Source organism: Pedococcus sp. P2_A3 (assembly GCF_056405035.1).
This window is the reverse complement of sequence record NZ_JBFUCW010000013.1, coordinates 1-114,205: the sequence shown is the minus strand read 5'-3', so window position 1 is coordinate 114,205 and position 114,205 is coordinate 1. Positions and strand designations below refer to the sequence as shown.

General features: G+C 70.9%; 101 protein-coding genes, 4 tRNA genes, 1 other RNA gene and 1 pseudogene (1 of these 107 cut by a window edge). 54 read left to right on the top strand and 53 right to left on the bottom strand.

Features of this window, described 5'->3' with window-relative positions:
- Both AC1DX8_RS12075 and AC1DX8_RS12070 read left to right on the top strand, forming a co-directional pair.
- On the top strand, positions 1-2,059 hold the 3' end of the coding sequence (locus tag AC1DX8_RS12075; protein ID WP_477630169.1) for an OmpL47-type beta-barrel domain-containing protein. Its footprint begins 4,814 nt before the window's first position; only the last 2,059 of its 6,873 coding nucleotides appear in the window; its start codon lies beyond the left edge, outside the window; its stop codon occupies positions 2,057-2,059.
- 362 nt (positions 2,060-2,421) lie between these two features.
- Positions 2,422-2,625, top strand: coding sequence for a cold-shock protein (locus tag AC1DX8_RS12070; RefSeq protein ID WP_056915917.1), 204 nt, complete (start codon positions 2,422-2,424; stop codon positions 2,623-2,625).
- Positions 2,626-2,728: 103 nt separating this feature from the next.
- On the opposite strand, the gene AC1DX8_RS12065 is transcribed toward AC1DX8_RS12070, so the two are convergent.
- Positions 2,729-4,642: a penicillin-binding transpeptidase domain-containing protein gene (locus AC1DX8_RS12065; protein ID WP_477630168.1), complete on the bottom strand. Its 1,914-nt coding sequence runs from the start codon at positions 4,640-4,642 to the stop codon at positions 2,729-2,731.
- Between the two features lie 193 nt (positions 4,643-4,835).
- Between AC1DX8_RS12065 and AC1DX8_RS12060 the strand changes: the two genes are divergently transcribed.
- The 3 genes from AC1DX8_RS12060 (at position 4,836) to AC1DX8_RS12050 (ending at position 7,358) form a co-directional block, all read left to right on the top strand.
- Positions 4,836-6,446 (top strand): LCP family protein, encoded by a 1,611-nt coding sequence (locus tag AC1DX8_RS12060; RefSeq protein ID WP_477630167.1) that lies wholly within the window; start codon positions 4,836-4,838, stop codon positions 6,444-6,446.
- Between the two features lie 113 nt (positions 6,447-6,559).
- Positions 6,560-6,652: transfer RNA gene (locus tag AC1DX8_RS12055), tRNA-Ser, on the top strand.
- A 190-nt stretch (positions 6,653-6,842) separates the two neighbouring features.
- Entirely contained in the window at positions 6,843-7,358 is a 516-nt protein-coding gene (locus AC1DX8_RS12050) for a hypothetical protein (RefSeq protein WP_477630166.1), read from the top strand.
- On the opposite strand, the gene AC1DX8_RS12045 is transcribed toward AC1DX8_RS12050, so the two are convergent.
- From AC1DX8_RS12045 to AC1DX8_RS12030, 4 genes are all read right to left on the bottom strand, one after another.
- Complete coding sequence (locus AC1DX8_RS12045; protein WP_477630165.1) at positions 7,253-8,515, bottom strand: bifunctional glycosyltransferase family 2/GtrA family protein; 1,263 nt, start codon at positions 8,513-8,515, stop codon at positions 7,253-7,255. The two genes, AC1DX8_RS12050 and AC1DX8_RS12045, sit on opposite strands and share 106 nt — an antisense overlap.
- An 11-nt stretch (positions 8,516-8,526) precedes the next feature.
- Positions 8,527-10,599 carry an ArnT family glycosyltransferase gene (locus AC1DX8_RS12040; RefSeq protein WP_477630164.1) on the bottom strand — a complete coding sequence of 691 codons (2,073 nt, stop codon included), beginning with the start codon at positions 10,597-10,599 and terminating at the stop codon, positions 8,527-8,529.
- 183 nt (positions 10,600-10,782) lie between these two features.
- Entirely contained in the window at positions 10,783-12,249 is a 1,467-nt protein-coding gene (locus AC1DX8_RS12035; RefSeq protein WP_477630163.1) for a sensor histidine kinase, read from the bottom strand.
- Positions 12,246-12,980 (bottom strand): response regulator transcription factor, encoded by a 735-nt coding sequence (locus AC1DX8_RS12030; protein WP_477630162.1) that lies wholly within the window; start codon positions 12,978-12,980, stop codon positions 12,246-12,248. The genes AC1DX8_RS12035 and AC1DX8_RS12030 overlap by 4 nt, the downstream gene beginning before the upstream one ends.
- 171 nt (positions 12,981-13,151) lie before the next feature.
- On the opposite strand from AC1DX8_RS12030, the gene AC1DX8_RS12025 reads away from it, so the two are divergent.
- Positions 13,152-13,664 (top strand): hypothetical protein, encoded by a 513-nt coding sequence (locus AC1DX8_RS12025; protein WP_477630161.1) that lies wholly within the window; start codon positions 13,152-13,154, stop codon positions 13,662-13,664.
- A 195-nt stretch (positions 13,665-13,859) separates the two neighbouring features.
- Here the strand turns inward: AC1DX8_RS12025 and AC1DX8_RS12020 are convergent, their stop codons facing one another.
- Positions 13,860-14,897 carry a LacI family DNA-binding transcriptional regulator gene (locus AC1DX8_RS12020; protein WP_477630160.1) on the bottom strand — a complete coding sequence of 346 codons (1,038 nt, stop codon included), beginning with the start codon at positions 14,895-14,897 and terminating at the stop codon, positions 13,860-13,862.
- 111 nt (positions 14,898-15,008) lie between these two features.
- On the opposite strand from AC1DX8_RS12020, the gene AC1DX8_RS12015 reads away from it, so the two are divergent.
- From AC1DX8_RS12015 to AC1DX8_RS12000, 4 genes are read left to right on the top strand one after another with little or no spacing between them, the layout of a single operon-like run.
- On the top strand, positions 15,009-16,115 hold the full coding sequence (locus AC1DX8_RS12015; protein WP_477630159.1) for a substrate-binding domain-containing protein: 1,107 nt from the start codon (positions 15,009-15,011) through the stop codon (positions 16,113-16,115).
- A gap of 2 nt (positions 16,116-16,117) precedes the next feature.
- Positions 16,118-17,140 carry an ABC transporter permease gene (locus tag AC1DX8_RS12010; RefSeq protein WP_477630158.1) on the top strand — a complete coding sequence of 341 codons (1,023 nt, stop codon included), beginning with the start codon at positions 16,118-16,120 and terminating at the stop codon, positions 17,138-17,140.
- Complete coding sequence (locus AC1DX8_RS12005; protein WP_477630157.1) at positions 17,137-17,970, top strand: ATP-binding cassette domain-containing protein; 834 nt, start codon at positions 17,137-17,139, stop codon at positions 17,968-17,970. Before AC1DX8_RS12010 ends, AC1DX8_RS12005 begins: the two co-directional genes overlap by 4 nt.
- Positions 17,967-18,374 (top strand): universal stress protein, encoded by a 408-nt coding sequence (locus AC1DX8_RS12000; RefSeq protein WP_477630156.1) that lies wholly within the window; start codon positions 17,967-17,969, stop codon positions 18,372-18,374. Before AC1DX8_RS12005 ends, AC1DX8_RS12000 begins: the two co-directional genes overlap by 4 nt.
- Before the next feature lie 239 nt (positions 18,375-18,613).
- Here AC1DX8_RS12000 and AC1DX8_RS11995 read toward each other — a convergent pair whose 3' ends face one another.
- The 7 genes from AC1DX8_RS11995 to AC1DX8_RS11965 form a co-directional block, all read right to left on the bottom strand.
- Positions 18,614-20,110 carry a hypothetical protein gene (locus AC1DX8_RS11995; protein ID WP_477630155.1) on the bottom strand — a complete coding sequence of 499 codons (1,497 nt, stop codon included), beginning with the start codon at positions 20,108-20,110 and terminating at the stop codon, positions 18,614-18,616.
- 24 nt (positions 20,111-20,134) lie between these two features.
- The gene (locus AC1DX8_RS11990) at positions 20,135-22,219 is read right to left on the bottom strand and encodes a hypothetical protein (protein WP_477630154.1); all 2,085 of its coding nucleotides are present in this window, start codon (positions 22,217-22,219) and stop codon (positions 20,135-20,137) included.
- Positions 22,216-23,340, bottom strand: coding sequence for a VWA domain-containing protein (locus AC1DX8_RS11985; protein ID WP_477630153.1), 1,125 nt, complete (start codon positions 23,338-23,340; stop codon positions 22,216-22,218). Before AC1DX8_RS11985 ends, AC1DX8_RS11990 begins: the two co-directional genes overlap by 4 nt.
- Complete coding sequence (locus tag AC1DX8_RS11980; protein ID WP_477630152.1) at positions 23,337-25,820, bottom strand: DUF5682 family protein; 2,484 nt, start codon at positions 25,818-25,820, stop codon at positions 23,337-23,339. Before AC1DX8_RS11980 ends, AC1DX8_RS11985 begins: the two co-directional genes overlap by 4 nt.
- Positions 25,821-25,822: 2 nt before the next feature.
- Positions 25,823-26,920 carry an ATP-binding protein gene (locus tag AC1DX8_RS11975; protein ID WP_477630151.1) on the bottom strand — a complete coding sequence of 366 codons (1,098 nt, stop codon included), beginning with the start codon at positions 26,918-26,920 and terminating at the stop codon, positions 25,823-25,825.
- Complete coding sequence (locus tag AC1DX8_RS11970) at positions 26,917-30,654, bottom strand: DUF4132 domain-containing protein (RefSeq protein WP_477630150.1); 3,738 nt, start codon at positions 30,652-30,654, stop codon at positions 26,917-26,919. Before AC1DX8_RS11970 ends, AC1DX8_RS11975 begins: the two co-directional genes overlap by 4 nt.
- A 182-nt stretch (positions 30,655-30,836) precedes the next feature.
- The gene (locus AC1DX8_RS11965) at positions 30,837-31,796 is read right to left on the bottom strand and encodes a helix-turn-helix transcriptional regulator (RefSeq protein WP_477630149.1); all 960 of its coding nucleotides are present in this window, start codon (positions 31,794-31,796) and stop codon (positions 30,837-30,839) included.
- 61 nt (positions 31,797-31,857) lie between these two features.
- Here AC1DX8_RS11965 and AC1DX8_RS11960 point away from each other — a divergent pair, with 61 nt between their 5' ends.
- On the top strand, positions 31,858-32,457 hold the full coding sequence (locus tag AC1DX8_RS11960; RefSeq protein ID WP_477630148.1) for a mycothiol transferase: 600 nt from the start codon (positions 31,858-31,860) through the stop codon (positions 32,455-32,457).
- On the top strand, positions 32,415-33,260 hold the full coding sequence (locus tag AC1DX8_RS11955; protein WP_477630147.1) for a DinB family protein: 846 nt from the start codon (positions 32,415-32,417) through the stop codon (positions 33,258-33,260). Before AC1DX8_RS11960 ends, AC1DX8_RS11955 begins: the two co-directional genes overlap by 43 nt.
- A gap of 116 nt (positions 33,261-33,376) precedes the next feature.
- Here AC1DX8_RS11955 and AC1DX8_RS11950 read toward each other — a convergent pair whose 3' ends face one another.
- A complete protein-coding gene (locus tag AC1DX8_RS11950) occupies positions 33,377-35,212 on the bottom strand; it encodes a phosphoenolpyruvate carboxykinase (GTP) (RefSeq protein ID WP_477630146.1) in 1,836 nt (611 codons plus the stop codon).
- Between the two features lie 460 nt (positions 35,213-35,672).
- Here AC1DX8_RS11950 and AC1DX8_RS11945 point away from each other — a divergent pair.
- Positions 35,673-35,745, top strand: a tRNA-Arg gene (locus AC1DX8_RS11945).
- Positions 35,746-35,879: 134 nt separating this feature from the next.
- Here AC1DX8_RS11945 and idi read toward each other — a convergent pair.
- The 4 genes from idi to AC1DX8_RS11925 are packed head-to-tail and all read right to left on the bottom strand — an operon-like array spanning position 35,880 to position 39,150.
- On the bottom strand, positions 35,880-36,485 hold the full coding sequence (gene idi, locus AC1DX8_RS11940) for an isopentenyl-diphosphate Delta-isomerase (RefSeq protein WP_477630145.1): 606 nt from the start codon (positions 36,483-36,485) through the stop codon (positions 35,880-35,882).
- Complete coding sequence (locus tag AC1DX8_RS11935) at positions 36,482-37,540, bottom strand: NAD(P)/FAD-dependent oxidoreductase (RefSeq protein ID WP_477630144.1); 1,059 nt, start codon at positions 37,538-37,540, stop codon at positions 36,482-36,484. Before AC1DX8_RS11935 ends, idi begins: the two co-directional genes overlap by 4 nt.
- Positions 37,537-38,067, bottom strand: a complete 531-nt coding sequence (locus AC1DX8_RS11930) for an isoprenylcysteine carboxyl methyltransferase family protein (RefSeq protein WP_477630143.1) — start codon at positions 38,065-38,067, stop codon at positions 37,537-37,539. The genes AC1DX8_RS11935 and AC1DX8_RS11930 overlap by 4 nt, the downstream gene beginning before the upstream one ends.
- A 6-nt stretch (positions 38,068-38,073) precedes the next feature.
- Complete coding sequence (locus AC1DX8_RS11925) at positions 38,074-39,150, bottom strand: type III polyketide synthase (protein ID WP_477630142.1); 1,077 nt, start codon at positions 39,148-39,150, stop codon at positions 38,074-38,076.
- Between the two features lie 78 nt (positions 39,151-39,228).
- On the opposite strand from AC1DX8_RS11925, the gene AC1DX8_RS11920 reads away from it, so the two are divergent.
- Complete coding sequence (locus tag AC1DX8_RS11920) at positions 39,229-40,068, top strand: UbiA family prenyltransferase (RefSeq protein ID WP_477630141.1); 840 nt, start codon at positions 39,229-39,231, stop codon at positions 40,066-40,068.
- A gap of 17 nt (positions 40,069-40,085) precedes the next feature.
- Here the strand turns inward: AC1DX8_RS11920 and AC1DX8_RS11915 are convergent, their stop codons facing one another.
- Positions 40,086-40,271 (bottom strand): hypothetical protein, encoded by a 186-nt coding sequence (locus tag AC1DX8_RS11915; RefSeq protein ID WP_477630140.1) that lies wholly within the window; start codon positions 40,269-40,271, stop codon positions 40,086-40,088.
- A gap of 34 nt (positions 40,272-40,305) precedes the next feature.
- Positions 40,306-41,310 carry a hypothetical protein gene (locus AC1DX8_RS11910; RefSeq protein ID WP_477630139.1) on the bottom strand — a complete coding sequence of 335 codons (1,005 nt, stop codon included), beginning with the start codon at positions 41,308-41,310 and terminating at the stop codon, positions 40,306-40,308.
- Between the two features lie 152 nt (positions 41,311-41,462).
- Here AC1DX8_RS11910 and AC1DX8_RS11905 point away from each other — a divergent pair, with 152 nt between their 5' ends.
- From AC1DX8_RS11905 to AC1DX8_RS11885, 5 genes are all read left to right on the top strand, one after another.
- The gene (locus AC1DX8_RS11905) at positions 41,463-42,746 is read left to right on the top strand and encodes an ABC transporter substrate-binding protein (RefSeq protein ID WP_477630138.1); all 1,284 of its coding nucleotides are present in this window, start codon (positions 41,463-41,465) and stop codon (positions 42,744-42,746) included.
- A gap of 173 nt (positions 42,747-42,919) precedes the next feature.
- Complete coding sequence (locus AC1DX8_RS11900) at positions 42,920-43,768, top strand: carbohydrate ABC transporter permease (RefSeq protein ID WP_477630137.1); 849 nt, start codon at positions 42,920-42,922, stop codon at positions 43,766-43,768.
- Positions 43,765-44,583 (top strand): carbohydrate ABC transporter permease, encoded by an 819-nt coding sequence (locus AC1DX8_RS11895; protein WP_477630136.1) that lies wholly within the window; start codon positions 43,765-43,767, stop codon positions 44,581-44,583. The genes AC1DX8_RS11900 and AC1DX8_RS11895 overlap by 4 nt, the downstream gene beginning before the upstream one ends.
- Before the next feature lie 8 nt (positions 44,584-44,591).
- Positions 44,592-46,034, top strand: a complete 1,443-nt coding sequence (locus AC1DX8_RS11890; protein WP_477630135.1) for a glycoside hydrolase family 13 protein — start codon at positions 44,592-44,594, stop codon at positions 46,032-46,034.
- Positions 46,018-47,103 (top strand): LacI family DNA-binding transcriptional regulator, encoded by a 1,086-nt coding sequence (locus AC1DX8_RS11885; RefSeq protein ID WP_477630134.1) that lies wholly within the window; start codon positions 46,018-46,020, stop codon positions 47,101-47,103. The genes AC1DX8_RS11890 and AC1DX8_RS11885 overlap by 17 nt, the downstream gene beginning before the upstream one ends.
- Positions 47,104-47,134: 31 nt before the next feature.
- Here AC1DX8_RS11885 and AC1DX8_RS11880 read toward each other — a convergent pair whose 3' ends face one another.
- Both AC1DX8_RS11880 and AC1DX8_RS11875 read right to left on the bottom strand, forming a co-directional pair.
- Positions 47,135-47,590, bottom strand: coding sequence for a VOC family protein (locus tag AC1DX8_RS11880; protein WP_477630133.1), 456 nt, complete (start codon positions 47,588-47,590; stop codon positions 47,135-47,137).
- Positions 47,591-47,616: 26 nt separating this feature from the next.
- Complete coding sequence (locus AC1DX8_RS11875) at positions 47,617-48,600, bottom strand: helix-turn-helix transcriptional regulator (RefSeq protein WP_477630132.1); 984 nt, start codon at positions 48,598-48,600, stop codon at positions 47,617-47,619.
- 149 nt (positions 48,601-48,749) lie between these two features.
- Between AC1DX8_RS11875 and AC1DX8_RS11870 the strand changes: the two genes are divergently transcribed.
- Positions 48,750-48,971 (top strand): hypothetical protein, encoded by a 222-nt coding sequence (locus tag AC1DX8_RS11870; RefSeq protein ID WP_477630131.1) that lies wholly within the window; start codon positions 48,750-48,752, stop codon positions 48,969-48,971.
- A 105-nt stretch (positions 48,972-49,076) separates the two neighbouring features.
- On the opposite strand, the gene AC1DX8_RS11865 is transcribed toward AC1DX8_RS11870, so the two are convergent.
- From AC1DX8_RS11865 to AC1DX8_RS11840, 6 genes are all read right to left on the bottom strand, one after another.
- Positions 49,077-49,439 carry a fluoride efflux transporter FluC gene (locus tag AC1DX8_RS11865; protein WP_477630130.1) on the bottom strand — a complete coding sequence of 121 codons (363 nt, stop codon included), beginning with the start codon at positions 49,437-49,439 and terminating at the stop codon, positions 49,077-49,079.
- Entirely contained in the window at positions 49,436-49,837 is a 402-nt protein-coding gene (locus AC1DX8_RS11860; RefSeq protein ID WP_477630129.1) for a fluoride efflux transporter FluC, read from the bottom strand. The genes AC1DX8_RS11865 and AC1DX8_RS11860 overlap by 4 nt, the downstream gene beginning before the upstream one ends.
- An 8-nt stretch (positions 49,838-49,845) precedes the next feature.
- On the bottom strand, positions 49,846-51,075 hold the full coding sequence (locus tag AC1DX8_RS11855; protein ID WP_477630128.1) for a pyridoxal phosphate-dependent aminotransferase: 1,230 nt from the start codon (positions 51,073-51,075) through the stop codon (positions 49,846-49,848).
- A gap of 4 nt (positions 51,076-51,079) precedes the next feature.
- Positions 51,080-51,691 carry a hypothetical protein gene (locus AC1DX8_RS11850; protein ID WP_477630127.1) on the bottom strand — a complete coding sequence of 204 codons (612 nt, stop codon included), beginning with the start codon at positions 51,689-51,691 and terminating at the stop codon, positions 51,080-51,082.
- A gap of 82 nt (positions 51,692-51,773) precedes the next feature.
- Positions 51,774-53,246 carry a DHA2 family efflux MFS transporter permease subunit gene (locus AC1DX8_RS11845; protein WP_477630126.1) on the bottom strand — a complete coding sequence of 491 codons (1,473 nt, stop codon included), beginning with the start codon at positions 53,244-53,246 and terminating at the stop codon, positions 51,774-51,776.
- Positions 53,225-53,791: a PadR family transcriptional regulator gene (locus tag AC1DX8_RS11840; RefSeq protein WP_477630125.1), complete on the bottom strand. Its 567-nt coding sequence runs from the start codon at positions 53,789-53,791 to the stop codon at positions 53,225-53,227. The genes AC1DX8_RS11845 and AC1DX8_RS11840 overlap by 22 nt, the downstream gene beginning before the upstream one ends.
- 274 nt (positions 53,792-54,065) lie before the next feature.
- On the opposite strand from AC1DX8_RS11840, the gene AC1DX8_RS11835 reads away from it, so the two are divergent.
- The 4 genes from AC1DX8_RS11835 (at position 54,066) to AC1DX8_RS11820 (ending at position 57,892) form a co-directional block, all read left to right on the top strand.
- Positions 54,066-54,512: a MarR family winged helix-turn-helix transcriptional regulator gene (locus AC1DX8_RS11835; protein WP_477630124.1), complete on the top strand. Its 447-nt coding sequence runs from the start codon at positions 54,066-54,068 to the stop codon at positions 54,510-54,512.
- A 131-nt stretch (positions 54,513-54,643) separates the two neighbouring features.
- A complete protein-coding gene (locus AC1DX8_RS11830) occupies positions 54,644-55,225 on the top strand; it encodes a MarR family winged helix-turn-helix transcriptional regulator (RefSeq protein ID WP_477630123.1) in 582 nt (193 codons plus the stop codon).
- Positions 55,225-56,913, top strand: a complete 1,689-nt coding sequence (locus AC1DX8_RS11825; RefSeq protein ID WP_477630122.1) for an MFS transporter — start codon at positions 55,225-55,227, stop codon at positions 56,911-56,913. The genes AC1DX8_RS11830 and AC1DX8_RS11825 overlap by 1 nt, the downstream gene beginning before the upstream one ends.
- A 151-nt stretch (positions 56,914-57,064) precedes the next feature.
- On the top strand, positions 57,065-57,892 hold the full coding sequence (locus AC1DX8_RS11820) for an SDR family oxidoreductase (RefSeq protein ID WP_477630121.1): 828 nt from the start codon (positions 57,065-57,067) through the stop codon (positions 57,890-57,892).
- 58 nt (positions 57,893-57,950) lie between these two features.
- Here the strand turns inward: AC1DX8_RS11820 and AC1DX8_RS11815 are convergent, their stop codons facing one another.
- Complete coding sequence (locus tag AC1DX8_RS11815) at positions 57,951-59,588, bottom strand: ABC-F family ATP-binding cassette domain-containing protein (protein WP_477630120.1); 1,638 nt, start codon at positions 59,586-59,588, stop codon at positions 57,951-57,953.
- A gap of 127 nt (positions 59,589-59,715) precedes the next feature.
- Here AC1DX8_RS11815 and AC1DX8_RS11810 point away from each other — a divergent pair, with 127 nt between their 5' ends.
- Positions 59,716-61,332: an AMP-binding protein gene (locus tag AC1DX8_RS11810; RefSeq protein ID WP_477630119.1), complete on the top strand. Its 1,617-nt coding sequence runs from the start codon at positions 59,716-59,718 to the stop codon at positions 61,330-61,332.
- Here AC1DX8_RS11810 and AC1DX8_RS11805 read toward each other — a convergent pair.
- On the bottom strand, positions 61,306-63,492 hold the full coding sequence (locus AC1DX8_RS11805; protein ID WP_477630118.1) for an MMPL family transporter: 2,187 nt from the start codon (positions 63,490-63,492) through the stop codon (positions 61,306-61,308). The genes AC1DX8_RS11810 and AC1DX8_RS11805 overlap by 27 nt on opposite strands.
- 23 nt (positions 63,493-63,515) lie before the next feature.
- Here AC1DX8_RS11805 and AC1DX8_RS11800 point away from each other — a divergent pair, with 23 nt between their 5' ends.
- The 6 genes from AC1DX8_RS11800 (at position 63,516) to pntB (ending at position 69,085) form a co-directional block, all read left to right on the top strand.
- A complete protein-coding gene (locus AC1DX8_RS11800) occupies positions 63,516-64,067 on the top strand; it encodes a MarR family winged helix-turn-helix transcriptional regulator (protein WP_477630117.1) in 552 nt (183 codons plus the stop codon).
- Positions 64,068-64,185: 118 nt separating this feature from the next.
- A complete protein-coding gene (locus tag AC1DX8_RS11795; RefSeq protein ID WP_477630116.1) occupies positions 64,186-64,620 on the top strand; it encodes a hypothetical protein in 435 nt (144 codons plus the stop codon).
- 110 nt (positions 64,621-64,730) lie between these two features.
- Positions 64,731-65,705, top strand: a complete 975-nt coding sequence (locus AC1DX8_RS11790) for a pirin family protein (protein WP_477630115.1) — start codon at positions 64,731-64,733, stop codon at positions 65,703-65,705.
- A 151-nt stretch (positions 65,706-65,856) separates the two neighbouring features.
- Positions 65,857-66,009, top strand: coding sequence for a hypothetical protein (locus AC1DX8_RS11785; protein WP_477630114.1), 153 nt, complete (start codon positions 65,857-65,859; stop codon positions 66,007-66,009).
- Positions 66,010-66,160: 151 nt separating this feature from the next.
- Complete coding sequence (locus AC1DX8_RS11780) at positions 66,161-67,693, top strand: Re/Si-specific NAD(P)(+) transhydrogenase subunit alpha (protein WP_477630113.1); 1,533 nt, start codon at positions 66,161-66,163, stop codon at positions 67,691-67,693.
- Between the two features lie 3 nt (positions 67,694-67,696).
- Positions 67,697-69,085: a Re/Si-specific NAD(P)(+) transhydrogenase subunit beta gene (gene pntB / locus AC1DX8_RS11775; RefSeq protein WP_477630112.1), complete on the top strand. Its 1,389-nt coding sequence runs from the start codon at positions 67,697-67,699 to the stop codon at positions 69,083-69,085.
- Between the two features lie 98 nt (positions 69,086-69,183).
- Here pntB and AC1DX8_RS11770 read toward each other — a convergent pair whose 3' ends face one another.
- The 8 genes from AC1DX8_RS11770 to AC1DX8_RS11735 all read right to left on the bottom strand — a co-directional run bounded on the left by AC1DX8_RS11770 (position 69,184) and on the right by AC1DX8_RS11735 (position 76,617).
- Entirely contained in the window at positions 69,184-69,579 is a 396-nt protein-coding gene (locus AC1DX8_RS11770; RefSeq protein ID WP_477630111.1) for a VOC family protein, read from the bottom strand.
- Between the two features lie 67 nt (positions 69,580-69,646).
- On the bottom strand, positions 69,647-71,155 hold the full coding sequence (locus AC1DX8_RS11765; RefSeq protein WP_477630110.1) for an amino acid permease: 1,509 nt from the start codon (positions 71,153-71,155) through the stop codon (positions 69,647-69,649).
- A gap of 221 nt (positions 71,156-71,376) precedes the next feature.
- Positions 71,377-73,674: a catalase/peroxidase HPI gene (gene katG, locus AC1DX8_RS11760; RefSeq protein ID WP_477630109.1), complete on the bottom strand. Its 2,298-nt coding sequence runs from the start codon at positions 73,672-73,674 to the stop codon at positions 71,377-71,379.
- Positions 73,675-73,756: 82 nt separating this feature from the next.
- On the bottom strand, positions 73,757-74,206 hold the full coding sequence (locus tag AC1DX8_RS11755) for a Fur family transcriptional regulator (RefSeq protein WP_477630108.1): 450 nt from the start codon (positions 74,204-74,206) through the stop codon (positions 73,757-73,759).
- A gap of 142 nt (positions 74,207-74,348) precedes the next feature.
- A complete protein-coding gene (locus AC1DX8_RS11750) occupies positions 74,349-75,131 on the bottom strand; it encodes a PH domain-containing protein (protein ID WP_477630107.1) in 783 nt (260 codons plus the stop codon).
- Positions 75,132-75,137: 6 nt separating this feature from the next.
- A complete protein-coding gene (locus AC1DX8_RS11745) occupies positions 75,138-75,305 on the bottom strand; it encodes a hypothetical protein (RefSeq protein ID WP_477630106.1) in 168 nt (55 codons plus the stop codon).
- 134 nt (positions 75,306-75,439) lie between these two features.
- Positions 75,440-76,078: a uracil phosphoribosyltransferase gene (upp, locus tag AC1DX8_RS11740; RefSeq protein ID WP_477630105.1), complete on the bottom strand. Its 639-nt coding sequence runs from the start codon at positions 76,076-76,078 to the stop codon at positions 75,440-75,442.
- A 53-nt stretch (positions 76,079-76,131) separates the two neighbouring features.
- Complete coding sequence (locus AC1DX8_RS11735; RefSeq protein WP_477630104.1) at positions 76,132-76,617, bottom strand: hypothetical protein; 486 nt, start codon at positions 76,615-76,617, stop codon at positions 76,132-76,134.
- Between the two features lie 215 nt (positions 76,618-76,832).
- Here AC1DX8_RS11735 and AC1DX8_RS11730 point away from each other — a divergent pair, with 215 nt between their 5' ends.
- The 3 genes from AC1DX8_RS11730 to AC1DX8_RS11720 all read left to right on the top strand — a co-directional run bounded on the left by AC1DX8_RS11730 (position 76,833) and on the right by AC1DX8_RS11720 (position 79,103).
- Positions 76,833-77,312, top strand: coding sequence for a nucleoside deaminase (locus AC1DX8_RS11730; protein ID WP_477630186.1), 480 nt, complete (start codon positions 76,833-76,835; stop codon positions 77,310-77,312).
- Positions 77,309-77,941: a DedA family protein gene (locus AC1DX8_RS11725; RefSeq protein WP_477630103.1), complete on the top strand. Its 633-nt coding sequence runs from the start codon at positions 77,309-77,311 to the stop codon at positions 77,939-77,941. The genes AC1DX8_RS11730 and AC1DX8_RS11725 overlap by 4 nt, the downstream gene beginning before the upstream one ends.
- Positions 77,942-78,077: 136 nt before the next feature.
- Entirely contained in the window at positions 78,078-79,103 is a 1,026-nt protein-coding gene (locus AC1DX8_RS11720; protein ID WP_477630102.1) for a metallophosphoesterase, read from the top strand.
- A gap of 36 nt (positions 79,104-79,139) precedes the next feature.
- Here the strand turns inward: AC1DX8_RS11720 and AC1DX8_RS11715 are convergent, their stop codons facing one another.
- Positions 79,140-80,606: an MDR family MFS transporter gene (locus AC1DX8_RS11715; RefSeq protein WP_477630101.1), complete on the bottom strand. Its 1,467-nt coding sequence runs from the start codon at positions 80,604-80,606 to the stop codon at positions 79,140-79,142.
- 160 nt (positions 80,607-80,766) lie between these two features.
- On the opposite strand from AC1DX8_RS11715, the gene AC1DX8_RS11710 reads away from it, so the two are divergent.
- Positions 80,767-80,856: transfer RNA gene (locus AC1DX8_RS11710), tRNA-Ser, on the top strand.
- Positions 80,857-81,158: 302 nt separating this feature from the next.
- Here the strand turns inward: AC1DX8_RS11710 and AC1DX8_RS11705 are convergent.
- Positions 81,159-82,670, bottom strand: coding sequence for an MFS transporter (locus AC1DX8_RS11705; protein ID WP_477630100.1), 1,512 nt, complete (start codon positions 82,668-82,670; stop codon positions 81,159-81,161).
- 129 nt (positions 82,671-82,799) lie between these two features.
- Here AC1DX8_RS11705 and AC1DX8_RS11700 point away from each other — a divergent pair, with 129 nt between their 5' ends.
- The 10 genes from AC1DX8_RS11700 to AC1DX8_RS11655 all read left to right on the top strand — a co-directional run bounded on the left by AC1DX8_RS11700 (position 82,800) and on the right by AC1DX8_RS11655 (position 95,087).
- Positions 82,800-83,387 (top strand): TetR/AcrR family transcriptional regulator, encoded by a 588-nt coding sequence (locus AC1DX8_RS11700; RefSeq protein WP_477630099.1) that lies wholly within the window; start codon positions 82,800-82,802, stop codon positions 83,385-83,387.
- A gap of 59 nt (positions 83,388-83,446) precedes the next feature.
- Entirely contained in the window at positions 83,447-84,280 is an 834-nt protein-coding gene (locus tag AC1DX8_RS11695) for a pyruvate, water dikinase regulatory protein (protein ID WP_477630098.1), read from the top strand.
- A 31-nt stretch (positions 84,281-84,311) separates the two neighbouring features.
- Complete coding sequence (gene ppsA, locus AC1DX8_RS11690) at positions 84,312-86,705, top strand: phosphoenolpyruvate synthase (protein WP_477630097.1); 2,394 nt, start codon at positions 84,312-84,314, stop codon at positions 86,703-86,705.
- Positions 86,706-86,921: 216 nt separating this feature from the next.
- Positions 86,922-88,445, top strand: a complete 1,524-nt coding sequence (locus AC1DX8_RS11685) for a DEAD/DEAH box helicase (RefSeq protein WP_477630096.1) — start codon at positions 86,922-86,924, stop codon at positions 88,443-88,445.
- Positions 88,446-88,585: 140 nt separating this feature from the next.
- Entirely contained in the window at positions 88,586-88,987 is a 402-nt protein-coding gene (locus AC1DX8_RS11680) for a DUF805 domain-containing protein (protein ID WP_477630095.1), read from the top strand.
- 110 nt (positions 88,988-89,097) lie between these two features.
- The gene (locus AC1DX8_RS11675; RefSeq protein WP_477630094.1) at positions 89,098-92,202 is read left to right on the top strand and encodes an alpha-mannosidase; all 3,105 of its coding nucleotides are present in this window, start codon (positions 89,098-89,100) and stop codon (positions 92,200-92,202) included.
- A gap of 90 nt (positions 92,203-92,292) precedes the next feature.
- Positions 92,293-93,483, top strand: a complete 1,191-nt coding sequence (locus AC1DX8_RS11670) for a sensor histidine kinase (RefSeq protein ID WP_477630093.1) — start codon at positions 92,293-92,295, stop codon at positions 93,481-93,483.
- Positions 93,480-94,154: a response regulator transcription factor gene (locus AC1DX8_RS11665; protein ID WP_477630092.1), complete on the top strand. Its 675-nt coding sequence runs from the start codon at positions 93,480-93,482 to the stop codon at positions 94,152-94,154. The genes AC1DX8_RS11670 and AC1DX8_RS11665 overlap by 4 nt, the downstream gene beginning before the upstream one ends.
- A 118-nt stretch (positions 94,155-94,272) precedes the next feature.
- Entirely contained in the window at positions 94,273-94,557 is a 285-nt protein-coding gene (locus tag AC1DX8_RS11660; RefSeq protein WP_477630091.1) for an SHOCT domain-containing protein, read from the top strand.
- Between the two features lie 170 nt (positions 94,558-94,727).
- On the top strand, positions 94,728-95,087 hold the full coding sequence (locus tag AC1DX8_RS11655) for an SPW repeat domain-containing protein (protein WP_477630185.1): 360 nt from the start codon (positions 94,728-94,730) through the stop codon (positions 95,085-95,087).
- Positions 95,088-95,115: 28 nt separating this feature from the next.
- Here the strand turns inward: AC1DX8_RS11655 and AC1DX8_RS11650 are convergent, their stop codons facing one another.
- From AC1DX8_RS11650 to AC1DX8_RS11625, 6 genes are all read right to left on the bottom strand, one after another.
- Complete coding sequence (locus tag AC1DX8_RS11650) at positions 95,116-95,508, bottom strand: hypothetical protein (protein WP_477630090.1); 393 nt, start codon at positions 95,506-95,508, stop codon at positions 95,116-95,118.
- Positions 95,509-95,621: 113 nt separating this feature from the next.
- A complete protein-coding gene (locus AC1DX8_RS11645) occupies positions 95,622-96,065 on the bottom strand; it encodes a DUF779 domain-containing protein (RefSeq protein WP_477630089.1) in 444 nt (147 codons plus the stop codon).
- Positions 96,066-96,069: 4 nt separating this feature from the next.
- Positions 96,070-97,593: an aldehyde dehydrogenase gene (adh, locus tag AC1DX8_RS11640; RefSeq protein WP_477630088.1), complete on the bottom strand. Its 1,524-nt coding sequence runs from the start codon at positions 97,591-97,593 to the stop codon at positions 96,070-96,072.
- 204 nt (positions 97,594-97,797) lie between these two features.
- Entirely contained in the window at positions 97,798-98,997 is a 1,200-nt protein-coding gene (locus tag AC1DX8_RS11635) for a GAF domain-containing protein (protein WP_477630184.1), read from the bottom strand.
- Positions 98,998-99,241: 244 nt separating this feature from the next.
- The gene (locus AC1DX8_RS11630) at positions 99,242-99,772 is read right to left on the bottom strand and encodes a LytR C-terminal domain-containing protein (RefSeq protein ID WP_477630087.1); all 531 of its coding nucleotides are present in this window, start codon (positions 99,770-99,772) and stop codon (positions 99,242-99,244) included.
- Between the two features lie 60 nt (positions 99,773-99,832).
- Positions 99,833-100,129 carry a type II toxin-antitoxin system VapB family antitoxin gene (locus tag AC1DX8_RS11625; protein WP_477630086.1) on the bottom strand — a complete coding sequence of 99 codons (297 nt, stop codon included), beginning with the start codon at positions 100,127-100,129 and terminating at the stop codon, positions 99,833-99,835.
- Between the two features lie 85 nt (positions 100,130-100,214).
- On the opposite strand from AC1DX8_RS11625, the gene AC1DX8_RS11620 reads away from it, so the two are divergent.
- Positions 100,215-101,837: a helicase HerA-like domain-containing protein gene (locus AC1DX8_RS11620; protein ID WP_477630085.1), complete on the top strand. Its 1,623-nt coding sequence runs from the start codon at positions 100,215-100,217 to the stop codon at positions 101,835-101,837.
- 136 nt (positions 101,838-101,973) lie between these two features.
- Here AC1DX8_RS11620 and AC1DX8_RS11615 read toward each other — a convergent pair whose 3' ends face one another.
- The 4 genes from AC1DX8_RS11615 to AC1DX8_RS11600 all read right to left on the bottom strand — a co-directional run bounded on the left by AC1DX8_RS11615 (position 101,974) and on the right by AC1DX8_RS11600 (position 105,611).
- The gene (locus tag AC1DX8_RS11615; protein WP_477630084.1) at positions 101,974-102,897 is read right to left on the bottom strand and encodes an AEC family transporter; all 924 of its coding nucleotides are present in this window, start codon (positions 102,895-102,897) and stop codon (positions 101,974-101,976) included.
- A gap of 9 nt (positions 102,898-102,906) precedes the next feature.
- A complete protein-coding gene (locus AC1DX8_RS11610; protein WP_477630083.1) occupies positions 102,907-104,832 on the bottom strand; it encodes a propionyl-CoA synthetase in 1,926 nt (641 codons plus the stop codon).
- A 40-nt stretch (positions 104,833-104,872) separates the two neighbouring features.
- Complete coding sequence (locus tag AC1DX8_RS11605) at positions 104,873-105,427, bottom strand: hypothetical protein (protein ID WP_477630082.1); 555 nt, start codon at positions 105,425-105,427, stop codon at positions 104,873-104,875.
- A gap of 96 nt (positions 105,428-105,523) precedes the next feature.
- Positions 105,524-105,611 (bottom strand) — tRNA-Ser (locus AC1DX8_RS11600).
- Between the two features lie 102 nt (positions 105,612-105,713).
- Between AC1DX8_RS11600 and AC1DX8_RS11595 the strand changes: the two genes are divergently transcribed.
- Positions 105,714-106,541: a hypothetical protein gene (locus AC1DX8_RS11595; RefSeq protein WP_477630081.1), complete on the top strand. Its 828-nt coding sequence runs from the start codon at positions 105,714-105,716 to the stop codon at positions 106,539-106,541.
- A 6-nt stretch (positions 106,542-106,547) separates the two neighbouring features.
- Here AC1DX8_RS11595 and AC1DX8_RS11590 read toward each other — a convergent pair whose 3' ends face one another.
- Positions 106,548-107,009, bottom strand: a complete 462-nt coding sequence (locus AC1DX8_RS11590) for a DUF3817 domain-containing protein (protein WP_477630080.1) — start codon at positions 107,007-107,009, stop codon at positions 106,548-106,550.
- An 87-nt stretch (positions 107,010-107,096) separates the two neighbouring features.
- Between AC1DX8_RS11590 and ffs the strand changes: the two genes are divergently transcribed.
- Positions 107,097-107,193: signal recognition particle sRNA small type (ffs, locus tag AC1DX8_RS11585), an RNA gene on the top strand.
- 161 nt (positions 107,194-107,354) lie between these two features.
- Here the strand turns inward: ffs and AC1DX8_RS11580 are convergent.
- Both AC1DX8_RS11580 and AC1DX8_RS11575 read right to left on the bottom strand, forming a co-directional pair.
- Positions 107,355-108,761, bottom strand: coding sequence for a hypothetical protein (locus tag AC1DX8_RS11580; RefSeq protein ID WP_477630079.1), 1,407 nt, complete (start codon positions 108,759-108,761; stop codon positions 107,355-107,357).
- Positions 108,758-109,453 carry an ABC transporter ATP-binding protein gene (locus tag AC1DX8_RS11575; RefSeq protein WP_477630078.1) on the bottom strand — a complete coding sequence of 232 codons (696 nt, stop codon included), beginning with the start codon at positions 109,451-109,453 and terminating at the stop codon, positions 108,758-108,760. The genes AC1DX8_RS11580 and AC1DX8_RS11575 overlap by 4 nt, the downstream gene beginning before the upstream one ends.
- Positions 109,454-109,559: 106 nt before the next feature.
- On the opposite strand from AC1DX8_RS11575, the gene AC1DX8_RS11570 reads away from it, so the two are divergent.
- From AC1DX8_RS11570 to AC1DX8_RS11545, 6 genes and pseudogenes are all read left to right on the top strand, one after another.
- Entirely contained in the window at positions 109,560-111,914 is a 2,355-nt protein-coding gene (locus tag AC1DX8_RS11570) for a DNA polymerase III subunit gamma and tau (protein ID WP_477630077.1), read from the top strand.
- A gap of 8 nt (positions 111,915-111,922) precedes the next feature.
- Positions 111,923-112,495: a hypothetical protein gene (locus AC1DX8_RS11565; RefSeq protein WP_477630076.1), complete on the top strand. Its 573-nt coding sequence runs from the start codon at positions 111,923-111,925 to the stop codon at positions 112,493-112,495.
- A 10-nt stretch (positions 112,496-112,505) separates the two neighbouring features.
- Positions 112,506-113,105 (top strand): recombination mediator RecR, encoded by a 600-nt coding sequence (recR, locus tag AC1DX8_RS11560; protein ID WP_056921597.1) that lies wholly within the window; start codon positions 112,506-112,508, stop codon positions 113,103-113,105.
- Complete coding sequence (locus tag AC1DX8_RS11555) at positions 113,098-113,649, top strand: DUF5063 domain-containing protein (RefSeq protein ID WP_477630075.1); 552 nt, start codon at positions 113,098-113,100, stop codon at positions 113,647-113,649. The genes recR and AC1DX8_RS11555 overlap by 8 nt, the downstream gene beginning before the upstream one ends.
- 65 nt (positions 113,650-113,714) lie before the next feature.
- Positions 113,715-113,867 carry a hypothetical protein gene (locus AC1DX8_RS11550; RefSeq protein ID WP_477630074.1) on the top strand — a complete coding sequence of 51 codons (153 nt, stop codon included), beginning with the start codon at positions 113,715-113,717 and terminating at the stop codon, positions 113,865-113,867.
- A gap of 224 nt (positions 113,868-114,091) precedes the next feature.
- Positions 114,092-114,205, top strand: a pseudogene (locus AC1DX8_RS11545) (IS481 family transposase); the annotation flags it as partial.

Genomic DNA, 114,205 nt, shown 5'->3' with positions numbered 1-114,205 from the left:
CGAGACCTCGGCCACGAGCGCGGCGGTCAAGATCGACCGCACTGCTCCGAGCACCACGGTCTCGGACGTCTCCGACTGGAGCAACAGTGCCGTCACGGTGAAGCTGACCGCCGGGGACAACCTGTCCGGTGTCGCGGTGACGAAGTACCAGCTGGACGGCGACCAGGTCGCCGACGGCACCAGTGTCACGATCGACAGTGAGGGCGTCCACACCCTCCAGGTGTGGAGCGTGGACAACGCCGGCAACGTCGAGGCACAGCAGAACGTCACGGTGAAGATCGACAAGACGGCTCCTGGCATCAGCCACACCCAGGCGCCGGCAGCCAACACGCGGAGCTGGAACAACAGCGACGTGACGGTCACCTTCACCTGTTCCGACAACGGATCCGGCATCGCGTTCTGCGCATCACCCGTGACCAAGGGCGAAGGCGCGGCGCAGAAGGTGCTCGGCATGGCAACGGACAAGGCGGGCAACTCCGCATCGGACGAGACGACGGTCAACGTCGACAAGACCAAGCCCACCGCGACGGGGACCCTGTCCGCCGACGCGAACGGCAATGGCTGGTTCAAGGCCAACGTGACCGCGTCGTTCACCTGCGCCGACCAGGACGGTCTGTCCGGCGTCCTCTCGTGCCCCGCCGCCAAGACCTTGGGCGAGGGCGCGAACCAGAGCGTCGGCGGCACCGCCATCGACGCCGCGGACAACGAGAGCGAACTCTTCACGATCAAGGGGATCAACGTCGACAAGACCGACCCGACCCTGAGCGGCGCTGTCACCACGGCTCCCAACGGCAACGGCTGGTACAACGCCGACGTCACCGTCCGGTGGACCGCCGCCGACTCGCTGTCCGGTATCGACGGGGCCAGCCCGGCCGACAGCCTCGTCACCAGCGAGGGCGCCGCGCTTTCCACCAGTGCGTCGGTCACCGACAAGGCCGGCAACTCGGTCAGCACCACGGTCGAGGCCCTCAAGATCGACCGGCACGCCCCCAGCACGGTCGCCACGGCTCCCAACGGCTGGCAGAGCACCGACGTGACCGTGACGCTGAGCGCGACCGACAACCTGTCGGACGTCGCGGGCACCTACTACACGGTCGACGGAGGGGCGCAGAAGACCGGCACCTCGATCAGTCTCACCACCGAGGGCGCGCACAAGGTCGTCTACTGGAGCGTCGACAAGGCCGGCAACACGGAGACGGCTTCGACCGTCACTGTGCTGGTCGACAAGACGGCGCCCACCATCACCGCCCGGGCGACCACGAGCCCGAACGGGAACGGTTGGTACAACGCCCCCGTGACGGTGGCCTTCGACTGCTCCGACGCCGTGAGCGGGATCGCCAGCTGCCAGCCTGACGCAACGCTCGCCGCTCAGGGTGCCAACAGCGCCACAGGCACGGCGGTGGACAACGCCGGCAACCGGGGCACCGTGACGCTGAGCGGGATCAAGGTCGACACGGTCGCGCCGGTGGTCACGATCGGCGGAGTCAGGGACGGCGCCATCTACACGGTGGGTGCGGTGCCTGCCGCAACGGCGTCGGCGACCGACGGCACCAGCGGGCTGGCGGCTCCGGCTACGGGGACCAGGACCGGCGGAACGGCGAACGGGGTCGGCACCTTCACCTACACGGCCACCGCGACCGACAAGGCCGGCAATGTGGGCACCGCCACGGTGACCTACCGAGTCCTCTACGGCTACGGCACGACGCTCTTCCTGCAGCCGGTGAACGACACGGCACACCAGACGGGTGTTGCGACCAGCGTGTTCAACGCCGGCCAGACCATCCCGATGAAGTTCCAGCTCAAGAACGCTGCGGGCCAGGTCATCCAGGCCGGCTCCGCGCCCAAGTGGCTCACCCCGGTCAAGGGCAGCGCCACGACGGCAGCGGTCAACGAGTCGGCCTACCCGGCGACGGAGACGGTCGGTGGCACGTACACCTGGGACGGCACGCAGTACCAGTACAACTGGAAGACGGACAAGACGCAGGCGGGCTCGTACTGGCGGGTCGGGGTGACCCTCGACGACGGGCAGACGTACTACGTCAACATCGCACTGCGCTGATCGGGGCAGGGGGCGCGGGGTGAGGGGGCGAGGGGCTCGGGGAGGTCGCAGGGGGACCGCCCCGAGCCCCGAGCCTGCCGGGTCAACCCCGGGCCCGTTTCCGTGCTCGGAGAAGCCCGGAAAATTGCGGATCTCGACCGGCACGAACCCCGCCGTGCGTGCTAGCGTTTCTCACGGTTGCATCAAGCAGTTCCTCGCAAGGTCGACGAAGTGCCCGCCCTAGCACCATCAGAGCGGGCATTCGCCTTCTTAGGTGGCAGTTGGTCTGAGGGCGGGCATGTCTCGTCCGTGGGGTGTGTGTACGGCAGCCTGGGTTCCGCGAAGTGTGGATTCCCAATGGCTACAAAAGAAAGAGTTACCCCATGGCACAGGGAACCGTTAAGTGGTTCAACGCTGAGAAGGGCTTCGGCTTCATCGCCCAGGACGGCGGCGGCCCGGACGTGTTCGTCCACTACTCGGCGATCGACTCCTCGGGCTACCGCTCGCTGGACGAGGCGCAGCGCGTGGAGTTCGAGGTCACCCAGGGACCCAAGGGTCCCCAGGCTGACGCCGTTCGCCCGATCTGACCCGAGGACTGCTCAACCCACAGTCTTCCGACAAGGCCCCCACCTCCTGGTGGGGGCCTTGTCGCTGTCCGGTATGCCGCGGACGCGCCTCGGCGGCTCTGCCTCAGCCTGCGAGGGCGGTGAGGAAGGCCTTGGCCACCGGCGCAGCGACGCTGCCGCCGCTGGCGCCCGTCTCGACGAGGACGGCGAACGCGACATCGCCCTGGTAACCGACGAACCACGCGTGCGTCTCGGGCGGGTTCTTGCTGCCGAACTCGGCGGTCCCCGTCTTGCCCCGGACGATGCCACCGGGCGTGCCCTTCAGGACGGTGGCGGTGCCCTGGCTCACGACCTCACCCATGAGTGTCTGCAGCTGCCCGACGACCTTGGCGTCCAGCGGCTTCGGCGTCCGGTCCGCCCCGGCGACCGCAGGGTTGGTGACCAGGGCCGGCGCGATCGCCGAGCCGCGGGCGACGTTGGCAGCGAGAACCGCGAGGGCGAGCGGTGAGGTGACGTTGCGGCCCTGGCCGATCGAGGCCGACGCCTTGTCGGTCTTGCCGTTGTTGGCTGGGATGCTCGCGTCGAACGCGTTGGCGACCCCGACGGTCTTGGCCCAGCCCGTGAGGCCGAGCGCGACGGCTGCCTTGGCCAGGTCGTCGTCCCCGAGCTTGGTCGAGAGCTGCACGAACGCCGTGTTGCAGGAGTGCGCGAAGTCGGTGGTGAAGTCAGGGGTACCGAGTGACTCGCCCTCGAAGTTCTTGTACGACCGTCCGTCGACCACGAAGCTCTTCGGACAGGTGACCGGGGTGGTGGGCGTGACCTTGCCGGACGTGAGCAGGGAGTAGGTCGTGACGATCTTGAAGGCCGAACCGGGCGGGTAGTGGCCGGTCATGGCCCGGTCGAAGCCGAGGGCCGGCGAGTTGGCCGACGCGAGGACGTCACCGGTCTTGATGTCCACGGCCACGAGCGCAGAGGGCACGGAGCCGGTCGACGCCAAGGCGCTCTCGGCGGCGTCCTGCACCGACGGCGACAGCGTCGTCGACACGTCCTTGCCCGGCACCGCTTCCTTGGCGAACAGCGGCGTGTCCGGCGCCGCGCTCGAGGTGACCTCCACGCCGGCAGTCCCGCCGAGCACCGCGTCGTACTGCCCCTGGAGCCCACTGACGCCGGCATAGTCGCCCGCGGCATACCGGCCGTTGGACTTGGCGATCAGCTCGGCACTCACGGCGCCGAACGAGCCGAGCAACGGCTGGGCGAAGGTGCGCGTCTTGGCCAGCGGCTGTTCCCGCGCGGGGTAGATGACGCCCTTGAGGGCATCGAGGGCGGCCTTGCGCTGGTCGAAGTCGGCCTGGCGGTACGTGATGACGGGGATGGGCGCCTTGCTGCCGGCCTTCGTCGCCGCAGCAAGCTTGGCGACCAGCGACCCGGCGGGCTCGTCGACGATCTTCTCGAGGGCGCTCGCCGTGGCGGCGGTGGCCCGGGAGGGGTCGATCTGCACCGGGTACACCTTGCCGATCGGGGTCAGGGCCTGGCCGTCTCGGTCGAGGAGGGTGCCGCGGTCGCCCCAGGTGCGCTGGGCCACGAGCTTGTCGGCGGCTCCGAGCCGGGGATGCCACGGCGAGCGGCCGGTGGGGAGGGCGATCTGCCACGCGTCGCCGGCGCGGCTCGCGGTGACGGGGGCGTCATAGGTCCAGGGCACCCCGCCGGGCAGTGCCCAGGTCACCTTCAGCGTGCTGGTGGCGCGGTCGCCGTCGCGAGTCGTGGGGCCGGCCGTGACGGTGACGGGGCCGGTGCCGAGTCCCTGGGTCGCGGTGGTGAAGGCCGCGCCCACGGAGGCGGCAGTGCCGCCGGCGAACTTCAGCGACGGGTCGGCGAAGGACCGCTTCTGCCAGGCCCGCGCGAAGGCTGCCACCTCCGCCGTCGCCGCCCGGTCAGCCTCCTTCTCCGCCTCGCTGTGACGCCACCACAACCCGGCGCCTGCCGCCCCGGCGACCAGGACCACGGCGGTGACTCCCCCCACGACTGCGCGTTTCCTCATGGGTCCATCCAACCCCACTCGTCGCACGGCTTCGTCCCAATTGTCGCGCCCGCCCAACCTCCCCAGCTCGTGCGGCGTCTGGGAGGCAAGGCGCAGCAGGGCAAACACTCAGGAAGCGCCCGTACACTCACGGGGGCGATTCGTCGCCCGGCCACCTGCAGGGGTGGCGTTTTTCGGAATCAGAGAGGTATACGTGAGCGAGCCCACCAACGGCTCTGTCCCCACCAACGACTCTGTGTCTGGCGACGACGTTGCTGGCCAGAGCGCGGGTGCCCCCTCGGACGGCACGCAGAGCACCGAGTCCCCCCGGCGTCGATCCGACCGCCATGCCGCCAAGACCCGTCGGCACCCGTGGCTGCGTCGGGTCGCTTTCGGCATGGCCGGGGTGCTGGTCGTGGCGCTGGTCCTCGGGGTCGCCGCGTACGTCAAGCTCAACGGCAACATCCAGCGCCTCGACATCAGCAGCGCCCTCGGCGAGCGCCCGACCCAGCAGGCGACGACGGATGCCAAGACCAACCTGGCTCCCCTCAACATCTTCGTGATGGGCTCCGACAGCCGCGAGGGCACGAACCTCGGCAAGGGGCAGACCGAGTACGGCATGGCGGGCAGCCGCTCCGACACGAACCTCATCGTCCACCTCTCCGCGGACCGCCAGTCCGCCATCGTGGTGTCGATCCCGCGCGACTCGATGACGAAGGCCCCGCGCGACTGCAAGAACAAGAACGACAAGGTCCAGAACGGCGTCATCCGCCAGTGGAACCAGAACTTCACCCTCGGCGGGCCGGCCTGCACCATCCGCACGTTCGAAGGTCTCACCGGGATCTTCATCGACCACTTCGTCGTGATCGACTTCCGCGGGTTCCAGAGCATGGTCGACGCCCTCGGTGGGGTGACGGTCTGCCTGCCCGAGCCCGTCAAGGACCGCCAGAGCCACCTCGACCTCCCGGCCGGCCGCACCCGGGTCAACGGCACGAACGCCCTGGCCTACGTGCGGTTGCGCCACAACATCGGCGACGGATCGGACCTGGGTCGGATCGACCGCCAGCAGGCGTTCCTGTCGTCGGTGATCCAGGAGGCCACGAAGTCGTCGCTGCTCCTGCGCCCCGACAAGCTCTTCCGCTTCCTCAACGCGACGACGGAGGCCATGACCACCGACACCGGCCTGACCGTCGGTGAGATGAAGGACATCGCCCAGAGCGTGCAGAAGATCGGCACCGACCAGATCCGGTTCGTCAAGCTGCCGACCGAGGCCTACGCACCCGACCCGAACCGCGTCCAGTGGACCTCGAGCGCCGACACGATCTGGAGGGCGATCCGCACCGACAAGCCGCTGCCCGGGACCAAGGTTCCTTCGGGCACCACCACGGCCACCGCGTCGCCCACCACGACCCAGCCCGCGCTGACCGTCGCCCCGGACAAGATCCAGGTGCGGGTCAGCAACGACTCGGGCGTGCCGGGGCTGGCCAAGCAGACGGCCGCCGAGCTCCAGGTGCAGGGCTTCAAGATCTCCTCGTACGTCACCGGCACGAAGGTCACCGACGGTGTCGTGGTCCGCTACGGCCCCGGACAGGAGGAGGCGGCCCGCACGGTCGCGGCGGTCTACCCGGGTGCGCAGCTGCGCGAGGACGACCTCGTCGGGTCGACCATCGAGCTCAGCATGGGGCTCGACTCGCCGAAGGCCGTCGAGATCCCCAACCGCCTGGGCACCAAGCCACTGCCCAAGCCGAGCGTGTCCGCCACCCCGAGCACGGGCTCCACGGCGACCATCAAGGCCCGGACGGCCGCGCAGGACATCTGCACCTGATCGACCCGCTGCACCCGCTGCACCCGCTGCGGCGGGTCGCACGGGGTCGCTTTGCTCCCGTCGACGGGGTGCGGATACCCTGTGCGGGCTCGGTTGCTCCGGCAGCCGGGCGAGGAGACGTCGCCTAGTCCGGTCTATGGCGCCGCACTGCTAATGCGGTTTGGGTTTATCGCCCATCGAGGGTTCAAATCCCTCCGTCTCCGCCACGACCGAGCAAGGCCCGACACGCTTGTCGTCGGGCCTTGCTTCGGGTGTCATGCACCCGTGGGAGATGGGGGAGTCGCCGACAGCGTCGCTCGACTCTGCGATGACCGTCTGGCCCCCTTTTGCCGCAAACCGGACGCAGGCCGCAGCGGCCTCGGGCATCCTGTGGCCACCAAGCCGAGGAGTTCTTCCGTGTCGTACCCGTCCAACCCGTCCAACCCGTTCGCCCCGCCCGGCCACCAGCCGTCGCCGCCCCCGCAGAGCCCCCAGGCGTGGGCTCCGGTCCAGCAGCCCGCGTATGCCGCGCCGGTGCCCTCGGCCGCGCCGCACCAGCCGTTCGCCCCGGCTCCCAAGGGCGGCAACGGCCTGGCCATCACGGCGATCGTGCTCAGTGGTCTGGCGCTGCTGAGCGTCCTGGCGATGGCCGCCTTCCTGATCCTCGGCCCCTTGATGGGCGGAGGTCACTACGTGCTCTACGGCGAGGTCGCGGCGAGCGGTGGGGCGGTGACCGACGTGGTCCTCCAGGACGCCCTCAACTCAGCCCTCGAAGACGAAGGCAGCACGGTCGATGAGCTCACCTGCCCGGGGGAGTCGAAGGTCGGTCAGGGGCTGGTCACGGTCTGCCACGGTTCGGTCGACGGGTTCGACTGGACCGGGATCGTGGTGTTCGAGGACGCGGACGGCACGTTCGTCGTCACTGAGTACTGAGGCGCACGGCGAAAGATCCACGACCGCATCGCGACGAAGCGCACCGCTGTCGAGACGGCCGTTGCGGCTGCGACGACCGCGGTGGCCGTCGCCGTGGAAGGTGTGGTGACGCCCGCGTGGAGGAGGGCGAGGGCGCCGGCGGTCATCAGCCAGGTGACGGCGAAGACCGCCAGCCCCTGGGCCTGTGCCCGCAGGCGGCCCGCCCCGCGGACGCCGAAGGTCCACCGGCGGTTCAGGGCGGTGTTGCCGACCGTCGCCACCAGGAGGGCGACGAGGTTGGCGGCCTGCGTCGACACGAGCACGGACGCGAGCGAGGCGAACAGGCCGAGGTGGATCACCGTCGACACCACCCCGACTGCCGCAAACCGGCTGACCTGGCGCCAGGTGCCTGCCGCCGGGTCACGTCGCCCGATGCGAGCGGCGATGTCCACCACGGGCAGCCGGCCGGAGGCCAGTCCCCGGCGCAGCCGCACCACGCCCCGCAGGTCGTCGAGCGCCGTCGCCACGACGTCGACGCGTGAGTCGGGGTCGTCGAACCAGTCGACGGGCACCTCGTGGATGCGCAGCCCCGAGCGCTGCGCGAGCACGAGCAGCTCGGTGTCGAAGAACCACGTGGGGTCCTCGACGATCGGCAGGAGCTCGGCCGCCACGTCGGCGCGGATCGCCTTGAACCCGCACTGGGCATCGGTGAAACCGGCCCCGAGCGCCGCCTTCAGCACGAGGTTGTAGCAGCGCGAGATGACCTCACGCCGGGCGCCGCGGACGACGCGCGAGCCCCGGGCGAGGCGCGAGCCGATGGCGACATCGGAATGCCCTGACATGAGGGGTGCGACCAACGGCCACAGGGCGTCGAGGTCCGTGGAGAGGTCGACGTCCATGTACGCGAGGATCGGCGCGTCCGAGGCGAGCCAGACCTGTTTGAGGGCCCGTCCCCGTCCCTTCTGCGGCAGTCGCGCCAATGCCACCGCCGGCAGCTCGGCCACCAGCCCCGACGCGACGGCGACCGTCGCGTCGGTGCTGGCGTTGTCCGCCACCGTGATCCGGAACGGGTAGGGAAACGTCTCGACCAGGTGGGCGTGCAGCCGGCGGACGCTCGCGGCGACCGTGTGCTGCTCGTTGTGGACGGGGATGACGACGTCGAGGACGGGGGCGGTCATCGCGGCTCTCCTCAGGTGGTCTGCGTGCTGGTGGCCGCCGAGGTGCCGCTCGACGTCAGCGGCTGCGTCAGGTCGTAGAACGTCGACCCGCCGATCGTGACCTGGGTGAAGGTGGCGGCCACCCACTCCGAGATCTGCGTACCGGTGCCCGAGCCACCCATCCCGCCACCCGGGCCACCACCGTTTCCGCCGCTGCTGGCGAAGTAGTGGATGTCCCCGTCGGCGACGTACTGCTGGAACTGCGCCAGGGTCGGGCTGGGGTCGCTGCCGTTGAAGCCACCGATGGCCATGACGGGCAGTCCGGACCCGAGCTGCAGGCCGGCCGCGTTCTGCGAGCCGATGGCGGCGGCGACCCAGCGGTAGGAGCTGGCGTCGGCCGCCAGGGCCGAGACGACCTCGCTGCTCGGCGTGCTGGCGTCCAGCAGGCCGCCCAGGCCGCCGCCGGTGCGGGCCCCGCCCTGGGTGCCGGTGCCGCCCTGGGGTGCGCCGGTCAGGCCCTGCGGAGGCGCACCTGCGCCGCCCGGGCCACCGCCCGGCATACCGCCTCGGGCGCCGGCGACAGCGGGACCGGCCGTGACGATGGAACCGGTGTGGGCGGTGCCGACGGTCTGGACGCTGTAGGCAGCGGGACCCGCGAGCGCCGCGACGAGGGCCCCGGCGACCACCACGGGCACGAACCGGCGGTGCAGCTGCGTGATCGCGAGCAGCAGGAGCGCGCTGGCGAGGCCGAGCACGAGGACCGCGACCCGCAGCCAGCCCTGCCAGTCGGTCCGCGACAGCAGGATGAACGACCAGGTGGCGGCAGCCGCGGCCGCGGCCGCGAGCGCGATGGAGCCGATCGCGCCGTGCCGGTGCTCCCAGGCCTCCGCGGCACCCATGCCGACCAACGCGGCGATCGCGGGGGCGAGGGCGACGGTGTAGTACTCGTGGAAGATGCCGGCCATCAGCGAGAAGGTCACCATCGTCACGAGCAGCCAGCCGCCCCAGACCACGTATGCCGCGCGGCGGGCGTCCGTGCGTGGCGCACGGCCCCGCAGCCAGAGACCCACGGCGAGCAGGATCAGCGCCGACGGGATGAGCCAGGAGATCTGGCCGCCGATGGACGAGCTGAACATGCGGCCCAGTCCCGTGGCACCCCAGCCGTTGCCGCCGCCGACGGACCCGGTCTCGTTGCCGCTGATCCGGCCGAGGCCGTTGTAGCCGAAGGTGACCGACAGGAACGAGTTGTCCTGCGAACCACCGATGTAGGGACGCATGCTGGCGGGGATGAGCTCGACGATGGCCACCCACCAGGCGGCCGAGAGCACCATGGCCGCGACCCCGACCAGTGCGCCGGTGATCCGCCGGCGCAGCGTGGTGTCGGCGAAGAGGACGTAGGCGAGGCCGAAGGCCGGCACCACGAGCAGCACCTGGAGCGCCTTGGTGAGGAACCCGAGGCCGATGAAGACACCGACGATGGCGAACCACTTGGCCGAACCCTGCTCGATCGACTTCATCGTCGCCCAGGCACCGAGTGCCATGAGCAGGACGAGGAGCGCGTCAGGGTTGTTGAACCGGAACATCAGCACGGCGACCGGCGTCAGCGCCATGACCGCCCCGCTGATCAGCCCGCCAGCGGCGCCGAAGTGGCGCTTCACGGTCGCGTACACGACGCCGACCGTGGCCACGCCCATCAGCACCTCGGGCAGGAGGATGCTGAACGAGCTGAGGCCGAGCACCCTCACAGACAGGGCCATCACCCACAGGGAGGCCGGGGGCTTGTCCACCGTGATGGAGTTGCCCGCGTCGGACGAGCCGAAGAAGAACGCCTTCCAGCTGTCACTCCCGGCCTGCACGGCCGCGGAGTAGAACGAGTTCGCGTAGCCGTTCGCGGTGAGGTTGTAGAGGTAGAAGAGGGCCGTCGCGAGGAGGAGGCCGAGGAGGGCGGGACGGGCCCACGCCGGGTCACCGGCCGGACCGCGCCACAGGCGCTCGATCCGGCTCGGCGTCGTCGGTGCGGCTGGGCCGGCCTGCCCTGGAGTCGTGGGGTGCGCCGGCAGGACGGGCTGCCCGGTAGCGTCGCGGTGGAGGGTCATCGTGTCCATGCCCCTACGCTCCGGTCCGGCCCTGTGCGCCCCCTGTGTCACCGCTGAGCCCTGGTGATGAGCCCTGCCGAGGTGTGGGAGCGCAGGAGTCGGCCCATCGCCCGCTTCCATGGGCTGTGGGGCACGTCGGGACGCAGGATTCGGCCCATCGCCCGGTTCCATGGGCTGTGGGGCGGGCGACTCCTAGGCCGGCAGGAGCACCGTGAAGGTGGTGTCACCCGGGGTCGATCGGAGCTCGACGTTGCCACCGTGGGACTTGGCGACGGCGTCCACGATGGAGAGCCCCAGCCCGCTCGAGCCGGACGCGCGGTTGCGGGAGTCGTCGCCACGGGTGAAGCGCTGGAAGACGTTGCGCTGCAACGACTCCGGCACGCCCGGACCATCGTCCGACACGCTCAGGCGTACCCAGTGGTCTTCGGGCTTCACCGACATGACCACGCGCGTCCCGGCGGGGGTGTGGGTGCGCGCGTTGGCCAGGAGGTTCGCGACCACTTGGTGCAGGCGGGCGGAGTCACCGGTCACCTCGACCGGCTCGTCGGGGAGGTCGAGCTCCCAGCGGTGGTCGGGCGAGGCGGCGTGGGCGTCGCTGACCGCGTCCATCGCCAGCAGGGTCAGGTCGACCGGCTCGCGGTCCAGGGGACGGCCGGCGTCGAGCCGGGCCAGCAGCAGGAGGTCCTCGACCAGTCCCTGCATGCGCAGCGCCTCGGACTCGACGCGCGACAGCGCGTGGGTGACCGACGCGGGCACCGGCTCGCGCTCGCGACGGGACAGCTCGGCATACCCGCGGATGGAGGCGAGGGGAGTGCGGAGCTCGTGCGACGCGTCGGCGACGAACTGCCGCACGCGCTGCTCGCTCTCGTGCCGCGACTGCAGGGCACCCTCGACGTTGTCGAGCATGTTGTTGAGCGCGAGGCCCACCTGGCCGACCTCGGTGCGGGGGTCGGTGTCGGCGGGTGGGATGCGCTCGGCGAGGGCGACTGCGCCGGAGTCGAGCTTGAGGTTCGAGACCTGGGTCGCCATGTGGGCGACTCGCTGCAGCGGCGCGAGGTTGCGACGCACGAGCCAGAGCCCACCGGCCGACACGATGACGAACCCGACGATCGTGCCGCCCGTCACGAGGGTGATCATCGTGACGACGGTCTGGTTGATGCTGGCCACGGGCAGGCCGCTGAACACCGTGTCGCCGTCGACGGCCCGGCCGGCCGCGACCCGGTAGTCGCCCAGGCCGGGGAGCTCGACGGTCTTGGGCGTCGACCCGATGCCCGCCGCGTTCAGCGCCTGGATCTGGGCGGCGGTGAGGGTGTCGGTGGTGCGGTCGTGCTCGACCCGGCTCTGCGTGGCGACGCCGTTCCTGAGCCGCAGGAAGAGCGACTCGCCACCGACGCCGGGAGGTCCGCTCGGCCCGGTGCCGCCGTCGCCGTCGTCGGGTCGCCCGCGGTCCGGGCCGCCGGCCCGGACGAGGCTGGCGATGACGCCGTTGTCCAGCTGTCGTACGAGGCTCTGGTGCAACAGGACGACGGTCAGCGCACCGGAGGCCAGGGTGACCGCGAGGAACAGCCCCACCACCGTCGCCACGAGCTTGCTGCTCAGTGACCACGTGGCGGGGTTGAGGTGCGACCGGGCGGAACCGACCGCTGCGGCGGGGCTCATGTCGCGGGCTTGAGGACGTACCCGACGCCACGCATGGTGTGGATCATCGGCTCACGGCCGGCGTCGATCTTCTTGCGCAGGTAGGAGATGTACAGCTCGACGACGTTGGCCTGGCCACCGAAGTCGTAGTTCCAGACGCGGTCGAGGATCTGCGCCTTGGAGAGCACGCGCTTGGGGTTGCGCATCAGGTAGCGGAGCAGCTCGAACTCGGTCGCGGTGAGGTTGATCTGCTCGCCCGCGCGGCTCACCTCATGGCTGTCCTCGTCCATGCTGAGGTCGCCCACGACGAGCATGGAGTCGGACTCGTCGGTCACGACCGCAGTGCGTCGCATCAGGGCGCGCAGCCGGGCCACGACCTCCTCCAGGCTGAACGGCTTGGTGACGTAGTCGTCGCCGCCGGCGGTCAGACCGGCCACCCGGTCCTCCACAGCGTCCTTCGCAGTCAGGAACAGCACGGGCACGTTGGGGTTGTCGCCGCGCATCCGGCGCAGCACCTCGAGACCGTCGAAGTCGGGGAGCATCATGTCGAGCGCGACGGCGTCGGGCTGGAACTCGCGGGCTGCGCGCACGGCTGCGACGCCGGTGGCCGCGGTGCGGACCTCCCACCCCTCGTAGCGCAGCGCCATCCCGAGCAGCTCCGTGAGGTTGTTCTCGTCATCCACGACGAGCACGCGGACGGGGGAGCCGTCGATGCGTTGGAGCTTGGCGGAGGCTGACTGCTGCGTGTTCATGGTCCTTAGGAAACACCGGAACCTTGTGCCGTGCCCCCGTAACTCCTGTGCGAATCCTGTGAGACCTCTGTGCCGGATGCTCAGTCGCCCGACACCCGTCCCACAGCCTCGTCACAGCGTGGGCGCCGACAGTCGGACTCGACCACCGCACCATCGACCGTGGAGACCCCGATGACGACCCCGCACACCGACGACACCGCGCCCCAGCTCGAGTGGGCCCAGACCCAGACCCTTCCGTATGCCGCGCCGGCGGACGCCCCGGAGATGCAGGCCGCGACGGCCACCCCAACTGCGCCGGCTGGGCAGGTGGTTCCGACCACCGCGCCGGCCCTCAACCCGCCGACCTGGAGTGGTCGCAAGACCGCCATCGCCGCGGCGCTCGCCATCGGCATCTCGTCCGTGGGCGCGGTCGCCGCGGCCGCCGCGCTCCCTCCCGGCACCACGCAGGGAGGTGGCCAGCTTCCGCAGGGCGGGTTCGGCCCCGGGGGACGCCAACAGGGCGGCTTCAACCAGCCGGGCACCCAGCAGGGCACCCAGCAGGGCGCCCAGCCGGGCGGCACCTCGCAGCTCCCCGGCGGTCAGCTGCCGCAGGGCCCGGGCCAGGGTGGCCCGGGGTCACTGCAGCAGGCGCCCGGCACCCAGCTGCAGCAGGGTCCAGCCGATCCGAGCGCGAGCACGACATGATCCACGTCGCCGCCCTCCCCCGCAGCGCTGTGGCGCGGTGGGCGCGGACCAGGCGCGCGGCATGCCAGAGCACAGAACCGTTGCCGCGCAAGGACTTCAGCATCGTCCCGGTGTGTGGCTCGGTGCGGCCCTCGGCGGGGCAGCGCCAGCTGAGCCAGCGTCCCTGAAGCCCCCGCGCCGCGTGAGTCCCCGAGCTCAGGGACGGATCTCGCCCGAGCCGCGTTCGACGAGCTCCGGCACCAGCACCACGTGCTCGGGGGGCGAGGTGTCGCCGTCGATCCTGGCGAAGAGGCGCTTGGCCACTTCCGCACCGATCGCTCCGACGTTCTGTCGCACCACCGTCAACGGCGGGTCGACGATGTCGGCCAACGGGAAGTCATCGAACCCGACCAAGGCGATCTGACCCGCCTTGCCCTGGCGGTGCAGAGCGCGAATCGCGCCTACTGCCAAGGAGTTCCGTGCCGCGAAGATCGCGGTCGGCGGCTCGTTGCTGGCAAGGAGACGGGTGACGGCTGCCTCAGCGTCCTCGGCCGACCGCAGTGACGTGATGACCCCCGAGGGGTCGAGCGGGATGTGCCTCGCGCGCATGGCCGCCTCGAAGCCCTCGAGCCGGGTGCGGGCGGTCTGGATGCTCGGCAGGTCGCCCAGGAACGCGATCCTCCGGTGGCCGTGCGCGACGAGGTGGTAGACCGCGAGCCGGGAGCCGCGGGCGTTGTCGATCGTGACGGAGTCGGTGTCGATGCCGTTGGGCCGGCGGTCGACGAACACGATGGGCAGGCCGCTGCGCAGGTCATCGGCGAGGTAGTCGTGACGGTCGGTCGCCGGCATCAGGAGCAGCCCGTCGACCCGGCGGCGCACCAGCCCCGCGACCAGCGCGCGCTCGCGCTCCGGCTCCTCGTCCAGGCTCGACGCGACGATGACGACGTCGCGGTCGCGCGCGGCGTCCTCGAGGCTGCGCAGGAGGCTGGAGGAGAACGAGTTGCTCACGTCCTGCAGGAGCGCCCCGACCATGGCGGTCTTGCCGTGCCCGCGGCGCAGGTTGCTGGCGGCGAGGTTGTGCCGGTAGCCCAGCTGGGTGACCGCCCGCTCGACCCTGGTGACGACGTCGGCAGACACGCCGGCCTCACGGTTCACGACTCGCGACACGGTCTTCAAACTGACGCCAGCCAGCGCCGCCACCTCACGCATGGTGGCGCGCGGACGTCGGGCGTCCGCCTTTGACAACGATGTCACGATCACGGATGCATTTGTACAGGACCCGTTGACAAAAGCACAAGGGAGGACTAGAAACACCCATGACAACGTTGTCAGCGGCGATGGCGCCGCACAAGATGGGAGACCACCATGCGTCACAGCACCTTGCACACCCCCACCATGCGCCGCACCCTCGCGGTCACCCTCGCAGCCTCCACGGCACTGGCCCTCGGCGCGTGCAACCGTGGCGGCGCCGACACTGGCGGTAGCAGCGGCGGAGAGGCCGCCGTCGGCGTCACCCTCATCACCAAGGACTCCACGAACCCCTTCTTCGTCGCCATGCAGAAGGGCGCCAAGGCCGACGCCGCCAAGAACAACGTCAAGCTGACGGTGGCCTCGGGCAAGCAGGAGGGCGACGACCAGGGCCAGATCACGGCGATCGAGGACGCCATCGCCCGGGGTGACAAGGGCATCCTCATCACGCCCATGAGCACGGGCGTGAACGCCGCCATCAAGAAGGCGCGCGCCGCCAAGCTCTTCGTCATCGCCCTCGACACCCCGCCCGACCCGGCGGACACCGTCGACATCACCTTCGCGACCAACAACCGCAACGCAGGCAAGCTCGACGGCCAGTGGGCCGCGGCCCAGCTCGCCGGCAAGCCTGCGGTGATCGCGCTGCTCGACCTCTTCGACGACAAGATCGTGTCGGTCGACTACAACCGTGACCAGGGCTTCCTCGAGGGCATGGGCATCGACGTGGCCGACCCGAAGAAGAACGGCGACGAGGCCAAGACGGGCAAGTACACCGGCGGCAAGGGCGGCGACTACACGATCGCCTGCAACGAGGCCGGACAGGGCGCCGAGGACGGTGGACGCTCCGCCATGGAGAAGTGCCTGGCCAAGAACCCGAACATCAACCTCGTCTACACCATCAACGAGCCGACCGCGGTCGGCGCCAACGCCGCCCTCAAGGCGGCCGGCAAGACCGCGCTGATCGTCTCGGTCGATGGTGGTTGTGCCGGAGTCGCCAGCGTCAAGAGCGGGGTCATCGGTGCCACGGCGCAGCAGTACCCGCTGAAGATGGCCACGCTCGGCATGGAGGCGATCGCCAAGATCGCCCGTGGCGGTGAGAAGCCGCAGGTCTCCCCGGGCCTGGACTTCTTCGACACCGGCGTTGCGCTCGTCACCGACAAGAAGGCCGACGGTGTCGACAGCATCAGCTCCGACGACGGCGCCAAGATCTGCTGGGGTAACTGACCATGTCGACCCAGGTCACGTCTGCTGCCGCCGAGTTCGCTCGGCGGCAGCAGTCCCCCCTCCAGCGCGTCCAGCACCAGCTGCACGGCCGACCCTGGCTGAGCCCGCTCTTCCTGCTGCTCGTGACGTTCGTGGCGTTCTTCATCGCGACGCCCACGTTCCTCACCGCCAACTCGATGGGCATCCTGCTCCAGCAGACGGCGGTCGTGGCAGCCCTTGCCGTGGGCCAGACCCTGGTCATCCTCACGGCGGGAATCGACCTGTCCGTCGGCGCGATCATGGTGCTCTCGATGATGGTGACGGCGACCCTCGCCAAGGACGGCGGCATGCCCGCCTTCCTCGCTCTGGTGATCGGGGTGGTGCTGGCGACGGTCGCGGGCTTCCTCAACGGCCTGCTCGTGACGCGGATCAACCTCCCGCCGTTCATCGTCACCCTCGGCACGCTGAGCATCTTCACGGCCATCGCGCTGCTGTACTCCGGCGGTGAGAGCATCCAGGCCGACCACCTGCCGCGGCTGCTCAACTTCCTCGGCGAGGGCTTCGCCATCGGCGAGTTCCGCCTCACCTGGGGCATCGTCGTGGTGATCCTCATCTATGCCGTCATGGGTTTCGTGCTCTCCCAGACCGCGTGGGGACGCTACGTCTACGCCGTGGGAGACGACGCCGAGTCGGCCCGGCTCTCCGGTGTGCCGAGCAAGCGGATCCTGCTCGCCGTCTACACGGTGGCCGGCCTGATCTACGGCATCGCAGGGTGGATCCTCATCGGTCGTGCCGGCGCTGCCACCCCCAACGCGGCTCCCGACGCCAACCTCGCCAGCATCACCGCGGTCGTCATCGGTGGCACCAGCCTCTTCGGTGGCCGGGGTCGCCTCATCGGCACCCTCATCGGTGCCCTCATCGTCCAGACGTTCGCGTTCGGGCTGTCCCAGATGGGCGTCAACCAGCAGTGGCGCGTCATGGCGACGGGTGTCCTCGTCATCGTGGCCGTTGGCATCGACCAGTGGATCAGGAAGGTGAAGGCATGAGCACAAGCACGCTGGAGGTCGCCCACGGCGGCGTCCCCGCAGGCAAGCAGGGCATCTACTCCCAGGAGCCCGTCCTCTCTGCCCGCAAGCTCGTCATCACCTTCGGTCGCGTCGTCGGCCTCGACGGGGTCGACCTCGACCTCTACCCCGGCGAGGTGCTGGCGGTCATCGGTGACAACGGTGCCGGCAAGTCGACGCTGATCAAGTGCCTCACCGGGGCCTATGTCCCGGACTCGGGCGAGATCACGATGAACGGCCAGCCGGTGCACTTCCGCAAGCCGCAGGACGCCCGCGAGGCGGGGATCGAGACGGTCTACCAGCAGCTGGCCGTCATCCCCGCACTCGACATCGCGAGCAACCTCTACCTCGCCCGCGAGGAGCGCCGCAAGGGCCCGCTCGGGTCGGTGCTACGCATGCTCGACAAGAGCGGCATGGAGAAGCGGGCCGGCCAGTCGGTGCAGGAGCTGGGCATCCAGACCATCCAGAACATGAGCCAGGCGGTGGAGACCCTCTCGGGTGGTCAGCGCCAGGCCGTGGCGGTCGCCCGTGCGGCGGCGTTCGGCAGCAAGGTCGTCGTCCTCGACGAGCCGACCGCTGCCCTGGGTGTCAAGGAGTCGGGCATGGTCCTCGACATGGTCAAGCAGCTGCGCGACAAGGGCCTGTCGATCATCCTCATCAGCCACAACATGCCGCACGTCTGGGAGGTGGCCGACCGCATCCACATCCAGCGCCTCGGCGGCCGCGCAGGTGTCATCACGCCGCAGACGCACGACATGGGTGAGGGCGTGGCCATCATGACCGGTGCCAAGCGGCTGGAGGGCACCTCGTGAGCGGCGTCGTCGTCGTGGGCTACATCCCCACCCCGGAGGGCATCGCTGCCTTCGAGCGGGCCAAGGACGAGGTCGTGATCGACGGCTCGACGCTGGTGGTGGTCAACACCGGCCAGAGCGGCAACTTCGCCGGGTCGACGTTCGCGAGTCCCGCGGACATCGACGCGATCGACGTCGAACTAAGTGGCGCGGGCATCGCCCACGAGGTGATCCAGTCGACCGACGAGGTCGCGCCGGCCGAGGCGATCCTGCGGGTCGCCGCCGAGAAGGACGCCCGACTCATCGTGATCGGCGTGCGCCGTCGCACCCCCGTCGGGAAGCTCTTCCTCGGCAGCACCTCGCAACAGGTGCTGCTCGACGCCCAGTGCGCGGTGCTGGCCGTGAAGGCGGCCCGCGGCAGCTGACCTCACCTCGAGGCCCCACGGGCCACCCAGTCGCGAGCGGCGTCCTTCCGACGAGGAGGGGCGCCGCTCGTCCCTGTGCCGGGCGTGGGTGGGCGAAAGTCGGCCATGTGGCCGGGAGTATGGCGCCCATGAGGGCGTGGGTCGGCGAAAGTCGGCCAATTGGCCGGGAGTATGGCGCCCAGGAGGGCGTGGGTCGGCGAAAGTCGGCCATTTGGCCGGGAGTATGCCGCGTGGCCGCGTCAGGTGCGGGCCGAGCCCAGGCCCAGGACGACGGCGATGCCGAGCGCGCTGCGTGGGTCGTACGCCGTGCGCCACAGTCCTCCGTGGACCGCACCGGCAGCCTCCTCGCGCCACGGGGTGGTGGGCGGGTGGGGTGCAGTGCGCAGGTCGTGCACGAGGAGTGCTGCCATCAGGGTGTTGCTCGTGGCCGGCTCGAAGACCTCGATCCCGAACCGGTGGGCGCCGGCGTACGCGCTGGCCAGCGCGCGGTTCTTGACCACCGAGCGCGTGCGAGTGGGTGGGGCGACGTTGAGCGACACGGTGCGGCCGTCCCGGCGCGCGACCGTCGCCCGCCACCGCTGCAGCCGCTTGGCCAGGGCGTAGTTGGGGCCCTGCTGGGGCACGAGGCTGTCGTTGAGGCCCGGGTCGGTGCCGGGGGCGTAGTTGCGCCGCAACAGCCGTCCGCCGCTCACCGTGCGCAGTGCAGGGCGCACCAACCGCATCGGCGTCGAGGGCTCCCGGTAGCTGCGGGTCGACTGCTCGACGGCCTCGCCCGGCACCGCGAAGACGTCGGTCGGCGTAGCCAGGAACGCGAGGGCCACGTCCGGGCGACGCGTCATCAGCTCGACGCTCAGGGCGTCGACGGCGGTGGAGACGCGCACGTTCGTGGCACCGTCGGCATACACGTAGTTGCCCAGGACGAGCGGGCCCTCCACCTCGGTGAGCCAGTCGGCGACGGCCGGCAGGCCGTGGAGCAGGTCCGCTCCCGCGTGCGCTGCGAGGTCGCTGGCCGACCACGGTGCGTCTGCGGCCACCGGCATGTGCAGCGTGCCCGAGCTCGCGGCGGCCACGTCGAGCACGCGCTTCCAGATGTCGGGTCGCGGCAGGTCCACCCCGACGACGTGTCCGCCCCACGAGAGGATCGAGCGCAGCGGCCCCATCTCCGCCCCCGCACCGAGCACGACCACCCGCTGGTCGCTGAGGTCGAGCCAGTCGGGGTTGGCCAGCACGGTGCGCACGGCCTCGGCGGCCGAGGGCTCGATGATCCCGCGCGTGGTCCAGTCGTCCAGCTGTCGGCGGAGGGCGTCGCCGCGGAGCCGCTCGCCGTGCAACGGCAGGCTCAGCTCCGTGGCCCGCTCGCCGGTGCCGCGGACCGTGGCGGTCCCGAGTGGTGTGCCACCGCCGACGGCGAAGGCCTCGTCCAGCGCGACCTCCCCGTCGTCGGTCGTGGCCCGCATCCGCTGGTGGAGGGAGTCGAGCCCGGCGCGGGCGACGTCGACGGCTGCCTCGCCGTCTCGCAGCAGGCCCGCCTCCACCATCCGCCTGAAGTGGGTCAGGTAGCCCTGCCGCCAGTTGGTCTCGCGCTCCGCCGCCTGGGCGCCGACCGGGTCGACCGGCCGGAGCGCGTCCGCGACGACGGCGCGCCCGAGCGCGGACGTGCTGCGCTGGCCGTCGACCTCGGGGAAGACCACTCCGTGCGGCCTCGAGCCGCCCTGCGGGGAACCGGTGCGCGCCATGCCGCGAGTATGCCGCGTGGCCGGTCACTCCTCAGAGCGGCCCAGGAGCAAGGCGCTGACCTGCAGGGTCAGGAAGTGCGAACGCAGGAGCTGTTCGGCCGCGTCGGTGTCCGCGATCGTGGCCGGGTAGGCGGCCAGGCCGACGGCACGGAGCCGGTCGTGGTGCTGCTCGAGGGTGGCGACCACGCCGGCGCCGGTCGTCGCACCGGTGCCGCGCTCAGCGGTGGCGACCACCCAGCCGCGCAGGTCGAGGAGCTCGCGGGGCAGCAGGCTGGGCGCAGCGAAGGGCGCAGCGAGCGGCCGGGTCACAGCAGGCGACGTCAGGACGGCCACCGGAGCGGCTCCCTCCGAGAAGTACAACGACTCGACCGGGTGCTCGGGCGCCAACCGCCGCGGGTGGACCAGGCTGAGCGGCTCGCCCACGAGTCCGTCGCGCGACAGGGCCAGCCGGCAGACGACCAGGGCGTCGTCGAGGTCGGCCGGGGTCAGCGCCTCGAGCCGCCGGACCGCCGCGGCGGCGAAGGGCGTGTAGCCGAGCCGCAGCGTCACCGTCTCGCCGGCGGCGTCGCGCAGCGGCCAGGTGAGCCGCTGGGTGACCGGGTCGAAGCGCGCCGGGTCGACGCCAGAGGGCTGCAGGACGACCCAGTCCCGGAGCGGGTCGGGGGTGGAGAGGAGGCCGGCTCGGGCCCTCAGCGGGCTCTCCAGCGACTGCCACTGCGTGACCACCGGGAGCGAGGCCACCAGGTCCGCCCCGTCGAGGGGTGTCACGAGCGCCTGGGTCGACTCCACCCCGGACAACCGCCCGGAGGCGCTGAGCTGCGCACTGGTCAGCGCCAACCTGGCGCCGCCGGCCGCGGCCGGCGACACGAGCCCCTGCCAGGGGCCCGACGCCGTGTGCCGCGAGCGGGGGTCCCACCCGCGAACGCTCTCTGGTCGTGCGTCGGTGAGCGAGACGAACCGCTGCTCCTGCGGCCACCAGAACACCGTCGTCAAACCGTGGTAACCCGACCCGCTGCGCCACGGGAGCGACCCGAGGCCCACCAGCTCGAGCCGTCGCACGACGTCGTAGCGGTTACGGGCAGCCCCGACGAGATGGGCGGGTGCCGCGCCCTGGCCAGCGGCCACCTCGAGGGCGTTCACCAGGGCGAAGGCGAGCGCGACGTCGTCGAGGAGTCGCTGTTCGTCGGCTTCGGCCGACCGGGCCAGGAGCAGCTCGACCTGGTTGGCGAGTCGGCGCAGGAGCAGGGCGAGCCGTGGGTAGGACGCTCCCTGGGCCCAGACCGCCACGGTCTCGAACCGTTCGTGCACGGCCGGTGAGAGGTGGGAGAGGCCGAGGCGGACGACATCGGTGAGGAGTCGGGAGGTGGTGGCGCGCAGGCGGGTCCGGCTGTCGCCCAGCGAGTCGTCGGTGGCGGCCCGGCCCGGCAGGGGTGTCGGGGCCTCGGGTTCGGCGCCGTGGGCCCGCTGGTAGAGGAGGACGACGGCCACCTGGTACTTCTCCACCGCCGGGAGCCGCGCATCCGGCACCAGGCTGCCGACCCCACCGCCCATGTAGCGGAACGCGACCCGCGGGCTGCTCAGAGTGACCAGGACCTGTTGGCCGGCGGTGATGCTCACGTCGTCGACCAGGTCTGCATCGGCGGCGAACTGGTGGGCCCACCGGTGACCGGCCTTGCCCGCGTGCGCCACGAGGTCCGCGGTGGTGAAAGCCATGAGCTCGGCGTGCAGGCCGTCTCCGCCGACGGGAGACGGTGCCGCCTCGCCCGTCGGAACGGCATCGCTGGCCCCGCCGAGCGGCCCTTCGGAGGGCGGTCTCGACGTGGTGCCCTGCGGGGTCTGCTCGGCGAGCCAGATGCCGGCAGCCACGAGGTGCTGGCAGGCGACGGCGCTGGGGCAGCTGCACCGGGCGTGCTGGGGTCCAGCGGCGTCGAACGTGACGGAGTGGGTGCCGAGCTGCACGACCACCGAGTCCCCGGTGTCGGTGAGGGTGGGGTCGCTGCCTTCGAGGTCCTTGCGCGCCCGTCGCACCAGCCCACGGTTGGCCAGGGCTGCCCAGGCGTCGTCGTCGTAGCGCGAGAGCTGTTCGAGCAGCGCGGTCAGCGCGGTCATGACGTCACCTCGACCAGCCAGGTGGCCAGCTGCGAGGGGGTGAGGGCAGCGACCTTCATGCCACAGTCCACGAGGCGCTGGGCCATGGCACGGTCGTAGAACGGGTTGGCCTCACCATCGAGGGCGGCCAGCCCGAGGAGGGTGACCCGGGCCTCGGCGAGACCACGCACGGCGCGGACGAGCTCGCCGGGTGGCGCTCCCTCGCAGAAGTCCGTGACGAGCACCAGCACCGTGCGCTCGGGGTGCTCCACCAGCTGGGAGCAGTAGCGCACGGCCTTGGCGATGTCGGTGCCCCCGCCGAGCTGCACCCGCATGAGCACCTCCACCGGGTCGTCCGCCTGGCTGGTGAGGTCGACGACGTTGGTGTCGAAGACGACCAGCCGCACCCGGAAGGCGGGCAGTCCCGTGAGGATGCCGGCCATGACGGCGCTGTGGATCACCGATCCGACCATGCTCCCGCTCTGGTCGACGCAGACGATGACGTCCCACGGGAGGCGTCTGGTGTTCCGCTCGAAGAACAGCAGCTCCTGCAGCACCAGCTGCTGGCGCTGCGCGTCGTAGTGCTTGAGGTTGCGGCGGATCGTGCCGACCGCATCGAAGTTCGCCCCGACCGCCAGGGGGGAGTGCCGATGCTGGTTTAGCCGCCCGGCCATCGCCCGCCGCAGGTCGAGCTCGAGCTTCGCCCGCAGCTCCTCCACGACCTGCCTGATGATCCGGCGGGCGATCTCGAGGACCTCGCCGTTGAGGTGGCCCTTGAGGGCCAGCAGGGTCTTGAGGAGGTGCTCGCTGGGTTCGAGCCGCTCGAGGGTCTGCGGGTCGGTCACCAGGTCGGTGAGGCCGTAGCGGTCGAGCGCGTGCTGCTCGAGCACCTCGGCGCTCTCCCGGGGGAAGAGGTCACGCACCTCGCCCAGCCAGGTCACCAGGGTGGGGTGGGAGTCGTCGAGCGACCCCGGCGCGAGCGCGTCACCGTCCGGCCGGACCCCTCGCCCCTCGTACTCGCGGCCGTAGAGGTAGTCGAGGGCCGCCTCCATCCGAGCGTCCTCGGACCCGGGCGTGGCCTGACCGAGGCGCTGACCGGCATACCGGCCGAGCACCAGCCGCCACCGCTCCACGCCGCTCACGCGCCACCCACCCAGGCCGACAGGCCGTCGCGCTCGAGCAGGCCCACCACGGCAGCCGACACGACGAGGTGGGTGCGCACGGTCTCGTCGTCGGTGTCGCGGATCAGGAGGCTGCCGAGGTCGCCGATTCCGTGGAGCCTGCCGACCAGGGTGGCGATGCGGTCCGTCTCGGACGGCGTCATGCCCGCGAACGCCAGGCGCAGCTCGGGCAGGTGCGCGATGAACGTGTCGGCGTCCCAGGCGGTCAGCTGCTCGTCGACCCGCTCGAGGAGGGGCAGCTCCTGCCACGCCGACTCCCGCGCCGTGACGAGCAGGCCGCGCAGGAACCCCACGGCGTCGGCGGGCGACGAGGTGCCCGCGAGGTGCCCGGCCACCGCCTGCGCCAGTCCCGCAGAGTCGAGCCGCCCCGCCGAGTAGCAGAGACCGGCGGCGGCGCCGCGCACCATCGCCCGGTCGTGCCCGTCGCGCAACCGCTCGACCATCTGCCAGTAGAGGTCGGCGTCGAGCGACTCCCCGGCGGCGCCCACCAGCAGCTCGCGCAGCGACACCAGTGCTTGCGCCGCGGCGCTCGGCTCGCACTGAGCGCCGGTGAGCTCGCGTCCCAGGTAGATGGCGCGTTCGTAGGTCGCGCGCAGCACGTCGGGAAGGCGAGTCAGGTGCTGCGCCTCCAGCGGCTCGCGCGACTCCGACAGCAGCGCCAGCTGCACGGTGGCCTCCACCAGCCCGTCGAAGGCGGCGTCGGTCGCGATCGCCTCGGCCACCAGCTGGAGGATGGCCGTGGCCTGCCCGTGCAGGCCCAGCACGCAGGCCTGGGCGAGGAGTCCCGTGGCTTGGCGGGCGTCGCGTCTGGCACCTGAATCCCGTTGCGCTGCAAGGTGTTCCTCGAACCGGGCGACCACTGCCTCGGGCAGGGTGGGACCGTAGGCGGACGCCTCGACCAACGACCCCTCGGTCGCAGGCGACCAGAGGTACTCCCACTTCTCCTGCAGCCGGTCCAGCCCCACCCCGGCAGCGAAGTCGGGGCCGGCGACGCGGTGGGCGAACGGCACGGCGAGCAGCGCGAGACCGTGGAGCATCCGACTGCTGGTGCGGTGCTCCGGTCGGCGGTAGATGTCGAGGGCCGTCACCCGGCGTTCGAGGCCGTTGAGGTCGAGCCGGGCCCGCCGCAGCCGCTCGAGGGTGTCGGCGACCAGTGGTGGTGTGCCGGCGCCCGGCGGCACGGTGCCCACCGCGGAGCCGGTGAGGACGTGGCGGGCAGCCGAGCGCACCAGGGCTCCCTCGACGTCGACCTCGCCCTTGACGAAGCAGCTCGTGACGGCGTCGAGCAGGTCGCTGCGCAGCGGCGCGGGCCGGTCGCGCAGCTCGGCGAGCCGGAGGGTCTGCTCGTACGCGGCGGCGACTGCCGGAGTGGGCACCGGCATGTGGTGGCGACGGCGCAGCTCGGCGGTGATGTCGAGCAGTGCGGTGAGGGCTGCCGTGGTGCGGGGCTGCGGTGTCCCCTCGGCCATGAGGTTCCACAGGTGCTGGTGCCAGGCCGGAGAGGTCATGCCCGAGGCGTAGCCGTTCAGCCGTTCGAGCCGCTCGAACGTGTAGCGGATGACCGCGGAGTCGACCGTCACCCCGGCCAGTGACACCGACGGCCGCCCAGGAGGGTCGGTGAGCAGCCCGGGGAGGGCGACCGCGTGGAACCCGCCGACCACGACGAGCACCGGTCCCGCCTCCACCTGCCGGGCGTCGACGGCCTCCTTGACGTGCCAGACCATCTCGGCCTCGCGCGCCGTGGTGCCGTCCGAGGCCAGCTCGGCCGCGGTGTGGTCGCGGCGCGCGAGCAGGCAGTATGCCGCGACGCGGGCGACGTGCTCGCGCCGCGACGTGGTCTCGGCGTCGGCCTCGAAGAGGTGCTCCCAGAGGTCCTCGTGGTCGCGGCAGCCGAGTCGCTCGGCTAGGGCTTGGAGGCGCTGGCTGTGGCGGTAGTGACCCTCCTCGAGCAGCGACTCCCCCGAGGGAGGTGGGTGGCTGGAGCGGTCGTCCTCGGGTGCCGCGGTGGCGCGGTCGGCGTCGAGCACGGCCTGCTCGGCGAACTCGAGGTCGATGAACCTCGTGGGGATGCCACGCGCCGCCGCCTCGCTGATGGCGACCTGCTCCGGGGAGTAGTCGCAGAACGGGTAGTAGGCGCTCCACCGCTGCGCCTGCGTCCCGGCCTTGCGGACGGCATACGTGTAGATCGCCAGCGGCAGGACGGCCTGGGGGTGGGCGAGGAGGGGGATGAGCGGGGTCATGCCCCGAGGACCCTCGATGAGCACTGCCGACGGTGACAGCTCTGCGATCGCCCGCCGCACCTGGAGGGCGCAGGCCGGGCTGTGGTGGCGCACGGGCATCACCACCAGCTCGTCCGTGACCAGGGACCGCGCGAGGGAGTCGACCTCGTCGCTCGTCACCAGCCCAGCGACGGACACCTCGTCGACACGGTCAGCAGCCACCGTCAGCGGTCGAGCTCACGGCGGGCGTCGAGGACCCGCTTCCACTGGCGGTCACGGCGGGCACGGTCCTTGACCACGACGTCGAAGTAGTGGCGCAGCTTCTTGCCGTCGTCGGGGTTGTCCTTGAGGACGGTGCCGATGAGCTGGCGAGCCACGTGCTCCCCGCCGACGTCGCCGTCGCCGAAGTAGTGCGCGTCGAGGGCCGAGGCGTAGCCCACCGCGACGGCCTCGGCGGAGGACATCACGGCGCTGGGCTTCTCGACCACGACACCCTCGGCGGTCACTCCGTCGCGCAGGTCGTGGAAGGCCGTCACGAGCAGGTCGACCACCTCGCCGTCGAGGCGGGTGCTCACCCCGGCCACCCCGAGCAGGGCATCGGTCTGCTCACGAACCAGCCGCGCCTCGAGCCTGCGGTCGGAGATCGGCTTCACCGTCTCGAAGTTGAACCGTCGCTTGAGCGCGCTCGACATCTCGTGGACGCCGCGGTCGCGCAGGTTCGCGGTGGCCAGCAGGTTGAAGCCGCGCTGGGCGAACACGGTGGCGTCATCGCCCTCGAGCTCGGGGACGTGCAGGACCTTGTCGGACATCAGGCCGATGAGGACGTCCTGGATCTCCGGCTGGACGCGGGTGACCTCCTCGAACCGGCAGATCCGTCCGCCGGCCATCGCCTCGTAGACGGGCCCCTTCACGAGGGCCCGCTGGGTGGGTCCCTCGGCGAGCAGCAGGGCGTAGTTCCAGGAGTAGGTGATCTGGTCGCTGGTGGTGCCGGACGCGCCCTGGACGGTGCACGTGGAGTCGCCGGTGATGGCGGCGGCGAGCAGCTCGGACAACATCGACTTGGCCGTGCCCGGCTCGCCCACGAGCAGCAGGCCACGGTTGCTCATGAGGGTCACGACACAGCGGTCGACCAGGGCGTCGTCGCCGTAGTACTTCTTCGTGACGCCGGCCTGGTCGTCACCGAGGATGAACGTCCGCACCGACCGTGGCGACAGCTGCCATCCCTCGGGCCGTGGGCCGCGGTCACGCTCCGCGAGCGCGGCGAGCTCACCGGCATACACCTGCTCGGCCGGGGCCCGCAGGATCGTGGGTGACGTGGTCACATGAGCACCTTCTTCTCCCAGTCGGGGTCGGGTCCGGAGCCCTCGCCGGCGAGCACCCTCATGTCGTTGTACGCCTCCGACAGCAGCACGGCCGGTACGTCGCCGAGCAGCATCGCAGACGTGTGCCCGTCCTCGGTGTGGCGCTGGAACCCCAGGGCGGTCAGGGCCACGGTGCGGTTCTCCTCGGGGAGACCGTTGCCGGAGAACTCGATGCGGGTGCTCATGCCGAGCGTCGGGAAGCGCTTCTCGTAGGAGTAGAACCAGCCGCCGTCCTCGGTGCTCCCGCGGGTGTAGCCGAGTCGGGTGGCCCGGCCGCGCAGCGTGAACGCCTCGACCAGGCAGCCGCGGAAGTCGGTGATCTCCGTGTCCCTGCGCCGGTCCTCGCCCAGCGCGAACGTGCCCTTGCCGAACTGCTGGAAGAGCGGGGAGACCTCGTAGTCGGCGAGGTGCTGCTGCCACGCCGCCACGACGTCGGCGGGCAGGTTGGTGTCGTGCGCCAGCCGCACGCGGTCGCCCGGCGCGAGGGTGACCTCCTCGTCGTCGAGGTCGGTCAGGGTGAAGTCGTCGAGGGGTCGGAAGAAGGTGCCCGTGCCTGCGCCGTCACTCGTGCGCTCGGTGCTCTCAGAGTCAGCGTCCGCCGTCGGGTCGGGCGTGACCACCCAGACAAGTCGCTGGACGAGCAGGTGCATCAGGGGGTGCCGGTTGAGGTAGCGGTCCCAGTCCTCGAACGGCCAGTCACGGTCGGTGCAGAGGGCCTCGTAGAGCCGTTCGCCCTGCAGCTTCACGACCGCCTTGACCTCCTTGCGTCCTGCGGCCAGCGCCTTCTTGGACTCCTTCGCGCGGTCCTCGTCGTCGGTCTTGCGGGGGGTCGGGAGCGAGGCGACCTTCTTCCCCTCGGGGTTGCGCAGCTCGAGGGTGAGGTCGGGCATGAGGGTCGCGGTGAAGACCCGCTCGCCGTAGGGAAGCTGCAGCACCCCCGTCGCGTCGAGGCCCGCCGTGGGGATGGTGCGGTCGGCCAGCTCGCTCAGCGTCCAGCCCTTGCGCTCGGCCATGACCTCCGCCTGCCGGGTGGCCTCGTCCTGGAACGACTTGGTGCGGAACCGCGACCCGACCGACAACATCAGCTGGGTGGCGCTCGGGTGGTCGACCCAGGCCAGCATCCCGATCAACGCCTTGCCCTGGGCGGCGCGCATGCCGTACCACTCCTGCAGGTACCGGGAGGCGGACGCGGCCGCGCCCTCCCCGGCGCAGGCTGCGGCGACGGCCAGCAGGCCCTTGGTGGTGGTGGCCGAGCCCCGTGGTTGGCGCAGCTGCGCCGGCAGGTAGTGCGCCGTGATCTGCTCCAGGGTCAGGCCGAGCAGCGGGTCGTCCTGGAAGTGGACGGGATTGCGCTGCATCCACTGGTGGGTCCACCCCGCCTGGGTGCGGGCGGCGGCCTCCGCGGTCTCGCGGTCGACCGGCTCGAGGTCCTTCGCGATCCACGTGTCGAGGACGAACTGGCCCAGGCGCACGCGGTCGGCGGCGGCGAACATCGCGCAGTAGCGACGCAGGATCGCGTTGGGCTCCGCGGACTTCGCCTTGACGGCCTGGGCGAACAGTGACTGCAGCGTGGTGAGGGACACCGGCTCGCCGGTGTCGGCCCACCGCACCTCCGGCAGGGCGGCCCACGGGAACCAGTCGAGGTCCTTGGGCAGCCCCTTGGCGACCCCCTTCTCGGCCTCGGCGGCGAGGGCGTCGCGGTCGAGGTAGTCCTCGACCGGCTTCCCGAGCGCCTCGAGCGCCTCGAGGATGGCGCCCTTGGCGACGTCCTGCTTCTCCTTGGCCAGGGCCTGCTCGAGGGCCGGGACGGCGGTGGCGATGCCTTCACGGCCGATCCAGCGGGCCGCCTCGACGCGGACCTCCGCCTTGCCGTCGGCCAGGGCGGTGGCCACGCGGCGGTCGCGCTCGGGCAAGCGGGCCAGCGCCTCCTGCGCCAGCCGGCGGTGCGCCTTGGGGCCGGTCAGGGCGACGGGGAAGATCCGCTCCACGAGCGACCGCGGCAGCGTGGACAGGGTGGCGATGGCGCGGTAGGGCGCCGCGTCGTCGACGTAGCTGTCGTTCTGGCGGCCGAGCGAGGCCGCAACCTCGTCGAGGTGGGCGGCCACGAACGGAGCCACTGCCTCCCGCGGCCAGTCCCGCCCGAGGACCTCGCCCCAGCTGGCGCAGTGGCGGCGCAGGACCGCCCGGGGCCCGTCGAGCCCCATGTCGTCGTAGAGGGCGGCCAGCTCGTTGAGCGTGGGTGTRCCGAGCGCGTCATGTCGGGCGTTGAAGCACCCAGCCGCTTGCCGGTCCATCGTCCCGTCGTGCTGGACGAGCATGCCGAAGTGGTGGAACAGGTGGGCCAGTGCGGCGAGCGTGACCTCGGGCTGTCGGGCCAGCTCCTGCATGTATGCCGCGCCCGTGTGCGAGAGGGGATGGATGCCGGTCGTGCTCGTGGCCCGGGGCGGCCGGCCCGCTGCCATGCGGCCCAGCAGGGCGTCGAGCTCGGCCTTCGCCAGGTGGGGTTCCGGCTTCATCCAGCCGGGGACGTTGCCGTGCCGGGCCTTGAAGGCCTCGGCCTGGCGAGCCAGCTGGGCGTTGGACTTGTCGATCCCCGCGTTGGTCTGCCGCAGGAACGTGTCGAACACGTCGTGGAGGCCGGGGGTGAGCTTGACGGTCCAGTCGATGACCGGGCGGGGCTCGGTGTCGGGCACGACCTCTGCGGCGTCGTCGGGGTCGGGGGCACCGGCCCACTCCTCGACGAGTGCCACGACGCTGGGGGCCCGGTCGGCGGCAGCGGTCTCCTCGGTCCAGGCGCGGTCGGCGTCGGTGGTCGCGAGGCTGCGCAGGAGGCGTAGGGCGTGCAGTCGTTGCTCGGGCCTTCCGTCGGTCGCCCGTTCGCGCAGCGGCCCGGTCATGGCGGGCCCGCCGCTGACGACCAGGGGAGTTGCCGCTTCCCGAGCCCGCGCGCTGGTCGACGTGGCGATGTCAGTGAGCTCCGCGGCGAACAGCTCACGGGTCCCGGCCGTCACCCCGGCCAGCAGCTCCACCGCGAACAACAGGGTGGCGGCCTTGGCCCGCGCGATCGCCTCCCGCACGTCGACGGCGTGGCGGTGCACCGCCTCGTCGTAGTCGGGCAGGACCGTCAGCAGGGTCCGGACCTCACCGAGGCCGGACTGGTACATCGCCGGGCTGGGGCCGAAGGCGCGCACCAGGATGGCCGACCGTGGGCTGCCGTCCGCTTCGAGCAGGTCCTCGATCGCAGCGTGCGTCAGGGCGCCACGCACCTGCCGGTCGGCCGCCACGCGGTTGGTGAGGGCCACCGCCCTCAGGAGGGCCTCGACCGTCCGCCGACCGTTGACCTCCTCGAGCTGCGCCTGCCACGCATGGGCCATGACGGCGGGTTCGAGCACCCGGGCCCAGCGCAGGAGCACCTCGGTGGGCACCCCCGGCAGGGCGGCATACAACCTGCCGTTGGCCGTCTCCGACGCGGGGCGTCCCCACCCGCTGCCCCCGAGCACGTGCGGGGCGTCGTCGCACGTGGCCACCTTGGCGAGGCAGCTGATCGGTTCACCCGTGAGGACGTAGGAACGGACCTCCCCGGGCAGGTCCTCGTGTCCGCGAGCCAGCCCCTTGAGCACCTCGTCGAGCGCGCTGCGCCAGGCCTTCGGCAGGACCCCCTCGTCCGACTCCTTCTTCCTGAACCACGCGGCCATCCGCGCCCCCTCCTCATCACAGACCGACAGCGCCGAGGCGCGCCCCGTGCGCGGACGGCACGAAGATAGTCGACCGAACCGCCTGAAGGGTCGTGTTCGCGAACAGCTCGGCCGAAGGTGCTGCCGCTCCCCGGCAGCCCCGGGTCCGGGCGCACGCACGCCCGCCCGCACGCCCGCACCGGTCAGTCGCGGGCCGCCTGCGCCATCCGCTCGGCGATCTGTCGCGCTGCCCCGCGCAGCTCCGGGCCGTTGACGATCCGGTAGGCCACCGGAAGGACGGCGAGCTGCTCGGCATACCAGGCGGGGGCGCTGGTGCTGCCCACGAGCCTGGTCGTGCCCCCGGTCCCTTCCTCGAGCCGACCGAGACCCCGGGGCAGCCACCGGGTCACCGTCTCGAGGGGGGCCTCCACCACCACCTCGGTGTCGTACTCCCAGCCGGCCGCCAGGTGGGTCTCGAGCTCGGCGACGGCGTCGAGGTCCTGCGGCGGCTCGAACCGCTCGTCGAGCGCCGCGACGGCGGTGACCCGGTCGATGCGGAAGGCGCGACGGGCGCTCGCGGCGTGGCTCCAGCAGAGCAGGTACCAACGGCCGTGCCGGATGACGACGGCCCACGGATCGACCTCCTGCGACCACTCACGTCCGGCTTCGGTGCGGTAGCCGAGGCGCACCCGCGCACGCTCGATGCTCGCCTGGACGAGGGCCGTCGTGGTCTGGGGGTTCGGCCGCGCGGCGGCGCGGTCGGGGGCCGGGGCGGCGGCGCGGCGCACGGCTTCGGCCTGCTCGGCCACGGGCTGGGGGAGGGCCCTGATGATCTTGCCCAGGGCACTGCCGGCGGGGTCGGCGGCGTCGGCCGCCTCGTGGTGGCCGTCGAGCACCGCCATGACGAGGGCGAGCGCCTCGGACGCCTCGAACATCAGCGGCGGGAGCCGGAGCCCGCGCCCGACGCGGTAGCCGCCGTAGGGTCCGCGCTCGGACTCCAGGGGTATGCCGGCCTCGCGGAGGATCGCGACGTAGCGCCGGGCTGCGCGTTGGGTGACCTCGAGACGCTCGGCGAGCCGACCCGCGCTGATGCCGGGGCTGCCCTGGATCAGCTCGAGCGCCAGCAGCGCCCGGGCGGTGGGACTGGTGTCGGTGCGCGACATGGCGACAGCGTAGGACGACAAGCGGAAGCCGAACGTCCGGAACAGGTCCTAGCGTGCAGGGATGGCACCGACAGAGACCATCACCGACACCCCGTGGGAACCTCCGCTGGCCGGCACCGAGGAAGAGGCGCTCCTCGGGGCGCTCGACCGGATGCGAGCCACCTTCCGTTACAAGGCCGATGACCTCGACTCCGCGGGGCTGGGCGCTCGGATCGGGTCCTCCACCCTGACCCTCGGCAGTCTGCTCAAGCACCTCGCCGTTGCCGAGGACCACAAGTTCAGCACCAAGCTGTCGGGCGCCCCGATGGACCCGGTGTGGGACGACAACGGGTGGGACGACAGCGACGACTGGGAGTTCGAGTCGGCGGCCGGGGACCAGCCCGAGACGCTGTACGCGCTCTACGACGGCGCGGTGGCCAGGGCCCGCGCCAGCCTGGCCGCGGCCCTGCGCCACGGCGGGCTGGACGGCCCGGTGCACGCGACCGACGGCGCGGGCCACCACGCCAATGTGCGCCGGCTCGTGCTCGACATGGTCGAGGAGTACGGCCGCCACACCGGGCACGCCGACTTGCTCCGTGAGGCGGTCGACGGCCGCGTCGGCGAGGACCCACCGCCGGGGTGGCAACCGGTGTCGGGGGCCTGGACCTGGCCGGCGCGATGACCGACCACGACGAGCACCCGGGTTTCGACGCGACGCACCGCGGCGCGAGGTTCCAGCGGTTCGACTTCACCGACGCCCTGTTCGACGACACCTACCTGGTCGGCGCGCGGTTCAAGAACGTGGCCTTGAAGGGCGCGCGGATCACCGGCTCGCAGGTCGTCGACGTCGACATCACCGGCGAGGTGGAGCGCCTGACCGTCAACGGCGTCGACGTCACCGACTTCGTCGAGGCCGAGCTCGACCGCCGCGAGCCCGACCGCGCCAAGATGCGGCCACGGACGCCGGCCGAGTTCCGCGAGGCCTGGGACATCCTCGAGCGGCGGTGGGCCGAGACCGTCGAACGCGCCCGGCGGCTGGACCCCTCGCTCCTGCACGAACGAGTCGACGGCGAGTGGTCGTTCATCGAGACGCAGCGTCACCTGGTCTTCGCGACCGATGCGTGGATCCGGCGCGCGCTCCTGGGCGACCCGTCTCCGTGGAGCCCGCTCGACCTGCCCCACGACGACATGGCCGACCTCCCCTCGGTGCCACGCGACCAGTCGGCACGTCCGTCGCTGGAGGAGGTGCTGGAGCTGCGTCGCGACCGGATGGCCACCATGCGCGAGGTGGTGGACGGGCTGACCGACGCCCAGGTCGAGAGCCGGACGACCCCCGTCGCCGAGCCGGGCTACCCCGAGTCGCGAGACTTCCTCGTCGCCGACGTGGTGGGGTGCATCGTCAACGAGGAGTGGTACCACCACCAGTACGCCATCCGCGACCTCGCCGTCCTCGAGAGTGCACGACACGCTGAACCACACCCCTGACGCCCAGCGTGTCGCGCACGCTCCACGTGCCAAGGCCACGCGAAAGGCCCGGAACCTGTGCGGTTCCGGGCCTTTCGACGGTATGCCGCGTGGGCGGCACACGAGCTAGCTCACCGTCACTCCACGCCGAGGCGGGCCTTGAGCCCGTCGAGCTCGACCCGGAGCTGGGTCGGGAGGGTGTCGCCGAACTTGGCGAACCACTCCTCGATCTGCGGGATCTCGGCCTTCCACTCGTCGGCGTCGACGGCGAGCGCCTGCTCGAGCTCGGCGTCGCTCATGTCCAGCCCGGACGTGTCGAGCGACTCCGGGGTCGGGACGTGGCCGATGGGGGTCTCGACCGCGGCGGCCTTGCCCTCGATGCGCTCGATCGCCCACTTGAGGACTCGGCTGTTCTCGCCGAAGCCCGGCCAGAGGAAGCCGCCGTCGTCACCGCGCCGGAACCAGTTGACGTAGAAGATCTTCGGGAGCTTGGAGGCGTCGGCGTCCTTGCCCAGGTTGATCCAGTGCTGGAAGTAGTCACCGGCGTTGTAGCCGATGAACGGCAGCATCGCCATCGGGTCGCGGCGGACCACACCGACGGCCCCGGTGGCCGCCGCGGTGGTCTCGGAGGAGAGCGTGGCGCCCATGAAGGTGCCGTGCACCCAGTCGCGCGACTCGGTCACCAGCGGGACGGTGGTCTTGCGGCGCCCGCCGAAGAAGATCGCCGAGATCGGCACGCCCTTGGGGTCGTAGTACTCCTCCGCGAGGATGTCGCACTGCTCGATGGGGGTGCAGTAGCGGCTGTTCGCGTGGCTCGAGAGCTCGTCGGAGTCGGGCGTCCAGTCCTCGCCCTTCCAGCTGGTGGCGTGGGCCGGCGTGTTCTCCAGGCCCTCCCACCAGATGTCCTGGTCGTCGGTGAGCGCGACGTTGGTGAAGACCGAGTTGCCCTTGTTGATGGTCTTCATCGCGTTGGGGTTGGTGTGCTCGTTGGTGCCGGGGGCGACGCCGAAGAAGCCGAACTCGGGGTTCACGGCATACAGGCGACCGTCCTCGCCGAAGCGCATCCAGGCGATGTCGTCRCCGAGGGTCTCGACCTTCCATCCCGGGATGGTCGGGGCGAGCATGGCGAGGTTGGTCTTGCCGCAGGCGCTCGGGAAGGCCGCGGCGATGTAGTAGACCTGCTGCTCCGGGGAGATCAGCTTGAGGATGAGCATGTGCTCGGCGAGCCAGCCCTCGTCGCGGGCCATCACCGAGGCGATGCGCAGCGAGTAGCACTTCTTGCCCAGGAGCGCGTTGCCGCCGTAGCCGGAGCCGTAGGACCAGATCATCCGCTCCTCGGGGAACTGGACGATGTACTTCTCGGTGTTGCAGGGCCACTTCACGTCGGCCTGGCCGGGCTCGAGCGGGGCGCCGACCGAGTGCAGGGCGGGGACGTACTTGGCGTTCTCGCCGAGCTCCTCGATGCGGCGCAGCACGGTGACGCCGCAGCGGGCCATCACCCGCATGGAGGCCACGACGTACTCGGAGTCGGTGATCTCGACACCGAACATCGGGTTCTCGGCCTCGACGTGACCCATGACGAACGGGATGACGTACATGGTGCGGCCCTTCATGCAGCCGGCGTAGAGGCCGCGCATGAGGTCCTTCATCTCGTTCGGGTCCATCCAGTTGTTGGTGGGCCCGGCGTCCTTCTCGTCCACGCTGCAGATGAAGGTGCGGTCCTCGACCCGGGCGACGTCGGTCGGGTCGGAGGCGGCGTAGAAGCTGTTCGGCTTCTTCTCCTCGTTGAGGCGCACGAACGTGCCGGCCTCGACGAGCTTGTCGGTCAGTCGGGTCCACTCGGCAGCGGAGCCGGTGACCCACTCGATGTGGTCGGGGGTGGTCATCGCGGCCACCTCGTCGACCCATGCCTGCAGACCGGCGTGCGTCGTGCCGCCTGCTCGCTGGTCGGTGTGCGTCGCCTCGGTCGTCATGTGATCGGCCGTCCCTTTCGTCCGGGTCGGTGCTCCCCCGGATCATGAGGTGATGCGTCCACGCCGACACCGGTCATCCGACCGGGTGTCCACATGGTGAACGCTCCTGATCTGGCCAAGGTACGCCCCCCTACGCGCCAGTAGATACCGCGCAAGGTCTAGATGGCTGGTGAAAAGCCTCACAACCGGGGAGTAGGAATCCGGGCCTTGCAACCTTCTTGCAGGCGTTGCAAGAAGACGGCGGATTCCGTTGCGTTTCTTGCCTTTCGGCTCGGTCGGCCGCTGGCCGCCGGACGCGCCTCGGCCCCCCTGACCGCGGCTTCGAGGCGCCCCAGCGAGAGGTATGCCGCCGGGCGGCCCGGGCGGGCCGGCATACCGATTTCGTCGGCGTGGGGTCGAGCCGGTAGTCTTTCCCGTCGTTGCTCTGGGCGATCCCACAAGGAATCTCAGGGCGACATTCGCGCCCGTAGCTCAACGGATAGAGCATCTGACTACGGATCAGAAGGTTAGGGGTTCGAATCCCTTCGGGCGCACTCTGCGTTGAGACAGACGATGGGGCCCCCGCTCGCGGAAACGCGACGGGGGCCTTACTCGTGCCCGGGCCGCATCGGCAGCCGCGACTGAGCGCCAACCCACTCCCAGCCTGACCCTGACAGTCGGTTGCTGCTCACTGACGTGACGGGTCCACATGTCCGGCGAGGCGTGCGGCTGGGGGGAGCAGGCTGGCCTCGGCAGCCGGCCAGTGCGCAGGGTCGGGCCCGAGCAGCACGAGCTGCTCGACCTGCTCGCGGCACCAGGAGGACACCGCCCGCCGCCCGCCCAGCACGTCGGTGGCGAACCTCGTCCACGGCACCCACTCAGCCCCCCCGACCTCCGCCGGGTCGAGGGCGAGCCCACGTGCCGGGAGTTGCCCGACGAACACGGGGCACCGTTCGTTCTCGACCACTGCGCCCATCGCCGCGACGTACGCGAACTCCGGCAGCACGAGGCGCAGCTCGGCGACGGTCACCCCCAACTCGTCCAGCGCCCGGCGCCGCGCCGCCGTGTCGAGCGCCTCGCCCGGCCCGGGGTGGCCGCAGACCGAGTTGGTCCACACCCCCGGGAAGGTCGCCTTCGTGGCCGCGCGCTGCGTGACGAGCAGGGCGCCGTCGGGGTCGAAGAGGTATGCCGAGAAGGCCAGGTGCAGGGGCGTCGCGCCGTGGTGGACGGTCACCTTGTCCTGGGTGCCCACCGCGTGGCCGTCGTGGTCGAGCAGGACGACGAGCTCGGTCATGCCGACCGCCCCAGCTCGTTGACCGCCGCCGAGAACACCCACGGGGCACGCGCCGCCAGGGGCACCAGGGCGCGACGGGTGAGCTTCGGCCGGGTGGCCTGGAGCAGTCCGTGGGTCAGCAGCGAGCACCGCCAGGTGGCCGCGAGCCACCCGCGCTCGTAGTCACCCGGCCGGCCGGCAGCCACCGCGGCGACCGCCGCCCGCGCCTGCGCCAGCCCGAGCGAGATGCCCTCGCCGGTCAGCGCGTCCACGTAGCCTCCGGCGTCGCCCACCAGCAGCACCCGGCCGGCCACGCGATGGCGGCTGCGTTGCCGCAACGGGCCGGCCCCCTGCACGGCCGAGGCCACCTCCGCGCCCGCCAGCCGCTCGGCCAGCGGCGGGAACTGCCCGAGCTGCTCCGCGAACGGCCGGCGTCGGCTGCTGAGGACCGCCACGCCGACGAGGTCGTCCGAGACGGGGGTGACGTAGGCCTCGGCGTCCGCGGCCCAGAGGACGTCGACGTGCCTCGACCACGGCGAGATCGCGAAGTGCTGACGCAGCCCGTACCGGCCGGGCCCTCCCGAGGGTCGGTCGAGGCCGAGGTGGCGACGGGTCCACGAGTGCAGACCGTCGGCAGCGACCACGTGGCTCGCTCGAAACCTCGGACCGACCTCGCCGCCAGGGTGTCGCGTGGTCACGTCGACGCCGGTGTCGTCCTGGCGCAGGTCGGTCGCCGACAGCGGGTGCACGGTCACGCCAGCGGCGGTGGCTGCCGCCGCCAGCCTGCCGTGCAGCTCGGTGCGCCGGACGCCCAGCCCGGGGCCGTGCGTGAAGTCGGCGACGGCGCTGCCGTGGCGCGACAGGTACCGGATGCCGTCGAAGGGGTGGCCGTCGGGGTGCACACCCAGGTCGGCCAGCGCGGCCAGACCTCCCGGCATCAGGCCCTCGCCGCACGCCTTGTCGAGCGGTCCGCGCCGGGGTTCGAGCACCTCGACCGTGAGGCCACGCCGCGCGGCATACAGGGCTGTCCCGAGGCCCACCGGGCCGCCGCCGATGACGAGGAGGTCGACGCTCACGCGGCACCGGCTCGGAGCCCGAGGGCCTGCTCCTCCACGCGGATCCGGACGGACAGCAGGACGAGGTTCAGGATGGTGAAGGCCACCGCCGTCACCCAGGCGGTGTGGACCAACGGCAGGGCGAGGCCTTCGAGGACGACGGCCACGTAGTTGGGGTGGCGCAGGAGGCGGTAGGGGCCGCCCGCCACCAACGACGCCCCGGGCACCACGATCACGCGCGTGTTCCAGTGCGGTCCCAGGGTCGAGATGCACCACCAGCGCAGGCCTTGCGCGAGCACGACGAGGACGAGCATCGGCCACCCCAGCAACGGGAGGAAGGGCCGATCGGCCGCGACGACCTCGACCAGCGCCCCGACGAGCAGCGCCGTGTGCAGCAGCACCATGGCCGGGAAGTGGCCGCGGCCCGACTCCACCCCACCGCGGGCGAAGGCCCACGCGGCGTGACGCCTGGACACGACCATCTCGGCGAGGCGTTCGAGCCCCACCACGAAGAGGAGCGCGGTGAACAGTGCCTGGGACGTGGTCATCGCCCCTCAGCCCGCCGCTCGAAGAAGCACCATCTCGAGGCAGAACCCCGGACCCATGGCCATCAGGACCCCGTGCGACCCCGGGTGCGGCGGCCGCTCGCGCAGCGTGTCGGCCAGGACGTGCAGGACCGAGGCCGACGAGAGGTTGCCGATCCGGTCGAGGGAGTCCCAGGTCACGCCCAGCGCATCCCGTGGGAGCTCGAGGGCTTCGGCCATCGCCTCCAGCACCTTGGGGCCGCCGGGATGGGCGACCCAGAAGCCGATGTCGGCGCGGGTGAGCCCGTGTGTCGCGAGGAAGCCGTCGACGTCCTCGCCGAGGTTGGCCCGCACCAGCTCCGGCACCTCGACGCCCAGCACGATGCGCAGCCCGGTCGCGCCGACGTCCCAGCCCATCGCGCGCTCGCTGTCGGGGTACATCCGGCTCCGCGTCGCCAGCACGCGGAGGTCGTGGCCCGAGTCACCGAGCTCGGTGGCCCGTTCCGTGCCCACCATGACCACGGCTGCGGCGCCGTCGCCGAACAACCCGCTCGCGACGAGGTTGGCGGTCGAGGTGTCGTCGCGCTGGACCGTGAGGCTGCACAGCTCCGCCGACAGCAGGACCGCGACGTCGTCGGGGTGTCCGAGGAGGTGGTCGTGCACGCGGGCGACGCCCGCGGCGCCGGCCACGCACCCCAGACCCACGATCGGCACCCGCTTGACGTCCGGGCGCAGGCCGATGCGAGCGGCGATGCGGGCCTCGAGCGAGGGCACCGCGAGCCCGGTCACGGTCGTCGAGACGATCAGGTCGACGTCGGTGGGGGTCAGTCCTGCGGCCTTGAGGGCATCGACGACGGCCTCGGCGCCGAGGTCCACGGCGGCTGCGATGAACTCGTCGTTGGCCTCCCCGAAGTCGCGCAACGCGGCATACCGCTCCAACGGAAGGGCCAGGTGACGGTGACTCACGCCGGCGTTGGCGTGGATCCGCTCGAGCAGCAGCCGGTCGACGCCGTGCGCGCCCAGGACGCTCGCGAAGGCGGCAGTCACGTCGGCCTGGGCGTAGCGGTGCTCGGGCAGGACCCCGGCGACGGACACGATGCGGCTCACGAGGAGAGCGTAGGCACACGATCCGCGGTCGTGCCGAGTCGGGGCGTCCGGCGGACCCGCTCCGCCTAGGGTGAGACCGTGCCCAGCGAGCCGGTGTCCGCGTCGCGACCCGCGTCGACGACCTCTCCCACCGCGCTGGTGCGGGCGTGCCACCCAGGGCCGACGCTCGCGGTCACCGTGCTCACGGCACTGCTCGCCGTCGCGCTCGGCCACGCCGTCGGGTCAGGGGTGCTCGTCACCGCCGCGGTCTTCACCGGCCAGCTCACTATCGGGTGGTCGAACGACCTCATCGACGCGGCCCGCGACCGGGCGGTGGCCCGAGACGACAAGCCGCTGGCTCGCGGCGAGCTCACGGAAGGGTTGGTGCGCAAGGCGATCGGAGTCGCCGGGGCTTCCTGTGTCGTGTTGTCGCTCGCCTGCGGCTGGCGCTCGGCCGCGGTGCACCTCCTGCTCGGGGTCGGGAGCGGCTGGGCGTACAACCTCGGCCTCAAGCGCACCGCCTGGTCGGCGTTGCCGTATGCCGTGGCGTTCGGTGCGCTGCCCGCCGTCGTCTCCCTCGCTGCTCCCCTCCGCGCCTGGCCGCCCGTCTGGATGATCGTCACCGGAGCGGTTCTCGGGGTCGGCGCCCACCTGCTCAACGCGTTGCCCGACCTCGCGGATGACGACGCCACGGGAGTCCGTGGCCTGCCCCAGCGGCTGGGCGCCGGGCCGGTGCGGGTGCTCGCGCCCGGGGTGCTGCTCGTCGGGTCGGTGGTGGCGACCTTCGGGCCGGGTGGCGGTGTGCCGGCGGGGGCCTGGGTCGGCCTGGGCGCCTGCGCGGCGCTCGCGGTCGTGGCCGTGGTCGGTCGCGGAAAGGCGCCCTTCCTCGCGGCGATCGCGATCGCCCTGGTCGACGTCGCGGTGCTGGTCCTGCGCTGACTGCGAGGCGTGCAGGGTCAGCGCTTGCGGCGTGCCCCGAGCGCGACCACGATGCCGATCAGCGCCACGAACGGCCCGATCACGGCCCAGATCGCGACCCCGCTCATGCCGCTGCCCCCGACGATGTCGAGGCCCTGCAGCGTCCAGAGGACCCCGACGAGGACGAGCAGGATGCCGATGCCGAGCGCGAGGCGTGGGTTCACGTGGTGAGCCTATGCCGTCTTCGGGCGGCGCAGCTCAGGCGGCGCGGTCCGTCGCGAGGTGGGCGCGGAGGGCGACGTAGACCTTGCGGACGCCGATCGCGCGCTGCAGGTCGTCCTGGATGCGGGTGAAGAACTCGCGCCGGTAGTTCTGGTCGATCACGGCCTGCACGGTGAAGTAGAGCCCCGCGAACGCGGACAGGAAGATGGCGACCGAGAACAGCTCGTCACTGATCAGGTGGAACGGCCCGGTGTAGTGCGGAGGCGAGCCGACCCAGACCTCGATCACGCTGGGGCGGATGGCGATCGAGCCGAAGACGACGAAGAACCCGAAGACGATCATCACCAGCGACAGCATCTGGATCGCCTGCGCGATGAAAAGCATGAGCATGAGGTTGCGTCGTTGCAGCGGGGGGAGCCTGATGCCGGCGACCTCGGTGGCCAGGTGCGGCTCGGCCAGGATCTCGCGTGCCGCGGAGGCCACCGGGGTGCCGACGCAGGTGGCCGCGAGCTGCTCTCCCTCCACCTCCGCGCCGACGCGCTCGATCTCGCTGCGGAACGAGGGCGCCAGGAAGGYGACCGCGAGCAGGACGAAGATCCCGACGCACACCCACAGCAACGGCCGCGGCAGCGCCGCCGACACCTGCCAGACCTCGGTGTTGATGAACAGGAAGGTGATGAACAGCAGCAGGAACGGCAGCGCGCGTGTCGCGAGCGGGCCGATCAGCGACCGGTTCTCCCAAGCGTGCGCGAGAGCCCAGCGGCCGATCCGCCCCACCCGGAACACCCGGATCGCACGGCCGAGCGCGACGACCGCCGCGGTGAACAGTCCGGCCGCCACCGCCTCGCCGACGCCCGCGTCGAGGTTGAGCGCGACCACCGTGACGAGCACGGCGGGGATGGCGGCCAGCACGGCCCAGAGGCCCACGATGCGAGGCACGAGGGCCCGTTGGATCGCGTCGTGCCCGGACTCGACGAAGTAGGGCAGGCCATGGGAGTCGAACCAGGCCTCGCACTTGGCGACGTCGTTCGTGGTGAGCACGACGCCACCCTCTCAGGTGGTCCCCCCTGTTCGGCCACACCACGCTGCGGGCCGGCGCGGCCTGAGAATTCGGTCTCGCCGAGCCTTGACAACGGGGTTGGGCGGGACCATGGTTTGCGGTTAGTAATTCGCTTTACTAACCGGAGGATCACATGACAACGAAGTCTGTCCGAGTTGCCGTCGCCATCGCAGCCATGGTGGGCGTCGCGGCCACCGCAGCGTGCGGCGGCACGGCCACGAAAGACGCTGGCGGCTCGTCCGGCGGCAAGGCGGAGCTCACGGTCTGGCACTACTGGGACGGCAACAACGCGGACACCTTCGCGTCGATGGCCAAGACGTATGAGGGTGCCCACCCGAACACCACGATCAAGCTGGTGAACGTCCCCGGGGCAGACCTGCTGACCAAGCTCCAGGCAGCGGCCCAGTCGCGCACCCTGCCGGACGTGGTGATCGGCGACCTGGTCACCGTGCCCCGGATGGCCAAGACCGGCAGGGCCGTCGACCTCAAGGGACTGGTGCCCGCGGGCACCTGGTCGGACGTCTACCCCGAGATGCTCAAGTTCGGCAGCGAGAACGGCAAGCAGGTCTCCATCCCGGTGTCCTCGAACACGCTGGCCTGGATGTACAACAAGACCGACTTCACGAAGGCCGGCCTCGACCCCGCCAACCCGCCCAAGACGTGGGAGGAGGTGCAGGCCGCATCGGCGAAGATCCGCGCCAAGACCGGCAAGCCCGGCTTCGAGCTGTTCACGACGCCCGGCACCGACGGCGAGGGCGTGACCTGGAACTTCCAGGTGTCGCTCTGGCAGGCGGGGGGAGAGTTCCTCAACGCCGACAACAGCAAGGCAGCCTTCAACTCCGCCTCGGGCAAGAAGGCGCTGCAGTACTGGGTGGACTTGGTGAAGACCAAGGACAGCCCCCTCGCCCCGTGGGGAGAGTTCGAGAAGGGCAAGGCGTCTTCGGCCCAAGAGGGTTCGTGGATGGCAGGCATCTGGAAGCCCAAGCCCCCGTTCGACTTCGGCGTGGCCCAGATCCCGCACCCCGCGGACGGCCAGCCGGCGACGAACATGGGTGGCGAGCAGGCCGTCGTGTTCACTCCGGTCAAGGCGAAGCAGAAGGCGGCGGCTGACTTCCTGACCTGGTTCGTCGACCCGGCGCAGAACCTGTCGTGGAGCGAGAAGACCGGCTTCCTGCCGGTGCGCAAGTCCGTCGCGGACTCGGCGGCATACAAGGAGTTCGTCAGGACCACGCTTCCCGAGCTCCAGCCGTTCGTCGACGCACTCCCGACGGCCAAGGCTCGCCCGGCCACGCCCCTCTACCCGCAGGTGTCCCTGGCTTTCGCCAAGGAGGTCGAGCAGGCGCTGCACGGCAAGTCGGTCGACGCGGCCCTTGCTGACGCCGAGTCCGAGGTCAACACGATCCTCTCGGGCAAGTGACGGACCGCGTGGTGGGCACGTCGATGATGCGGTGTCGTCCCCCCGGAGACCCCGTCGGCCTGCCCACCACGCCCTCGTCGTCGGCGGCGCAGCCGGGGACCGGCCCAGACACGGCGAAGCGGAGGCGGGAGCCACAACTCCTTCGAAAGCGCACGCGGTACAACCGCGCTGAGGTGCTCACCGCAGCCCTGTGCCTGGCGCCTGCGCTGGCCGTCATCGGGCTGTTCGTGGTCTACCCACTCGTCTCGACCGGACTGCTGTCGCTGACGGATTGGGACGGGCTCACCCCCGACAAACCCTTCGTGGGGCTCGACAACTACGTGAAGCTGGCCGGGGATTCGTCCTTCCGCAACTCGATGATCGTCACCGCCCTCTACGGCCTGGGGGTGTGTGCCCTGAGTGTGCTGACGGGGATCGGCGGTGCCACGTTGCTCAACGGGGCGTTCCGTGGCCGGGCGATCTACCGGACTGCCTTCTTCCTCCCGGTGGTCACCTCGTCGATCGCGGCAGCTGCGGTGTGGCGCTACCTCTTCGACGTCTCCGGACCCGTCAACGCCGGCCTGTCGGCGGTTGGCCTCGGGTCGCCGAGCTGGCTGGGCGACCCGCACCTGGCCCTCGTCAGCCTCACACTCCTCACGGTCTGGAAGCAGTTGGGCCTCAACACCGTGCTCTACCTCACGGCGTTGCAGACCATCCCCGCCTCTGTCTACGAGGCCGCGGCGCTGGACGGGGCCACCCCATGGCAACGGATGCGGCACATCACCGTCCCCCTCCTCGCGCCGATGACCTTCTTCGTCGTCGTGCAGGCGTTGGTGACGACGTTCCAGAGCTTCGACCTCGTCTACCAGCTCACCGCCGGTGGGCCTCTGGGCGGGACCGAGGTCATGGGATTCCTCGTCTACCGGACGGCGTTCGTCACGGGCCAGTTCGGCTACGGCGCGACCGTCGCGTACGCCGGCTTCGCCCTCGTCTTCGCCCTGACCTGGATCCAGTGGCGCCTCGGCGGACGGGGTGAGGCATGAGCGCGCCGCTGAGGCTCGCCGGGCGGCACCTCGTGCTGCTGCTCATCAGCCTGGCAGTGGTGGCTCCCTTCGCCTGGATGCTGACGACCAGCCTCAAGACCGTCGACAAGGTCAACGTGGCGCCGTACTTCATCCCCGCACAGTTCGAGTGGGGCAACTACCCCCAGGCCCTCGCTGCTGCTCCGTTTGCCCACTACTACATCAACTCGGTTGTGATGGCCGCAGGCATCGTCGTCGGCCACCTGGTGCTCGACACCCTCGCGGCCTACGCCCTGGCACGCCTGCGGTTCCCCGGTCGCAACGTAGTCTTCCTCGGGCTGGTGGCCACCATGCTGGTCCCGACGTTCCTCACGATCCTGCCGGCATTCGACCTGGTCATCCGTTTCGGCTGGTTCAACAGCTACGCCGCCCTCATCGTGCCGCGGCTCGCCGACGTGTTCGGCATCGTCGTGCTGCGCAGCTACCTCATGTCGCTCCCGCGCGAGCTCGACGAGGCGGCGCGCCTCGACGGGGCCAACCGGATCCAGGTGCTCACCAAGGTGCTCCTGCCCCTGTGCAAGCCGGCCCTCGCCAGCGTCGCGGTCTTCAGCTTCCTCTTCGCGTGGAACGACTTCCTCTGGCCGCTCCTCGTCACGAGCGACGACCAGTACCGCACCATCCAGCTCGGGCTCGCCGCGTTCACCAGCAAGTACGGCCCCTACCCGCACTACCTGATGGCGGGCACGGTCATCGCGGCGGTCCCGGCCGTCATCATCTTCCTCTACCTGCAGCGAAGCCTGGTCCGCGGACTTGCCGCGACCGGAGTCAAGGAGTGAACCGCCCGATGCCCATGCCCACGCCCGCCCTCGATGGCTCGACCGGCCACGACTCCGTCGCCGCGACCACCTCGGACGCTGTCGACGCCCGACCCGGCCCGGACTGGGTCCGCGACGCCGTGTTCTACCAGATCTTCCCTGAGCGCTTCGACAACGCGGACCCCTCCACGGATCCTGAGGGAGTCGTCCCCTGGGGCAGTGCGCCCACCCGCGACAACCTGATGGGGGGTGACCTGGCGGGAGTCACCGACAGGTTAGGTCACCTCCAGGCGATGGGGGTCAACGCGCTCTACCTCACGCCGGTGTTCAGCTCCTCGACCAACCACCGGTACGACGCCACGGACTACTACTCCATCGACCCTCGGCTCGGAGGCGAGGCGGCATTCAGCACGTTTCTCGAGACCGCGCACGACAAGGACATCCGGGTGCTGCTGGACGCTGTGTTCCACCATTGTGGCTACGACCACCCGTTCTTCCAGGACGTCATTGCCAACGAGGGCCAGTCGGACTACGTCAACTGGTTCCTCGTCCAGGACTTCCCGGTCACCGCGCACCCCGTCCCGAACTACCAGACCTGTTCGGGGTGCTGGTATCTGCCCAAGCTCAACGTGCAGAACCCACAGGTCCGTGAGTACCTCTTCGGGGCCGTGCAGAAGTGGATGAGCTCAGGGATCGACGGTTGGCGCCTCGACGTCCCCTACATGCTCGAGAACGAGCCGTTCTGGGAGCAGTTCCGCGCCGTGGTCAAGGGTCATGATCCGTCTCAGTACATCGTGGCCGAGGTGTGGGAGAAGGCCACCGAGTGGACGACCGGTGCGACGTCCGACGCCGCGATGAACTACCGGCTCCGGGATGCCATCCTGTCGTTCGTGTCCGAGTGGCGCGGCGGTGGCGAGTCGTTCGCCGCCGAGCTCGAGGCCATCGACACCGAGATCCCGGCCGACCGCAAGGGGCTCATGCTCAACCTCCTGGGCAGCCACGACACCGAGCGCGTGCTGACCCATGTGGGCGGTGACGTCGCAGCCGTGAAGCTCGCCTACGCCCTGCTGTTCACCGCTGAAGGCGCCCCGATGGTCTACTACGGCGACGAGGTCGGGATGGCCGGATTCAACGATCCTGACTGTCGCGGTGCGATGCTGTGGGACGAGCAGGCCTGGAACAGGGGGATCCTCGAGTGGCTGACCACGCTGGCGCGCCTGCGTCGCGAGAACATCGCCCTGCGGCGAGGCACCGAGTCGACGGTCCAAGCGACGGAAAACACGATCGTGAGGCTCCGGCACCACGAGGATGGGGACGTGCTCGTCGTGGCGAACCGCGCGAGGACCGAGGACTGCATCGCGATCCAAGGCCATTCCGGCCGTGGGGGAGTAGATCTACTGACGGGCCAACGCGTGGCGTGTGACGCCATCCGGGTGCCCGGAACGGGGGTTTCGGTTGTCAGGCTCGACTGACGGGCCCAAACGGGCATCGGCGAAGGAGGTCGCCGAAGCGGCCGGGGTCTCCCGCACGTCGGTGTCCTTCGCGTTCAACGACCCATCGCGCTTGTCCGGGGCGACGAGGGACAAGATCCTGCGCATCGCCGCCGACATCGGCTACCGCCCCGACCCGCTGGCGCGCATGCTCGTCCAAGGGCGCACCCACTCACTGGGGATCCTGCTGCCGCAGGACATCTCGCAGGCGATGGAGAACCCCTACTACGCCCAATTCCTCATTGGTGTGGGGCAGGTGTGCCACCAAGAGGGCTTCACCCTGCTGCTCGCCCCACCCCTTCGCAACTCGATGCTCGAGGCCATTCCGTATGCCGCGGTGGACGGCTTCATCGTGGCCGGGCTCGAGCGCGACCGCGGAGAGGTCGCCGAGCTGGAGCGTCGCGGCGTCCCGTTCGTGCTTGTTGACAGCGAGAGCACCGAGAACCTCCCGAGCGTCGAGGTCGACGACCGCACCGGAGCCGCCGACATGATGGCGCACCTGATCGAGCTCGGCCATCGCACCATCACGGTGCTCGCGTTCGACGCCGGGCCCGAAGCCGGACCCGACCGCGGTCCGGAGGGCTATCGGGGTCCTTTGGGGCGCAGGATGGCTGGCATCGACGACGCCCTCAAGGATGCGGGCCTCAGCCGGGAGGACGTCAGGCTCCAGGTCGTCGAGGCTCCCTGCACCCGCGGGGAGGGATACAAGGCCGGCCTGCGCATCCTCGGCGACCCGGACCGTCCGACGGCCGTGTTCGCGCTGTCCGACATCCTCGCCGCCGGTGTCCTCGACGCGGCCTACGAGCTCAAGATCGACGTGCCCACCCAGGTGTCCGTCGCTGGCTACGACGACCAGCCGGAGGCGCTCTGGTTGCGCCCGCGGCTGACGACCGTCCGTCAGCCCATCGAGGCCAAGGGACGCGTCGCGGCGGACTTCCTCGTCGCGGCTATCCGGGGAAACGCTCGGCACCCGCACCAGAAGCTACACACCTCCCTGATCGTCAGGGAGTCGACCGCCCCACCCCGGACGGCCCTCGGCGGGGCTGAGTGAGCAGAGGGGGCAGAGTCATCCGGCACACGCTTCACACGACACAGAACTCGTTTCCCTCGGGGTCGCGCAGCGTCACCGCGTAGTAGTCCGCACCGTCAGGGGCGTTGCGGTAGGCGATGCTCGCGCCCAGCCCGACCAGCCGCTCGACCTCCGCGTCGACGCTGGCCCGCCGCTCGGCATACGGCATCGCCTCGCGGCCAGGCGTGTGCCTGACGTCCACGTGCAGGCGGTTCTTGACCTCCTTGGGCTCCCGAACCTCCTGGAACCAGATGCGCGGCCGCACTCCGTCAGGGTCGACGATCGCCCCGCTGCCGGCCTCGGCGCCCACCAGCTCCTCGTCCGGGAGGCCGCCCGCGCGCCAGTAGTCGAGCCACGAGTCCCAGCCGTCGGGCGCCGGTTCGGGCACGTAGCCGAGTGCCTCGCACCAGAACGCCACCAGGCGGGCGCTGTCTTCGCAGTCGATCGTGAGGTGCCAGTTCGCCGTCATGCGGGGCAGTGTCGCACCGGGGTCCGTCAGGCGGTCGGCCCCGGGCCGGCGGCCTCGGTGAAGCGCGCCGACCACAGGCGAAGCACGTCGAGCACCTCCGGTGTGGCCTCCTCCAGCTCGAACGGCGCGTCGACCGCCCCCAGTCCGAACGCCGCCCAGCCAGGGTGCACCGCGTCCATCTCCAGCCGGCACGACGTGTCGTCGATCGGCGAGACCGTCGCCCACCGGCCGGTGCGTTTCGCCACTTGCTCTGCCGGCGCCTGGACGACCGCGCGCACGACGACGCGGGTTTCGTTGCGGGACAGTCCCTTTCGCACGTATGCCGCCGCATCGCCTCCGGGTACCTCGCGCGGCCGGAAGCGGGATCGGGTGCCCAACGGCTCGGTGAGGCGGTCGAGGCGGAACGAGCGCCAGTCCTGTCGGTCGAGGTCGTAGGCGAGCAGGTACCAGCGGCGGCCGACCGTGACGAGGCGATGCGGCTCGACGTGGCGCCGGACGGCCTCGCCGGCCCCCTGGCCGCCGCGCGCCTCGTAGGTGAACCGGATCCGCTCGGTGTCACGGGTCGCCTGGGCCACGGCCGCCAGGACGTCGGCATGCACCGCAGGCGCCTCCGAGAAGGGTGAGTCGTCCGTCACGGCCCGCAACGCCTCGGCCCGGCGGCGCAGCTTGGGCGGTAGCACCTGCACCACCTTCGACAGGGCGCTGACCGACGCCTCCGACAGTGCGCCGGCGGTGAGCTGAGCCGCGCCGTTGAGCGCCACCACCATCGCGATCGCCTCGTCCTCGTCGACGGTCAGTGGCGGCATCGTCGCGCCGGCGCCGAGCTGGTAGCCGCCCTCTACCCCACGGACGGAGTCGACGGGGTAGCCGAGCTCGCGCAGCCGCTCGACGTCACGACGCAGCGTGCGCTCCGACACCTCGAGCCGGCCGGCGAGCTCGGGCCCGGCCCAGAACCGGTGGGTCTGGAGCAGGGAGAGCAGTCGCAGCGTGCGGGAGCTGGTGTTGGCCACGCGTTCAGGATGCCCGAGATAGCGGTCAGGAAGTGGCCGGAAGCCCCCCTACCGCTCACGTCGAGCGTGCACGACACGCTGGCCGCGGGACCTCCCGGTCAGCGTGTCGTGCCCTCTCGACCCGAGGCGGGGACTGCCATCCTTCGGTGGTGCCGAACTCTCCGCAGCCCGTCACCGCGGACACCGCACGTCGCTGGACGCAGGCCCGCATGCCCGTCTGGCCGCCCTGGCTGGTCGTCGGGCTCGCCGTGGCGGGAGTGGTCCTCAGCATCGCGACCGACCACACCGTGTGCACCCCGAAGGACCCAGCGCCTGTGGCCCCGACCTGGCGTTCGCCTGGGCTGCCCCGCTCCTGGTCACCGGACTCCTGACCCTCTGGGTGTGGCCCGTTCGCGCTCGTCAGCCTCGGCGGTCTCCTTGAACCCATGATGCTGCGTCGACGCCCCGGCGGTCGGCACGCGCGCCCCGTCTGAGGGTCAGGACGTGAGCAGGTACCCGAGCCAGACCGCGGGGAGGCCGAGTCCGAGCGTGAGCGCCAGGTTGGCGGCAAACGGCTTCCACGCCCGTTCCTCGAGGAACACCCAGGTCTCGAAGGCCAGCGTGGAGAACGTCGTCAGCGCGCCACAGAACCCGATGCCCACCAACGGCACCAGCCACTCGGCCGGGTGGGGCACGCCCGCCACGAGGCCGAGGACGAACGACCCCGCGACGTTCACGACGAGTGTCCCGAGGATGGTGCCGGCGCGGGTGTGCTCGCGCGCCCACCGGTCCACGAGGAACCGCACCGGCGCACCGACCGCCGCACCCCCCAGCACCAGCAACGCGTCGGCGCCCGTCACGGACGCCGCCCGAACAGCCGTTCGCCGAGCGTGATCCCGAGACCCACCGCCACGATGCCGACGACCAGGGACCCCACGAGGTATGCCGCGGCGACGAGTCCGTGCCCCGACTGCACCAGCGCGTGGACGTCCAGCGCGTAGGACGAGAAGGTCGTCCACCCACCCAGCACCCCGACGCCGAGGAACGGTCGCAGCCACGGGTGCGGTCGGGCCATGGCGAGCACCCACACCACGAGCACCCCCATGGCGAGCGACCCCGTGACGTTGACGAGGAACGTCGACCACGCGAACGAGCCGGAGCCGTGGGGGAGCGCCAGCCCCACGGCATACCGGCCCAGGGAGCCCACCACACCACCCGCGGCGACGGCCGCGAGCAGCCCTGAGTCACCTCGGCGCACGACGTCCATCAGGAGCGCTGGGTCTCCAGGAAGTCTGCGATCCGCCCGATCGCCTCGGTGAGGACCTCGACGTCGGGGAGGGTCACGAGGCGGAAGTGGTCGGGCTCGAACCAGTTGAACCCGGTGCCATGGGTCACGAGGATCTTCTTGGCCCGCAACAGGTCGATGACGAACGCCTGGTCGTCCTCGATGGGGTAGACCTCGGGGTCGAGCCGCGGGAAGCAGTAGAGGGCGCCATGGGGCTCGACGCAGGAGACGCCGGGGATCTCGTTGAGCAGCCGCCACGCGGTCTTGCTCTGCTCGTAGAAGCGGCCGCCCGGGTGGATGTACTCCTCGATCGACTGGTAACCGCCCAGTGCCGTCTGGATCGCGTGCTGCCCGGGGACGTTGGCGCACATGCGCATGTTCGCGAGGAGCGTCAGGCCCTCGAGGAAGTCGGTGGCCAGCTCCTTGGGGCCCGAGACCATCACCCAGCCCGCGCGGTAGCCGCAGACCCGGTAGGCCTTGGACAGCCCGCTGAAGGTCAGGCAGAGCACGTCATCACCCGCGAACGTCGCGGTGTGGTGGTGGACCGGGTGGTTCACGTCGTCGGCGAACAGGATCTTCTCGTAGATCTCGTCGGACATCAGCACGAGGTTGTGGCGTCGGGCGATGTCGGCCATGCCGCGGACCACCTCGTCGCTGTAGACCGCGCCGGTGGGGTTGTTGGGGTTGATCACGACGAGCGCGTGGGTGTTCTCGGTGATCTTCGCCTCGATGTCGGCGAGGTCGGGGTTCCAGCCGTTGGACTCGTCGCACCGGTAGTGGACCGGCGTCCCCCCGGCCAGGGTGACGGCGCCCGTCCACAGCGGGTAGTCGGGCGCCGGGACGAGGATCTCGTTGCCTTCGTCGACGAACGCCGTGAGCACCATCGAGATGAGCTCGGAGACGCCGTTGCCGATGTAGATGTCGTCAACGTGCGTGTCGGTCAGCCCCCGCGACTGGTAGTAGTGCGCGACAGCGGTGCGGGCGGAGTAGATGCCTCGCGAGTCGCTGTAGCCCTGCGAGTTGGGCAGGTGGTGGACCATGTCCTGGAGGATCGCCTGCGGGGCCTCGAAGCCGAACGGCGCGGGGTTGCCGATGTTGAGCTTGAGGATCTTGTGCCCCTCGGCCTCGAGCTTCTGGGCCTCCTCGAGGATCGGCCCGCGCACGTCATAGCGGACCTGGTGGAGCTTGCGGGACTGCGTGATGCGGCGCACGGGTTCAGTCTCCCAGCACTTCGACCGTCGTCACGACGGTGGTCACCCCCGGGCGAGTCGGTGTCGAGCTGAACCCGAACCGACACGGCGGGTCGACGTCGGCGAGCTGGCCCAGCGGGACGCCCCGCCAAGCGCCCGCGAGACTCGTCACCGCGTGCAGGTCGGTGGCGCCGTACCACTCGCGCCGGCCCTCCAGCGCCGTGCCCCGGGTGCGCACGCCGCGCATGACGACCCGGGCGACGGGGTCGATGACGGTGGCCCAGGCCGGCGCGGCGGCCACTCGGCGCGGGACGGCGCGCAGGAGCCAGCCGAGCGGCATACGAGCTCCCAGGGCCAGGTATGCCGTGAGGTGCCCGTCTGCGTAGACGTCCCAGCCGTCCGCGGTCACCGCGACGGAGACCGGGGTGGTGCACACCTCGTCGAACGCGTAGGTCTGCTGGACGAAGTCGGCGACCGCGGCAGTCGGTGCGAGGAGCGTCCGGCGGCCCGAGGGGTCCTCCACCATGACGTCGGCGAACGATCCGAGGGGTGAGTCGTCCCACCGCCCCACGACGAACCGCACGCCGCTGGTCGAGCCGACCCCGGCGATGGCGCCCGTGAAACGAAGTCGCTGCACGGGCGCCAGCCTGACAGGTGCGGGTGGCCAGCGGGTGGTCGGTCCACCGCTGGACGGCGGGCGGTGCCGTGGTCCGGTGTCGTCAGTGGGTCGGCTTGGTGAACGCGAGGGCGGCCACCACGCCGATGAGCAGCACGGCCGCGGGCAGCAGCAACGTCTGTGACATCGCGGTGGCGAAGCCGTCCGCGATCTGCGGCGGGAGCTTCACCCCGGCCGTGCGCTGCGACATGTCCTGCGGCATGCCGGGCAGGTTGGCGGTGAGCCGGGCCTCGATGAGGGCGGCGATGGCAGCGCTGCCGAGGACGGCCCCGACCTGCCGGGTGGTGTTGTAGATGCCCGAACCGGCCCCGGCCGACGACAGTGGCAGGTTGCGGGTGGCGGTCGCCGCCAGCGGCGCCCACATGAACGCGTTGGCCACCCCCATGAGAGCCATCGGGAGCAGCAGCAGCCAGGTCTTGCTGTCGACCGTGGTGACCCGGCTGAGCCAGAAGAGCGAGGCCGAGCAGAGCGCGAGGCCGAAGGCCGTGATGGTCCGCGGGTGCATGCGGTCGGTCAGCTTGCCGGCCACCGGTGCCAGGGCGCCGGACAGGACGGCCATCGGGACCAGCAGCAGCGCCGACTTGGTCGGCGTCATGCCACGCACCACCTGCGCGTAGAGCATGAACGGGAAGGCCATGCCGGTGATGGAGAATCCGACTGCGCTGATCGCGATGTTGGAGAGGGAGAAGTTGCGGTCGCGGAACAGGCCAAGGGGCACCAGCGGCTCGGTGCGGATCCGGCTCTGCCAGAAGATGAAGAGGCCGAAGATGAGCAGGCCGGCGATGATCAGCAAGGGCACCGAGAGGAAGCCGGTGATCTGGCCCCAGTTGTAGGTCTCGCCCTCCTGGATGCCGAAGACGAGCAGGAACATCCCGACCGCCGAGAGCGCGACGCCGGCCCAGTCGAAGGTGTGGCTGTGGGTCTCGAGCCTGGGCACGAGGCGCATCGCGAGGACGAAGGCGACGATGCCGATCGGCACGTTGATGAAGAAGATCCACTCCCACCCGGGGCCGTCGACGAGCAGGCCGCCGAGCAGCGGGCCGACCAGGATCGCGACGCCGGCGGTGGCGCCCCACAGCGACATCGCCTGGCCGCGGGACGCGGCCGGGAAGGTGCGGGTGATCACCGCCATCGTCTGCGGGGTCATCATCGAGGCGCCCAGCCCCTGCACCACGCGGGCGATGATGAGCATCTCGATGCTGCCGGTCAGGCCACACCACAGGGAGGCGACCGTGAACAGCGCCAGACCCGCGAGGTAGACGTACTTCGGTCCGATCCGGTCGCCGAGCCGGCCGGTGATGAGCAACGGCACGGCATACGCGAGCAGGTAGGCGGAGGTGACCCAGATGACGCTGTTCACGTCGGAGTCGAGGCCCTTCATGATCGCGGGCGTCGCCACCGACACGATCGTGGAGTCGACGAGGATCATGAAGAACCCGATCACCATGGCCCACAAGGCCGGCCAGGGGCGGTAGTCGGCGGGGAGGTCGGTCCTCAGGGTTGTGGGTGCGGCCATGGCAGGTCGCCTTTCTCGAGTCGGGTGATGAAGCCGTTGATCCAGTCCTGCTGGGCGACCGTCATGTGGCGGATGTAGTCGGCGGTGATCCAGTACGCCTCGGCCACCTCGCGGGCCCTGGCCTTGTCGACGAGGCAGTCGATGTCGGACAGCTCACGCTCGATGACCTCGAGGTGGTCGCGGAGGTCGGCGCAGACGGCGCTCGCAGGGGCGTTGTGCGCTTCCGCCAGGGCGAGGGCGAAGGTCGGGAACTCGTTGACCGGCTCGCGCAGGATCTCCCGGATGCGGGTGACCAGCGCCGTCCGGCCGGTGTCGGTGATGGCGTAGGTGGTGCGCTCGGGGCGGTTGCCCTCCCGGCCGGTGCCGGTGGCCTCGGCCATCCCGTCGGCGGTCAGCCGGTCGACGGTGCGGTAGAGCGACCCCGGGGTCACGCGGACGATGCGGTCCTCGTGGCGGTCCAGCAGCAGCTGGTACATCTCGTAGGGGTGCATCGAGCGCTCGTTGAGCAGGGCGAGGGCGGCTATCGCGAGCGGGGTGAGCGTCATGCGATGCACTCCCTTCGCTGGTCGATCCGACCGGCCGGCCCGGCTGCGGGTCGGTCTCACGTGTTCCGGCCGAAATATTCCACGCGGAATATAGGACCCGATCCCGACGGTCGTCAATCCACTGCGCCCGTCGATCCACTGCGCACGTCAGTCCACTGCGCACGTCGAACCACTGCGCGCCGGGGCCGCTCGGGTCACGCTGGTCCGAGGAACGCCCGCCGGGGTGACGCGCGCTCCTTCGCCGGTCCGCCACGCAGGCCCTAGGCTCCGGTCCATGGCTCCCACGTCGGACCTCGGCGAACTCGAGGTCGAGCTCAGCCGGCTGCTCCGTCGCGCGCGCAGCGCCCAGCAGCGCACCGCCGCCGAGGTGCACCCCGACCTCGACTCCGCCGGGTATGCCGTGCTGGTGGCCGTGCGCGACCTGGCCGCCGCCGGGGGTGGCGCCCGGGGTGGCGACATCTCCGACGTGCTCGGCCTGCACAAGTCGACGACGAGCCGGAACCTCACGACGCTCGAGGAGCTCGGGCTGGTGGAGCGGATCCCCGACCCGGCCGATGCGCGTGCCCGGCAGGTGCGACTCACCCTCGCGGGGTCCGAGGCGCTCGACCGGACCGTGGCGGGGCGCAAGGAGCGGCTGCGGGCCCGGCTGGCGAGCTGGGACCCCCAGGACGTCACCGACCTGGCTCGGCTGCTGCGCCTGCTCAACGACACCGCCCCCTGAGTCACCCCCGTATCGGGTCGACGTTCTGGGGTGAAGCCAGCCCCGAACCCGATTCCCGCGCCTCCCGCAATGAAGTTGCGTGTAGCAACTAACTGAGGTTATGGTTGTGTTCTGCAACCAAAGGAACGTCCATGACCACCCTCGCCACCGAGACCCGCACCAGCCCGCACCACGCGACCGACGAGGTCGTCTCGGCGCTGTCGAGCCTGATCCGCGCCAGCCGCTCGATCGCCCGCCAGCGCCAGGCGCAGCTCGGCGCCTCGGGAACGCCCCTGGCGATCCTCAAGGTGCTCGCCACCCAGCCCGGGGAGGACCGACCCGGCGACCTGGCCCACGCCACCGGCGTGGCGCCCTCGGTCGTCAGCCGGGCCCTGACCCGCCTCGAGGAGGACGGCCTGGTGGTCCGCCGCAAGGACGCCGAGGACGCTCGGGCCTGCCACATCAGCCTCACCGACGAGGGCCGCTCCCAGCTGGCCACGATCTCCGACCAGTACGCGGCTCTCCTCGACGACGCGCTGTCCGAGCTCACCGACGACGACGTCGGGCGCCTCCCGCGCCTGCTCCGCACCCTGGAGCAGGCACTGCGACGGGCCGGCGAGCGGGCCGCGCCCCTGCGGCATACCTCGCTCGCGCCGAGCCTCGCCGAGGCCATCGCGCACGACGACACCACCACCCCGACCACTCACCCGATCCCCGCCACCGAGAGTCTTTGATGTCAACCACCTCCGCACCCGCCCCCGCCCTCGCGCAGGCAGTCGTCACACCCTCCGTCGACATCGGCGAGATGTCACACCGCCAGATCCTCGAGGCGATGACCGGACTGCTCGCGGGCCTCTTCACGGCCATGCTCAGCAGCACCATCGTCTCGACCGCCCTCCCGACCATCATCGGTGACCTGCGCGGCACCCAACGGCAGTACACCTGGGTGATCACCGCGTCGCTGCTCGCGACCACCGTCAGCACGCCGATCTGGGGCAAGCTCTCCGACCTGTTCAGCAAGAAGCTGCTCGTGCAGCTGTCGTTGCTCGTCTTCGTGGCGGGGTCCATCGCCGCTGGCCTGTCGCACTCGGTGGGCTTCCTCATCGCCTGCCGCGTGGTGCAGGGACTCGGCATGGGCGGCCTGACCGCGCTGACCCAGTCGATCATGGGGGCGATGATCGCCCCGCGCCAGCGAGGTCGGTATGCCGGCTACATGGGTGCCGTGATGGCCGTCGCCACCGTGAGCGGCCCCCTGCTCGGTGGCCTCATCGTCGACAGCAGCCTCGGGTGGCGCTGGACCTTCTACGTCTGCATCCCGCTGGCCCTCATCGCACTGTTCGTCCTCCAGGCGACCCTGCACATCACGACGCCGAAGCGCACACCGAAGATCGACTACCTCGGTGCGGCCCTCATCGCGGTCACCGCGTCCCTGCCGCTGCTGTGGGTCACCTTTGCCGGCAACGACTTCCCGTGGTGGTCGGCCCAGACGGTCTGGTACCTCGGCGGCACCCTCGTCGCGCTGGCGCTGACCCTCGTCGTCGAGCTGCGCGCCGCCGAGCCGATCATCCCGATCCGGCTGCTCAAGAACGCCACCGCCGGTCTGGTCGTCGTCGCCAGTGCCGCGGTCGGTGTGGCGATGTTCGGCGGCACGACCTTCCTCACGCAGTACTTCCAGATCTCCCGGGACTACAGCCCGACGCACGCCGGCCTGCTGACCATCCCGCTGATGGCCTCCTTGCTGCTGTCGTCCACCGTCGGTGGCCAGATCGTGAGCCGGACGGGTCGCTGGAAGGGCATCATCATCGGCGGAGCGGTCTTCCTCGTGGCCGGCACCGCCTGGCTGGGCCGGATCGACCACCTCACCCCGATGTGGCAGATCGGCCTCGCCATGGCCCTGATGGGCTTCGGCATGGGGGCGATGATGCAGAACCTCGTGCTCGCCGTGCAGAACTCCGTGGACGTCAGCAACATCGGCGCGGCGTCGGCCACCATCGCGTTCTTCCGCACCCTCGGCGGCGCGATCGGCGTCTCGGTGCTCGGGGCCATCCTGGCCAACGGGGTCCGGGACGACATCACGGCCGGACTGGCCCAGCTCGGCCCCAAGGCTGCGGCTGCCGCGCAGTCCGGCGGTGGCACCGGCACCCTCGACATCAAGGACATGCCGGCGCCGATCGGCCAGATCGTCCGGGCTGCCTACGGCGACGCCACGGGTCACATCTTCCTGATCAGCGCGGTGTTCGCGGTCGTGGCGCTGCTGGCCGTGCTCTTCGTCAAGGAGGTGCCGCTGCGCACGACCGTCTCGATGACCGAGGAGGTCACGGCAGCGGTCACGACCGGCACCGGCACGGCTGACGTCTCCGAGCACGTGCTGACCGGTGACGTACTGACCGGTGACGTGGAGACCGCCGCAGCACAGCGCTAGGCCATGCCCTCAGTGAGCGTCAACCGACACCTCGGCGACGGCCGAGGGTCGGTTGCCGCTCACTCGGCGCAGCCGCGGCGGTGGGTCGCGTGACGAGGGCCACGGGCCGCGCCGGTTCCCGGGCTACCGATCGGTAACTAGGCTCGCCACCATGACGACGCTCTCCGGCAAGACCATCATCATGTCCGGCGGCAGCAGGGGCATCGGCCTGGCCATCGCCGTGCGCGCGGCCCGCGACGGGGCGAACGTCGCGCTGATCGCCAAGACCGACAAGCCCGATCCGCGCCTGGCCGGGACGATCCACACCGCTGCCGAGGCCATCGAGGCAGCCGGCGGCCACGCCCTGCCGATCGTGGGCGACGTGCGCGACGACGACCTGCTCCTGGCGGCGGTGGAGAAGACGGCCGCCCAGTTCGGCGGGATCGACATCGTGGTCAACAACGCCAGCGTCCTCAACCTCAGCCCCACCGCCCAGCTCGAGCCCAAGCGTTACGACCTCATGCAGGACATCAACGTCCGGGGCACCTTCATGCTGACGCGCGCGGCGATCCCGCACCTGCTGGCCAGCCCCGACCCGAAGGTCCTCACGCTCTCGCCGCCGATCAACCTCGACCCGCGCTGGTTCGCCGGCCACCCGGCATACACGATGGCGAAGTATGGGATGACGTTGGCAGCACTGGGTTTCGCGCACGAGCTCGGCCAGAAGGGGGTCTCGTCGACCTGTCTGTGGCCCGCGACGCTGGTGGCGACCGACGCGATCGGCAACCTCCCGGGCGGCGACCAGATGGTCAAGGTCAGCCGCAAGCCGGAGATCGTCGCCGACGCGGCCTACGAGGTGCTCACCACCGACGGCCAGGGCCTCAACGGCCAGACCCTCATCGACGAGGACCTCTTGCGGGCCCGCGGGGTCACCGACTTCGCGGCCTACTCCATGACCGGCAAGGACGAGGGCCTCGCGCCCGACATCTTCCTCAGCTGACGCCTTCGGCGGTATGCCGCGGCGCCGGCTTCGCGCTGACCCGCCCAGGCTGCACTCCTCAGAGCTCCTGGAGCCGGCCGTCCTCGACATGCCACCGGCGGGTTGCGTTGACGTCAGCCAACATCCGGCGGTCATGGGTGACGAGCAGGACCGTCCCGCCGAACGAGTCGAGGGCTTGCTCCAGCTGCTCGATGGCCGGCAGGTCGAGGTGGTTGGTGGGTTCGTCCAGGACGAGCAGGTTGACCTCGCGCGCCTGGAGCAGCGCGAGCGCGGCGCGGGTGCGTTCGCCGGGTGAGAGCGAGTCGGCGGCGCGGTGGACGTGCTCGGCGCCGAGACCGAACTTCGCGAGGAGGGTGCGCACCTCGGCGTCCGGCCAGTCGGGGAGGGCGTCGCCGAACGCGCGGGCGAGGGTCTGTGGCCCCACGAACAACCCACGCGCCTGGTCGACCTCCCCGACGCGCACCGAGGAGCCCAGCCCGGCCGTCCCCTCGTCGACGGGCACGGTGCCGAGCAGCATCCCCAGCAGGGTGGTCTTGCCCGAGCCGTTGGCCCCGGTGACCACGACGCGGTCCGCCCAGTCCACCTGCACGTCGACCGGTCCGAGGGTGAAGTCGCCGCGACGGACCACGGCGTGCGAGGCCGAGGCCACGACGGTGCCGGACCGTGGCGCGGCGGCGATGGTCATCCGCAGCTCCCACTCCCTGCGAGGCTCCTCGACCTCCTCGAGCCGCTCGATCATCCGCTCCGTCTGCCGGGCCTTGGCCGCCTGCTTCTCGGCCGACTCGGCCCGGAACGCCGGGATGAACTTGTCGTTGTCGGTCTTCTTCCGTCGCGCGTTGCGAACCCCCACGGTCATCCAGTTCCGCTGCGTGACGGCGCGCTGCTCGAGGCGGGTGCGGGTGCCGGCGTACTCCTCATAGGCCTCCCTCGCGTGCCGCCTCGCGACCTCGCGCTCGGCCAGGTAGCTGTCGTAGCCTCCCTCGTAGACCGCCACCTGCTGCTGGGCGAGGTCGAGCTCGACGACGCGGGTGACGGTGCGGGCGAGGAACTCGCGGTCATGGCTGATGATCACCGCCGGACTGCGCAGACCCGCGACGAACTGCTCGAGGCGCGCGAGGCCGTCGAGGTCGAGGTCATTGGTCGGCTCGTCGAGCAGCAACACGTCGTAGCGCGAGAGCAGGAGGGCGGCGAGTCCCGCTCGAGCCGCCTGCCCACCCGACAGCGCGGTCATCGGGGTCTCGACGTCCACGCCGAGTCCGAGCCCGGCGAGGGTCACGGCGGCGCGTTCCTCGAGGTCCGCGCCACCCAGCGCGAGCCACGACTCCAGCGCCGCGGCATACCTGTCGTCGGCGCCCGGGCCGCCGTCGCCGAGGGCGTGGGCGGCGTCGTTCATCTCGGCCTCGGCAGCACTGACCCCCGTGCGGCGCGCGATGAAGCCGGCCACGGTCTCGCCGACCCGGCGCTCGGGCTCCTGCGGCAGGTGCCCGACGGAGGCGGTCGGGGGGCTCAGTGTGACCGTGCCCTGCTCGGGTTCGAGCTCGCCGGCCAGCAGTCGCAGGAGGGTGGACTTGCCGGCGCCGTTCGCTCCGACGAGCCCGACGATGTCACCCGCGCCCACGACGAGGTCGAGCCCCGAGAAGAGTGCGCGCGCGCCGTGGCCGGCGGCGAGGTCGGTGGCCTTGAGGGTTGCGCTCATGTCGGGGGCGACGCTACCCGTCGTCAACCTCTCGTTGACACAGGTTTCTGTGGGCCGACCCCGCCGTTTGCCGACCTGCCGCGGCACGGGGTTGTGGGATGGGCGCGGGCGCGGTGGGATGAAGGACATGACCACGCTGTCGCACACCGCGGGTGAGACCGACGTCCCGCTGCTCGAACAGACCATCCCCGACAACCTCGACGCCACCGTGGCCGCCTTCGGTGAGCGCGAGGCGCTGGTCGACGTCGCGCAGGGGATCCGTTGGACGTATGCCGAGTTCGGCGCCGAGGTGGGCCGCCTCGCCCGCGCGCTGCTCGCCTCCGGGATCACCAAGGGCGAGCGGGTGGGCATCTGGTCGCCGAACTGCGCACAGTGGACCCTGGTGCAGTACGCGACGGCGAAGATCGGCGCGATCCTCGTCAACATCAACCCGAGCTACCGCACCCACGAGCTCGAGTTCGTCCTCAAGCAGGCGGGTATCTCCGCGGTGTTCCTCGCCGAGTCGTTCAAGAGCAGTGACTACGTCGCCATGCTCGACGAGGTGCGGGCGAGCTGTCCCGCGCTGCGCGACTCCTACGTCTTCGGGCAGGAGTCGTGGGATGCGCTGCTCGCGCGCGCCGACGAGGCGTCGGACGAGCAGGTCGCCGAGGTCCAGGCCGGGCTCGACCCGCATGACGCGATCAACATCCAGTACACGTCGGGCACCACCGGCTTCCCCAAGGGCGCGACCCTCAGCCACCGCAACATCCTCAACAACGGCTACTTCGTCGGGGAGCTCTGCCGCTACACCGAAGCCGACCGGGTCTGCATCCCGGTCCCCTTCTACCACTGCTTCGGCATGGTCATGGGCAACCTCGCCTGCACCACCCACGGCGCCGCCATGGTCATCCCCGCGCCGGGCTTCGACCCCGCCGCGACGCTCAGGGCGACGGCCGACGAGAAGTGCACCTCGCTTTACGGCGTTCCCACGATGTTCATCGCGGAGTGGTCGCTACCCGACTTCGCGTCCTACGACCTGTCGTCGGTGAGGACCGGCATCATGGCCGGATCCCCTTGTCCCGCAACGATGATGACCAAGCTCATCGAGGCTGGGATCACCGAGATGACGATCTGCTACGGCATGACCGAGACCTCGCCGGTCTCGACCCAGAACCGCACCGACGACACCTTCGAGCAGAAGGTCGGCACGGTCGGCAGGGTGGGCCCGCACCTGGAGATCAAGGTCGTCGACCCGGTCTCGGGGGAGACGCTGCCCCGGGGTCAGGCGGGGGAGTTCTGCACCAAGGGCTACTCGGTGATGCTCGGCTACTGGGAGCAGCAGGACAAGACCGACGAGGTGCTCGTGGACGGCTGGATGCACACCGGTGACATCGCGGTGATGGACGACGACGGCTACGTGCAGATCACCGGCCGGATCAAGGACATGGTGATCCGGGGTGGGGAGAACGTCTACCCCCGTGAGATCGAGGAGTTCCTCTACACCCACCCCGACATCCTCGACGCCCAGGTCGTCGGTGTCCCCGACGACAGGTACGGCGAGGAGCTCTGTGCCTGGATCCGGATGAGGGAGGGCGCCGAGCCGCTCGACGCCGCCGCGGTCCGGGCCTTCGCCACCGGCAAGCTCGCCCACTACAAGATCCCGCGCTACGTCAGGATCGTCGACGAGTTCCCGATGACCGTGACCGGCAAGGTGCGCAAGGTCGAGATGCGGGAGAAGTCAGTGGCTGAGCTGGGCCTCGGCTGACGCCAGCTCGTCGTGGCTCGCCGCACGGGCTCGTCCGGCCGGGTGGCTCGGCCACCAGAACCGCTCCCCGAGCAGGCTCACGATGGCAGGCACCAGCACCGATCGCACGAGGAGCGTGTCGAGCAGCACCCCGAAGCCGACGATGACGCCGATCTGCGCGAGCTGCACCAGGGGCAGCACGCCGAGGACGGCGAAGACCGCGGCGAGCAGGATCCCGGCACTGGTGATCACGCCGCCGGTCACGGCCAGCGCGGTGACGATGGATTCCCGAGCGGTCACCCCGCCGGAGGCCTCCTCGCGGGCCCGGGTGGCCAGGAAGATGTTGTAGTCGACGCCGAGTGCCACGAGGAAGAGGAACGCCAGGAGCGGGGTGCTCACGTCGAGCGGCGGGAAGCCGAGGAGGTGCTGGAACGCGAACCAGCTTGCGCCCATGCTGGCGACGTAGGTCGCCACCACCGTCGTCACGAGGACCACAGCGGCCACGACGGAGCGCAGGAGCAACAGCAGGACCAGCAGCACGATCCCGAGGATGAGCGGGAACAACAGCCAGCGGTCGCCCTCGGTGGTGGTGCGTGCGTCGAGCGCCTCGGCGTCCGATCCGCCGACCACGGCCTTGGCGCCCGGGACGGCATGGACCGCAGCACGGAGCGCCTTCACCTGGTCGAAGGCCGCTGTCGTGCCAGGGTCCGCGGTCAGCACCACGTCGAGCTGCGCGATCCGGGAGTCGCCGCCCGCGGTGCGGACGTCCTGGACCCCGGGGACGGCCTTGGCGGCGGCAGTGACGGCCTCCGTGGCGGCCCGTTCGGTCACGACGACCGCTGGCTCGCTCGTCCCGGCGGGGAACGCCTTGGCCAGCTGCTCCTGGCCCACGACGGCCTCGGGCTTGGCGAGGAACTGCTCCTGGGGTGACTGACCGATCGACAGGCTGGTGCCGCCCAGCGCCAGCGTCACGAGCACCGCGACCGAGGCCAGGCCCACGACGACCGGCCGACGGGTCACCGCCTCACCGAGCCGTCGCCAGAGGCCTGCGTGACTCGGGTCGAGCGTGCCGACCCGTGGCACGAACGGCCAGAAGAGGCGCCGCCCGAACAGCACCATGCTCGCGGGCAGGACCAGGAGCGCGTAGGCGAGGGCGACGACGATGCCCACCGCCCCGGCATACCCGAGAGACTGGGCGAACGGGTCGTCGGCGAGGCCGAGGCTGAGCAGGGCGAGGGTGACGGTGCCTCCGCTGGCGAGGATCGCGGGCGCGGCGGACCGCAGGGCCGCCCGCATGGCCTCGTGGCGGTCGTCGGTGCGACGCAGCTCCTCGCGGTAGCGCGCGATCAGCAGCAGGGCGTAGTTGGTGCCGGCCCCGAACACCAGCACGGAGGTGATGCCGGTGACGGCGCCGTCGGCCCGAAGGTCGGTGCTCCGGCTGAGCAGGGCGATGGTCTTGCTGGCCACTTGGTCGCCGGTGCCGACCACGGTCAGCGGCACCAGCCACAGCCACGGGCTGCGGTACGTGAGCAGCAGCAGGATGGCGACGACCGCGGCGGTCGCGCCGAGGAGGCGGATGTCGGCCCCGTCGAACACGGCGCCGATGTCGGCCGAGAAGGCCGGGCCGCCGGTGACGGTCGCCGTGACCCCGGCGGGGAGATCGGCTTTGACGGCTGCGCGCAGGGCGGCAACGGCCGCGGAGACGTCGCCATCCGCCAGGTCGGCCCGCAGTGGCACGACGGCCAACGCGGTGGACCCGTCCTGAGAGACCTGGGGCGGGATGGCAGCCGAACCCGGTATGCCGCTCGGCGCCCACTCGGTGACGGCGGCGACACCGCGGTCGCGGGACTCCTGGACGGCCTGCACGTCCGCCTGACCCAGGGTGCCGCCGGCCCGCGTGTAGACGACGACTGCGGGGGCGATCCCGCTCGACGGCAGGCTGTCGCGCAACGCCGCCGCCCGGGCCGCCTCGGCGCTCGCCGGGAGCGAGGCCGCGGTGGTGGAGACCGGCGCCGCCTCTCCGGCGAACGCGAAGGCCGCGCCGGACACCAGCAGCGCGAGGACCACGACCACCCACTTGGACCGGGTCCCGGTGAGGCGCCCGAGGGCGCGTCCGACCGGCCCGAACACGCCGTGGGTGGCCTCTGGGCGGGATTCTTGTCCAACTTGGAATAGTTCCACGATGGAAACACTACACTCATCCCATGACCACTCGCCATACCCAGGACCCTGACGCTCGTGGGCGACGTCCTGCCGGTGACGCGGTGTCCGCGGCGATCATCGACGCGCTCCGCGCCTTCACCACGGCGATGGACCGCTACATCGACGTCCACGGCGGCGCGGTGGGCATGCACCGCACCGACCTGGTCGCGCTCGGGCACGTCATGGAGGCCGGCCGGGCCGGGGACCACCTGACGCCGAGCCAGCTCGCCTCGGCGCTCAACCTCAGCGCGCCGGCGACGTCAGCGCTCCTCACCCGGCTCGAGGGAGTCGGCCACGTGCAGCGCACCCACGCCAGCAGTGACCGTCGACGGGTCTCGATCGAGATGACCCAGGACGCCATGGCGGTCGGTCGACAGGTCTTCGGACCGCTCGCGGGGGAGATGCAGGCGGCGATCGGGGCCTACAGCCGAGCCGAGCAGGAGCTCGTCCTGAGGTTCCTCACCGACGTCCTCGAGGCGACTGCCCGGGCGACCCAGCCGGGTGGCCCGGGTGGCTCCGATGACGCCGCGGCGGGAGACGAACTCCCCACCTGAAGGCCGCTCCAGCGCGCTGACCTGCGACGACGCGAGTCCGTGGGGTGGTCGAGGGCACGGGGCTGGACTAGGTTCGAGGGGTCCGGCACACCGGACACTGACGACCCCAGGAGGGCGTATGGACGGCATGACCATCGTCTGGATCATCATCGCGATCATCGTGGTGCTTGTTCTGGTCGGGTTCCTCGTTTCCCAGTCCCGCAAGCGGCAGGCCGAGGCCCATCGCGAGGAGGCGGCTGACCTTCGCGCCACCGCCGCGGAGCACGACCGTGAGCACCGCGAGCGTGAGGCCGCGGCCCTCGAGGCCCAGGCCCAGGCCCAGGCCGACAAGGCCCGCGCCGAGGCGCAGGAGCAGCAGGCTCGGGCCCAACGGCTCGAAGCAGAGGCGGAGCGACGCGGCGAGGCGGCCACCGAGGCGCGCGACACCCGCGACGAGCACCTGCGACGGGCCGACGAGCGCGACCCGGACGTCGAGCTGTCCGAGACCCGCGACGACGTGGCCGTGGACGAGACCCGCGACGACGTGGCAGACGAGCGCCCCCGACAGCCCTGATTCTTCCTGCAACCTGAGCGCCCTCTGGGGCGCTCAGGTTGCGGGGAATGGGTTGACCCTCCGCACGGTTCTACGGGATAGTTGAAATTCGAACTAGATCGGGAGTGACCATGCCTGCTGTCTCCGTCGCCGACCTCACCGTCCTGCCACGGGTCCCCGCGGTGGCCCCTGCGGCTGTTCAGCGCCGGGTCCGCTCCGTGACGAGTGCGCCCGGCGGCCTCGAGGGCGAGGGCTTCCCGGTGAAGCGCGCCTTTGCCGGTGTCGACCTGCGCGACCTCGACCCGTTCATCCACATGGACGAGATGGGCGCCGTCGAGTACGCGCCCGGCGAGCCCAAGGGCACGCCCTGGCACCCGCACCGCGGCTTCGAGACGGTCACCTACATCATCGACGGCATCTTCGACCACCAGGACTCCTTCGGTGGCGGTGGCACGATCACGGACGGCGACACGCAGTGGATGACCGCCGGCTCGGGGATCCTGCACATCGAGGCCCCGCCGGAGCACCTCGTCGTCAGCGGCGGCCTGTTCCACGGCTTCCAGCTGTGGGTGAACCTCCCGAAGGTCGACAAGCTCAAGGCCCCGGCCTACCAGGACCTGCGCTCCAGCGAGGTCGGCCTGCTCACCTCCGCGGACGGCGGCTCCCTGCTGCGCGTCATCGCCGGCGAGGTCGGTGGCATCGCCGGCCCCGGGTCGACGCACACCCCCATGGCGATGGTGCACGCGACTGTCGCCCCCGGTGGAGAGCTGACCCTGCCGTGGCGCCGCGACTTCAACGCCCTCGTCTACGTCATGAGCGGTGACGGTTTCGTGGGCCCAGACCAGACCCCGGTCGGTCCCGGCCAGCTGGCCGTCTTCGGTCCCGGCGACGCGATCCAGCTCTCCTCGGCGCGCGCCCAGCAGGAGCGGTATGCCGCGGGGCTCGACGTCGTCGTCCTCGGTGGCCTGCCGATCCGCGAGCCCGTCGCCTGGGCCGGCCCGTTCGTCATGAACACCGAGGCGGAGGTCCGCAAGGCGTTCGAGGACTACCAGGCCGGGCGCCTCGGYCAGCCCGTGCCGCACGGCGACGTGGGCGGCAAGGCCTGACGGCGGCATACCGGCTGCTCCCTGGCGCGGGTCTTTGAGCGATCGGACGTGTCCTGACCCGTCGGATCGCTCAAAGACTCCGGTGGGGCTCGCTTTGACTCGTTCCCATGAGTAACGATACGCTCCGTAGCGTATTGAAAGGAGGCGGACCATGAGCCGTCACGCAGCCCGCAAGTACCCGCATGACTACCTGCACGAGAGCCGCCCGTACGCCGAGACCCAGTCCGACATCGGCGGTGGCCTGTTCCTGGGAGCCGTCACCCTCATCGTCCTGATGACCCTGATCGTCGTCGGCCTCGTCTGACCGGTACCCCTTCTCGCCGCGCCCGTCGTCCACCGTGTGGACGGCGGGCGCGACTGTCCTCACATTGCGGCGCCATTCCAGTGGCGCACCCCCTAGGTTTGGCGACGTCACGGCAGGTTTTGCAGAGTCACGGCCAGCGACGGGAGCAAGGGTGCGCATCGGAGTTCCAGCAGAGTCCAAGCCGGGGGAGACCCGGGTGGCCGCCACGCCCAGGACCGTGGGCCAGCTGATCGGCCTCGGGTACGACGTGGTGGTCGAGCGCGGCGCCGGAGCGCGGTCGTCCTTCTCCGACGACGCGTATGCCGCGGCCGGCGCCTCGGTGGGCGAGCCGGCCGAGGCGTGGGCGAGCGACGTCGTGCTGAAGGTGAACGCGCCGACCGACGCGGAGATCGGACAGCTTCGGGCGGGGTCACTGCTCGCCTCCCTGGTCTCGCCGGCACTGAACCCCGAGCTGGTCGAGCGCCTGACCGCCTCCGGGGTCACGGCGCTCGCGATGGACGCGGTGCCCCGTATCTCCCGCGCGCAGTCGCTCGACGTGCTCTCCTCGATGGCCAACATCGCCGGCTACCGAGCCGTGATCGAGGCGGCGCACGAGTTCGGCTCGCTGTTCACCGGACAGGTGACCGCCGCAGGCAAGGTCCCGCCCGCCAAGGTGCTCGTCGTCGGCGCGGGGGTCGCGGGGCTCGCGGCCATCGGTACCGCCAGCAGCCTCGGCGCGGTGGTGCGGGCGTTCGACGCCAGGTCGGAGGTCGGGGAGCAGGTCGAGTCGATGGGCGCCGAGTTCCTGCGGATCGAGGTCGAGGATGAGGGACCGTCGGCCACTGGCTACGCCAAGGAGATGGGCGAGGACTTCAACCGCAAGGCCGCCGAGCTCTACGCCGAGCAGGCCAAGGACGTGGACATCGTCATCACCACCGCCCTGATCCCGGGCCGGCCGGCTCCGCGGCTGCTCACCGAGGAGATGGTCGCCTCGATGAAGCCCGGCTCGGTGGTTGTGGACCTCGCCGCGGCCAACGGTGGCAACGTCGCCGGCACGGTCGCCGACCAGGTGGTCACGACCGCGAACGGCGTGAAGCTGATCGGCTACACCGACCTGCCGGGTCGACTGCCCACCCAGGCCAGCCAGCTCTTCGGCACCAACCTCGTCAACCTGCTCAAGCTCCTGACCCCCGGCAAGGACGGTCGCGTCGTCCTCGACCTCGACGACGTCGTGCAGCGCGGCATGACCGTCTGCCGCGACGGTGCCACCCTGTGGCCACCACCGCCGGTGCAGGTCAGTGCTGCCCCTGCCGCGGCGGCCAAGGCGCCGCCCGAGCCGAAGGCCCCGAAGCCACCCCCGGACCCGCGGCGCAAGTACGTCGCGATGGCCCTGGCCGCCGTCGTCTTCGGCGTCATCGCGGTGAACTCGCCGGCCGTGTTCCTCGGCCACTTCACGGTGTTCGCGCTGGCGGTCATCGTCGGGTTCTACGTCATCTCGAACGTCGCCCACGCCCTGCACACCCCGCTGATGGCGGAGACGAACGCCATCAGCGGCATCATCCTGGTCGGCGGTGTCCTGCAGCTCGGGAGCTCCAACGCGCTGATCCAGGTCCTCGCGTTCGCCGCCACCCTCGTGGCCAGCATCAACATCTTCGGAGGGTTCGCCGTGACCGGCCGGATGCTCCAGATGTTCCGGAAGGACTGAACCGTGACGACCAGCAACCTGGTGCAGGCGGCATACATCGTCTCGGCGGTGCTCTTCGTCCTCTCTCTCGCGGGGCTCTCGAAGCACGAGAAGGCCAAGGAGGGCAATGCGTTCGGCGTCGCCGGCATGGTCCTGGCCCTGGGTGCCACGATCTGGCTGTCGGTCAGCCGGGCCGATCACGCAGTGCTGACCTTCGCGCTGATCGCTGTCGCCATGGCGATCGGTGCCGCGATCGGGTTGTGGCGGGCCCGGGTCGTGGAGATGACCCAGATGCCGGAGCTCGTCGCGATGCTGCACAGCTTCGTCGGTCTCGCGGCCGTCCTGGTCGGCTACAGCTCCTACCTGCAGTCCCGCGACTCCAGCACCGACGACAAGCTGCACCTCGTCGAGGTCTTCATCGGGGTCTTCATCGGCGCCGTGACGTTCACCGGGTCGATCGTCGCATTCCTCAAGCTGAGCGCGCGGATCAAGTCCTCGCCGCTGATGCTGCCCGCACGGCACTGGCTCAACCTCGCGGCGCTGGTCGTGTCGGCCGGCCTGCTGGGGTGGTTCGTGCAGTCGCACTCGGTCATCCCGCTGGTGCTGATGACCGTGGTCGCGCTGGCGTTCGGGTGGCACCTGGTCGCCTCGATCGGCGGCGGCGACATGCCCGTCGTGGTCTCGATGCTCAACAGCTACTCCGGGTGGGCGGCCGCCGCAGCTGGCTTCATGCTCGGCAACGACCTGCTCATCGTCACCGGAGCCCTCGTCGGCTCCTCCGGTGCGATCCTCAGCTACATCATGTGCAAGGCCATGAACCGGTCGTTCTTCTCCGTGATCGCCGGCGGGTTCGGCCAGGAGGTGTCGGTCAGTGACGACACCGACTACGGCGAGCACCGCGAGACCATCGCCGCCGACGTCGCCGAGCTCCTGCGCGACGCCTCGAGCGTGGTCATCACCCCCGGCTACGGCATGGCCGTCGCGCAGGCGCAGTACCCCGTCGCCGAGCTCACCTCACAGCTGCGCAAGAAGGGCGTCAACGTCCGGTTCGGCATCCACCCCGTCGCGGGGCGGCTGCCCGGTCACATGAACGTCCTGCTCGCCGAGGCCAAGGTGCCCTACGACATCGTCCTGGAGATGGACGAGATCAACGGCGACCTCGCCGACACCGACGTCGTCCTCGTGATCGGCGCCAACGACACCGTGAACCCGTCCGCCGCCGAGGACCCCACCAGCCCGATCGCCGGCATGCCCGTGCTGGAGGTGTGGAAGGCCCGCAACGTCGTCGTCTTCAAACGGTCCATGGCCACTGGCTACGCGGGAGTGCAGAACCCGTTGTTCTTCAAGGAGAACAGCCAGATGCTCTTCGGCGACGCCAAGGAACGCGTCGAGGACATCATCAAGGCGCTGTGAGAATCCGGCCACCCCTGCGCATTCTGGAGGAGTCGCCGATCAGCGTCGCGACCACCCGTCCCGCGTGAGCCAGCACTCGTCGGCCCGACACGGCCCGGTCAGGCGCCTGCCGGCGGGGGGTGGCCCTGGTCGGCGACCACGCAGAACTCGTTGCCCTCAGGGTCGGCCATCACCTGCCACCAGCTGTCGATCGCTTCGAGCAGGTCGGTCACGGGCTCGCCGATCCGCCTGCCCCCCAACGCTTCGAGCCGCTCGACCAACCCCGGGACGCCGAGCTCCAGCGGCGGGTGGACGTCGACGTGCATACGGTTCTTGCCGGCCTTCTCCTCGGGCACCCGCTGCAGGATGAACACCGGCCCGGACGGCTCGCCCTCGCGCGGCCGCAGCACCTCGAACTCGGGCAGCGAGAACACCGCGTCGTAGCCGAGCGCCGCTGACCAGAACGGCACGAGCAGGGACAGGTCACGTCCGTCGAGGACCACCGAGAGTCGCATGGCTCCCACCATGCCGTATGCCGCGTGGCGACCACGCGGCATACGGGCAGGTCGTGGCTCGGTCGCCTCAGGTGCTGGTGAGGCTGGGGAGCTCGCCTTCCTTGGCCGTCCCGGTGAGGCGGCTGTTGTGCATGCCGTAGGTGAAGTAGATGACGAACCCCAGCAGCATCCAGACCAGGAACCGGATCCAGGTCTCGATCGACAGGTTGAGCATGAGGTAGATCGAGGCGAGCGCAGCTGCGACGGGGAGCCACGGCGACAGCGGCACGGTGAAGGCGCGCTTGAGGTCGGGGCGCTTGCGCCGCAGGATCGGGACCGCGACAGAGACGAGGGTGAACGCGGCCAGCGTGCCGATGTTCACCATCTCCTCGAGGTCGATGTGGTTGCCGAGCCACGAGCCGATGAACGCGACCACGAGGCCGACCGCGATGGTGATGCGGACAGGGGTGCCGGTCCGGGGGTTGGTGCGCCCGAAGGCCGGCGGCAGGAGCCAGTCGCGGCACATCGCGAAGAGCACGCGGGTCGCGCCGATGATGAGGGTCATGACGACCGTGGTCAGGCCGGCCACGGCGCCGCACGAGATGAGGGTGCCGTAGCCGCTCTTCCCGACGTCCTTGAAGGCGGTGGCCAAGGCTGCGTCGGGGTCGATCTTGTCGTACTTGACCATGCCGGTGATGACGAAGGCGACTGCGACGTAGAGGATCGTGCAGATCACGAGCGAGGCGATGATGCCGATCGGCAGGTCGCGCTGCGGCTTCTTGGCCTCCTCGGCGGTGGTGGCCACGACGTCGAACCCGATGTATGCGAAGAAGACGATCGACGCGCCCGCGAAGATGCCGCCGATGCCGTACGTCGTGGGGGTGAAGCCGAAGATGGCCTGGATGAGTGGTTGCTTGATGCCCTCGCTGCCAGCCCCGGACTTGGCCGGCGGGATGAACGGGTCGTAGTTCGCCGACTTGATGTAGGCGATCCCGGCGATGATGACGAAAAGCACGACGAAGAGCTTGATCGCGACGAGCACCAGGTTGACCCGCATCGACTCCTTGATGCCCCACGCCACGAGAGCCGTGAGGATGGCGATGAGCAGGAACGCCAGCAGGTTGAACTGACCGTGGGGGTTGCTGTCGGTGCGGGGGGCCAGGACGTCGGGCAGGTTGATGCCCATGTCGGTCAGCAGCAGGTTGGCGTACTGCGACCAGCCCTGCGAGACCACGCCGGCGCCCAGCGCGAGCTCGAGGAGCAGGTCCCAGCCGATGATCCAGGCGACCAGCTCACCGAGCGAGGCATAGGAGAAGGTGTAGGCCGACCCCGACACCGGCACGGTGGAGGCGAACTCGGCGTAGCAGAGCGCGGCCAGTCCGCAGACGACCGCGGCCACCACGAACGAGATGACGATGGATGGCCCGGCGTAGGCCTGGGCGGCCTTGCCCGTGAACGTGAAGATGCCCGCGCCGATGATGACGCCGATCCCGAAGACGGTGAGGTCGAGCCAGGAGAGGCTCTTCTTGAGCGCGAACTCCGGGTCCTCGGTCTCGCGGATCGACTGCTCGATCGACTTGGTCCTCATGACGGACATCGCATCGCCTCCCGGCTCGTTCGGGTGAGTCGCTCACGCGACTCTGGGCGCCGCCGGAGCGGCTCGGGTGAACCGCCGGAGCGGCTCGGGTGAACCGCCGGAGCGGCTCGATTCGAGCCAACCTAGCGCCGGTGCGAGCCCCTCGCTCCTTGGGAATCCGGCATACGAAACGTCCGGGCCGGCCCAGTGGGCCGACCCGGACGCCGGTGGTGCGGTGGACCTCAGACGAGGTCGTAGCGGTCGAGCTCCATGACCTTGACCCAGGCCGCGACGAAGTCGGTGACGAACTTGTCGGCGGCGTCGTCACTGGCGTAGACCTCGGCCAGGGCGCGCAGCTCGGAGTTCGACCCGAACACCAGGTCGGCCCGCGTTCCGGTCCACTTCACGGCACCGGAGGCGTCAACGCCCTCGTATGTCGCGGACTCGGGAGCGGAGGCGCGCCACGTCGTGTCCATGGAGAGCAGGTTGACGAAGAAGTCGTTCGTCAACGTGCCCGGGCGATCGGTGAGGACACCGGCCGTGGACTGCTGGTGGGTGGCACCGAGCACGCGCAGGCCTCCGACGAGGACGGTCATCTCGGGCGCGCTGAGGGTGAGGAGGTTCGCGCGGTCCACGAGCAGGAACTCCGCCGGAAGGCGCAGACCCTTGCCCGCGTAGTTGCGGAACCCGTCAGCCCGCGGCTCCATCTCGGCGAACGAGTCGACGTCGGTCTGCTCCTGCGTGGCGTCCGTGCGGCCCGGCGTGAAGGGCACCTCGACCTCACGGCCGCCGGCCTTGGCGGCCTGCTCGACCCCGACGCCACCGGCCAGCACGATCAGGTCGGCGATCGAGACCCGCTTGCCGCCGGTCTGCGCGCTGTTGAACGACTCCTGGATGCCCTCGAGCGTCCGGAGCACCGAGGCGAGTCGGGCGGGGTCGTTGACGTCCCAGCCGTTCTGCGGCGCGAGGCGCAGGCGGGCGCCGTTGGCGCCGCCGCGCTTGTCGCCACCACGGAAGGTGGAGGCCGAGGCCCAGGCGGTGGAGACGAGGTCGGCCACGGACAGGCCCGACGCGGCGATCTGCTCCTTGAGCGACGCGACGTCAGCCGCGTCGACCAGCTCGTGGTCGACGGCCGGAATCGGGTCCTGCCAGATCTGCACCTCGCTCGGGACCTCGGGGCCGAGGTAGCGGGCGACCGGGCCCATGTCGCGGTGGGTCAGCTTGAACCACGCCTTGGCGAAGGCGTCGGCGAACTCCTGCGGGTGCTCGAGGAAGCGACGCGAGATCTGCTCGTAGACCGGGTCGACGCGCAAGGCGAGGTCGGTCGTCAGCATGTTGGGGGCGATCCGCGCGGACGCGTCGTGGGCGGCCGGGACGGTGCCCTCGCCGCCACCGTCCTTGGGCTTCCACTGGTGCGCGCCGGCCGGGCTCTTGGTGAGCTCCCACTCGAAGCCGAAGAGGTTCTCGAAGAAGTGGTTGCTCCACTGCGTGGGCGTCTGGGTCCAGGTGACCTCGAGCCCGCTGGTGATGGTGTCGGCGCCCTTGCCGGTGCCGAACGAGTTGCGCCAGCCGAGGCCCTGCTCGGTGATGTCGGCGCCCTCGGGCTCGTCACCGACGTGCGGCTGCGGGTCGGCCGCGCCGTGGGTCTTGCCGAAGGTGTGGCCGCCGGCGATGAGCGCCACGGTCTCCTCGTCGTTCATCGCCATGCGGCGGAACGTCTCGCGGATGTCGCGCGCCGCAGCCAGGGGGTCGGGGTTGCCGTTGGGGCCCTCGGGGTTGACGTAGATGAGGCCCATCTGGACAGCGGCCAGCGGGTTCTCGAGGTCGCGGTCGCCCGTGTAGCGCTCGTCGCCGAGCCACTCGGTCTCCGGGCCCCAGTAGACGTCCTCGTCAGGCTCCCAGACGTCCTCGCGGCCCCCGGCGAACCCGAAGGTCTCGAAGCCCATCGTCTCCAGGGCGACGTTGCCGGTGAGGACCATCAGGTCGGCCCACGACAGGCTCTGGCCGTACTTCTGCTTGACCGGCCACAGCAGGCGGCGGGCCTTGTCGAGGTTGGCGTTGTCAGGCCAGGAGTTGAGCGGGGCGAACCGCTGCTGTCCGGAGCCTGCTCCACCGCGGCCGTCGCGGATCCGGTAGGTGCCGGCGCTGTGCCAGGCCATCCGGATCATGAACGGGCCGTAGTTGCCGAAGTCGGCCGGCCACCAGTCCTGCGACGTCGTGAGGACCTCGGCGATGTCCTGCTTGACGGCGGCGAGGTCGAGCGACTGGAACGCCTTGGCGTAGTCGAAGTCGCCACCGAGCGGGTTGGCCACCACTGGGTTCTTGGCGAGGATCCGCAGGTTGAGCCGCTCCGGCCACCAGCCGCGGTTGCTGCCGCCGCCCTGGGTCGGGTGGGGAGCGGCGTGCGCGACGGGGCACTTGCCCTCGGAGTCGCTCTCGCTGGTGACGCCATCGGCTTGGGCGTTGGGCTCGGCAACCAGGGGCTGATCGGGGTCCCAGCCCTCGGTGTTGGGGGTCGTGGGCTGATCGGTGTCCGACATGGGATTCCCTTCTTTTCGGTGACGCAGGCGCGGTGGTTCGGCTGCAGTGGTGGGGACTCGCTGGGTGGTCTTCGGTGGGTGGTCAGTCAGAGGGGGATGGGTATGCCGCGCCATCGCGGACGCAGTCGGGGCACCGGCCCCAGTAGACGACCTCGGCCTCGTCGATCACGAAGCCCTGGCTGTCGGACGCGGTGAGGCAGGGGACCTCGCCGACCGCGCACTCGACGTCGGAGATCGTGCCGCAACCGCGGCACACGACGTGGTGGTGGTTGTCGGCGACCCGGGCTTCGTAGCGGGCGACCGAGCCGGCAGGCTGGATGCGACGGAGCAGCCCCGCCGCGGTGAGTGCGCGCAGCACGTCGTAGACGGCCTGGTGCGAGACGTCGCCCAGGCCGGCCCGGACCGCCCCGATGATCGTGTCGGTGTCGGCGTGCGGGTGGTCGTGCACGGCCGTCAGGACGGCGACTCGGGGCCGGGTCACCCGGAGCTCGGCGCCGCGAAGCACCTGCTCGAGCTCGACCGGGGTGGGCATGGCCCGAGCCTGTCCCAGTTTCTTGAATGAGTCAAGAAAATGTCAGGTGATGGACCAGTGAACACCCGACGTCTGGCCACCGGTGTGGCTCGTGGCCCCCCGGATCCGGCGTCCGGTGGGCCACCGGCGGCCAGGAGTGGCGTCAGTCGTCGAACGGCTCGGGACGCCGACGGATGGGGATCGGGCCGGTGTCGGCGCTGCGGTCGCGGGTCCGCAGGTCGGGGCTGCGGTAGAGCGAGTCACGGTGTGAGGAGGCCGGGGGCCGGGCCGGGCTGTGCCGCGGGTCGTCCCACCCGGCATACGGGTCGGGGAGCTGGCCCCCGGAGCGGCCGGCGGTCGGTGGCTCGTCCCAGCCGTCGTCGAACGGCTCGTCGTACGGCTCGCCATACGCGTCGCCATAGGGGTCGTCGAACGGGTCGGTGCGGTCGGTGACCCCGAAGATCTCGGAGCAGATGACGCGGTAGTGGTGGTCAGGGTCGGGCACGAAGCTGACCTTGTGGAGGGCCTGGTCCTGGCCGGCCGACTCGAGCACGAACCGGCCGTAGCCGAAGACCCGTCCCGGCACCGACCGCTCGTACGCCATGTCGGTGACCTTGGTCAGGGGCATCATCGGCACGCGCCGGGTGATGAAGCCGTGGAACAGCAGCAGCCGCTTGTCGGTGGCGATGAACCAGTCGTGGCGCCAGTTGACGACCTTCCACGCTGCCCGCGCCACCAGCGCGAACCAGGCCCACCACGCCACGGTGCTGAGGAGACCCAGCTCGGGAGCCACCGTCGCGTCGAGCCAGCCCGCCACGACGAGCCCGGCCACGGCGGACCCGACCGGCTCGGCGACCCTGCCCCAGTGCTGGTGCACTGCGAAGACGATCCGCTCGCCGTCGACGAGGTAGCGCTCGATCTCGCTCCGGCTGGGCGTGGGGCCCATGGGGTGCTACCGGCCGAGCAGGGCGTCGAAGAAGTTGCCGATGTTGCGCACACCGTCGGCGAGGATGCTGCCGGAGGTCTTGACGATCTGGGCGGCCTGGTCCGGAGACGTGAAGATGGCGTAGGCGGCGAACGCGACGAGGACCCACAGCAGGATCTTCTTCACGCGCGTCATGCTCGGCTCCTCGGTAGGTCATGGAGAGGCGTGCCGGTCGGGCACACCGCCTGGTCCATCCTGACCGATGCCATCGGCCGAACGGGTGAGGCGCGCCGCGCGGCCCGGCCCCGCGGCATACCTGTGGGGGCGGGTCAGACGACGCCGTAGAGGCGGTCGCCCGCGTCGCCGAGGCCGGGCACGATGTAACCCTTGTCGTTGAGCCTCTCGTCGAGGGCGCCCGTGACGATCGTGATCGGGATCTCGAGGTCGGCCAGCGACTCCTCGACGTGCTTGATGCCCTCGGGGGCGGCGAGCAGCGTCACGGCCGTGATGTCGTCGGCGCCACGGTCGGCGAGGTAGCGGATGGCGTCGACCAAGGTGCCCCCCGTCGCGAGCATGGGGTCGACGACGTAGCACTGGCGGCCGTGCAGGTCGTCGGGCAGCCGGTTGGCGTAGGTGATCGCCTCGAGCGTCTCCTCGTTGCGCTGCATGCCGAGGAACCCCACCTCGGCGCTCGGCAGCAGCCGCACCATGCCCTCGAGCATGCCCAGGCCCGCGCGCAGGATCGGCACGATGAGCGGCTTGGGGTTGGACAGCTTGATGCCCGTGGTCGGGGCCACCGGCGTCTCGATGTCGAACGGCTCCACGCGCACGTCACGGGTGGCCTCGTAGGCCAGCAGCGTCACCAGCTCCTCGGCCAGCCGCCGGAAGGTCGGGCTGTCCGTGCGCTTGTCGCGCAGGTAGGTCAGCTTGTGCGTGATGAGCGGGTGGTCGGCAACGTGGACGCGCATAGCCGAAACTTAGCGCGTGCCGCCATCGGCGCGTCCACGGCCGCGGGCTGGGCTCAACCCAGGGCGTCGCACAGTGGTTGCACCGCGGCGGTGTTGCCGTTGACGAAGTAGTCGTCGAACCGGTGCGGTCCCGCCTGGAACTCGATCGAGCCGTCGGCCTCGCGGATCACGGTGCGGCCCGCGTCGACGAAGATCGTCGAGCCCGCGTCGTTGATGACCCGCAGCCTGGTGGTGACTTCCTCGGTGCCGGTGGTGTTGTCGCCGGGCACGGCGAGGTCGTGGAGGATGCGGTCGGTCTGCAGGTAGGCGGCCGACCGGCCGGTCACGGGGTTGGTGATGGTGGCCGTCCACTCGTCACGGAAGTGCCTGCGCAGCAGGTTTCCGTCACCGTCGTAGTAGCGCTTGCCCACCACCGAGCGTGTGTTGACCTCGAGGAGCTCGACCGGCCCGGCAGCAGAGGCGCAGACCACTCCGTTCGGCTCGTGGTCGAGCACCACCTCGGTGAAGTGCAGGTCGCAGATGATGCCACCTCCTTGCACGAGTCGCGGCCGGGCGCCGCACCCTGCGCCCCATGCTCGACCCGCGCCCTCCCCGCGGCATCAGTGGAAGCACGTAGGGGCCCGACCGGCGCCTCGCGCGCCGGCCCGGGATGCGGTCCAGGGTGGCCGAACGGCGCCGCAGGCCGAGCATGGGCGAGACTGGGCACGTGACCTCCACCCGCGGGCCCTCCGTCGACGAGCGGTATGCCGCGTGGATGGGGGAGGCGCTCAGGTACGGCTCGGGCTCGCCGGGGACCGATGTGCCCGTGGGTGCCGTGGTCGTCTCCGCCGAGGGCGAGGTGATCGGCAGGGGCCGCAACGTGCGCGAGGAGGACGGCGACCCCATCGGTCACGCCGAGATGCTGGCACTGCGCGAGGCCGGCTACGCCAGGGGCGAGTGGCGACTCCAGGGCTGCACGCTGGTGGTGACCCTGGAGCCCTGCCCCATGTGCGCTGGCGCGATCATGCTGTCGAGGGTCGACCGCGTCGTGTTCGGGGCCTGGGACCCGAAGCTGGGGGCGTGCGGGTCGGTCTGGGACATCGTGCGTGACCGTCGCGCCAACCACTTCGTCGAGGTCGTCGGCGGGGTGCGTGAGGAGGAGTGTTCCACGGCCCTCCTCGACTTCTTCGCCGCCCGACGAGCAGCGGGAATCCAGGAGGGGGCGGACACGGACGCCTCGGGGTACTCGTCGTGACCGGCATCATCAACAGCCTCGTCAACCAGGTGCTGGGCTCGCCACCCTGGCTGGTCTACCTCATCATCGCGCTCGTGGTCTTCGCCGAGGACGCGTTGTTCGTGGGGTTCGTGCTGCCCGGCGAGACGCTGGCCATCATCGGCGGTGTGACGGCCAGCCTGGGCCACACGTCGCTGGCCTGGGTGCTGGTCGTCGTCATCCTCGCGGCGATCATCGGCGACTCGGTGGGCTACGAGATCGGGCGCCTGTTCGGGCCGCGGGTGATGGGGCTGAAGATCCTCGAGCGCCGCCAGGAGAAGCTCGGCTCGGCCCAGGACTTCCTGCGCCGCCGGGGCGGCTCGGCGGTCTTCCTCGGTCGCTGGACGGCCTTCTTCCGGGCGGTCATGCCGGCGCTCGCCGGGCTCTCGGGCATGCGCTACCGGGTGTTCCTGCCGTGGAACGCGGCCGGCGGAATCGCCTGGGGCGCAACGGCAGTGACCGCGGGCTACCTCGCCGGTGAGTCGTACCACCGGGTCGAGAAGTGGCTGGGCCGTGGCGCCGCGGGGATCGTCGGGCTCATCGTGGTGGTCGCGATCGTGGTGTGGGCCGTGCGCCGCCACCGTGATCGCTCCCGCTCCGAGTCGAGGTAAACACGCCCGGAATCCCCGGCGTGTTCACATCGACCCGACAGCGGCGTCGCCGAGTTCACCTGACGGTCGCCGAGGTGGCCACCGGGAGTTCACCTGGCGGGTGGAGAACTCTCCTGTCCCCTCTGACAGGAGCCCCATGCGTCGCCACCTCGCCCTCGCCACCAGCTGTGCCACCGCCGTCATCGCACTCGTCTCGCTCACCGCGCCCACGGCGCAGGCCGTCGACGGCCAGCAGAAGCCGGGTCACCAGACCTTCGCCGTGATCGGCGACGTCCCCTACGGCGCAGACCAGGTGGCCAAGTTCCCGGCCTGGGTCGACCAGATCAACGCCGACCCCGACGTCGAGCTCGCCTTCCACGTGGGAGACATCAAGAACGGCTCCACCCGCTGCGACGACGCCTACTACCGGATGATCCGCGCCCAGTTCGACCGGTTCGCCGACCCGCTGGTCTACACCCCGGGCGACAACGAGTGGACCGACTGCCACCGGGCCAACAACGGCGCCTACCAGCCGCTCGACCGCCTCGCCTTCGACCGGGCGGTGTTCTTCGACCAGCCGGGGACGACGCTCGGCGCCCCCGCGCCGGTGTCGGTGCCGGACGCGGCATACCCGGAGAACGTGTCCCTTCGGCACGCAGGGGTGGACTTCGCGGTGCTGCACGTCGTCGGGTCGAACAACGACCTCCAGCCGTGGACGGGCCTCGGCAACACGACGGCGACGCCGGCCCAGGTCGCTGAGGAGGAGGCCCGCATGGCGGCCTCGATCTCGTTGCTGCGCAGCACGTTCGCCGAGGCACGCAAGCGCCACGACCGCGCCGTCGTCGTGCTCCAGCAGGCCGACATGTTCGACCCGACCTACACGCCGGCGCCCAAGGACATCTCCGCCTTCCAGCCCTTGGTGCAGGCCCTGGTGGACGAGACGAACGCCTTCCCGGGCGATGTCTACCTCGTCAACGGCGACTCGCACATCTACAACTCGGACCGTCCGTTGGCACCCGGGTCGGTGTGGCTGAGCAGGTACGGCGTCACGGGGTCGGCGGCCGGACTCGAGCGGATCACGGTGGACGGGTCGGACAACAACAAGGACTGGCTCAAGGTCACCGTCAACCGCCCCGGCGCGGCCGGCACGCTGAGCTGGACCCGGGTGCCGTACACCGGCTGACGCCTCGCCGTAGCCCGGTCGACAGCGCGCTCGCGATCACGGGCGCGTTGTCGGCGCCTCGGTCGTGGTCTCGGTCGTGGTCTCGGTCGTGGCCGTCACCTTGGGCATGAGCAGCGCGGCGACGACGGTCAAGAGCGCCGCCACGAGGACGCCGACGAAGACGGCAGCGCCGGCGTCGGTCGCGGTGGCGGGATCGGTCTCGGGGCGTCCGGAGCGGGCGATCACACCGTTCGCGACGGCACCCAGCACGGCCGCGCCGAGAGCGCTGCCGATCGACCGGGCGAACAGGTTGGTGCCTGTCGCGACGCCGCGCTCGTGCCACTCGACGCTGGCCTGCGCCGCGATGAGCGACGGGCTCGCGACCAGCCCCATGCCGAGGCCGGTGACGAAGCACGAGACGGCGACCACGGCGACGGACGGCTGCTGTGCCGTCAGGGCGAGCGTCGCCGTGCCGACGACGACGAGGGCGATGCCGACGAGGATCGCCGGCCGGAAGCCGAACCGCAGGTAGAGCAGCCGCCCCGACAGGGTGGCCGCGATGGGCCAGCCGATCGTCAGCGCCGCGAGGGCGAGACCGCCGACCAGCGGGTCGACGCCGAGGGAGTTCTCGAGGTAGGTGGGGACGAACGACGTCAGGCCGATGAGGATGACGCCGACCCCCAGCGCCAGCATCGTGGTCGTGGCGAGGAGTCGGCGGCTCAGCACCCAGAGCGGCAGCACGGGCTCGGCTGCGCGACGCTCCACCAGCAGGAAGCCGAGGAGCAGCAGTGAGCCGCCGCCCAGCACCCCGACGCTGGTCGGCGACGACCACGACCACGCCTGGCCGCCCTCGAGGATGCCGAGGATCAGCAACGACATGGCACCCGTGAGCAGTGCGGCTCCCGCATAGTCGATGCGGTGCTCGTGGCGCTCGACCCGCTCGTGGAAGTTGCGGGCGATGAGGGCGCCAGCGAGCAGGCAGAGCGGCACGTTCACGAAGAAGATCCAGCGCCAGATGCCCAGCTGGGAGAAGACCCCGCCGAGGGTGGGACCCACGACCGACGCGACCGCCCAGACGCTCGCGATGTAGCCCTGGGCCTTTGCGCGCTCGGCCACGGTGTAGATGTCGCCCGCGATGGTGATCGCCATCGGCTGCACCGCCCCGGCGCCGAGCCCCTGGAGCGCGCGGAAGACGATGAGCGAGGTCATGCTCCACGCGAAGCCACACAGCACCGACCCGGCCAGGAAGAGCCCGATGCCGTAGAGCATGAGCGGCTTGCGCCCGACGATGTCGGCGAGCTTCGCGTAGATGGGCACCGACACGGCCTGGGCCAGCAGGTAGACCGAGAACAGCCACGGGAACTGCGAGAACCCGCCGAGGTCGCGCACCACCGACGGCACCGCCGTGGCGAGGATCGTCGCGTCCATGGCGATGAGCCCGGTTGAGACCATCAGGGCGAGCAGGATGGGCCCGCGGTCGGAGCGCAGGCCCACTCCAGCGGTGGTCGTGGTCGTGGAGGTCATCTCCGGTGACAAGGGTGGTGGGGGTCCGCGCATTCCCGCACCGCTCGGTGGTGGCGCCCTGGAGCGGGCGAGGTATGCCGCGTGGGCACCTTCGCGTGGCTCCGGCAGGCGGCGTCGGGGCGATTTCGTCGGCGTCGGCCGCTCTAGTAGCCTGCTCCGCGGTGGCGTGTCCGAGCGGCCTAAGGAGCACGCCTCGAAAGCGTGTGTGGGTGAAAGCCCACCGTGGGTTCAAATCCCACCGCCACCGCCAGCCAGCCAAATGAAGCAGGACCCCGACACGCTATTGGTCGGGGTCCTGCTTCATTTGGTCTGACGCTGCGGGATTTGGGAGGAGCCCGCGGTCGGGTGAGGAACGAACCCGCCCGCGGGCGACGGCGTCCCACCGCCACCGCCACGACGAGAAGGACCCGACTGGTTTCGGTCGGGTCCTTCTCGTCGTTTCGCGCCAGCCCGGACCTTCGGCCAATTGGCCGACTTTCGAGGCGAAGCGCCGGCGTGGGAGCAGATTGTCGGCCAATCGGCCGCGTCTCAGCGTCGTCGTGCCGTGGCCGCCTACTCGGTGACCGTGGCCAGGGCGCCCGGGGTAGCCGCCCTGGCGCGCGGCGTGCGGTGCAGCTGCGACACGACCAGGACGGTCAGCAGCACGAAGCCCGCTGCCATCGTGAGGGCCGAGTCGGCGCCGACGACGAACACGTGGTGCGCCTGTTCCACGGCAGTGCGGCCGTGGGTCGGCTCCGCTGCCGCATGGCGGGTGGCGGTGCCGAAGACGGTCACCAGCAGGGCCAGGCCCAGGGACCCGCCGACCTGCTGCGTGACGTTGACCAACCCGGACGCAGCGCCCGCGTGCCGCGGCTCGACCTCGTGCAGGGACGCGCCGGTGAGCGGGACGAATGCCGTGCCGTTGCCGAGCCCGAGCAGCACCAGCGGCAGCAGGATCGACCAGTAGCTGCTCGTCTCCGACACCCGGCTCAGCAAGGCGAGGGCGGTGGTGGAGAGCAGTGTCCCCGCGACCATCACGCGCCGCGGGCCGAACTGCTCGACGAAGCGCCGGGCGCTCAGCTGGGAGGCGAGGAAGAGAGCCGCCGTGAGCGGCAGGAACCCGAGCCCGGTCTGGAGCGGCGTGTAGCCGAGGATGTCCTGGAGGAAGAGGGTCGTGAAGAAGAACGTGCCCATGATCCCCGCCACGAGGAGCAACCGACCGGCATACGAACCTGCACGGGTGGGGTTGGCGAACAGCTCCAGCGGCGTGATCGGGTGCGGCGCCCGGCGCTCGATGACGACGAAGGCGGCGAGCAACGCCACCGCTGCGACGAACGAGGCGATCGTCTCGGCGTTGCCCCAGCCGGCCTCCGCGGCATGCACGAATCCGTACACCAGGGCCGTCATGCCGAGCGTCGAGGTGAGTGCGCCGGCGACATCGATCGTGCCGCTCGCCCGAGCCGTCTCGGGGACCACGACCAGGGCGGCCACGACGACGGCGAGCCCGATCGGCACGTTGACGAACATCACCCAGCGCCATGAGAACCACTCGGTGAGGAGGCCGCCGGCGATGAGCCCGATGGCTGCCCCCCCGATCGAGACGCCGGTGAAGAGACCGAGGGCGCGGGTGCGCTCGCGAGGGTCGGTGAAGGTGGACATCAGGAGCGCGAGGACGGCAGGCGCCGCGAGGGCCGCGCCGACGCCCTGGGCCGCGCGGGAGGCGACGAGCCAGGTGGCGGTGGTCGCGAAGCCGCCGACGAACGACGAGGTCGCGAACAGCGCCATCCCCGCGACGAAGACGCGGCGGCGGCCGAAGAGGTCGCCGGCCCGCGCGCCGAAGAGGAGGAGGCCGCCGAAGGCGAGCGTGTAGGCGTTCAGGACCCACGAGAGGCCGGTGGGGGTGAAGTCGAGCGCCGTCTGCATCGTGGGCAGCGCGACGTTCACGATGGTGGCGTCGAGGACGACCATCAGCTGGGCGATCAGGATGACGCCGAGGACGACGCCGGGGGAGACCTGCCGGCGCGGGCCCCGCACGGGGGCCGGAGCAGCAGGAGCCGCCGGAGCGGCAGAAGTCTGGGCAGACACGGGGTCTTGCTCCTTCGAGTACGATGGGTGAGGAAGTGGAAGGTCACTCCGGTTGAACAATACGGAGGGTGCCTCCGGTTTGCAAGTGCCACGTGCCTGCAGGCCGTCAACCAGAGAGAGGTATGCCGGGTGGTCCCGACGAGTGCGGCCGACCAGCTCAGTGACGAGCGGCCGATGCGCGCCGACGCGCAGCGCAACTACGAGCGGCTGGTGCTGGCGGCCCGCGAGGTGCTGCGCGAGTCCGGCACCGAGTCCTCGCTCGAGGAGATCGCCCGCCGTGCGGGCGTGGGGATCGGCACGCTGTACCGCCGGTTCCCGACCAGGCTGTCCCTCCTGGAAGCCGTCTACCGCGAGGACGTCGACGCCCTCGGCGACCGGACCGCCCGGCTCGTCGAGGAGAAGCAGCCGTGGGAAGCACTCGAGGCCTGGGTGTGGGTCCTGCTCGACTACGCCGCCACCAAGCGTGCCCTCTTCCAGGAGCTGGTGGACGCGGTGGGGCGCGACTCCGAGCTCTTGACCCACTCGCGGGAGGCCGTCAACGGGGCTGCTGCCCTGGTGCTGCGCAACGCGCAGCAGGCAGGGGTGGCCCGTGCCGAGGTCGAGCCATCCGACCTGCTCCGCCTCGTCGGGGGATGCACCATGATGGGCGAGCTCGAGCCGGCGCAGCAGAAGCGCGTCGTCGCGATCGTGCTCGGCGGGATCCGCTCGGCTCCCTGACCGTCGCAGGGTGCGCCACCCCGCAGCGGCCGACTCGTGGGGTGTGGGAGATTGGCGCCGTGGACCAACTCGAGCCAGTCGCCCCCACGCCGGTCTTCTTCCTCGCCGGCGGCACGGGCATCTCGGCAGAGACCCTGGGAAACCTCATGCTCGCGCAGTTCCCCGGCCTGACCTTCGCGCGCCGCAAGATCCCGTTCATCACGACCGTGGAGCAGGCTCGCAGCGTGGTGGCCGAGCTCGACGCCGCCACGACCGACTCGGTGACGGCGCTGGTCTTCTCGACCGTCTCGGACGAGGAGATCCGCAAGGAGCTCCAGCGCACCTCCGGCGCCTTCATCGACCTGTTCGGCTCGAACCTCGACACCGTGGAGCGGGTGCTGCACGTCAACGCCACCCACGGTGTCGGCGCCCTCCACGGAGTGGGCGACACCCGTCGCTACGACCTGCGGATGAAGGCCATCGAGTTCGCGATGGAGCACGACGACGGTGCCAGCCTGCGCAACCTCGAGCAGGCCGACCTGATCCTCGTGGCGCCGTCGCGGTGTGGCAAGACACCGACCTCGATGTACCTCGCGCTCCAGCACGGCCTCAAGGTGGCCAACTACCCGCTGGTCCCCGAGGACTTCGACTCCGACGCCCTGCCGCGCCCCGTCAAGGACCTCGTCGCCAAGTGCTTCGGCCTGCTCTCGACCCCGGGCCGGCTGAGCCAGGTGAGAGGGGAACGCCGCCCCGGGTCGACGTATGCCAGTCTCGCCCAGTGCAGCTACGAGTTGCGGCGGGCCGAGGCGCTCTACCGGGCGCACCGGATCCCCTCGATCAACTCCGCCTCCATGTCGGTGGAGGAGATGGCGGCCGTCATCATGCAGACCACCCGACTGGGCAACCTCGCCTAGCAGGCCAGAAACACTGTCGAAAGGGAACGCCGTGAGCGCCAACATCTCGTGGTTCAAGGACCTCGGCCTGGGCGACGTCGAGTCGGTCGGTGGCAAGAACGCCTCGCTGGGCGAGATGGTCCAGCACCTGTCGAAGGCTGGGGTGCGGGTGCCGGACGGGTTCGCCACGACGGCGGATGCGTACCGGCGTTTCCTGGCGCACGAGGGGCTGGCCGACCGGATCAGCGCGACGCTGGCCGACCTCGACGTGGAGGACACCCGGTCGCTGGCGGAGGCCGGCGCGCAGATCCGTGACCTCGTGGAGGGGCAGCCGTTCCCGGCGGACCTCGAGTCCGACATCCGCGCGGCCTACGAGGAGCTGGTGGCTGGCGCGCCCGGTGAGGTGAGCTGGGCGGTGCGGTCGAGCGCCACGGCGGAGGACATGCCCGACGCGTCGTTCGCGGGGCAGCAGGAGACCTTCCTCAACGTGTTGGGGATCGACAACATCCTGCTGGCGATCAAGAAGGTGTTCGCCTCGCTCTACAACGACCGGGCGATCGCCTACCGCGTGCACAGCAGCTACGACCACGACGTCGTCGCGCTCTCGGCCGGGATCCAGCGGATGGTGCGCTCCGACATCGGTTCGTCGGGCGTGATGTTCACCATCGACACCGAGTCCGGCTTCCCGGATGCGGTGTTCATCACGAGCAGCTACGGCCTCGGTGAGGCGGTCGTGCAGGGTGCGGTCAACCCGGACGAGTTCTACGTCTACAAGCCGGCCCTGCGCGCCGGTCGGCCGGCGATCCTCAAGCGTGGCGTGGGCGGCAAGGCCACCAAGATGGTCTACACGCAGGATTCCGCGGTGGGCCGCTCGATCGACTTCGTGCCGGTCGACGAGGCGGAGCGGGCCCGGCTGAGCCTGACCGACGACGAGGTGACCGAGCTGGCCCAGCACGCGCTGAAGATCGAGGAGCACTACGGCCGGCCGATGGACATCGAGTGGGGCAAGGACGGCGTCGACGGGCAGCTGTACATCCTGCAGGCGCGCCCCGAGACGGTGAAGTCGCGCCAGTCCGGGTCGACGCTGCAACGGTTCCGGATGGACGAGCCGATGACCGGGCGTGGCGAGGTCCTGGTCGAGGGTCGTGCGATCGGCCAGAAGATCGGCGCCGGCGCGGTGCGGGTGCTGACCAGCGCCGAGTCGATGCACGAGTTCCAGCCGGGCGAGGTGCTCGTGGCCGACATGACCGACCCCGACTGGGAGCCGGTGATGAAGCGCGCCAGCGCGATCGTCACCAACCGCGGTGGCCGCACCTGCCACGCCGCGATCATCGCCCGCGAGCTCGGCATCCCCGCTGTCGTCGGCACCGGCACGGCCACCACCGCGCTCTCGGACGGGCAGGAGGTCACCGTGTCCGCGGCCGAGGGTGACACCGGGCTGGTCTACGACGGGCTGCAGAAGTTCTCGGTCACCGAGACCGCCCTGGACGACATGCCCGAGGTCCCGGTCAAGATCATGATGAACGTCGGCACCCCCGACCAGGCGTTCGAGTTCTCCCGCTTGCCGCACAAGGGGATCGGGCTCGCCCGGCTGGAGTTCATCATCAACCGCCAGATCGGCATCCACCCCCGCGCCCTCCTCGAGCTCGACGACCAGGAGCCCGCGATCAAGGCCGAGATCGACGCCCTCATCGCGGCCTACGACAGCCCGCGCGACTACTTCGTGAAGCGGGTCGCCGAGGGCGTCTCGATGCTCGCTGCCGCGTTCGCGCCGGAGCCGGTGATCGTGCGGATGAGCGACTTCAAGTCCAACGAGTACGCCCACATGCTGGGCGGGCAGCGGTACGAGCCGGACGAGGAGAACCCGATGATCGGGTACCGCGGCGCCGCGCGGTACTTGTCTGACGACTTCGCTGAGTGCTTCGCGATGGAGTGCGAAGCGCTGCGGCTGGTGCGCGACGAGATGGGGCTGACCAACGTCAAGGTGATGATCCCGTTCATCCGCACCCTCAAGGAGGCCGAAGGCGTCATCGACCTGTTGGGACAGAACGGGTTGCGGCGCGGGGAGAACGACCTCCAGGTCGTGATGATGTGCGAGGTCCCCTCCAACGCCGTCAACGCCGACGCGTTCCTCGACCACTTCGACGGCTTCTCGATCGGGTCGAACGACCTCACCCAGCTGACCCTCGGGCTCGACCGCGACTCGGCCCTGGTCGCCGGTGGCTTCGACGAACGCGACCCCGCCGTGAAGAAGATGCTCTCCATGGCCATCGAGGCCTGCCGCGCCCGCGGCAAGTACGTCGGCATCTGCGGCCAGGGACCCTCGGACCACCCCGACCTCGCCGACTGGCTGATGGACCAGGGCATCGAGTCGATGTCGCTCAACCCCGACACCGTCGTCGAGACCTGGCTCCGACTGGCCAAGAGGTCGCCGCAGCCCTCCTAGGGCAGGGTCTGCCCGAATGGGCGATTCGGGAATGAACGCCCGGCCCGATAGGGTTGCATCCACTGCGTGCGCACCGTCGTGCACCAACAGGTCGTCTGCTCCGCGCCCCAACTACTGGTTGGCGCCGTCAGCTCACAGGTTTCGTGAGTGGTCCAGCATCTTCGGCCACTCCCTACTGCTGATGAGAGCTCCCCTTTGTCTACGCACACCGTTTCCGTGAACCGTGCCCCCGCCCCACTGCCCTTCGCCGACCTCGGCATCCACCCGCGCGTCATCGCGGCCCTGCGTGAGCGCGGCATCGACACGCCGTTCCCGATCCAGGCCGCGACGCTTCCCGACTCGCTCGCCGGCCGTGACGTGCTCGGCCGTGGCCGCACCGGCAGCGGCAAGACGGTGGCGTTCGCGCTGCCGATGGTCGCCGCCCTGGCCAAGTCGGGCCGGCGACGCGCGCCGCACACCCCGCGGGCGCTCGTGCTGGTCCCGACCCGCGAGCTCGCCATCCAGGTCGCCGAGACGGTGACCCCGCTCGCCGCCGCCCTCGAGCTGCGCACCATGACCATCTTCGGTGGCGTGGGCCAGAACCCGCAGGTCGCCTCGCTGCGTCGTGGGGTCGACATCGTCATCGCGACGCCCGGTCGGCTCGAGGACCTCATCGGCCAGGGCCACGTGCGCCTGGGCGACATCGAGGTCACCGTGCTCGACGAGGCCGACCACATGGCTGACCTCGGCTTCCTGCCCGCTGTGAAGCGCCTGCTCGACGCCACCCCGCGCGATGGCCAGCGACTGCTCTTCTCGGCCACGCTGGACAACGCGATCGACCAGCTGGTGAAGCGCTACCTGCACAACCCCGTCACGCACAGTGTCGACAGCGCCGCGTCACCCGTCCCGGCGATGACGCACCACCTGTTCAACGTGAGCCGCGACAACAAGCCGGCCGTCGTGCGCGAACTCGTTGCAGGACAGGGCCGCACGCTCGCCTTCACCCGCACCAAGCACGCCGCCAAGAAGCTGGCCAAGCAGCTCACCGCGTCGGGGATCCCGGCGGTCGACCTGCACGGCAACCTGTCCCAGGCCGCCCGCCAGCGCAACCTCGCCGCCTTCAGCGAGGGCCACAGCCGCGTGCTCGTGGCCACCGACATCGCGGCTCGTGGCATCCACGTCGACGACGTCACCCTCGTCGTGCACGTCGACCCGCCGGCCGAGCACAAGGCCTACCTGCACCGCTCCGGCCGCACCGCCCGTGCGGGTGCCGAGGGTGTCGTCGTGACGGTCAGCACACCTGAGGAGCGCGGTGACACCCGCACCCTCATGCGCCAGGCCGGCATCAAGCCCACCGCCGTCGACGTGACCCCCGGGCACCCCGCCATCGGCGACCTGACCGGACCTGCCGCCGAGCTCGTCACACCGGCCCCCGTGGCCGCGCAGCCCAGTGGTGGCAACGGTGGTCGCTCGCAGCGTGGTCGTGGTGGCTCCGGCACGCCGCGCCCGCAGGGCGGCTCGGGTCGCCCCGCCGGCGGAGCCGGTCGCTCGTCCGGTGGCGCTCGTGGTCGGCGCGGTGGCTCGCAGTCATCGAGCGCGGAGTCCTACCGCACCGAGACCCCGAGGTCGCAGGGATCGCGCAGCGCCGGTTCCTCGAGCTCCTCGCGCGGGTCGTCCAACCGCCAGGGTGCTGCGTCGCAGGGCAGCTCGCGCTCAGGTGGCGGCATCGCCGCCTTCTCCGCGGGTCGCCGGGGGCGCTGAGCCCGCGCGCCCACCGGGCCGCACGGCATACCCTCGCGCCCAACGGCGCGCACGGCGTGCCTGTGCGACCTGACGTGCCATGATCGTCGGCCCGGGCCGTCGCCAGGCCGTCTGGACCCTCGCGAGATCGGAGCACACGCATGTCCTCTGGTGCCGCGGTCGGCAGCTGCCTGCGCAAGTACGCCTCGTTCTCGGGGCGGGCCCGGCGTTCGGAGTACTGGTGGTGGATGCTCTTCTTCGTCCTCTGCTACTCCGTCGCCACCGGCATCGATGCGTCAGCGGGGTTGCTCGCCGAGGACGGCACGGGGGTGGTCAACACCATCGCGGGCCTGGCCCTGACGCTTCCCGGCATCGCCGTCACGGTGCGCCGCCTGCATGACACCGGCCGCTCGGGGTGGTTCTGCCTCCTCAGCCTGGTCCCCCTCGTCGGTCCGATCGTCATGTTCGTGTTCACCGTCACGGACAGCCAGCGGTTCAACAACCCGTATGGCCCCTCCCCGAAACCCCCGCACCCCGCAAGGGTGGTCAACACCGCCGCCTGAGGACGTCGGCACCTCCGGGGCGGAAAGCCTCCCGCCGTCCTGAGCGCACGGCATACCGGTGGTGTGCCCTCTGGGTCGCACGTCGTCCGCCCGCACGCAAGGGTGGACCCATGCACGACGACACCACCCTCACGACCGGTCGCGTCACCCGGGTCCTGACCGAGCGCATCTGGCCCGCGGTCCACGCGTTGTCGGTGCCGCTCACGGTCGAGGCCCACACCCTTCCCGGTGAGCCGGTGCCGCCGTCCGTGGGCCTGGCCCTCGACTACGAGCCGTATGCCGTGGGCTCACCGTGGGGACCCGCGTGGGGGACCACGTGGTTCCGGCTGACCGGCGAGGTGCCCGCCGAGTGGGCGGGTCGCCGGGTGGAGGCGCTCGTCGACCTCGGGTTCGACGTGGCGGAGCCGGGGTTCCAGTGCGAGGGGCTGGTCTACCGTCCCGACGGCTCGCCGGTGAAGGCGGTGAACCCGCACAACCACTGGGCGCTCGTGACCCCCGCGGCCGACGGCGGGGAGCGGGTCGAGCTCTACGTGGAGGCGGCCGCGAACCCGGTGGTGTTCGGGCCGGTTCGCTTCAAGCCGACCACCCAGGGCGACCTGCACACCGCGTCACCCGACCCGATCTACGCGACCAGGCGGGTGGACCTGGCCGTCTTCGACGCGGAGGTGCACGCCCTCGCCCTGGACCTCGACGTGTTGCTCGGGCTCCAGGCCGAGCTCCCGGCCGGACAACGGCGAAGCAGGATCCTGCAGGCCCTCGACGACGCGCTCGACAGGCTCGACCTCGCCGATGTCCCGGGCACGGCGACCGCCGCTCGAGCTGCCCTGGCCGAGGTGCTGGCGAGACCCGCTGGCGCCTCGACCCACCTCGTGTCGGCGGTCGGGCACGCCCACATCGACTCGGCGTGGCTGTGGCCGGTGCGCGAGACGGTGCGCAAGGTCGCTCGCACCACGGCCTCGATGGTCGCGCTCATCGACGAGACCGACGACTTCGTCTACGGCATGTCGAGCGCCCAGCAGTACGCGTGGGTCAAGGAGCACCGACCCGAGGTGTGGTCGCGCATCGTCGCGGCGGTACGGTCGGGCCGGTTCCTGCCCCTGGGAGGCATGTGGGTGGAGAGCGACACCGTGATGCCCTCGGGCGAGTCGATGGTGCGCCAGTTCCTCTACGGCCAGCGGTTCTTCGAGGAGGAGCTCGGGATCCGTTCGCACGGGGTGTGGCTCCCTGACAGCTTCGGCTACTCACCGGCGCTGCCACAGCTGGTGCGCAGGGCGGGCTTCGACTGGTTCTTCACCCAGGAGATCTCCTGGAACCAGGTCAACACCTTCCCCCACCACACGTTCCTCTGGGAGGGCATCGACGGCTCCCGGGTGCTGACGCACTTCCCTCCGATGGACACCTACAACTCCGAGCTGTCCGGAGCCGAGCTGGCGCTGGCCGACCGGCAGTTCCGCGACCACCGCATCGCCTCCGGGTCGATCGCGCCCGTCGGCTGGGGCGACGGTGGTGGCGGGACCACGCGCGAGATGACCGGGCGGGCCGCACGCCTCGCCGACCTCGAGGGCAGCCCCCGCGTGCGGTGGGAGCACCCCGACGAGTTCTACGCCCGCACGAGGGGCGAGCTCATGGACGAGGACGGGCAGCCCCGGCCCGGCACACCGGTCTGGGTCGGGGAGCTCTACCTTGAGCTGCACCGGGCCACCCTCACCTCGCAGCACCGCACCAAGGCGGGCAACCGACGCTGCGAGCACCTGCTCGTGGAGGCCGAGCTGTGGGCCGCCACCGCCGCGGTCAGGGCTGGCGCGGCATACCCGCATGACGAGCTCGACGCGCTCTGGAAGCAGGTGCTGCTCCAGCAGTTCCACGACATTCTGCCCGGCACGTCCATCGCGTGGGTGCACCGCGAAGCGGTGGAGCAGTACGCGCGCGTGGAGCGCGAGGCCGAGGCGATCGTGGCCCGCTCGCTGGCCGCCCTGGTCGGCGAGGGGAACACGCGAATCTCGCTCAACGGCGCGGGATCCGCGCGCGAGGGGGTGCCCGCCGGGGCCGCTGTGGTGCGCGGAGGCGACGGTCCTGCGGCAACTGTCGTGGTCCGCGGCGACGCGGGCGAGGTGGTGCTCGACAACGCTGTGGTGCGGGTGTCGCTGTCGTCGGGCGGGCTTGTCACGTCGGCCGTCTACCTCGCGACCGGACGGGACGCGATCGCTCGCGGAGGCGCTGGTGGCCTGCTGCAGCTGCACCCCGACCTGCCGAACAAGTGGGACGCGTGGGATGTCGACCGGTTCTACCGCAACAGTGTGCGCGACCTCCGCGAAGCCGACAGCGTGGACGTGGCCGTCGATGCCCACGGCGTCGCACGGGTTGTCGTGGAGCGCACGATCTCAGCGAGTTCCAGTGTGCGACAAGTCTTCTCACTGTCACCTGGGTCGCGGACCCTCCACGTCGAGCAGGTCACCGACTGGCACGAGGTCGAGACCTTCCTCAAGGTGGCCTTCCCGCTCGACGTCCGCGCAGACCACACCAGCGCCGAGACGCAGTTCGGTCACCAACGGCGGCCGACCCACGTCAACACCAGCTGGGAGGTGGCGCGCTTCGAGACCTCGATGCACCGGTTCGTGCACGTCGAGGAGCCCGGCTTCGGCGTGGGGCTCGTCAACGACTCCACCTACGGCTACGACGTCACCCGTGACTGGGTCGAGGACGCAGTGGTGTCGACCACGCTGCGCCTCTCGCTGCTGCGGGCGCCGAGGTTTCCCGATCCCGAGACCGACCACGGAGTCCACACCCACCGCTACGGCCTGGTCGTCGGCGCTGGAGTCGAGGGCGCTGCGAAGGAGGGCGCTTGGCTCAACACCCCGGCTCGCGAGGTCGAGGGCGCTCACGGGTTCGACCCCCTCGTGCGCGTGGAGGGCGAGGGAGTGGCGCTCTCCAGCGTCAAGCTCGCCGCCGACCGCTCCGGCGACCTCGTCGTCAGGGTGCACGAGGAGCTGGGTGGGCGCGCGCGAGCAACCATCACGGTCGACACGGACGTGACGTCGGTCGCCGAGGTCACGCTCCTCGAGGAAGTCCTGGACCGGCCAGCTCCCGAGCTGGCGGGCGGGGATGGCACCGCTCTCGTGGAGGTGGGGCTGGGGCCGTTCGAGGTGCGGACCCTTCGCTTCAGTTGTCCTCTTCCGCGGACGTCACCCGAGGACGGACCCGAGCAAGCTCGGTGAGTCCTGGCGCGGCATACCCCCGCGGGAGTATGCCGGGTTGCCCCGGCCGGGGGACGCCACCGCGTGCCTCGGGTGCCTACGCTGGCGGACATGCGTGAGCCCGACGACTTGGCCTGGGGTCCCCCGTGGGCGCGGGGCCGTGGAGCCGGCGCGGGTGACGGCCCTCGCGGTGCGCGCTACGTGCTGGCCTTGGTGGTCGCGGTGATCCAGGTGGGGGGCAGCCTGGGCGCCGCTCACGGGCAACCCGGTCGTCACCCGCTCGACGCCGTCGCCGTGCTGCTGCTCCTCGTCGCGCCCGTGGCCATCGCCGTGCTCCGCCGGTTCCCGGTGCCCGCCGTGGCGGCGACCGCGCTCGCGGCAGCCGCGTACCTCGCACGGGGTTACGCCTACGGCCCGGTCTTCCTCGGACTGGCCATCACGTTGTTCGTGACGGTGGTGCGGGGGCACCGGGTGGCGGCCTGGCTGGGGGCGGCCGCCGTGCTGGCGGGTGACGCGCTGGGTCGGCTGGTCTTCGACGCGGTGCCGTGGTCGTGGCCGGCCACGGGCGGGTTGGTGGCCTGGACCCTCGTGGTGCTGGCCGTCGCCGAGGTGGGCCGCAGCTGGCGCGAACGGGCGGCGACCTACCGACAGGCAGCCCGCGAGACGCGCCTGAGGCAGGTGGGCGAGGAGCGCCTGCGCATCGCCCAGGAGCTGCACGACGTCGTCGCGCACCACATGTCGCTGATCAACGTGCAGGCCGGGGTGGCACTGCACCTGGCCGACCGCAGGCCCGAGCAGGTCGAGCCGGCGCTCGTCGCGATCCGTGACGCGAGCAAGGAGGCGCTCACCGAGCTGAGGTCGCTCATCGACGTCCTGCGCCTCGACGGTGCCCCCGCTCCCCGTTCGCCGGTCGCAACCCTGGCCGGACTCGACGACATCGTCGAGCGCAGCGGACACGCGGGCCTGCAGGTGACCAAGACCGTCACCGGGGAGCCGCGCACGCTGCCTGCGGCAGTGGAGCTCGCGGCATACCGGATCGTGCAGGAGGCGATCACCAACATCGTCCGCCACGCGCACGCGACGCGCGCAGCGGTGACCCTCGACTACGGTGACGAGCTGCTCTCCCTGGCGATCGAGGACGACGGCGACGGAGCCGCCACGCTGCCGAACCTGGTGCAGGGCAACGGGATCAGTGGGATGCAGGAGCGCGCAAGGGCCCTCGGTGGTGAGCTGCGGCTCGGGCCCGCGTCCACCGGCGGTCTCCGGGTAGAGGCAGCACTGCCCACCGGTGGTCAGCGGTGATCCGGGTGGTGCTGGCTGACGACCAGGCCCTGTTGCGTGCCGGGATCCGTGCCCTGCTCGACGCCGAGGACGACATCGAGGTCGTGGGTGAGGCGGCAGACGGTGCCGAGGCCGTCGCAGTGGTCCGGGCCACCGAGCCCGACGTCGTGCTGATGGACATCAGGATGCCGGGCACCGACGGGCTCGAGGCCACCCGGCAGATCGCTGCCGACGACCGTCTCTCCGGCACCCGAGTGATCGTGCTGACGACGTTCGACCTCGACGAGTACGTCTTCGAGGCCGTGCGGATCGGAGCCAGCGGGTTCCTCGTCAAGGACACCGAGCCCGCCGAGCTGCTGCGCGGCGTCCGCGCCGTCGCGAGCGGTGACGCACTGCTCTCCCCGGGCGTCACCCGCCGGCTCATCGGCGAGTTCGCCACGCGCAGCCGCCCCCACGCCGCTCCCGCCGCGGACCGGCTCGGCGAGCTGACCGACCGCGAGCGCGAGGTCGTCGCACTCGTGGGCGAGGGCCTCAACAACGAGGAGATCGCGAGCCGCCTCTTCCTCAGTCCCGCGACGGCCAAGACCCACGTCAGCCGGTCGATGATCAAGCTGCACGTGCGCGACCGTGCCCAGCTGGTCGTGCTCGCCTATGAATCGGGTCTGGTGCGACCCGGGTGGTCCCAGGAGTAGCTGCCACCCCGCGGCCTACGCCCGGGGGAGCAGGCGAGGTGTCGCCCCCCGTGGGATTCGGAAAGGGTTCTCCGGACGAAGGATTGAGGAGTCAGCTCAATCCGACCAAGGAGTCATCATGACCGCCGTCATCGCCACCGCCAGCACCCTCGCCGCCGACGACCACTACTGGAACGGTCCCGGCCCCTGGTGGCCGATCTTCCCCTTCCTCTGGTTGCTCTTCATCATCGGGATCTTCGTCACCTTCCGCTTCTTCGGCCTGCGCCGGTGGCGCCAGGTGCAGGGGTATGCCGGCACGCGCGCCGGCGAGGCCAAGCTGGCCGAGCGCTACGCGGCGGGCGAGATCGACGAGCAGGAGTACGAACGCCGGCTCGCGACCCTCAAGCGGATGGGGTCGTCATGACCCGCTAGCTGGCCGGCAGGCCGGCGAGCGGGGCTCAACCGGGGCCTTCGCGGCCAGGCGGGCACGAGGCTGCCGACGATGGTCAAATCCGTTGGGAGGGAGGACAATCAAGGTGTTCGGCCCGCCTCGGATCGACGGACCGCCTTCAAGGAAAGGTGGTTGTGACCACCATGAAGCGATGGAACCATCCACAAGATCTCATTGCTCTCGTCGCCGGCGCCTACGCAGCCCTCTCGCCGTGGTGGACCACCACGACTGACCGGGCGACCATGACCATGGTCGTGCTGGGTGCCGTCACCGCCGTGCTTGCCCTGGTCGAGCTGGTCAGGCCGGACATGATGTCCATCGAGGGACTCACTGCGCTGATGGGCGCCCTCATGATCGCGGCACCCTGGGTCATGGGGTTCAGCGGCACCCGACCGATCGCCTGGACCGCCTGGGTCGCCGGCGCCGTGGTCCTCGTGGTCGGCGCGGCCGACCTCCAGGTCACCCGGTCGCACCACAAGGGGACCATGGCGACGTCCATCTAGCTGCCCTCAGACGTCCAGCCAACCGTCCTCAGGTCAGGCTGAGGAGGGCCAGGGCGTAGGCGCACTCGGGGTCGGGGTCCGAGTACGTCTCGCGTCCCTCGTCGGTCTCGACGGTGACGAGCCACTGCGCGTCCTCGCGGCTCAGCGACACCAGCCGCTCGCCGATGAGGTCGCGCAGCTGGTCCTCCCGTGGCATCCAGAGCGCGGTGTCGAGCGTGACGGAGTCGAGGGCCCACTCGGTCGTGCCGTTGAAGCCGAGCAGCGGCTGGCCCTTGAAGGTGTGCACGTCGATGGTGAGGTGGCTGATCCAGAACACCTCGCCCACCACGTTGGGCTGGTCGATCGTGAACCGGTCGCCGGGCGCCGGCTCCCACAGCACCCCGCCCTGGTTCAGGCTGCGCGACAGGTCCACCGAGATCATGGTGGGAGCCTACGTCGCCACCGGTCGGTCCGCTGCGCCGCGCGCAGAGGTATGCCGCGCGGCCAGTGGCGGATTCAAGTGGCCCACGCGGCATACCCCGGTCTGCGGAGGGGCTAGAGCAGGTCGAAGGCCCGCAGCTCGTCCTCGCTCATCAACCGCGAGCGGATGAGGAACCGCACCCCCTCGGGCGCCTCCACGGAGAAGCCGCTGCCGCGTCCCTTGACGACGTCGACGGTGAGGTGGGTGTGCTTCCAGTACTCGTACTGGGAGACGGACATCCAGAACTCGATCGGGTCGAGCAGGCCACCCACGACGAGGTCGTCGAGGTGGATGTCGGCGTCGCCGGTGATGAACTCGCCTGCGGGGTAACACATCGGGGCGCTGCCGTCGCAGCAGCCGCCTGACTGGTGGAACATGAGCGGGCCGTGCTTCACCGTGAGGCGACGGAGCAGGTCCGCCGCCTCACGGGTGAAGTCGACCCGGGTGAGCTGCGGGTCCGCGGCCGGTGCCGCAGTGGTGCCGGCGTCGGCGTGGGTGGCAGCCTCCGGTGACGTCATCGGTCTAGAAGAAACCGAGGGCGTCGGGGGAGTACGAGACCAGGAGGTTCTTGGTCTGCTGGTAGTGGTCGAGCATCATCTTGTGGTTCTCGCGGCCGATGCCGGACTGCTTGTACCCGCCGAACGCGGCGTGCGCCGGGTACTGGTGGTAGCAGTTCGTCCAGACGCGACCGGCCTTGATGCCACGGCCCATCCGGTAGGCGCGGGCACCGTCGCGGGTCCACACGCCGGCGCCGAGGCCGTAGAGCGTGTCGTTGGCGATCGCCAGGGCGTCGGCCTCGTCGGTGAAGCTCGTCAGCGACACGACCGGTCCGAAGATCTCCTCCTGGAAGACCCGCATGGAGTTGTTGCCCTCGAAGACCGTGGGCGTCACGTAGTAGCCCCCGGCGAGGTCGCCGTCGAGCACGTTGCGCTCACCGCCGGTGAGCACCTTGGCGCCCTCCTGCCGTCCGATGTCGAGGTAGGACAGGATCTTCTCGAGCTGGTCGTTGCTGGCCTGGGCGCCGATCATCGTGTCGGTGTCGAGCGGGTTGCCCTGCTTGACCTTCTCCACGCGCTGGATCGCGTCGCCGACGAAGTCGCTGTAGATCGACTCCTGCACGAGGGCGCGCGACGGGCAGGTGCAGACCTCGCCCTGGTTGAGCGCGAACATCGTGAAGCCCTCGAGGGCCTTGTCGTAGAAGGCGTCGCGGCTCTCGGCGACGTCGTCGAAGAACACGTTCGGGCTCTTGCCGCCGAGCTCCAGCGTCACGGGGATGATGTTCTGGCTGGCGTACTGCATGATCAGCCGTCCGGTCGTGGTCTCACCGGTGAACGCGACCTTCGCCACCCGGCTCGAGCTGGCGAGCGGCTTGCCCGCCTCCACGCCGAACCCGTTGACCACGTTGAGCACTCCCGCCGGGATGAGGTCGCCGATCAGCTCGAGCACCTTGAGGATCGACCACGGGGTCTGCTCCGCCGGCTTCAGGACGACGGCGTTGCCGGCGGCCAGGGCCGGCGCCAGCTTCCACGTCGCCATCAGGATCGGGAAGTTCCACGGGATGATCTGGGCGACCACGCCGAGCGGCTCGTGGAAGTGGTAGGCCACGGTGTTCTCGTCGATCTCCGAGCTGCTGCCCTCCTGGCCGCGGAGCACGCCGCCGAAGTAGCGGAAGTGGTCGATCGCCAGGGGCAGGTCGGCGGCCAGGGTCTCGCGCACCGGCTTGCCGTTGTCCCACGTCTCGGCGATGGCCAGCGCCTCGAGGTTCTCCTCGAGGCGGTCGGCGATCCGGTTGAGGATGAGCGCGCGCTCGGCGAGCGACGTCTTTCCCCACGCCGGTGCGGCGGCGTGTGCTGCGTCCAGAGCCGCCTCGATGTCCTCCGCGGTGCCACGGCCCACCTCCGTGAAGGCGCGGCCGGTCACGGGTGAGATGTTCTCGAAGTACTCGCCCTTCTTGGGCTCGACCCAGTTGCCGCCGATGAAGTGCCCGTAGCGCGGTTCGACCGTGACCTTCGAGCCCTCGGTACCGGGGGGTGCATAGACCGTCATCGCTGTTCTCCCAACGTCCTTGGTGGTGCCCCGCGAGTGGGGGATGCCGAGACGGTAGGCAGCGCAACGTTGCGACCACGTTGCACGGTGCCGCCGCAGCAACCTTTGCTAGCAAAGCAACCTCGCTGGCGGACAGGTTGCACCCTGTCCGTCAGCAAGCAACCTTTGCTAGCAAAGGTTGCTTGGGCCCCGAGTCGGGGCGGGTCAGGCGCCCAGCTCGCGGTCGAGACGGGCGATCTGGCCGACCACCAGCGGCCGCAGCGGCGAGGTCGGCCCCAGACAGGCCAGCTGGGCGGTCCACATCTCGTGGTCGTCGGTGCCCCACGACGAACGGGTCCAGGTGGACATCAGGTCAGGTTCGCGGCTGGCGAGCAGGGCGCGTCGCAGCTGGCCCTCGACGCTGCTCCGCAGTCGCACGACGCCTGGTGACGTCGAGCCGGGGAGGAGCGGTCCGCGGTAGCTGCGGAGCGCCGACCCCACGGCTCCCGCGGCGAGGTGGGCCTCGACGGCCAGCCAGTCGGCGGTCACCTCGGCTGCCAGCCGGTAGGGGCGAGACGCCAGCAGGTCGTCACCGAGCAGTGACCGCAACCGGTTCAGCTCGGCGCGGAGGGTCGATGACGTCACGTCCTCCTCGTAGAGCAGCACCGCGAGCTCGTCGCCGGACAGACCACGGGGAGCCGACGCCAGTAGGAGCAGGATCTCGCTGTGCCGACGGCTGAGCCGGACCGTGCGACGGTGCCCGCGCCCATCGTCGACGGTGAGCAGCGCCTCGTCCCGACCGAGCGCGTGCAGGGCAGCCGTCAGCCGTGACGAGGTCGGCTGGATCGGCCGGGCGCCGTGGCTGAGGAGCTCACGGGCGAGCTCGGCCTCGGCCATCCGGGCCGCGGCACGCACCATCGCCATGGTCTGCGGGACGACGATCTGGTCGCCGCCGGTGATGTCGAGGACACCGAGCAGGGCCGCGGTGGTCGGGTCGTGGATCGGCGTCGCGGCGCAGCTCCAGCGCTGCACGGACCGCCGGAAGTGCTCGGCGCCGATGATGTTGACCGACTGGTCGAGGGCGAGGGCCATACCGGGCGCGTTGGTGCCGGCGAGCCGCTCATCCCAGTTGCTCCCCTCCACGAAGCCGATGCTCTCCGCGCGACGCAGCACCTCCGGGGTGCCGCAGACCCACAGCAGCTGTCCGGCGGCGTCGGAGACGGCCATGATCGCGTCGCACTCGCGAGCAGCCCGGCCGAGCACGTCGTCGAGGAGGGGGAACACCTGGGCCAGCGGGTGCGCCTCACGGTGGTCACGGAGGGCGTCGGCGGGCAGGGTGATCGGAGCCTCCACGCGGTCGGCCTCGACCCCGGCGGCCGCCGACCTGACCCACGAGTCGGCCACCTGGGCGCGCACGGCCGTCATCGGTTCCACCGCCTCAGTGTGGGTGGGGGGACTCCCCCTGTCCACGGTCGTCCGGACTGCGTCGGCCCAGTGGCCCCCTGCCGCGCCGAACGGTCGGCCCGTAGCCGCGGACCGAGGTCGGCCAGTCTGGGACAGCTGCGTGGGTTGAGCCGGTCGGTAGTCAGCTGCGCGGGTTCAGCTGCGCGGGCTCAGCAGGGCGGGCTCAGCAGGGCGGGCTCAGCAGGGCGGGTTCAGCTGCGCGGGCTCAGCAGGGCGGGGTGGTGGCCGCGGGGGAGGTCTTCGGCGCCGGGGTCAGCGCGGTGAACTTGGCTCCCAGCACCAGGTCCACGGAGGAGTCGGTGCGGCTGTCCCTGATCGCCTTGGAGCCCTTCACGAGCGTCAGCACGAGCTTCGCCGAGGCCGTGCCGGAGGTGCCGTAGCGGACCTCGGCGGCGATGGCGACGTCCTTCTGCAAGGGGTCGTTGCTGACCGTCGCGACCTTGAAGCCGCGCTTGCGCACGTCAGCAGCGGTCTTGGCGGCCAGGCCCGAGCGCTCGGTCGCGTTGTAGACGTTGACCGTGACCTGGCCCGGGGTGCGCACCGTGGACGTCGTGGTCGCGGTCGTCGTGCAGCTGGGCGACGGCGCGGCCTTCGCCTTGTCGCTCTCCCGGTAGTAGGAGTAGGCGTACCAGAACGCGAAGAACAGCATGAGCGCCACGACCCCGAGGGTGATGAGCGCCCGGCGTCGGCGCGCCCGCCGGGCACGCGAGGATCCCGACTCCACGACGTAACTCACGAACCCACCTCCGCCCGCGTCAGCGCGGCCCCCCTCTTGCCTGGGTCATGGGGCCTGGGGTCAGTCAAGCACGAGCACGCGCGCGTGGAGAGTAGGTCGCTGCTGAAGCGCGGCACGGAGTGCACGGTGCAGACCGTCCTCGAGGTACAGCGTCCCCTCCCACTCGACCACGTGCGCGAACAGGTCGCCGTAGAACGTCGAGTCCTCCGCGAGCAGGTGACCGAGGTCGAGCGTGCGCTTCGTCGTGACGAGCTCGTCGAGCCGCACCATGCGCGGGGGCACGTCGGCCCAGTCGCGCGGCGTCTGCTTTCCGTGGTCGGGGTAGGGGCGCTCCTCGCCCACCTTCTTGAAGATCACCCAGCCACCATAGGGGTATGCCGCGAATCGGCGACGCGCGCTTCTTCCCTGCCCACGTGGTGGAGCCCGCACTAGAGTGCCGAAGGTGACCGAGACGACGCCTTCGCAGACCCCCTCAGAGCCGGCTGGCGCGGGTAGCGCCCAGCTCGACGAGATCCGCGCCGGGTACTCCTTCGAAGGCGGGGCGCTCCACTTCGGTGCCGCCGTGATCGACGGGAAGGCCTACCCCGACGCACCGGTGCGCATCCCCCTCTCCACCCTCAACCGGCACGGCCTGGTGGCCGGGGCGACCGGCACCGGCAAGACCAAGACCCTGCAGCTGATGGCGGAACAGCTGTCGGGCCAAGGGGTTCCGGTCTTCCTCGCCGACATCAAGGGAGACCTCTCCGGCCTCGCGACCGCCGGCCAGGCGAACGACAAGGTCACCGCCCGCTCGGCCGACGTCGGGCAGCAGTGGGTCGGCACGGCATACCCGACCGAGTTCCTGTCCCTCGGCGGGCTCGGCAGCGGCATCCCGATCCGGGCCACGATCACGTCGTTCGGTCCCACGCTCCTGTCGAAGGTGTTGGGGCTCAACGAGACCCAGGAGTCCAGCCTCGGTCTCGTGTTCCACTACGCCGACCAGAACGGCCTCGCGCTGCTCGACATCAAGGACCTGCGCGAGGTCATCGCCTTCCTCACCTCCGACGAGGGCAAGGCCGACCTGAAGTCGCTCGGCGGGCTGTCCTCGGCCACGGCCGGCGTCATCCTGCGGGAGCTGATCGCGTTCTCCGACCAGGGGGCGGAGGCCTTCTTCGGTGAGCCCGAGTTCGACACCCATGACCTGCTGCGCACGGCGGCCGACGGCAAGGGACTGGTCACCTGCCTCGAGCTGCCAGCGGTCCAGGACCGGCCCGCCCTGTTCTCCACCTTCCTCATGTGGATGCTCGCCGACCTCTTCCACGACCTGCCCGAGGTCGGTGACGTCGACAAGCCGAAGCTGGTCTTCTTCTTCGACGAGGCGCACCTGCTGTTCAACGACGCCAGCAAGGCGTTCCAGGACGCCATCGAGCAGACCGTGCGGCTCATCCGGTCGAAGGGCATCGGCGTGTTCTTCGTGACCCAGTCGCCGAAGGACGTGCCGTCCGACGTGCTCGCCCAGCTCGGCAACCGCGTCCAGCACGCGCTGCGGGCGTTCACCCCCGACGACGCCAAGGCCCTCAAGGCCGCGGTGTCGACCTACCCGCACAGTAGCTACGACCTGGCCGAGCTGCTCACCTCGCTCGGCACCGGCGAGGCCGTCGTGACCGTGCTGTCCGAGCGCGGTGCGCCCACCCCGGTCGCGTGGACCCGCATGATTGCGCCGCAGTCGCTGATGGCGCCGTCCGACGAGGCGACGGTCAAGCAGATCATCGCCGCGTCCGCGATCGGACCGAAGTATGCCGCGATGGTCGACCGCGAGTCCGCGTACGAGAAGCTCCAGGCCAGGCTCCAGCAGGCTCCCACTCCCGAGCAGGCGCCGGCGCCTGCCCCTGGCCCGAGCGGCTCCGGGTCACCGGCCAGCCCGCCCGGGCCGACCCAGCCTCGGCAGTCCGCCAAGCCTGAGCCCAGCATGGTCGAGCAGGTCGTGCAGTCGGCCGCCTTCAGGTCCATGGTCCGGTCCGCCGGCACGGTCATCGGTCGGGAGATCACCCGCTCGATCTTCGGCACCGCACGCCGCTCCCGCTAGCCCGCGGCATACCCAGTCCGTCCGCGGTGGTCCGCAACCTGGGCGCCCCCTGGGGTGCTCWGGTTGCGGCGTGGGGGTGGGTTGCGGCGTGGGGGCGGGAAGCGGGGTGGTCCCGCGGCCAGGACGGTATGCAGCGTCAGCCCAGGAGCGCGGYCACGAGCAGGATGACGGGCACTGCGCCGACGGTCGTGATGAGGATGGTGTCGCGGGCCAGGACGGTCGCGCGGTCGTAGCGAGTGGCGTGCACGAAGATGTTCTGCGCGGTCGGGAGCGCCGAGGTGACCACGATCGCCAGAAGGGCGTGGCCGTCGACGCCGAGCACGGCGCTGGCCACGAACCACGCGACCAGCGGCTGCACGAACAGCTTCAGCACCGACGTCGTCGTCAGCTCGACCACCGAACCCGCGCGCCCGAGACCGGGCCCGAGCCGCAGCGCGATGCCGTACGCGACGAGCATCGACGGCACGGCCATGTTGCCGAGCAGCCCCAGCGGCGCGGCGACCATGGTGGGCAGCGTCCACCCGGTGAGCGACAGCCCGAGCCCGATCAGCGAGCCGACGGTCAGGGGGTTCGTGAACGGTTTGGCCAACAGCTGCCACCAGGACGAGCGGCCGCCGCGCGCGTCAGCGTCGAGGAACCCCAGCGCGAGGGGCTGGAACACCAACAGCTGGAACAGGAGCGTCGGGGCGACGAAGGCGGCATCGCCCAGGACGTAGCTGGCGACCGGGATCCCGAGGTTGCCGGCGTTGACGTAGGACGACGAGAGCGCCCCGATGGTGGTGTCGCCCAACGAGCGGTGCCACACGGAGCGGGCCAGCACGACGTAGACGCCCCCGGCCACGACGACCCCGGCCGCGGACGCCCCGAGGTTCGCCGAGAGCACCTGGTGCACATCGGCGCGCGACAGCGTGACCACCATGAGCGCCGGGCTCGCGACGAAGAACGCGATGCGCGACAGCACCTTTTGCGCGCCGAGGTCGACGACCCCCAGGTGAGCCAGCAGGGCACCCACGGCGATGACCAGGCCGATGGTGGTGAAACCGTTGAGGACTCCCTGCACCCCGTCAGGCTAGGCGGGCGCCGACAGCACCGGTCCGAGGGTCTCAAGGACCGAGGCGTCCTCGATCGTGCCGGGCACGGTGGGCGTCTTGCCGTCGGCCATCTCGCGCATCGTCTTGCGCAGGATCTTGCCCGACCGGGTCTTGGGGAGCGCCGTGACCACGTCGACCCGTTGCAGCGACGCGATGGGGCCGACCTCGTCGCGCACCCGCTGCATGAGCTCGGCGCGGATGCGCTCGCCGTCGGTCTGGCCGTCGACCCCAGCCTTGAGCACCACCAGCGCCCGGGGCACCTGTCCCTTGAGGTCGTCGTGCACCCCGATGACCGCGCACTCGGCCACGGAGGGGTGGCCGGCCAGCGCGGCCTCGATCGAGCCGGTCGACAACCGGTGACCCGCGACGTTGAGGACGTCGTCGGTGCGCCCCATCACGTAGAGGTAGCCGTCCTCGTCGACCAGGCCGCCGTCACCGGTGAGGTAGTAGCCGTCGAAGGCCGACAGGTAGCCGGCCACGTAGCGGTCGTCGTCACCCCAGAGCGTCGGCAGCGTGCCGGGCGGCAGGGGGAGACGGATGCAGATGGCACCCTCCTCGCCCGCACCCAGCTCGCGTCCGCCCTCCCCGAGGACGCGCACGTCGAACCCGGGGACCGGCACCGTCGGCGAGCCCGCCTTGATCGGCATCGGCTCGAGCCCGCGCAGGTTGGCGGCGATCGGCCAGCCGGTCTCGGTCTGCCACCAGTTGTCGACCACCGGCACGCCGAGCCGCTCGGTCGCCCACTCGTAGGTGTCGGGGTCCAGCCGCTCCCCGGCGAGGAACACCGTCTGCAGTGTCGAGAGGTCATACCCCTTCATCAGCTCACCGCCCGGGTCGTCGCGCTTGATGGCCCGGTATGCCGTCGGGGCGGTGAACATGGCCTTCACCCCGTGGTCGGCGATCACCTTCCAGAACGCTCCCGCGTCGGGGGTGCCGACCGGTTTCCCTTCGTAGAGAACGGTGGTCGCGCCCGTGAGCAGCGGCGCGTAGACGATGTAGGAGTGGCCGACCACCCAGCCGACGTCGCTCGCGGTGAACCACGTGTCGCCCGGGTTGATGCCGTAGATGTTGCCCATCGACCAGCGCAGGGCGACGGCGTGGCCACCGTTGTCCCGGACGATTCCCTTGGGGCGACCGGTCGTTCCCGACGTGTAGAGGATGTAGAGCGGGTCGGTCGCCGCCACGTCGACGCAGTCGGCGGGCTCGGCGTCGGACACGAGCTCGTCCCAGTCGAGCTCCTCCCAGTCGGTGTCCCGCTCACCGACCGCGGCGCGGGCCTGCTCGCGCTGGAACACGATCACTGACTCGGGCTTGTGCGAGCTGCGGTCGAGGGCGGCGTCGAGCAGGGGCTTGTACTCCACCACCCGGCTCGGCTCGACACCACAGCTCGCGGCCACGATCACCACGGGCTTGGCGTCCTCGATGCGGGCCGCGAGCTCGGCCGGGGCGAACCCGCCGAACACCACGGAGTGGACGGCACCCAGACGGGCGCAGGCGAGCATGGCCACCACTGCCTGCGGCACCATCGGCATGTAGATGACGACCCGGTCGCCCTTCTCCACCCCGAGTGACGCGAGCGCCCCCGCAAACGTCGAGACCTGGTCGAGCAACGCGGCATACGTGATGGTCTGGTGGGTGTCGGTGACGGGCGAGTCGTAGTGCAGCGCGGGCTGGTCGCCGCGTCCCGCGGCCACGTGCCGGTCGAGGGCGTTGAAGCAGGTGTTGAGGGTGCCACCGGTGAACCAGCGGTAGAACGGCGGTCGGTCGTCGTCGAGCACCCGCGGCGGGGGAGTGATCCAGTCGATCGCCTCCGCCGCCCGGCCCCAGAACGCCTCCGGGTCGTCAAGGCTCTGCTGGTATGCCGCGCGGTAGTCTCCGTTGCCCATGTCGCCATCGTGGGCCACGGCGCCGCGACCCGCCAGAGCCAGCCGGTGGTTGGTGCGCTCAGTCGGTGGGGTTGCTCTGGTAGCGGATGTAGGCGCTGGAGTCGCGGTGCCACAACCGCACGAGAGCCCACGCGCCGACGAGGAGCAGGGCGAGCGCGAGGGTGCGGGCGAACAGCCCCGCAGCGGGCAACAGCCCGCCGGCGAACAGGCCGAGCGCCACCGGGAAGAGGACGCTCGCGATGATCCGCGACCAGCGAGACCCGCGGGCCGTGGCCCTGGCCATCGCGAGCCAGATCAGGCAGCTGACGATGGCGACGACCGTGGTCAGGCTGAGGGTGAACCGGAGCACACCTTCGATGTCGGCGTCGGTGGCGGGCAGCTTGCCGACGGCCACCTCGTTCCTGATCGCGTCGCGCAGCTGGCCACGGGTGAGGAATCCCCGTACGACCTCCAGCACCTCGAGGGCCGCACCGAACTGCATCAGCCGCACGCTGTCGACGATCGAGCGCGGCGGCACCAGGGGCGAGCCGGGGTGCCAGGTCGTGTCGTCAGGACGTCCGTCACCGGGGCCGTCGGGGCTCAGCACTCCGCGCCAGTTGATCTGTCGGGCCATGGGTGCGGGCTCCTCCGGAGGACGCCGGTTCCTCGACGGGTCGACCACATCCTGCGTGGTCGACCCGTCGAGCACCCGGTCACGTGACCTGGGTTCTGGCGGAGGATAGGGGATTCGAACCCCTGAGAGCTTTCACTCAACACGCTTTCCAAGCGTGCGCACTAGGCCACTATGCGAATCCTCCGCCGAGGAGGCTACCTGAGCCGAACCCCACCACTGAAATCGCTCCCGGACGGCCCCGTGGAATCCGCCCCGCCGGGCTTCCACCCGTGCCACGATGACGGTCATGTCGGGGGTGGCAGTGCAGGCTGCGGCGGACCCGATGGTGCGGCGCGGGCAGGTCGTCCGCATCGTCCTCGCGGTGCTCTTGCTCGGTGGCTGGGTCGTGTGGGCGGCCTCGACCTACCAGTCGCAGCTCCGTGTGGTCGGGGTCGACACGTTCCACGACGACCTCGCCGCCGGGCACGTCATCGCCTTCCGGGCCGCGTCCAACGTGCGCCACGACAGCACCTGGCTGCCCGACGGTTCGCCGGATCTGGTCGACCTCCCGGCGACGCACGAGGACGGCACCCTCGATCGGGAGCAGGGCTTCACCAGCGAGCCCCCTCCCACCGTCGTCTACTGGACCGGGTCCGCGGTCGGGGCGGTGCGTGTCGTCGATTTGGCCCACGGCTCGGTGGAGTCGGCAGATGCCCTCATCCAGGAGCTGCGCGACGCCGGGGTCCCGCCCGCCGGTCCGGCCAACGACTGGCCGGGCGACCAAGCCGACCTCTGGGGACTCGCCACCGTCCTGCTCGCGCTCGTCGCCGTGGTGCGCGGGCCCGCACCCACCCGCGGCACGCGCTGGTTCTGGTTCTGGACGCTCGGCGCCACCTGGGCCCTGGGTGTGGTCGCCCATGCCGTGCTGGAGCTCGTGCGGCCCCGTGCCGCGCTGCCCGCGGCGTCGGTGGAGACCGCCCCCGTGTCGGCGTCGCAGGCGAGCGAGGAGGAGCCCGATCCTCGGCTGCGCTGGTGGGCGGGCCTGCTGCTCGCCCTCGTGGGCAGCTTCCTGATCTCCTGGCTGGGCTCGGAGTTCTCCCGGGCCGTCGGCGGGGTCTGGGTGCCGCTGCCCTGACCCGCGTCAGCTGGGCGAGGACGCCGGCGGGCCCACCAGCAGGGCCACCAGCGTGAGCGCGCCGACCGCGAGGACGGCCGCACCCACAGCCGCGACCGGCCGCGCGAGCATCCACGCCTGAGCGCGCTCGAGCGGTCCGGCTGGCCGGTCGCCGCCGGGTGCCAGTCGCCAGGGACCGTCGAGCTGGCCGCGGCGCTCCGCGCGGCGGTCGAACCACACCGTCATGAACGGCGGCACCGCGCTCGCCACCGCCAGCACCGTGGTGCCGACCGACCACCGCTGGTTGACGGCCACGAAGACCGCACCGAGGCAGTAGGCGATGAAGACCACGCCGTGCGCCATACCGAAGACCCGGACCCCCAGCTCCGTCGTCCCGGTGACGTACTTGAGGACCATCCCGAGGAGCAGCAGGGCCCAGGTCACCGCCTCGGCGATGGCGAGGCGGCGGAAGAGGTGCAAGGGGGACATCGCGGTGCTCCAGGCGGTGGTCGGGCGGTGCGCCATCGTCTCAGGACCGGGATTCGCTGCGCCGCCCGGGGCCCGTCTACACTGGTCGCAGACACCCCGTGTGGTGGTACCTCTCCGAACTCCCCCAGGGCAGGAATGCAGCAAGGGTAGGAGAGCTCTTCCAGGTACGCGGGGTGTCCCTTTGTGCCACGTGGCCGGCGCGCGAAAGCGGCCAACTGCCCGAAAGCACGGGGTATGCCGCGTGGCCGGCGTGCGAAAGCGGCCAACTGCCCGAAAGCACGGAGGTATGCCGCGTGGCCGGCGTGGAAAAGCGGCCCACTGCCCGAGAGCAGCGGGCGCGCCCCGTCAGGTGCGGTGGCCCTCGTCGAGCAGCCTGACGCGGCGCCGCCCGAACGCCACCGCGGCATAGGACGCGAGCACCAGCACCATGAGGGCGTTCGACAGGCTCGAGCGCGTCAGCAACGCCGTCGCGGCGACCCCACCGATGACGGTGAGCAACAGGGGGCGCGAGTACCAGAAGGCCACCGACACCACGGCGGACCCCGGCGAGAACAGGCTGACCGGTGGCAGCCCACGGAACGCCGCCATCAGGTGCGCCCCCGCCATGAGCGGCAGCGCCACCAGCGGCCAGAGCACGGCTGCGGCGCCCGCCCCCGGCACCGCGAGCAGGACGGCGCCGCCGGCAGCCACGGACACCACGGCATACAGGGCTGACGGGGTCACGAGGTGCGCGGGCGCCTCGCGTCCGTAGGCGAGGCCGATCAGCGGTGGGGTGCCGGCGTTGTCGCCCTGGAGCCGCAGGCCCTCGGCCCACGCGCCGTAGCCGAGGTAGCAGGAGATGGTGCCGACGAACGCGACGATGTTCGGGACGCTTGGGATGGTCGCCTGGCCGAGCGCCCAACAGCCCGCGCCGACGAGCAGGGCGCCCACGACCAGTGCGCCGGGGGAGCGCCGCAGGCCGAGCAGGTCACGCGCCGCCACGACGGCGACAGGGCCGCGCGCCCGCAACCGCCGTCGTCGCAGCCGTGTCGTCGGGGAGGCGACGTCGAGCCGGGCCGCGCGCAGGTCGCCGGCCAGCACCGCACCGCCCATCGTCACCGCGCGCGAGGACTGGGTGCGGAGCCCGACGTGGTGCAGGGCCCGCAGCGACCGGGTCCCCCGCAACAGGGTCGAGGCCCCGCGCGGCCCGGTCGGCCACGACCGCACCTGGCCCCACAGCCACGACCCCGCGAACCCCAGGCCCACCAGCAGCCCGCCCAGGCTCGACGGCAGGAGCGCCCAGGGTGAGGCGACCTTGGCGACGACCATGCCGGTGCCGACGACCGCGCCCGTCAGCAGGCCGCCGATGAGGCACCCGAGCAGGCTCAGCCGCCACCAGCGACGCAGCACCACGGCGCGGTCCAGCGAGCTCACCGCCACGTGGTCGAGGTAGGGCAGGTCCGGCACGACCGGTCCCCTGAGCGACCCGAGCCGGTGCGCGAGGAGCCACACGGCGAGCACGAGGGCACCCACGACCAGCACCCCCTGCGTGCCGGTGAGGTGTCGGGAGAGCCAGCGCGGGTCGACGAACTCGAAGAACGCCCGCGAGGCCGGCACGCCGTAGGTGAGGGAGGCGATCACGGCGACGTACGCGGCATACACGACGTTGCCGTTGCCCTGCTCGGGCAGGCCGCCGCGGATCACCCGGCGGGCCTCGGCGAGGCGCTCGCGGTCGCTCGTGGGGCCGACCTCGGGCGCAGGCTCCGAGGTCATGGGGCGAGCACGTCGACGACGCGGTCGGCGATGGCGGTCGTCATCGTGGGGTCGTGACAGGCCACGACGAGCGCGTCCCCGGCCGCCTTGCGGGCCAGCAGGATCTCGGTGAGGAGGCCGCGCTTGTGGGTGTCGAGGCGCTGCTCGGGTTCGTCGAGGAGCAGCACCCGGGACGGGCGGAACAACACCAGCGCGAGGTGGAAGAGGTGCTGCTGGCCCGACGACAGCTCGTGCGGGAAGCGTTCGGAGAGGTGGTCGATCTCGAGGCTGACGAGGAGGTCGTCGGCCCGCTCGTCGGCAGTGCCGATCGCGCCACCCCACGTCGAGTCGATCAGGACGAGGTGGTCGATCACCGTGAGGTCGCGGTATGCCGTGGGGTAGCCGATGAGGGCGGCCACCCGGGCGCGCGTGGCCGGGTCGCGCTCGTCGACGCGACCGCCGTCGAGGGTCGCGCTGCCCTCGGACGCCTCGAGCGTGCCGGCGAGGATGCGCAGGAGCGTCGTCTTGCCGCTGCCGTTCTCCCCGCGGACCACGACGCACTCACCGGAGGAGACCGCGAGGTCGATCGGGGAGAGGAGCACGTTGCCGTCGATGTGCTTGCCGACGCCGGCTGCCTCGAGCCGCACGGGAGCCGGGGTCGGGGGGTCGCCGGGGACCGGCTCGGTGGTGTCCTGCCTGCGGCGCGCGAACATGTGCCTCCCTCGTCCGCGCCAGTCTGCCACCGGGCGCTCGCGCCCTCGGTCCGGGCTCCTCCGAGGGGGGACGCGGATGTCCGCGGGGGCGACTAGGGTTCCCGAGGTGAGCACCGCGCTGTACCGCCGCTACCGGCCCGAGACCTTTGCCGACGTGATCGGCCAGGAGCACGTCACCGAGCCCCTCATGCAGGCGCTGCGCACGGGCCGGGTCAACCACGCCTACCTGTTCTCCGGGCCGCGCGGGTGTGGCAAGACCACCAGTGCCCGCATCCTGGCCCGCTGCCTCAACTGCGAGCAGGGCCCCACGCCGACCCCCTGCGGCAGCTGCGACTCGTGTGTCGCGCTGGCCCGCGGCGGAGCCGGCACCGTCGACGTGATCGAGATCGACGCGGCCAGCCACGGTGGTGTCGACGACGCCCGTGACCTGCGTGAGCGGGCGTCCTACGGTCCGGCCCAGAGCCGCTACAAGATCTACATCATCGACGAGGCCCACATGGTCACGCCGCAGGGCTTCAACGCCCTGCTCAAGATCGTGGAGGAGCCGCCGGAGCACGTGAAGTTCGTGTTCGCGACCACCGAGCCCGAGAAGGTCATCGGCACGATCCGCAGCCGCACCCACCACTACCCGTTCCGCCTCGTCCCGCCCGGCCAGCTGTCCGATTACATGGCCTCGCTCTGTGAGCAGGAGAAGGTGGCGGTCGCGCCGGGCGTCCTGTCCTTCGTGACCCGCGCCGGTGGCGGGTCCGTGCGTGACTCGCTCTCGGTGCTCGACCAGCTCATCGCCGGCTCGGGCGACGAGGGCCTCACCTACGAAGGGGCTGCGGCGCTGCTCGGGTTCACCGACGCCGAGCTCCTCGACGCGATCATCGACGCGTTCGCTGCCGCCGACGCCTCGGGCGTCTTCCACCAGGTCGACCGCGTGATCGAGACCGGGCTCGACCCGCGCCGGTTCGTCGAGGACCTCCTCGAACGGCTGCGCGACCTCATCGTCGTGGCCGCTGTCCCCGACGGTGCCTCCTCGGTGCTGCGTGGCGTCCCCGAGGACCAGCTCGAGCGCATGCGCCAGCAGTCCGCCGCGTTCGGTGGCGGTGCCCTCTCGCGCGCCGCCGACATCGTCAACGCGGGGCTGACCGAGATGACGGGTGCCACCGCGCCGCGCCTGCAGCTCGAGCTGATCTGCGCGCGGGTCCTCCTCCCGGCCGCCTCCGGCGAGAGCGGGTATGCCGCGCGGCTCGACCGCCTCGAGCGTCGCCTCGACGTCGAGGGCGTCCCGTCCGCGGCCCGCGCCGCAGCCCCGTCCGCGTCGCGTCCTGCGTCTGCACCCACGACCGCCGCTCCCGCCCCCGCCGCACCCGCCCCTGCCTCCGCTGCCGCCCCTGCGTCCGCCCCTGAACCCTCACCCGCTGCCGCGCCGGAGCCGGCTGCCGAGCCTGTCGCACCGGTGGCCGCTGGGCCGTCGGCCGAGCCGGTGACCTCTGGGCCTGTGGTTTCCGAGGCTGCGACCTCCGAGCCGGCGGCTTCCCAGCCTGCGGCTTTCGGGGCTGCGGCTTCCCAGCCCGCGGTCGCCGAGTCCGTCGCCGAGCCCGTCGCCGAAGCCGTCTCCGCGCCCGCTGCGGCCGCGACGCCGGTTGACGAGCCCGAGTCGGAGCGCCCCCCGACGGGCGCCATCGCGGGCGGCATGGACGTCGCTGCCATCCGCCGCGCCTGGCCCGACGTCCTCGGCTGGATCTTCAAGCACAAGCGCACGACGTGGACGCTGCTGTCCGAGCACGCCACGGTCCATGACTACGACGGCTCCAAGGTGGTGCTCGGCATCTCCACCGTCGGCATCGCCAACACCTTCCGCCACGGTCCCCACGCCGACCTCGTGCGCCAGGCCTTGATCGACGTCCTCGGCGTGGACGCCCGCGTCGAGGGCATCCCGACCCCGGACGCCGGGCAGAGCGCGCCGAGCGGGGAGTCCCACCCGACCGTCGTCCCGGCCAACCGCTACCCGTCCGACGACCCCGCGGTGAAGGGCGACAACCCCGCCCCGGCCCGTCCCCGCGGCAGCACCGACGGCGGTGCGGCGGGCGGCGACGGCGGCCCCGCGGCATACGCAGGCCTCGCGGCCTCGAGCCCGCCTCCGGAGACGGGCGGCGGGTGGGCGACCGCATCGACCGGTCCCTCGAGCGGGCCGAGCTGGGCCAGCGACGACGCGCCGGGCGCTGCCTCGGCGGCGTCGCAGGCCCCGGCCGCCGCAGGCACGGCCGCCCCCGCCGAACCAGGGACGGGTTCGAGGCTGGCGGCCGCGAAGGCTGCCGTCGCGGCGGAGGAGCCGGCCAGGACCCCTGACACCTACGTCGCCGACGACAGCGCGGCCAGCGCCGACGACGAGGACATCGCCGAGCTCGGTGAGGTGGGCCGCCCGGTGATCGAGCGACTCCTCGGCGGCAAGGTCATCGACGAAGGTCCCTGACCGGCGCGATGGAGGCTGCCGAGCTCCTGACCCGCCCCACGACCGGTGAGCGGGTGGCCCCGATGCCCGGGGACGAGGTGGTGGCCCCGGCCGACGTCGTGATGGACCGGGCGTTCACGCTCGACGCCCCGCCCGAGTCGGTGTGGCCGTGGGTCGTCCAGCTCGGCAAGCGACGCGCGGGCTGGTACTTCCCCGCGGTCGTCGAGCTGCTCGTCCCGCCCGCTCGTCGAGGGCTGCGCCGGATCGACCCGCGTCACCAGGTGCTCGCGGTCGGTGACGTGGTGCCCGACTGGGGTGGCGCGGACGCGACCTTCACGGTGGTCGGGCTCGAGCCGGCCCAGCACCTGCTCTACGGGTCGACGCGGGGACGCACCCACCTCACGTGGTGCCTGCAGCTGTCGGCCGCAGACGGTGGTCGCACCCGGATGCACCTGAGGCTGCGCCTGGCGCCGGTGCGGCACCGCTGGGTGGCGGACCACGTGGGTGGGTTGGTCGACCAGCTGACCGTGATGGGTCTGGCCGCCGGGCTGCGTGAGCGCGTGCGGGACGGCGTCGCGAGGGCTGACACCCCGAGGGCATAGGCTCACGGATGTGTATGAAGGCGTGGTCCAGGACCTGATCGACGAGCTCGGCCGGCTGCCCGGCGTGGGGCCGAAGAGTGCCCAGCGGATCGCCTTCCACCTGCTCCAGGCCGATGCGATCGACGTCAAGCGGCTCGTCGAGGTGCTCACCGAGGTCAAGGCCAAGGTGCGGTTCTGCGAGACCTGCGGGAACGTTGCGGAGTCCGAGCAGTGCCGCATCTGCGCCGACCCGCGCCGCGACGGCACTGCGATCTGCGTCGTCGAGGAGCCCAAGGACGTGGTCGCCATCGAGCGCACCCGCGAGTTCCGTGGTCGCTACCACGTGCTCGGCGGCGCGATCAGCCCGATCGACGGCGTCGGCCCCGACGACCTGCGCATCAAGGAGCTGATGACCCGGCTCGCGTCGGCCGAGGTCACCGAGGTCATCATCGCCACCGATCCCAACCTCGAGGGCGAGGCGACCGCGAGCTACCTCGCCCGGTTCCTGCGCCCGATGGGCCTGCGAGTCACCCGGCTCGCCTCGGGCCTGCCCGTCGGTGGCGACCTGGAGTATGCCGACGAGGTCACCCTGGGCCGCGCGTTCGAAGGTAGGAGGCTTCTCGATGTCTGACGACCTGCAGGTGCTGGCCGACGAGTCGGCCGTCGATGCCCGTGCCTACCTGACCACCATGACCGAGGTCGCGTCCGGTTCCGCGCCGGATGCTGCGATCCCCATGACGCTCCTGGCCCTGTCGCAGGCGTTGGTGATGGGGGCGCGTCTCGGGGCGATCGAGGACATCGTGCCGGTCGAGCGGTTCGAGACCGACACCGTGGAAGCCGAGCTCGACCCGCTGCGCACCGGCGTCGCCAACCTCTTCGAGGGGCTCGACGAGTACGCCGACGTCGTCGACCCCGTCACCTCCACCGAGCTCACCACGGGATCGCTGTCCAACGACGTGACGGTCGTCGCCGGGGCGCTCTCCCACGGTCTGCGCCACTACGACCAGGGCCGCATCTCCGAGGCCCTGTGGTGGTGGCAGTTCAGCTACCTGTCCGACTGGGGCGAGCGGGCGGCCTCCGCCCTGCGGGTGCTGCAGTCACTGCTCGGCCACATCCGGCTCGACGCCGACGACGAGACCATCTCCGAGGCCGAGTTCGACGCCCTCCACCCCTGACGCCCCTGGGTGCGCGGAGTAGTCTGGTCGCACAGGTCAGACACACCGTCGGGTTGGGGGTCACCATGGCAGTTCCTGCACCGGCCGGTCCGCCGACGCTGCGGATGATGACGTCGCTCGACCTCGACGAGCACCCCACCCACGACCTGCGCGACCACCTGCTGACCTTGGGCGCGGCGCTGGTCTTCCTCGCTCTCGTGGTGCTCCTCCACCCCTGACGCGACCGCGCCTGCAGAGCCGGCGGGGGCTGGCGACGTTAGCGTCACCGATCTGTCCCGCACGACCAGCTTCGTCCGACCCGCCCCAGCAACCTTTGCTAGCTGTACTGACCGGGGACGTTGGTTGAGTGGGTGTGATCCGCTGATCTGATCAGTGGCGCGGGAGGGCCTCCCGCGGTGGAGTGGAACTGCCTAGGTATCCGCTCACAAAACAGGAGGCCCTCGTGTCCCACGCTAACGCTGCCCTGACCCCTCGTGCCCGGCTCACGGTCGCCAAGTTGGTGGTCGACAGCGGTGTCCCGGTGGCTGAGGTCGCGGCCCGGTTTCAGTGCTCCTGG

Excerpts from the sequence above, each read along its gene's own strand:
- AC1DX8_RS11810 (WP_477630119.1), top strand. The coding sequence starts at position 59,716 with ATGACCACGCTGTCGCACACCGCGGGTGAGACCGACGTCCCGCTGCTC.
- adh (WP_477630088.1), bottom strand. The coding sequence starts at position 97,593 with ATGACGGTCTATGCACCCCCCGGTACCGAGGGCTCGAAGGTCACGGTC.
- AC1DX8_RS11990 (WP_477630154.1), bottom strand. The coding sequence starts at position 22,219 with ATGACCGCGCTGACCGCGCTGCTCGAACAGCTCTCGCGCTACGACGAC.
- AC1DX8_RS11715 (WP_477630101.1), bottom strand. The coding sequence starts at position 80,606 with ATGACCTCCACGACCACGACCACCGCTGGAGTGGGCCTGCGCTCCGAC.
- AC1DX8_RS11680 (WP_477630095.1), top strand. The coding sequence starts at position 88,586 with ATGTCCTCTGGTGCCGCGGTCGGCAGCTGCCTGCGCAAGTACGCCTCG.
- AC1DX8_RS11575 (WP_477630078.1), bottom strand. The coding sequence starts at position 109,453 with ATGTTCGCGCGCCGCAGGCAGGACACCACCGAGCCGGTCCCCGGCGAC.
- AC1DX8_RS11800 (WP_477630117.1), top strand. The coding sequence starts at position 63,516 with ATGACCACTCGCCATACCCAGGACCCTGACGCTCGTGGGCGACGTCCT.
- AC1DX8_RS11660 (WP_477630091.1), top strand. The coding sequence starts at position 94,273 with ATGACCGCCGTCATCGCCACCGCCAGCACCCTCGCCGCCGACGACCAC.
- AC1DX8_RS11730 (WP_477630186.1), top strand. The coding sequence starts at position 76,833 with ATGGGGGAGGCGCTCAGGTACGGCTCGGGCTCGCCGGGGACCGATGTG.
- AC1DX8_RS12065 (WP_477630168.1), bottom strand. The coding sequence starts at position 4,642 with ATGAGGAAACGCGCAGTCGTGGGGGGAGTCACCGCCGTGGTCCTGGTC.
- AC1DX8_RS12025 (WP_477630161.1), top strand. The coding sequence starts at position 13,152 with ATGACGACCCCGCACACCGACGACACCGCGCCCCAGCTCGAGTGGGCC.
- AC1DX8_RS12070 (WP_056915917.1), top strand. The coding sequence starts at position 2,422 with ATGGCACAGGGAACCGTTAAGTGGTTCAACGCTGAGAAGGGCTTCGGC.
- upp (WP_477630105.1), bottom strand. The coding sequence starts at position 76,078 with ATGCGCGTCCACGTTGCCGACCACCCGCTCATCACGCACAAGCTGACC.
- AC1DX8_RS11825 (WP_477630122.1), top strand. The coding sequence starts at position 55,225 with ATGTCAACCACCTCCGCACCCGCCCCCGCCCTCGCGCAGGCAGTCGTC.
- AC1DX8_RS11930 (WP_477630143.1), bottom strand. The coding sequence starts at position 38,067 with ATGACCACGTCCCAGGCACTGTTCACCGCGCTCCTCTTCGTGGTGGGG.
- AC1DX8_RS11765 (WP_477630110.1), bottom strand. The coding sequence starts at position 71,155 with ATGTCCGTCATGAGGACCAAGTCGATCGAGCAGTCGATCCGCGAGACC.
- idi (WP_477630145.1), bottom strand. The coding sequence starts at position 36,485 with ATGACCGAGCTCGTCGTCCTGCTCGACCACGACGGCCACGCGGTGGGC.
- AC1DX8_RS11785 (WP_477630114.1), top strand. The coding sequence starts at position 65,857 with ATGAGCCGTCACGCAGCCCGCAAGTACCCGCATGACTACCTGCACGAG.
- AC1DX8_RS11965 (WP_477630149.1), bottom strand. The coding sequence starts at position 31,796 with ATGTCGCGCACCGACACCAGTCCCACCGCCCGGGCGCTGCTGGCGCTC.
- AC1DX8_RS12030 (WP_477630162.1), bottom strand. The coding sequence starts at position 12,980 with ATGAACACGCAGCAGTCAGCCTCCGCCAAGCTCCAACGCATCGACGGC.
- AC1DX8_RS11845 (WP_477630126.1), bottom strand. The coding sequence starts at position 53,246 with ATGGCCGCACCCACAACCCTGAGGACCGACCTCCCCGCCGACTACCGC.
- AC1DX8_RS11655 (WP_477630185.1), top strand. The coding sequence starts at position 94,728 with ATGAAGCGATGGAACCATCCACAAGATCTCATTGCTCTCGTCGCCGGC.
- AC1DX8_RS11880 (WP_477630133.1), bottom strand. The coding sequence starts at position 47,590 with ATGACGGCGAACTGGCACCTCACGATCGACTGCGAAGACAGCGCCCGC.
- AC1DX8_RS12035 (WP_477630163.1), bottom strand. The coding sequence starts at position 12,249 with ATGAGCCCCGCCGCAGCGGTCGGTTCCGCCCGGTCGCACCTCAACCCC.
- AC1DX8_RS11675 (WP_477630094.1), top strand. The coding sequence starts at position 89,098 with ATGCACGACGACACCACCCTCACGACCGGTCGCGTCACCCGGGTCCTG.
- AC1DX8_RS11905 (WP_477630138.1), top strand. The coding sequence starts at position 41,463 with ATGACAACGAAGTCTGTCCGAGTTGCCGTCGCCATCGCAGCCATGGTG.
- AC1DX8_RS11605 (WP_477630082.1), bottom strand. The coding sequence starts at position 105,427 with ATGGCCCGACAGATCAACTGGCGCGGAGTGCTGAGCCCCGACGGCCCC.
- AC1DX8_RS11595 (WP_477630081.1), top strand. The coding sequence starts at position 105,714 with ATGTCGGGGGTGGCAGTGCAGGCTGCGGCGGACCCGATGGTGCGGCGC.
- AC1DX8_RS11565 (WP_477630076.1), top strand. The coding sequence starts at position 111,923 with ATGGAGGCTGCCGAGCTCCTGACCCGCCCCACGACCGGTGAGCGGGTG.
- AC1DX8_RS11895 (WP_477630136.1), top strand. The coding sequence starts at position 43,765 with ATGAGCGCGCCGCTGAGGCTCGCCGGGCGGCACCTCGTGCTGCTGCTC.
- AC1DX8_RS11755 (WP_477630108.1), bottom strand. The coding sequence starts at position 74,206 with ATGCCCACCCCGGTCGAGCTCGAGCAGGTGCTTCGCGGCGCCGAGCTC.
- AC1DX8_RS11720 (WP_477630102.1), top strand. The coding sequence starts at position 78,078 with ATGCGTCGCCACCTCGCCCTCGCCACCAGCTGTGCCACCGCCGTCATC.
- AC1DX8_RS12045 (WP_477630165.1), bottom strand. The coding sequence starts at position 8,515 with ATGACCGCCCCCGTCCTCGACGTCGTCATCCCCGTCCACAACGAGCAG.
- AC1DX8_RS11550 (WP_477630074.1), top strand. The coding sequence starts at position 113,715 with ATGGCAGTTCCTGCACCGGCCGGTCCGCCGACGCTGCGGATGATGACG.
- AC1DX8_RS12005 (WP_477630157.1), top strand. The coding sequence starts at position 17,137 with ATGAGCACAAGCACGCTGGAGGTCGCCCACGGCGGCGTCCCCGCAGGC.
- AC1DX8_RS11580 (WP_477630079.1), bottom strand. The coding sequence starts at position 108,761 with ATGACCTCGGAGCCTGCGCCCGAGGTCGGCCCCACGAGCGACCGCGAG.
- AC1DX8_RS11555 (WP_477630075.1), top strand. The coding sequence starts at position 113,098 with ATGTCTGACGACCTGCAGGTGCTGGCCGACGAGTCGGCCGTCGATGCC.
- AC1DX8_RS11960 (WP_477630148.1), top strand. The coding sequence starts at position 31,858 with ATGGCACCGACAGAGACCATCACCGACACCCCGTGGGAACCTCCGCTG.
- AC1DX8_RS11815 (WP_477630120.1), bottom strand. The coding sequence starts at position 59,588 with ATGAGCGCAACCCTCAAGGCCACCGACCTCGCCGCCGGCCACGGCGCG.
- AC1DX8_RS11820 (WP_477630121.1), top strand. The coding sequence starts at position 57,065 with ATGACGACGCTCTCCGGCAAGACCATCATCATGTCCGGCGGCAGCAGG.
- AC1DX8_RS11890 (WP_477630135.1), top strand. The coding sequence starts at position 44,592 with ATGCCCATGCCCACGCCCGCCCTCGATGGCTCGACCGGCCACGACTCC.
- AC1DX8_RS11770 (WP_477630111.1), bottom strand. The coding sequence starts at position 69,579 with ATGCGACTCTCGGTGGTCCTCGACGGACGTGACCTGTCCCTGCTCGTG.
- AC1DX8_RS11645 (WP_477630089.1), bottom strand. The coding sequence starts at position 96,065 with ATGACGTCACCGGAGGCTGCCACCCACGCCGACGCCGGCACCACTGCG.
- AC1DX8_RS11840 (WP_477630125.1), bottom strand. The coding sequence starts at position 53,791 with ATGACGCTCACCCCGCTCGCGATAGCCGCCCTCGCCCTGCTCAACGAG.
- AC1DX8_RS12010 (WP_477630158.1), top strand. The coding sequence starts at position 16,118 with ATGTCGACCCAGGTCACGTCTGCTGCCGCCGAGTTCGCTCGGCGGCAG.
- AC1DX8_RS11650 (WP_477630090.1), bottom strand. The coding sequence starts at position 95,508 with ATGATCTCGGTGGACCTGTCGCGCAGCCTGAACCAGGGCGGGGTGCTG.
- AC1DX8_RS11995 (WP_477630155.1), bottom strand. The coding sequence starts at position 20,110 with ATGGCGCGCACCGGTTCCCCGCAGGGCGGCTCGAGGCCGCACGGAGTG.
- katG (WP_477630109.1), bottom strand. The coding sequence starts at position 73,674 with ATGTCGGACACCGATCAGCCCACGACCCCCAACACCGAGGGCTGGGAC.
- AC1DX8_RS12015 (WP_477630159.1), top strand. The coding sequence starts at position 15,009 with ATGCGTCACAGCACCTTGCACACCCCCACCATGCGCCGCACCCTCGCG.
- AC1DX8_RS11590 (WP_477630080.1), bottom strand. The coding sequence starts at position 107,009 with ATGTCCCCCTTGCACCTCTTCCGCCGCCTCGCCATCGCCGAGGCGGTG.
- AC1DX8_RS11635 (WP_477630184.1), bottom strand. The coding sequence starts at position 98,997 with ATGACGGCCGTGCGCGCCCAGGTGGCCGACTCGTGGGTCAGGTCGGCG.
- AC1DX8_RS11835 (WP_477630124.1), top strand. The coding sequence starts at position 54,066 with ATGGCTCCCACGTCGGACCTCGGCGAACTCGAGGTCGAGCTCAGCCGG.
- AC1DX8_RS11670 (WP_477630093.1), top strand. The coding sequence starts at position 92,293 with ATGCGTGAGCCCGACGACTTGGCCTGGGGTCCCCCGTGGGCGCGGGGC.
- AC1DX8_RS11745 (WP_477630106.1), bottom strand. The coding sequence starts at position 75,305 with ATGACGCGCGTGAAGAAGATCCTGCTGTGGGTCCTCGTCGCGTTCGCC.
- AC1DX8_RS11830 (WP_477630123.1), top strand. The coding sequence starts at position 54,644 with ATGACCACCCTCGCCACCGAGACCCGCACCAGCCCGCACCACGCGACC.
- AC1DX8_RS12040 (WP_477630164.1), bottom strand. The coding sequence starts at position 10,599 with ATGGACACGATGACCCTCCACCGCGACGCTACCGGGCAGCCCGTCCTG.
- AC1DX8_RS11750 (WP_477630107.1), bottom strand. The coding sequence starts at position 75,131 with ATGGGCCCCACGCCCAGCCGGAGCGAGATCGAGCGCTACCTCGTCGAC.
- AC1DX8_RS11795 (WP_477630116.1), top strand. The coding sequence starts at position 64,186 with ATGGACGGCATGACCATCGTCTGGATCATCATCGCGATCATCGTGGTG.